Source organism: Victivallis vadensis (assembly GCF_003096415.1).
GTDB classification, from domain to species: Bacteria; Verrucomicrobiota; Lentisphaeria; order Victivallales; family Victivallaceae; genus Victivallis; species Victivallis vadensis.
Map to the genome: position 1 here is coordinate 57,672 of NZ_QEKH01000010.1, position 99,586 is coordinate 157,257.

The 99,586-nt window shown below is 60.8% G+C and carries 83 protein-coding genes, 2 tRNA genes and 1 pseudogene; 40 read left to right on the plus strand and 46 right to left on the minus strand.

Annotated elements, in window-relative coordinates; genetic code table 11:
* Positions 1-87: 87 nt before the first annotated feature.
* Complete coding sequence (locus C8D82_RS07515) at positions 88-729, minus strand: diacylglycerol/polyprenol kinase family protein (protein WP_116883657.1); 642 nt, start codon at positions 727-729, stop codon at positions 88-90.
* A gap of 183 nt (positions 730-912) precedes the next feature.
* Between C8D82_RS07515 and gyrB the strand changes: the two genes are divergently transcribed.
* From gyrB to C8D82_RS07560, 9 genes are all read left to right on the plus strand, one after another.
* Entirely contained in the window at positions 913-3,387 is a 2,475-nt protein-coding gene (gene gyrB, locus C8D82_RS07520) for a DNA topoisomerase (ATP-hydrolyzing) subunit B (protein WP_116883658.1), read from the plus strand.
* 24 nt (positions 3,388-3,411) lie between these two features.
* The gene (gene recA, locus C8D82_RS07525; protein WP_116883659.1) at positions 3,412-4,494 is read left to right on the plus strand and encodes a recombinase RecA; all 1,083 of its coding nucleotides are present in this window, start codon (positions 3,412-3,414) and stop codon (positions 4,492-4,494) included.
* A gap of 27 nt (positions 4,495-4,521) precedes the next feature.
* Complete coding sequence (locus C8D82_RS07530; RefSeq protein ID WP_116883660.1) at positions 4,522-7,035, plus strand: tetratricopeptide repeat protein; 2,514 nt, start codon at positions 4,522-4,524, stop codon at positions 7,033-7,035.
* 6 nt (positions 7,036-7,041) lie between these two features.
* Positions 7,042-7,689, plus strand: a complete 648-nt coding sequence (locus C8D82_RS07535; RefSeq protein ID WP_116883661.1) for a MotA/TolQ/ExbB proton channel family protein — start codon at positions 7,042-7,044, stop codon at positions 7,687-7,689.
* The gene (locus C8D82_RS07540; RefSeq protein ID WP_116883662.1) at positions 7,676-8,146 is read left to right on the plus strand and encodes an ExbD/TolR family protein; all 471 of its coding nucleotides are present in this window, start codon (positions 7,676-7,678) and stop codon (positions 8,144-8,146) included. Before C8D82_RS07535 ends, C8D82_RS07540 begins: the two co-directional genes overlap by 14 nt.
* 13 nt (positions 8,147-8,159) lie before the next feature.
* Entirely contained in the window at positions 8,160-8,885 is a 726-nt protein-coding gene (locus tag C8D82_RS07545; protein WP_116883663.1) for a hypothetical protein, read from the plus strand.
* A complete protein-coding gene (locus C8D82_RS07550) occupies positions 8,882-9,127 on the plus strand; it encodes a hypothetical protein (protein ID WP_116883664.1) in 246 nt (81 codons plus the stop codon). The genes C8D82_RS07545 and C8D82_RS07550 overlap by 4 nt, the downstream gene beginning before the upstream one ends.
* A 5-nt stretch (positions 9,128-9,132) precedes the next feature.
* Positions 9,133-9,555 carry a hypothetical protein gene (locus tag C8D82_RS07555; RefSeq protein ID WP_116883665.1) on the plus strand — a complete coding sequence of 141 codons (423 nt, stop codon included), beginning with the start codon at positions 9,133-9,135 and terminating at the stop codon, positions 9,553-9,555.
* A gap of 109 nt (positions 9,556-9,664) precedes the next feature.
* Positions 9,665-9,740, plus strand: a tRNA-Glu gene (locus tag C8D82_RS07560).
* 128 nt (positions 9,741-9,868) lie between these two features.
* Here the strand turns inward: C8D82_RS07560 and C8D82_RS07565 are convergent.
* Entirely contained in the window at positions 9,869-10,945 is a 1,077-nt protein-coding gene (locus C8D82_RS07565; protein ID WP_116883666.1) for a class I mannose-6-phosphate isomerase, read from the minus strand.
* Positions 10,946-11,045: 100 nt separating this feature from the next.
* On the opposite strand from C8D82_RS07565, the gene C8D82_RS07570 reads away from it, so the two are divergent.
* The 7 genes from C8D82_RS07570 (at position 11,046) to C8D82_RS07600 (ending at position 21,686) form a co-directional block, all read left to right on the plus strand.
* Positions 11,046-13,397 carry a pyruvate formate lyase family protein gene (locus C8D82_RS07570; protein ID WP_116883667.1) on the plus strand — a complete coding sequence of 784 codons (2,352 nt, stop codon included), beginning with the start codon at positions 11,046-11,048 and terminating at the stop codon, positions 13,395-13,397.
* Positions 13,394-14,416: a GntR family transcriptional regulator gene (locus tag C8D82_RS07575; protein ID WP_116883668.1), complete on the plus strand. Its 1,023-nt coding sequence runs from the start codon at positions 13,394-13,396 to the stop codon at positions 14,414-14,416. Before C8D82_RS07570 ends, C8D82_RS07575 begins: the two co-directional genes overlap by 4 nt.
* Positions 14,413-15,309, plus strand: coding sequence for a glycyl-radical enzyme activating protein (locus tag C8D82_RS07580; protein WP_165832911.1), 897 nt, complete (start codon positions 14,413-14,415; stop codon positions 15,307-15,309). The genes C8D82_RS07575 and C8D82_RS07580 overlap by 4 nt, the downstream gene beginning before the upstream one ends.
* Before the next feature lie 3 nt (positions 15,310-15,312).
* A complete protein-coding gene (locus C8D82_RS07585) occupies positions 15,313-16,641 on the plus strand; it encodes a sedoheptulokinase (protein ID WP_116883669.1) in 1,329 nt (442 codons plus the stop codon).
* A gap of 151 nt (positions 16,642-16,792) precedes the next feature.
* Complete coding sequence (locus tag C8D82_RS07590) at positions 16,793-17,872, plus strand: GntR family transcriptional regulator (protein WP_116883670.1); 1,080 nt, start codon at positions 16,793-16,795, stop codon at positions 17,870-17,872.
* Positions 17,869-18,576, plus strand: coding sequence for a DUF1559 family PulG-like putative transporter (locus C8D82_RS07595; RefSeq protein ID WP_116883671.1), 708 nt, complete (start codon positions 17,869-17,871; stop codon positions 18,574-18,576). The genes C8D82_RS07590 and C8D82_RS07595 overlap by 4 nt, the downstream gene beginning before the upstream one ends.
* Positions 18,573-21,686 (plus strand): beta-galactosidase, encoded by a 3,114-nt coding sequence (locus C8D82_RS07600; RefSeq protein ID WP_165832912.1) that lies wholly within the window; start codon positions 18,573-18,575, stop codon positions 21,684-21,686. The genes C8D82_RS07595 and C8D82_RS07600 overlap by 4 nt, the downstream gene beginning before the upstream one ends.
* A 169-nt stretch (positions 21,687-21,855) precedes the next feature.
* On the opposite strand, the gene C8D82_RS07605 is transcribed toward C8D82_RS07600, so the two are convergent.
* Genes C8D82_RS07605 through C8D82_RS07625 form a run of 5 tightly spaced genes read right to left on the minus strand, consistent with a single transcriptional unit; the run spans position 21,856 to position 27,934 of the window.
* On the minus strand, positions 21,856-23,238 hold the full coding sequence (locus tag C8D82_RS07605) for an MFS transporter (protein ID WP_165832913.1): 1,383 nt from the start codon (positions 23,236-23,238) through the stop codon (positions 21,856-21,858).
* A 54-nt stretch (positions 23,239-23,292) separates the two neighbouring features.
* A complete protein-coding gene (locus tag C8D82_RS07610; RefSeq protein ID WP_116883674.1) occupies positions 23,293-24,258 on the minus strand; it encodes a glycoside hydrolase family 130 protein in 966 nt (321 codons plus the stop codon).
* Between the two features lie 5 nt (positions 24,259-24,263).
* The gene (locus C8D82_RS07615; RefSeq protein ID WP_116883675.1) at positions 24,264-25,163 is read right to left on the minus strand and encodes an MBL fold metallo-hydrolase; all 900 of its coding nucleotides are present in this window, start codon (positions 25,161-25,163) and stop codon (positions 24,264-24,266) included.
* Position 25,164: 1 nt separating this feature from the next.
* On the minus strand, positions 25,165-27,192 hold the full coding sequence (locus C8D82_RS07620) for a DUF5696 domain-containing protein (protein ID WP_116883676.1): 2,028 nt from the start codon (positions 27,190-27,192) through the stop codon (positions 25,165-25,167).
* Positions 27,193-27,211: 19 nt separating this feature from the next.
* Positions 27,212-27,934 (minus strand): H-X9-DG-CTERM domain-containing protein, encoded by a 723-nt coding sequence (locus C8D82_RS07625; RefSeq protein WP_116883677.1) that lies wholly within the window; start codon positions 27,932-27,934, stop codon positions 27,212-27,214.
* A 266-nt stretch (positions 27,935-28,200) separates the two neighbouring features.
* On the opposite strand from C8D82_RS07625, the gene C8D82_RS07630 reads away from it, so the two are divergent.
* Positions 28,201-29,283, plus strand: coding sequence for a substrate-binding domain-containing protein (locus C8D82_RS07630; RefSeq protein ID WP_116883678.1), 1,083 nt, complete (start codon positions 28,201-28,203; stop codon positions 29,281-29,283).
* A gap of 110 nt (positions 29,284-29,393) precedes the next feature.
* Here C8D82_RS07630 and C8D82_RS07635 read toward each other — a convergent pair whose 3' ends face one another.
* From C8D82_RS07635 to C8D82_RS07645, 3 genes are all read right to left on the minus strand, one after another.
* Positions 29,394-33,143 (minus strand): beta-galactosidase, encoded by a 3,750-nt coding sequence (locus tag C8D82_RS07635; protein ID WP_116883679.1) that lies wholly within the window; start codon positions 33,141-33,143, stop codon positions 29,394-29,396.
* Between the two features lie 13 nt (positions 33,144-33,156).
* Complete coding sequence (locus C8D82_RS07640; protein ID WP_133245107.1) at positions 33,157-33,894, minus strand: type II secretion system protein; 738 nt, start codon at positions 33,892-33,894, stop codon at positions 33,157-33,159.
* A gap of 621 nt (positions 33,895-34,515) precedes the next feature.
* A complete protein-coding gene (locus tag C8D82_RS07645; protein WP_165832914.1) occupies positions 34,516-35,571 on the minus strand; it encodes a LacI family DNA-binding transcriptional regulator in 1,056 nt (351 codons plus the stop codon).
* 178 nt (positions 35,572-35,749) lie between these two features.
* Between C8D82_RS07645 and C8D82_RS07650 the strand changes: the two genes are divergently transcribed.
* Positions 35,750-36,562 (plus strand): histidinol-phosphatase, encoded by an 813-nt coding sequence (locus C8D82_RS07650; RefSeq protein WP_116883682.1) that lies wholly within the window; start codon positions 35,750-35,752, stop codon positions 36,560-36,562.
* On the opposite strand, the gene C8D82_RS07655 is transcribed toward C8D82_RS07650, so the two are convergent.
* The 3 genes from C8D82_RS07655 to gap all read right to left on the minus strand — a co-directional run bounded on the left by C8D82_RS07655 (position 36,540) and on the right by gap (position 40,332).
* The gene (locus C8D82_RS07655) at positions 36,540-37,262 is read right to left on the minus strand and encodes a sugar phosphate isomerase/epimerase family protein (protein WP_116883683.1); all 723 of its coding nucleotides are present in this window, start codon (positions 37,260-37,262) and stop codon (positions 36,540-36,542) included. The genes C8D82_RS07650 and C8D82_RS07655 overlap by 23 nt on opposite strands.
* A 728-nt stretch (positions 37,263-37,990) precedes the next feature.
* Positions 37,991-39,244, minus strand: coding sequence for a phosphoglycerate kinase (locus C8D82_RS07660; RefSeq protein ID WP_116883684.1), 1,254 nt, complete (start codon positions 39,242-39,244; stop codon positions 37,991-37,993).
* 89 nt (positions 39,245-39,333) lie between these two features.
* Positions 39,334-40,332 (minus strand): type I glyceraldehyde-3-phosphate dehydrogenase, encoded by a 999-nt coding sequence (gap, locus tag C8D82_RS07665; RefSeq protein WP_116883685.1) that lies wholly within the window; start codon positions 40,330-40,332, stop codon positions 39,334-39,336.
* A 427-nt stretch (positions 40,333-40,759) separates the two neighbouring features.
* Between gap and C8D82_RS07670 the strand changes: the two genes are divergently transcribed.
* The 4 genes from C8D82_RS07670 to C8D82_RS07685 all read left to right on the plus strand — a co-directional run bounded on the left by C8D82_RS07670 (position 40,760) and on the right by C8D82_RS07685 (position 47,693).
* Complete coding sequence (locus C8D82_RS07670) at positions 40,760-41,881, plus strand: substrate-binding domain-containing protein (protein ID WP_165832915.1); 1,122 nt, start codon at positions 40,760-40,762, stop codon at positions 41,879-41,881.
* Between the two features lie 36 nt (positions 41,882-41,917).
* Positions 41,918-42,610, plus strand: coding sequence for a type II secretion system protein (locus C8D82_RS07675; protein WP_116883687.1), 693 nt, complete (start codon positions 41,918-41,920; stop codon positions 42,608-42,610).
* A gap of 620 nt (positions 42,611-43,230) precedes the next feature.
* On the plus strand, positions 43,231-45,819 hold the full coding sequence (locus tag C8D82_RS07680; protein ID WP_243402514.1) for an acetylxylan esterase: 2,589 nt from the start codon (positions 43,231-43,233) through the stop codon (positions 45,817-45,819).
* Between the two features lie 2 nt (positions 45,820-45,821).
* Positions 45,822-47,693 carry a glycoside hydrolase family 36 protein gene (locus tag C8D82_RS07685; RefSeq protein ID WP_116883689.1) on the plus strand — a complete coding sequence of 624 codons (1,872 nt, stop codon included), beginning with the start codon at positions 45,822-45,824 and terminating at the stop codon, positions 47,691-47,693.
* A gap of 28 nt (positions 47,694-47,721) precedes the next feature.
* On the opposite strand, the gene C8D82_RS07690 is transcribed toward C8D82_RS07685, so the two are convergent.
* From C8D82_RS07690 to C8D82_RS07780, 19 genes are all read right to left on the minus strand, one after another.
* On the minus strand, positions 47,722-48,636 hold the full coding sequence (locus C8D82_RS07690; RefSeq protein ID WP_116883690.1) for a tRNA-dihydrouridine synthase family protein: 915 nt from the start codon (positions 48,634-48,636) through the stop codon (positions 47,722-47,724).
* Positions 48,630-49,550, minus strand: a complete 921-nt coding sequence (locus tag C8D82_RS07695; protein WP_116883691.1) for a dihydroorotate dehydrogenase — start codon at positions 49,548-49,550, stop codon at positions 48,630-48,632. The genes C8D82_RS07690 and C8D82_RS07695 overlap by 7 nt, the downstream gene beginning before the upstream one ends.
* A gap of 5 nt (positions 49,551-49,555) precedes the next feature.
* Complete coding sequence (locus C8D82_RS07700; RefSeq protein ID WP_116883692.1) at positions 49,556-50,335, minus strand: dihydroorotate dehydrogenase electron transfer subunit; 780 nt, start codon at positions 50,333-50,335, stop codon at positions 49,556-49,558.
* 11 nt (positions 50,336-50,346) lie between these two features.
* Positions 50,347-50,952 carry an MBL fold metallo-hydrolase gene (locus C8D82_RS07705; protein ID WP_116883693.1) on the minus strand — a complete coding sequence of 202 codons (606 nt, stop codon included), beginning with the start codon at positions 50,950-50,952 and terminating at the stop codon, positions 50,347-50,349.
* Positions 50,949-54,773 (minus strand): DUF3857 domain-containing protein, encoded by a 3,825-nt coding sequence (locus C8D82_RS07710; protein WP_165832916.1) that lies wholly within the window; start codon positions 54,771-54,773, stop codon positions 50,949-50,951. The genes C8D82_RS07705 and C8D82_RS07710 overlap by 4 nt, the downstream gene beginning before the upstream one ends.
* Positions 54,774-55,179: 406 nt before the next feature.
* The gene (coaBC, locus tag C8D82_RS07715; protein ID WP_116883695.1) at positions 55,180-55,809 is read right to left on the minus strand and encodes a bifunctional phosphopantothenoylcysteine decarboxylase/phosphopantothenate--cysteine ligase CoaBC; all 630 of its coding nucleotides are present in this window, start codon (positions 55,807-55,809) and stop codon (positions 55,180-55,182) included.
* Positions 55,806-56,771 (minus strand): glycosyltransferase, encoded by a 966-nt coding sequence (locus C8D82_RS07720; RefSeq protein WP_116883696.1) that lies wholly within the window; start codon positions 56,769-56,771, stop codon positions 55,806-55,808. The genes coaBC and C8D82_RS07720 overlap by 4 nt, the downstream gene beginning before the upstream one ends.
* 15 nt (positions 56,772-56,786) lie before the next feature.
* Positions 56,787-58,562: an ArnT family glycosyltransferase gene (locus C8D82_RS07725; RefSeq protein WP_165832917.1), complete on the minus strand. Its 1,776-nt coding sequence runs from the start codon at positions 58,560-58,562 to the stop codon at positions 56,787-56,789.
* 13 nt (positions 58,563-58,575) lie between these two features.
* Positions 58,576-59,721, minus strand: a complete 1,146-nt coding sequence (locus C8D82_RS07730; protein WP_116883698.1) for an aminotransferase class I/II-fold pyridoxal phosphate-dependent enzyme — start codon at positions 59,719-59,721, stop codon at positions 58,576-58,578.
* A complete protein-coding gene (mazG, locus tag C8D82_RS07735; protein ID WP_116883699.1) occupies positions 59,714-60,547 on the minus strand; it encodes a nucleoside triphosphate pyrophosphohydrolase in 834 nt (277 codons plus the stop codon). The genes C8D82_RS07730 and mazG overlap by 8 nt, the downstream gene beginning before the upstream one ends.
* Complete coding sequence (gene bamA, locus C8D82_RS07740) at positions 60,547-62,871, minus strand: outer membrane protein assembly factor BamA (RefSeq protein ID WP_116883700.1); 2,325 nt, start codon at positions 62,869-62,871, stop codon at positions 60,547-60,549. The genes mazG and bamA overlap by 1 nt, the downstream gene beginning before the upstream one ends.
* Before the next feature lie 63 nt (positions 62,872-62,934).
* The gene (gene dnaB / locus C8D82_RS07745) at positions 62,935-64,356 is read right to left on the minus strand and encodes a replicative DNA helicase (RefSeq protein WP_116883701.1); all 1,422 of its coding nucleotides are present in this window, start codon (positions 64,354-64,356) and stop codon (positions 62,935-62,937) included.
* A gap of 6 nt (positions 64,357-64,362) precedes the next feature.
* Positions 64,363-64,815, minus strand: a complete 453-nt coding sequence (gene rplI, locus C8D82_RS07750) for a 50S ribosomal protein L9 (protein WP_116883702.1) — start codon at positions 64,813-64,815, stop codon at positions 64,363-64,365.
* A 23-nt stretch (positions 64,816-64,838) separates the two neighbouring features.
* Positions 64,839-65,072 (minus strand): 30S ribosomal protein S18, encoded by a 234-nt coding sequence (gene rpsR / locus C8D82_RS07755; RefSeq protein WP_116883703.1) that lies wholly within the window; start codon positions 65,070-65,072, stop codon positions 64,839-64,841.
* Between the two features lie 78 nt (positions 65,073-65,150).
* Positions 65,151-65,807 (minus strand): single-stranded DNA-binding protein, encoded by a 657-nt coding sequence (gene ssb / locus C8D82_RS07760; RefSeq protein ID WP_116883704.1) that lies wholly within the window; start codon positions 65,805-65,807, stop codon positions 65,151-65,153.
* A 61-nt stretch (positions 65,808-65,868) separates the two neighbouring features.
* Positions 65,869-66,198, minus strand: a complete 330-nt coding sequence (rpsF, locus tag C8D82_RS07765) for a 30S ribosomal protein S6 (RefSeq protein WP_165832918.1) — start codon at positions 66,196-66,198, stop codon at positions 65,869-65,871.
* 15 nt (positions 66,199-66,213) lie between these two features.
* Positions 66,214-66,831 (minus strand): aminoacyl-tRNA hydrolase, encoded by a 618-nt coding sequence (pth, locus tag C8D82_RS07770; RefSeq protein ID WP_206212635.1) that lies wholly within the window; start codon positions 66,829-66,831, stop codon positions 66,214-66,216.
* 46 nt (positions 66,832-66,877) lie between these two features.
* On the minus strand, positions 66,878-67,507 hold the full coding sequence (locus C8D82_RS07775) for a 50S ribosomal protein L25 (RefSeq protein WP_116883706.1): 630 nt from the start codon (positions 67,505-67,507) through the stop codon (positions 66,878-66,880).
* Between the two features lie 56 nt (positions 67,508-67,563).
* On the minus strand, positions 67,564-68,517 hold the full coding sequence (locus tag C8D82_RS07780) for a ribose-phosphate diphosphokinase (protein ID WP_116883707.1): 954 nt from the start codon (positions 68,515-68,517) through the stop codon (positions 67,564-67,566).
* Between the two features lie 626 nt (positions 68,518-69,143).
* Between C8D82_RS07780 and C8D82_RS07790 the strand changes: the two genes are divergently transcribed.
* The 4 genes from C8D82_RS07790 to C8D82_RS07805 all read left to right on the plus strand — a co-directional run bounded on the left by C8D82_RS07790 (position 69,144) and on the right by C8D82_RS07805 (position 73,304).
* Positions 69,144-69,968 carry a cell division protein FtsQ/DivIB gene (locus C8D82_RS07790; protein ID WP_116883709.1) on the plus strand — a complete coding sequence of 275 codons (825 nt, stop codon included), beginning with the start codon at positions 69,144-69,146 and terminating at the stop codon, positions 69,966-69,968.
* A gap of 89 nt (positions 69,969-70,057) precedes the next feature.
* Entirely contained in the window at positions 70,058-70,657 is a 600-nt protein-coding gene (locus tag C8D82_RS07795) for a histidine phosphatase family protein (RefSeq protein WP_116883710.1), read from the plus strand.
* Positions 70,654-71,763 carry a serine/threonine-protein kinase gene (locus C8D82_RS07800; protein WP_116883711.1) on the plus strand — a complete coding sequence of 370 codons (1,110 nt, stop codon included), beginning with the start codon at positions 70,654-70,656 and terminating at the stop codon, positions 71,761-71,763. Before C8D82_RS07795 ends, C8D82_RS07800 begins: the two co-directional genes overlap by 4 nt.
* Complete coding sequence (locus C8D82_RS07805; protein ID WP_116883712.1) at positions 71,760-73,304, plus strand: serine/threonine-protein kinase; 1,545 nt, start codon at positions 71,760-71,762, stop codon at positions 73,302-73,304. Before C8D82_RS07800 ends, C8D82_RS07805 begins: the two co-directional genes overlap by 4 nt.
* Positions 73,305-73,373: 69 nt before the next feature.
* On the opposite strand, the gene C8D82_RS07810 is transcribed toward C8D82_RS07805, so the two are convergent.
* Positions 73,374-73,450, minus strand: a tRNA-Ala gene (locus C8D82_RS07810).
* A gap of 59 nt (positions 73,451-73,509) precedes the next feature.
* Positions 73,510-74,262: a PP-loop family protein gene (locus C8D82_RS07815; RefSeq protein WP_116883713.1), complete on the minus strand. Its 753-nt coding sequence runs from the start codon at positions 74,260-74,262 to the stop codon at positions 73,510-73,512.
* 180 nt (positions 74,263-74,442) lie between these two features.
* Between C8D82_RS07815 and C8D82_RS07820 the strand changes: the two genes are divergently transcribed.
* Entirely contained in the window at positions 74,443-75,258 is an 816-nt protein-coding gene (locus C8D82_RS07820; RefSeq protein ID WP_116883714.1) for an AraC family transcriptional regulator, read from the plus strand.
* Positions 75,259-75,261: 3 nt separating this feature from the next.
* On the opposite strand, the gene C8D82_RS07825 is transcribed toward C8D82_RS07820, so the two are convergent.
* The 4 genes from C8D82_RS07825 to C8D82_RS07840 all read right to left on the minus strand — a co-directional run bounded on the left by C8D82_RS07825 (position 75,262) and on the right by C8D82_RS07840 (position 81,188).
* Positions 75,262-75,993, minus strand: a complete 732-nt coding sequence (locus tag C8D82_RS07825; RefSeq protein WP_116883715.1) for a carbohydrate-binding family 9-like protein — start codon at positions 75,991-75,993, stop codon at positions 75,262-75,264.
* 14 nt (positions 75,994-76,007) lie between these two features.
* The gene (locus C8D82_RS07830) at positions 76,008-78,890 is read right to left on the minus strand and encodes a LamG-like jellyroll fold domain-containing protein (protein WP_133245108.1); all 2,883 of its coding nucleotides are present in this window, start codon (positions 78,888-78,890) and stop codon (positions 76,008-76,010) included.
* A gap of 40 nt (positions 78,891-78,930) precedes the next feature.
* Positions 78,931-79,671 carry a DUF1559 family PulG-like putative transporter gene (locus C8D82_RS21560; protein ID WP_207776088.1) on the minus strand — a complete coding sequence of 247 codons (741 nt, stop codon included), beginning with the start codon at positions 79,669-79,671 and terminating at the stop codon, positions 78,931-78,933.
* 440 nt (positions 79,672-80,111) lie between these two features.
* Positions 80,112-81,188, minus strand: a complete 1,077-nt coding sequence (locus C8D82_RS07840; protein ID WP_116883717.1) for a substrate-binding domain-containing protein — start codon at positions 81,186-81,188, stop codon at positions 80,112-80,114.
* Positions 81,189-81,373: 185 nt separating this feature from the next.
* On the opposite strand from C8D82_RS07840, the gene C8D82_RS07845 reads away from it, so the two are divergent.
* From C8D82_RS07845 to C8D82_RS07870, 6 genes are all read left to right on the plus strand, one after another.
* On the plus strand, positions 81,374-81,751 hold the full coding sequence (locus C8D82_RS07845) for a hypothetical protein (protein ID WP_116883718.1): 378 nt from the start codon (positions 81,374-81,376) through the stop codon (positions 81,749-81,751).
* 66 nt (positions 81,752-81,817) lie between these two features.
* On the plus strand, positions 81,818-82,351 hold the full coding sequence (locus C8D82_RS07850) for a hypothetical protein (protein ID WP_116883719.1): 534 nt from the start codon (positions 81,818-81,820) through the stop codon (positions 82,349-82,351).
* A gap of 108 nt (positions 82,352-82,459) precedes the next feature.
* The gene (locus C8D82_RS07855; protein WP_116883720.1) at positions 82,460-83,470 is read left to right on the plus strand and encodes a PSP1 domain-containing protein; all 1,011 of its coding nucleotides are present in this window, start codon (positions 82,460-82,462) and stop codon (positions 83,468-83,470) included.
* Entirely contained in the window at positions 83,467-84,390 is a 924-nt protein-coding gene (locus tag C8D82_RS07860; RefSeq protein WP_116883721.1) for a hypothetical protein, read from the plus strand. The genes C8D82_RS07855 and C8D82_RS07860 overlap by 4 nt, the downstream gene beginning before the upstream one ends.
* On the plus strand, positions 84,390-85,151 hold the full coding sequence (locus C8D82_RS07865; RefSeq protein ID WP_116883722.1) for a Nif3-like dinuclear metal center hexameric protein: 762 nt from the start codon (positions 84,390-84,392) through the stop codon (positions 85,149-85,151). The genes C8D82_RS07860 and C8D82_RS07865 overlap by 1 nt, the downstream gene beginning before the upstream one ends.
* 23 nt (positions 85,152-85,174) lie before the next feature.
* Positions 85,175-85,654, plus strand: a complete 480-nt coding sequence (locus C8D82_RS07870; protein ID WP_116883723.1) for a hypothetical protein — start codon at positions 85,175-85,177, stop codon at positions 85,652-85,654.
* Here C8D82_RS07870 and C8D82_RS07875 read toward each other — a convergent pair.
* The 3 genes from C8D82_RS07875 to C8D82_RS07885 all read right to left on the minus strand — a co-directional run bounded on the left by C8D82_RS07875 (position 85,635) and on the right by C8D82_RS07885 (position 86,850).
* Positions 85,635-85,865, minus strand: coding sequence for a NifU family protein (locus C8D82_RS07875; RefSeq protein ID WP_116883724.1), 231 nt, complete (start codon positions 85,863-85,865; stop codon positions 85,635-85,637). The two genes, C8D82_RS07870 and C8D82_RS07875, sit on opposite strands and share 20 nt — an antisense overlap.
* A gap of 114 nt (positions 85,866-85,979) precedes the next feature.
* The gene (locus tag C8D82_RS07880) at positions 85,980-86,531 is read right to left on the minus strand and encodes a GNAT family N-acetyltransferase (RefSeq protein WP_116883725.1); all 552 of its coding nucleotides are present in this window, start codon (positions 86,529-86,531) and stop codon (positions 85,980-85,982) included.
* A 7-nt stretch (positions 86,532-86,538) separates the two neighbouring features.
* A complete protein-coding gene (locus C8D82_RS07885; RefSeq protein WP_116883726.1) occupies positions 86,539-86,850 on the minus strand; it encodes an Hpt domain-containing protein in 312 nt (103 codons plus the stop codon).
* Between the two features lie 354 nt (positions 86,851-87,204).
* Here C8D82_RS07885 and C8D82_RS07890 point away from each other — a divergent pair, with 354 nt between their 5' ends.
* Positions 87,205-88,623, plus strand: coding sequence for a hypothetical protein (locus C8D82_RS07890; protein ID WP_116883727.1), 1,419 nt, complete (start codon positions 87,205-87,207; stop codon positions 88,621-88,623).
* On the plus strand, positions 88,623-88,919 hold the full coding sequence (locus C8D82_RS07895; protein ID WP_116883728.1) for a hypothetical protein: 297 nt from the start codon (positions 88,623-88,625) through the stop codon (positions 88,917-88,919). The genes C8D82_RS07890 and C8D82_RS07895 overlap by 1 nt, the downstream gene beginning before the upstream one ends.
* A 138-nt stretch (positions 88,920-89,057) precedes the next feature.
* On the opposite strand, the gene C8D82_RS07900 is transcribed toward C8D82_RS07895, so the two are convergent.
* From C8D82_RS07900 to guaB, 3 genes are all read right to left on the minus strand, one after another.
* Positions 89,058-89,933 carry a GIN domain-containing protein gene (locus C8D82_RS07900; RefSeq protein ID WP_116883729.1) on the minus strand — a complete coding sequence of 292 codons (876 nt, stop codon included), beginning with the start codon at positions 89,931-89,933 and terminating at the stop codon, positions 89,058-89,060.
* A gap of 184 nt (positions 89,934-90,117) precedes the next feature.
* Complete coding sequence (locus tag C8D82_RS07905) at positions 90,118-90,771, minus strand: OmpH/Skp family outer membrane protein (RefSeq protein ID WP_116883730.1); 654 nt, start codon at positions 90,769-90,771, stop codon at positions 90,118-90,120.
* 14 nt (positions 90,772-90,785) lie between these two features.
* Positions 90,786-92,279 (minus strand): IMP dehydrogenase, encoded by a 1,494-nt coding sequence (gene guaB / locus C8D82_RS07910; protein WP_147836105.1) that lies wholly within the window; start codon positions 92,277-92,279, stop codon positions 90,786-90,788.
* Positions 92,280-92,306: 27 nt separating this feature from the next.
* Between guaB and C8D82_RS21140 the strand changes: the two genes are divergently transcribed.
* Complete coding sequence (locus C8D82_RS21140) at positions 92,307-92,486, plus strand: hypothetical protein (protein WP_165832919.1); 180 nt, start codon at positions 92,307-92,309, stop codon at positions 92,484-92,486.
* A 19-nt stretch (positions 92,487-92,505) separates the two neighbouring features.
* On the opposite strand, the gene C8D82_RS07915 is transcribed toward C8D82_RS21140, so the two are convergent.
* Together C8D82_RS07915 and C8D82_RS07920 are read right to left on the minus strand one after the other, a co-directional pair.
* On the minus strand, positions 92,506-93,858 hold the full coding sequence (locus C8D82_RS07915) for a S41 family peptidase (protein ID WP_116883731.1): 1,353 nt from the start codon (positions 93,856-93,858) through the stop codon (positions 92,506-92,508).
* A 96-nt stretch (positions 93,859-93,954) separates the two neighbouring features.
* Positions 93,955-95,106: a hypothetical protein gene (locus tag C8D82_RS07920; protein ID WP_133245109.1), complete on the minus strand. Its 1,152-nt coding sequence runs from the start codon at positions 95,104-95,106 to the stop codon at positions 93,955-93,957.
* A gap of 136 nt (positions 95,107-95,242) precedes the next feature.
* Between C8D82_RS07920 and C8D82_RS07925 the strand changes: the two genes are divergently transcribed.
* The 4 genes and pseudogenes from C8D82_RS07925 to C8D82_RS22290 all read left to right on the plus strand — a co-directional run.
* Entirely contained in the window at positions 95,243-96,892 is a 1,650-nt protein-coding gene (locus C8D82_RS07925; protein WP_116883733.1) for a diphosphate--fructose-6-phosphate 1-phosphotransferase, read from the plus strand.
* A gap of 51 nt (positions 96,893-96,943) precedes the next feature.
* A complete protein-coding gene (gatC, locus tag C8D82_RS07930; protein ID WP_116883734.1) occupies positions 96,944-97,249 on the plus strand; it encodes an Asp-tRNA(Asn)/Glu-tRNA(Gln) amidotransferase subunit GatC in 306 nt (101 codons plus the stop codon).
* Position 97,250: 1 nt separating this feature from the next.
* Entirely contained in the window at positions 97,251-98,699 is a 1,449-nt protein-coding gene (gene gatA / locus C8D82_RS07935; RefSeq protein WP_116883735.1) for an Asp-tRNA(Asn)/Glu-tRNA(Gln) amidotransferase subunit GatA, read from the plus strand.
* A gap of 240 nt (positions 98,700-98,939) precedes the next feature.
* A pseudogene (locus C8D82_RS22290) lies at positions 98,940-99,212 on the plus strand (MFS transporter); the annotation flags it as partial.
* Positions 99,213-99,586 lie beyond the last annotated feature (374 nt).

Genomic DNA, 99,586 nt, shown 5'->3' on the forward strand with positions numbered 1-99,586 from the left:
CTAAGTACCCGGCGCCGGCACCTTGCCGGTCGGGGTGCAGGGGCGAAGCGCCCTGCTCGCTCCAAAGGAGCGAAATCCCTTTGCGGACTACAGGAGGAAAGCGAGCTGGAGGGCGAGTCCGACGATCAGGGGAATGGAAAAGTTGTCGTCCAAGCGGAGCTGCTTTTCAAAAAGCTCGGCGGCGGCGGCCGGGAAGAGTGCGAGATAGCCGGCAAAATAGAATTTGCACGGCGCTCCGGTGACGGCGAAGAGAATGGAAAGCGCGACGGCTCCGACGACGATGAAGGCGGCGACTCCCTCATAGCTTTTGTTGTTCGGGGCCTTGTGGCGTCCGAACCGGCGGCCGACCAGAGCGGCGGCGGCGTCTCCGGTCAGCATCACGGCGAGAGCTCCGGCGGCGGCGAGCGGAGCGTACAGGATCACCACAAGAAGCGCGGCGGCGAGCACATAGGCGCCGCCGGAGACGATCCAGGCGCCGGGCGCGGGCGGCTTGCGCAGCATTTTCCGGAAGAAGAAACCGTACATCGGAGCCATCACCGGCCAGTTGCAGGCGTAGGCGTGTTCAAACAGCAGCGTGATGACCAGCAGGACCGCGAAGATTGCGGCGGTAATGCGCCAGTCCGGGATCAGGATGATCGCAACGACCATCCACAGCGAGGAGAGGTGGATCCCTTTGCGCTTCAACTCTTCAAAATAAGTAATCTGAGGATGCGGAGTGTCCGGTGCCATGGCAGAAATTCCTTTCGTTTGTGAAATATAGCACCGGATCGGAAGCCCTGCCAGCGCAGAGGAAAAAAATCCCCGGAAAGAATGGGAAAAACTCATACATTTCCCCTCGGAAAAGATTGAATTTTAACAGGGAAGGTGTATGTTAACCCATTACAAGACAACTATTGGGAGAATACGAGCGACATGAGTGAAAATTCCGTTGACATAACAGGTTCCGCATCCGAATACAGCGCAAGCAAGATCACGGTGCTGGAGGGCCTTGAAGCCGTCCGCGTCCGTCCGTCCATGTATATCGGCGATACGGGCCAGCGCGGTCTGCACCACCTGGTTTATGAAGTCGTCGACAACTCGATCGACGAAGCGCTGGCCGGTTATGCCAGCCATATTGAAGTGACCATCCATTCGGACAACTCCATTTCCGTCGAGGACGACGGCCGCGGCATCCCGGTGGACATGCACGAGGGGGAACACAAACCGGCTGTCGAAGTGGTGCTGACGATCCTGCATGCCGGCGGCAAATTCGACCACAACTCCTACAAGGTTTCGGGCGGTCTGCACGGCGTCGGCGTCTCCTGCGTAAACGCGCTTTCCGACTGGCTGGTCGCGGAGGTTTACCGGAACAGCAAAGCGTACACGATCCGGTTTGAACGCGGCGTCACCGTCGATCCGCTCCGGGAACTGGGGCCGACCACCAAGCGCGGCACCCGCGTTTCCTTCAAGCCGGACGGGACGATCTTCCCCGACACGGTCTATGTGTGGGATATTCTGGCGAAACGGCTGCGCGAACTGGCGTTCCTGAATTCCGGCATCCGGATCACCCTGACCGACGAACGGCTTGAAGAAGGGCAGACGGCCGGGCGTTCCGAAACCTTCCACTACGAAGGCGGCATCCGCGAATTCGTGTCGATGCTCAACGTGAACAAGACGGTGATCAATCCCGATGTGATCTATTTCCACCGCGAACGCAACGGCATCGACGTGGAAGTGGCGATGCAGTACAACGACGGCACCGCCGAAAACATCTACAGCTACGCGAACAACATCAACACCATCGAAGGCGGTTCGCACCTGACCGGCTTCCAGACCGCGCTGACCCGCACCATCAACAACTATACCAAAACGATGATGAAGAACGACACGCCGCTGTCGGGAACCGACGTGCGCGAAGGCTTGTCGGCGGTGATCAGTGTGAAGGTGCCGGATCCGCAGTTCGAGGGGCAGACCAAAACCAAGCTCGGCAACTCCGAGGTGCGCGGCATCGTGGAGTCGGTGATCAACGACGAACTCGGCGCCTATCTTGAGGAGCATCCGAAGATCGCGGAGAACATCGGCAACAACGCGATGCTCGCCTCCCGTGCCCGCGAAGCGGCGCGCAAGGCCCGCGAAACCGTCCGCCGCAAGGGCGCGCTCGAAGGCATCGGCCTGCCGGGCAAGCTGGCGGACTGCTCCAACCGCGATCCTTCCATGTGCGAACTCTATATCGTCGAGGGCGATTCGGCGGGCGGCTCGGCGAAATCGGGCCGCGACAGCGGTTTCCAGGCGATTCTGCCGATCCGCGGAAAATTGTTGAACGTGGAGAAGGTCCGGTTCGACAAAGTGCTGGAAAACAAGGAGATCCAATCGCTGATCTACGCGATCGGCTGCGGCATCGCCGAGGAGTTCGACGTTTCCAAGGCGCGTTATCACCGCGTGGTCATCATGACCGATGCCGATGTGGACGGCTCGCACATCCGGACCTTGCTGCTGACCTTCTTCTTCCGGCAGATGAAGCCGCTGATCGAAGCCGGCTACGTCTATATCGCGAAGCCGCCGCTTTTCAAGGTGACCAAGGGGCGCAAGGAGCAGTACATCGATACCGAGGACCAGCTCGACAGCTATCTGGTTCGCCTCGGCGAGGAGGACCTGACTGTGAAGAACGGCGACGGCGAGCTCCTGACCCCCGAACAGGTCAGTGCGCTGGTGCAGTTGTACACCAAGGTGTCGAAGGCCGCCGCTGGCATCCGGCGCTGCGGTATCGATCCGCACGAATACTTCAACGCGATCACGCCGGAAGGCCGCTGCCCGGTCAGCCATGTGACGATCCGGGAAAACGACGGCACCCAGACTGCCCGCTATCTCTATTCGCCCGAGGAGCAGCTCAGTTTCATCACGGAAACCGAACTGCGCCTGGGCGGAACTCCGGCGGCGGACGAGACCGAAGAGCAGAAGAAAGAGCGGACGGCCGAACTGGCCCGGCATATCGACCTGGTCAGCATTTTTGAAGCCGCCAACTGTCAGGAGCTGACCGCGGAGCTCGCGGCCCACCGGCTCCGGCCGAATCAGGTGTTCGACAGCGGCACCGGCGCGAAATACACCGTCAAGGCCGGCGACAACCAGCCGGAAAATCCCGCCAATTCGCTGGAGGAGCTCTTCAAGCTGGTCCGTCAGAACGGCCAGGCCGGACTGCGCATTCAGCGGTACAAGGGGTTGGGCGAAATGAACGCCGAGCAGTTGTGGGAGACCACGATGGACCCGGCGACCCGTACGATGATCAAGGTGCGTATGGAGGATGCGGTCGAAGCCGACCAGATCTTCAATCTGCTGATGGGCGATGTGGTGGAACCCCGCCGCGAGTACATCGAGAAGCATGCCGCCGGCGTCAAAGACCTCGACATCTAATCAAACAACACAGGAGTCAATATCATGGCCGACAAGGAAGCCAGGAATAATATAAGCAAGGACAAGAGCCTTGAAATCGCGATCAGCCAGATCGAAAAGGAGTTCGGCAAAGGATCGATCATGCGTCTCGGCGACACCGGGGCCGCGATGACCGATGTGGTCGCGATCAGCACCGGTTCGATGGCGCTGGACCTCGCGCTCGGCATCGGCGGCGTGCCCGCCGGCCGGATCGTGGAGATTTTCGGACCCGAATCAAGCGGCAAGACCACTGTCTGTCTGCATGTGATTGCGAATGCGCAGGCCAAAGGCGGCAAGTGCGCGATCATCGATGCGGAGCATGCGATTGATCCGGGCTACGCGAAGAAGATCGGCGTCGACATCGACAATCTGCTGATTTCGCAGCCGAACTGCGGTGAGGACGCGCTGAACATCTGCGATACGCTGGTCCGTACCAACGCGATCGACGTTCTGGTGATCGATTCGGTCGCCGCGCTGGTGCCGAAGGCGGAAATCGAGGGTGAGATGGGCGATTCCCACGTCGGATTGCAGGCCCGGCTGATGTCGCAGGCGCTGCGCAAGCTGACCGGTGCGGCCAGCCGCAGCAAGACCTGTATCATCTTCACCAACCAGATCCGCGAAAAGATCGGCGTGATGTTCGGCAACCCCGAAACCACTCCCGGCGGCAACGCGCTCAAATTCTACGCGTCGATCCGCATGGACATCCGCAAGACCACCGTGATCAAGGACCCGGCCGGCAACATCATCGGCAACCGCGCCCGCGTGAAGGTGATCAAGAACAAAATGGCGCCTCCGTTCCGGGTCGCCGAATTCGACATCATGTACAACGAGGGCATTTCCAAGGCCGGTTCGCTGCTGGATGTGGCGACCGACATGGGAATTCTGGAAAAGCGCGGCTCGTGGTTCAGCCTCGACGGCGAACAGCTCGGGCAGGGGCGCGACCAGACCAAGGCGCTGATTGCCGCCAGTCCGGAGCTTCAGCAAAAACTGATGGACCGGATCAATGCCAAGATCAAAGGCGGAGAAGCTTCCGCCCCGATGGAGCTTCCCGAAGAGTCAGCCGAACCGGCTCCCGCTCCGGAAGCCTGATCCGGCCTGAACCGGAGAGCCGGCAAGTTGAAGAACTTCTTCACCATTACGGAAACGGCGTTCGCGGCGATGCTTCTGGCTTCCGCGGTCGCCGTCCATGCCGCCGACGAGGCGACCGAACGGCGGCTGGGCATCCGGGCCGTCGCGAACGGCGATTATTCCAATGCCGTCAACTTCTTCAAGAGCGCCCTCGCTCTTTCCGGAGAGGATCAGGAGAAGTGGGCCGCCAATGCGGTTGACCTCGCCGCCGCGAAGCTGCGCACCGGAGATCTGGCGGGGGCCAGGGAGCTGCTGGCGGAATTCCGCAGTCGTTTTCCTGCCCGTTCCGCCGGCTTGCTTCCCGGTGAGATCATGATCGCGGAGCGCAAATACGACGATGCGGAAAAGTTCTTTCAGAGCCTTGCCGCCAGTGCGGCCGATCCTGAATTGAGCTGCCAGGCACGCTATGCGCTGGCACTCTCCCGGCTCCATCAGAATAAGTTTCCGGCGGCGCTCGCCGATCTGGAACAGCTGGAACGGGAAAATGCCGATCTCCCCTCCTGGGCGGCTCGCGCCCATCTGACCCGCATCTATACGCTGCTGGCTTCCGGGGATCTCAAAACCGCCGAGGAGTTGCTCAAACAGGACAAATACCGCAAAGAGCTTCCGGACCGCTACCGCCGGCTGGAGCTGGCCCTGATGCTGAAACGGCGGCAGTTCGACTCCTTCTATCGGCTTTGGCCGGAGATTGCCGCTGAAGCGGGCGACCGCCAGGACAAGCTGCTTTATGACCTTGCGGTCTCCGGGGCGTTGCAGGCGGCGGCGGCCAAACAGTATGACGCGGCGGTTCGGCTGTTGAACGACGGTTTCCGTTTTGCCGGAAACGATCTGGAGAGGCGCAATGCACTGCGCGAATTGATCAATGTCGACGCCGTGGTCGATCCGGAGCGGGCGGCTGATGCGATTAAACGTTACCTGGAATTTTTCCCGGAAGCGAACGACCGGACCGAACTTTTACTGCGCGGTGCCCGGCTGCTGGCTTCCGTGAAATCCTATGACCGGGCGATTGCGCTTTTCACGCAGGTGACCGGGGACAACCGGATTCCGACTGAACAGCGGCTCGGGGCGGCGCGGGAAGCGGCGGTCACCGCGCAGGCGGCGGGCCGGCCGGAGGTCGCGCGCCGGATGTACCGGTATCTGATCGAACAGGCGGAGACGCCGGATCAGAGGCTGGAGGGAAACTATCTGTTCGGCGAGTACTCATTCCGGGAGAAAAATTTCCGCCAGGCCGCCAACCTGTTGAAAACAGTCGCCGATTCCGGTTCCAACCGGGCCGATGCGGCCCGTTACCGGCTGTTGCAGTCGCTGGTGGAGCTGAAGCGGTATAAAGAGGCCGAACCGGTTGCGGAGGCGCTGCGTCGTTCCCCGGTGCAGACTCATGCCACCAGTGCTGATTTCTACCGTGCGCTGCTGCTGGAAAAAGCGGGGCACAGCGCGGAGGCGCGCAGCGAATATCTGAAATTTCTGGTTGCGCATCCGGATTCGGAGTACAGTCCCCGGGCGTTGTTCAGTGCGGCGGAACTGGCGATGGAGCTGCGGGAGTATCCGGCGGCGGTCCGCGAGTTCTTTGAATTTGCCGAAAAGAATCCGAAATCCGACAGCGCTCCCGCCGCGCTCTATCAGGCGATGCAGTCCGGTTACTTCGCCAGAAACGCGGCGGAAACCCGGCGTGCGATCGAGCTGCTGGAGAAGAAATACCCGGAATCCCCGGTGGTGATCGAAAGCCGCCTGCAGCTGGCCGACTACCTGATCCGGGACGCAGATTACGACGGGGCGCTGGCGCAGCTGGCGGAAGTGGAAAAATATCCTGCCGCCAAATCTCCGGAGACCGCCTCCGAATTGCTGTATGATCACGCCAGGATTGCGCGTCTTCAGCGTCAGGATGAAGACGCTCTGAAGTTTCTGGAACAGCTGTTGAAAGAGCATCCCTCCAATGCGTTCGGCGCTGAGGCCGCGCTGTCCGCCGGAAACCTCAAGGCCGATCAGGGGAATTACCGGGAGGCGTTGAAATTCTACGAGCGCGCGCTGACGCTGGGGCCGGCGGGACGCAACGCCGAATTGACCCGGGGCCGGATCGCCGACGCCAGATACAACATTTATGCCGAAACGCTCGATAAGAACGACCTGGACCAGGCGGCCGCGATCTACCGGGAGCTGGCCGACGGTTCGGGCAATCCGCAGGTGATGCTGCAGAGCCTGTACAAATACGGCAAATGCTGCGAATTGATGGATGAGCGCGAGGACGCGCTTCGCGCCTACGAGAAGCTGCTTTATCTGGCCGGAGACCTGCAGCGGCGCGGCATTGCGCCGGACCCGGTCTGGACAAGCCGGGGGGCCTATCAGGCGGTGCTGCTGAACCTGAAGGACGGCACTCCCGCCAGCGCCCGGCGCGCGCTCGAAGACATCCGGCTTTATGAGGAATTGAAACTGACCGGCGCCGGAGAGGACTTCGCCCGGATCAAACAGGAAATCAAACAGCGTTACAACCTCGAGGAGAAGTGACGGTTTATGCTTTATACGCAACTCATCGATGACGGCGGCCCGATCATGTGGGTCATTCTGGCGGGAAGCCTGATTGCGGTTTTCGTCTTTCTGAAAAAGGTCTTCCAGTTCCACCGCGAAGAGATCAACGTGCGCGAACTGCTGCGGGGACTTTTCAACGTGCTGAAACGCGACGGCTTCGTCGAGGCGATCACACTGTGCGACAATACGCCCGGCCCGGCGGCGCGGCTGCTCGGCGCGGCGATCCTGGCATACGAGCGCGGCGACGAGGACATCCGGCAGGCGATCGACGACGCGGCCCTCGAAGAGATGCCCAAACTGGAGCGGCACATCAACCTGCTCGGCACCATCGGTTTCGTGATGCCGCTGATCGGCTTTCTCGGAACGGTGCTGGGAATGATGCGCGCGTTTCAGGTGGCGGCCAATGCTGAAGCACTCTCCGCGGAACGGATTTCCGAGGCGGTGAACATGGCGCTGATCACCACGGCTTCCGCGCTGGTGGTCGCGATTCCGTGCTACATCGCTTATAACTATCTGGTGGCCCGGGTGAATTCGATCACGCTGGACATGGAAAAGGCTTCTCTGGAAATCATGAATTTCTTTGAACGGCGCGAGGCCGAAAAGACGGGGGCTCTGCAGCATGATAAAAAGTGAAATCGGCAAACGGCGCTACCAGACCCGGTTAAAGCCGCGTTCCGGCTGGCCGGAGCTGACCGCGCTGATCGACGTGATGTTTCTGACGCTGCTTTTTTTGTTTCTGTCGGCGTCGTTCGTGCGGGTTTCCGGGGTCAAGGTGGAGCTGCCGAAGGTGCGGGTTTCCAGCGCGGTCAGCCTGGAACGCTTCATTGTGACGGTGGTGCCGCCGGCTTCCGCCGGACAGCCGCACCTTTTCTATTTCAATGACCAGCCGGTTTCGCTTGAAATGCTCAAGCAGCGGCTGGCGGAGGTCAGCGGGCGGTCCGGAAACGCGTCGATCATCATCCGGGCCGACCGCCGGGTGCCCTTTGAGCAGGTCGCGCAGGTGATGGCATTGGCGGAGGCGGCGAAGCTCTCCAGCTTCATCGCCGTGGTTCCCGCCTCCGCGAGTCAGGAAACCGTATTCGGCCAGTAAGGCGGAAAAAGTGATGCGCAAGAAAATTCTGTTCAGCAAACCGGTGAATTATGCTCCGGTGATTGCGGCCGAAGCTGCGGCCGTAACACTGGCGGTTCACGCTGTGCTCTTTCTGGCGACCGGCTACCAGCCGGAAAAACGGAATTTGCCGAATACCGGGGAGAGCAGCATCACATTGCTCAATCTCGACGCCCCCCGGGAGGGAGTGGAAAGCCTGAAGCACTGGCTGGCGGTCCATGATCCGGCCCTATTCTCCCGCAGTGACAGTCAGGCGGGTTACATGGCGCTGTTGCAGGCGCCTGTGCTTCGCGATTATACCGGAACCCGTCCCCGCCTGGAGGTGACCCTGCCGGAAGAACGCCTGCCCGGTTACAAGCCGCTGCGGCCGCTGCATATGGAGCAGGGGGATTCCTGTCAGGAGCTTCGGTACATTCCCCATAAAAATACGGTGGAAGCCGCGCCGCCGCAAAAGCCGCTGGTTTTCGACGCGGACAATCGTCCGCTGTCGCTTTCGCGGCTCGCGGCGCCGGTCGGACGCGGCGCGAAATTGCCGACGGTGGTGCAGTGCCGTAAAAGTGGGAAAGTGATGCGCCTGACGCTGATTTCCGGCTCGGGCGACGCCGGATTGGATTCCCGGGCGCTGCAGGCGCTGGCCCGTTCCGGCGATGAACTGCCGGAAGAGTCGGCGGTCATTACGGTTTACTGGCCGGGAACCGCCGGAGAGGAGAGTGGAAAATGATCGGAATGAGTTTCGCGGATGCGTTGTTCGTTTATTTCCTGCTGTGGCTGATTTTTCTGGCGATCCTGTGGTGGCGGGAGCTTTCCCGGGTCAAGAGTTATGAGTGGCACCTGAGCAACAGCCGGCTGTTCCATTGCGACAGCTGCCACCATTCGTTCATCATCAAGGAGGCGGTCAATCTTACCCGTTGTCCGCGCTGCAACTCAATCTGTATCTGCCGCAACCGGCGGGATCTGGAGTAGCCGTCATGAAATTATCCGTGCTTGTCCGTCTGGTTCCGGTCGCCGCGCTGCTGCTGGCCGGCTGCGAAAGCCTGCCGCCGGGAGTGCCCCCGAAGGATGACATCGTCAAAAACGATCCGCCTGCCGGGGAGTTGTCGCCGCGCAAGGCGGAGAATCTGCTGATCACCGCACTTGGACTCTATACACTGCGGGAGATGCCCGGCATCGGGATTGCGCTGAACTCCGATCAGGCGACGCTGATACCGGCGGCGCGGATTCTGAAAGGGATGGGAGCGATGAGCGGCGTCAGGTTCGATTCGCAGGCGCAGGTGGAGTTGCGTTCCAGTGCCGACGGGAACAGCTGGAACTTTGAGTTGTTCGACCGCAAAAGCAAGACGGTCCTGTGGCATGAGGAAGTGCCGGTTGTGATGAATGGGCAGGACCGGTAGCGGATCTGCGGGAACTGATGGAAAACACTCCCGACTTTTTTCCGTTTTTTTTACCTTCCCGATTTGCAAAATTGAAAAAGTCTCCTATATTAAGCACCATGTTCCAAACGTCCCTATCGTCTAGAGGCCTAGGACACCGGGTTTTCATCCCGGCAACTCGGGTTCGAATCCCGATGGGGATGCCATTTCGCATCAGTCGGTTACATCGGAAATAACGATGTGACCGATTTTTTTATTTCAATCGGATCGATATTCCGTTTCAGTTGTTGTTCGCAATACAAAAAGACAAGCGCCCTGGTCGCCGACGGCGAAATTACGGCGTGGATAACGGCGGCAGGGCCAGCAGGATGCGGGCCCGCCCGGTGAAGCGGGGGCGGGCGGAAGCGCCGACGGCGAAGGTGTCGCCGCGTTCGAGGGTGATGGTTTCAGCTCCGTCGGTGACGGCGGCGTGACCGTCGAGCATGGTTCCGGCCATGAAGCAGTTCAGGGATCCGGGACGCTCCCACGTGCGGCGCAGCTTCAGTTCAAGCGAACCGAAATAGCGGACGGCGTCCCGGTCGATCAGGCGCATCAGCGTTGCGCCGTCATCCTCGCCGAGCGTGACGGGAGCCTGAAGCACTTTGGCGCGGAGCCGGTCGAGGGTCAGGATTTCACGGTGAAAGACGGAAAGGGCCGCGTCGGGATCGAGTCCTCCGAAACGGTCCTGCATGGTCAGGGGCTGTTCGCCGCAGCGGGCTTCGGGCTGGATCACCCAGTCGGTCGGTTCCATGATCTCCTGAACAAGTACGCCGGAGCCGATCGCGTGGGGGAAACCGCCGGGGATCAGGATTACCTCGCCGGGAGTGATCGGATAACGGTGCATCATGCCGAGGGTCTTTTCCATCACGCCCGTCAGCGCCTCGCGGCGGAACACCTCGAAGTCGAAACGGTCGTTGAAACCCATCAGCAGATACGGCTCTTCACCGTTGATGCGGCGCCCCTCCAGCACGATCCACGCCTCGGTTTTGCCGTAGGGGGAGCGGAAAAGCCGCCGCGAAGCCTCCCGGTCGGGGTGGGCCTGAACGGGCAGCCGGATCGCGGAGTCGAGCAGCTTGGTCAGGAAGCCGGGCGTCCTGCTGGCGGAAGCGGGGTGGTCCGGCCCGAGCAGGGTTTCGGCTTCGCGTTCCAGCACACGGTCGAACCGTTCGGCGGAGCCGTCCGGCAGCAGCACCCGGCTGATCCCTTCGCCGGGGCAGTCGCGCTGCGGATTCAGCGCCGCCACGGTCGAAGCGATCCACTCCTCGGGGAAGGAGCCGTCCGCCGGATTCGCAATGCCGCGCAGCCGGTCCAGACAGGCGCCGCCGCGATAGACCCGCCAGACCCGGTTCGGAAGAAATTTCAACAGCTTCATCGGAAAACCTCGCTTTTTTGGGATTCAGGGGTTGATTTTTTCATGGTATTAAGATATAATACCATAAAGAGGATTGCAACCCTCCAACAAGGAAAAAGAAATGAAAAATCCGGCGGAACTTTTCAATGCGGGGCTGGAGCAGCTGTTTGCGGCCAAACTTCGGCAGAAGCAGTTGACCGGCTGGTTCGAGTATCAGGAGATCCGGATGCGCGAGCGCGAGGCGATGCGCGCGGCGGGGCGCGACCCGGACGAGGCGCGCCACGCGGGTGAACTGCTGTGCCGCTGCGTGGAGCGAATGCCGCTGTCGATTCCGGCGGGAAGCGTGTTCGCGGGCACACAGGACGATGCGTTTTCGCCGAGCTACGCGCTGATCAACCCGAGTTTTCAGGTGGAGTCCTTCGTCGGATACTGCGATCCGGTCGCGATTTACGCCGATATTGAACCGTCCGAAGCGATTCCGGCGGAGCGGATCGAAGCGGTCAGGAACTACTACCGCGAAACTCCGTATGTGAAGCGGTTGACCGCGATCTATGAAAAGACCGCGGCGCTGACCGACGAGGTCACATTCTTCATGGAGCCGGTCACCGGTCACATGATCCCGGATATGCGCCCCATTCTGGCGCAGGGGCTGGAGGCGTTCGTCGCGGCGGCTCCGGCGGACACCCCGTTCGTCGCGGTGATGCGCGAGGCGGCGCGCGCGGCGGCGATTCTGGCCGGGCGCTACGCCGAACTTGCCGAAACGCTGGCGGAGGAGCGCGCGGCAATGCCGGGCGAGGCGGAGCGGCTGAAGCTGATCGCCGCGAACTGCCGGCAGGTGCCGGTGCGGAAAGCCCGGAATCTGCATGAGGCGATGCAGTCCTATTTGCTGCTGTGGCAGTTGATGTGCCTTGAGCAGGCGCCGAATCCCTATGCGTTCTCGGCGGGCAACCTCGACCGGGTCTTTGAACCCTATCTGGCCGGAACCGGTTTCGAGAGCGCGGTGGCGCTGACCCGGCATTTGCTGGTGTTCTATATGGTCGGCGCGCGCGGCTGGGCGATTTCGCAGAATCTGCTGCTCGGCGGCCGCGATCTGGCGGGGAACGACCTCGGCTGCGGGATGACCGATGTGATTCTTGAGGCGTTCTTCCGCTCCAACCAGCCGCAGCCGGCGCTGTCGGTGAAAATTCACCGCAATTCGCCGGAACGTTTGTTCCGCAACATGGGACGCTTCTACTTCACGCCGGGACACTCCACGCCGTCGCTGTTCAACGACGATATGATGTTCCGGGTGCTGAAGTCCAAGGGGATCGCCGACGCGGACATCCCGGACTGGGCGGTCGCGGGCTGTCAGGAGCCGCTGATCATGGGCAAGGAGAACGGCAACACCACCAACAGCTGGCTGAATCTCGCCAAAGTGCTCGAACTGGTGCTGAACGACGGCTGCTCGCTGCTGACCGGGCGCAGAATCGGCCTCTCCGCCGCCGAACTCGGCTATGATTCGCCGGAAGCCGCATACCGTGACCTCGAAACCGCGTTCTTCCGGCAGCTCGACCATGTGCTGCCTTTCATGGAGGCGGCGGCCAACCGCTGTACCCGCGCGATCGGGGGCTGGGCGACGCCGTTCGGCTCGCTGCTGTTCGGCGGACTGGAAAGCGGGCGCGACATGCGCGACCCGGAACGGCCCGGCACCCGTTACAGCGGCAGCGGCTGCCTGATCCACGGTCTCGGCGTGGTCGCGGATTCGCTGGTCGCGGTGAAGCACTTTCTCGCCGAACAGCCGGGCGGAGCGGATTCGCTGCGCGCCGCGTTGCGGAATAATTTCGCGGACGCTCCGGCGCTGCGCGCCCGTCTGCTCGCCTATCCGAAGTATGGCAGCGTGCTGCCGGAGCCGGATGAAACCGCCGCCCGGATCGCCTCTGTCGTCAGCGACAAGGTGTATGCGCTGCGCAATCCGGCGGGACGGCCTTTCATGCCGGACTTCTCCACGCCGAGCACTCACCTGCTGTACGGCTACTGGGTCGGCGCGACGCCGGACGGTCGGCCCGCCCGCGCGATGCTCGGCTACGGCGTCGATCCCCGCCCGGAGGTCACCAACAGCGAGCTGACCGACCAATTGCTTTCGGAACGCGGGCTGCCGTTCGGCAAGATGGTCGGCGGCTACGCCTCGCACATCGGCCTCGCCCCGGCGGCGTTCGCGGACCGGGCGGAGCTGGAGGAAAAGGGCGTGGCGATGCGCGACCGGGTGATCCGTCCTCTGTTTGCGGCGGGAGCGGAGGGCGAGGCCCCGTATTACGTCTATTTCAACATCGACAGCGCGAAGCACCTGCGCAAAATCCTGACCGATCCGGCCAGGTACGTCCCTTCGGGCATCTACATCATGCGGATTCACGGCACTTTCGTAAACTTCCTCGATCTCGCTCCGGCGATTCAGGAAGATATCATCAAACGGCTGGAACGGAGCGAGTGTGCATGAAGAGCCTGACCGAACAGGTGCGCGCCGCATTGGCCGGGGAGATCCTCGCCGGGAAATACGCCCCCGGTGACCGGCTTCCCCCGGAACGGGAGTACGCCGAACACACCGGCACCAGCCGGGTCACGGTGCGCCGCGCCTACGACCAGCTCGAAGCGGCGGGGATCATCGTGCGCCGCCGTCCGCATGGCACCTGCGTGGCCGACACCTTCCGCGCCCACACGGGGCCGCTGGAGAGCGTCGGGCTGATCACCACGCTGCCGCACGAATTTTCCGGCCGGTTCGTCGCGGCGGTCAGCCGTTGCTGCCGGGAGCTGGATGCGCTGCTGGTGCTCGGCATCCCGGAGCCGGACACCGGGCCCCAGCAGCTGGAGATCGCGGTGCGCATGGCCACGCGCGGCGTGAAGGACCTGATCGTGTGGGGGGCCGACCGCAATTTCGACTTCCGGGTTTTCGAGCGGCTGCGGATTCTCGGCGTGAATCTGGTCTTTTTCGACCAGGTGCTGCCGGGGGATTTCGCGGACTACGTCGGGCTGGACAACCGCGCCGCGATCCGGGCGTTGCTGGCGAAAGCGAAAGCCGACGGGGCGGAACGGATGATCTTCGTGAACTACTCCGACCTCGACGTGGACACCAACGCCGAACGGCAGCAGGCGTTTGAAGCCTGTCTCGCCGAAACCGGATGCCGGGGCGAGGTCAGGCTGCTTTCGCGCGGCGCATCCGCCGCCGAATGCCGGCTGTTCGCGGCGGAACTGGCCGCTGCCGGGGCGGAAGCGCCGAGCGCGGTGATCGGGGTGAACGCTCCGGTATTGCAGATGCTTTTCAGACACCCCGTCGCCGGGCTCGGGCTGTACTGCGTGGACCATGTCCCGCAACTGGCCGAACTCGGCGCGGTCGGCTTGCGCCAGCCGATCGGAGCGATGGCGGAGGCGGCTGTCCGGGCGCTTCAGGAACAACGCAAAAAAGGCGGGAAGTGGCGCGCTGGAGTCCGCCGCTTCGCCGGGGAGCTGGTGGAACCATGAGAATTTTCGCACAGGGCTGGTCGGACCGCAAGGACGGTCCGGGGCATCGCCGGATCTACTACCTCAAGGGGTGCAACCTGCGCTGCCGCTGGTGCGCGTCGCCGGAGAGCATCGCCGCGCAGCCGGAGCTGCTGTTCTATCCCGAACGGGCGGTCGGCGAGACGCTGGACTATCTTTGTCCGCACGGCGCGATCAAAGAGCGCACCCTCGACCGCTCCGTCTGCAGCGGCTGCGCCGACCGCGCCTGCAGGCAGTTCAGGCACTCCGCGCTGGAGTGGGCCGGGCGCGAACGCACCCCGGAGGAGCTGGAAAAGGAGGTGCTGCGGCTGTCGGCGGGCTGGGATGATTTCGGCGGCGTGACCTTCGGCGGCGGAGAACCCACCCTGCAGGCTCCCGAGCTGCTCGACTGCATCAATCGGCTGAAAAAACACCGGATTCACACCGCGATCGAAAGCAATGCGACCACGCCGGAGTTTCCGGACGTCGCCCGTGAAGTCGATCTCGCCATCGCCGACCTGAAGGCGGGGACGCCGGAGGTTTTCCACGACTGCACCGGCGGCGAACTGGCGCCCGTGCTGGACCATCTGGCGGAGGCGGCGGAACGCGCGCCGTCGCTGCTGGTGCGTGTTCCGGTGATTACCGGCATGAACGATTCGCCGCAGGAACTTGACCTGATTGCGGAACACCTTTCCGGACTTCACCGCCGCCGCCTCGCGGCCAGGTCGGAACCGCTGGCGGTGGAGGTGCTGAAACTCCACCATTACGGAGAGCCCAAATATCAGGCGCTCGACCGGAAATACGAACTTGCCGACCGGCCGGAGCCGGAGCCGGAGGTGATCCGCCGCTTTGAACAGGCGCTTGCCGCGGCCGGCCTTACCCTGCAAAGGAACTGAACGATGCTGACCCTCGGAGTCGATCTCGGCACCACCAAGGTTGCCGCCGTCCTGTACGATCCGGATGCTTCCGGGGCGGGGCGCGCCGTCTCGACGGAGCACCATGCCGCCCTTCCCGCCGCCCCCGGCCATGCCGAACAGGACGGCGAAAAGATGTATGCCGCCGTCCTCCGGCTGCTGGCGGAGCTTCCGCCTCGGGAACTGGGCCGGGTCGAAGCGGTCGGCCTGACCGGGCAGATGCACTCGGTGATCCTGTGGAGCGGCGGAGAGCTTTCCCCCGCCGTGACCTGGCAGGACAAACGCGCTTCGGCTGCCGGGCATCTCGACGAATTCCGCACCTTGAGCGGCCGCCCGCTGGCCGACGGCTTCGGCGCGGTCACGCTGGCCGAACTGGCGCGGCAGGGGGAATTGGAACGCTGGCGTTATGCGGCTTCGCCCGCCGACTGGCTTGCAACCCGGCTGACCGGCAATCCGGCGCCGGTGACGGACCCGACGTTTGCCGCGTCGTGGGGGATTTTCGACTCGGCTTCGGGCGGCTGGGACCTGAAAGCGGCGGCGGCGCTCGGCATCCCGCCCGGGCTGCTGCCTCCGGTCGTCGCTTCCGGCAGCATCGTCGGAACGACCCGGAACGTGCCGGGTATCCCGGACGGAATCCCCGTCGCCGCGCCGTTCGGCGACAACCAGGCTTCGGTGGTCGGCACTGCCGTGGAGCTGGACCGGGAACTTTTCCTGACCCTCGGCACCGGCGCGCAGCTCTCCTTTGTGATTTCGCCGGAGTCGGCGGCGGGCTGGACGCCTCCGCCCGCCGTGGAGCTGCGCCCCTTCCTCGACGGCAAACTGCTCGCGGTCACCGCGCCGCTGTGCGGCGGGCGGGCGTGGGCGTGGCTCGGAGGCGCGGTCAACAATTTTCTGACTTCGCTCGGACTGGAATCGTTGCCGGAAAAACTGCTGCTTGACCGGCTGGATGCGCTGGCGCTGGAGGTGGACGGAGAGTCCGCGCCGGTGGTCGCTCCCCATTTTCTCGGTGAACGGCACAACCCGGCGGAATTCGGGAGCATCACCGGAATCACGCTGGAAAACTTCACCCTGCCGAATCTCGCGCGCGGCCTCGCCGCCGGAATCGTCCGCAACCTCGGCGACAGTTTCCCGCCGGAGTTTTACCGGAACCGGGAACGCGTGGTCGGCTCCGGCAACTGCGTGCGCTTCTGCGGCTCGATCCGGCGTGAGATCGAGCGGCAGTTCGATCTGCCGCTGGAAATCCGTTCTGTCCGCGAGGAAGCGGCGGTCGGCGCGGCCAGACTCGCGGCGCGTTCCGTCCGAAAAGCCGGGTGAATCACGGGACGGGGGGATACACATCCGCCCCGTGTTACAGATCACAGAAAAGCTCATGGCCGGAAAATTCCGTTTTTTTATTTTTTCCTCTTGTATTTCCTGTATCACTTTTACATAATATAAGTGATGCAAACAGGGAAATCGGTGGAATATGGCGAAAAAACGGGATCATCTGGTCAAGGAGATGCGGGAATTGGCGTGCTGCCGGCAGCCCGGCTCGCGCTTTTTCACGATCCGGGAATTGATGAAGCGTTTCAGCGTCAGCCAGCTGCTGGTCTATAAAGCGTTGGATCAGCTGAAAGCGGACGGGCTTCTCGTGACTCACGATGGAAATGAGCTTTATGTGACCGAAGAATCGGCGCTGCGGCAGCATCTGCGGCTGCCGAGCATTCTGGTCGCGATTCCGCACTGGAAATCCTGGGTGACTGATCAGGTAATCCGGCTGGTTGCGGAACCAAAGCCGCTCTGCCCCGGTTACCGGACCGAGTTGATCGAATACGATCCGTTGAAAGCCGTCCCCGATGTCCTGCCGATCGAGCGGGAAAAAGCGGTCGGAGCGGTGCTGTTCGCTTCCGGCGCCCCATTGACGCCGGAGGATATCGCGCGAATGACCGAGTTTTCCCGGCAGTTCACCTTCACGGTGATCGGCCAGCATCTGGAGGATTTCGGCATCCCGTCAGTCGGCGTGGACGACGCATTCGCGGCGAACCTCGCGATGAACCACCTGATCCGGGGCGGACACCGCAAAATCGGAATCCTCTATTGCGAACCGCACAGCCGGGTGATGGAACTGCGCTGCCGCAGCGCGGTTGACTATGCCAGGCTTCACGAGGTGGAAGTCGACCTGATCGACTGCGGCATCCGGGCCGGAGAGCCGGCTAACGCCAAAACCTATGACAGGATGCGCGGCGTCATCCGGCGGGGATTCGATTTCACGGCTTTGCTCGGGCTCTCCGGCGAACCGCTGCTGAGCGCGGTCGAGGCTCTTGAGCAGGCCGGTATCGATATTCCGGGAAAACTCAGTGTGGCCGCCATCGCGGCCGAGCAGCTCACGGCGCGCCACGATCCGCCGATCGACACCGTCGGCGTGCTGATGGAACGCCAGCTCCGCACCGCGCTGCAGATGGTCACTCCGAATGCCGTTCCGGTGCTTTCCGGCGTGATCCGCCCCGAACTGTTCCGGTTCGGTTCCGTTCAGAATCTCAATTCCAAGCAAGGAGAAACGAAATGAAAAAACGGTATTTTACTCTTATTGAGCTGCTCGTGGTAATAGCGATCATCGCGATTTTAGCCGGGATGCTGTTGCCTGCGCTGAACCGGGCGCGGGAGAAGGGCAGGGCGATCTCCTGCGTCAACAACCTGAAGCAGTTCGGGCTGGCGAACGCTTTTTACAGTCAGGACAGCAATGTGTTTCCGCCGGTATGGTATCAACCGGCGGGAGCGACCTACCGCTGGGCGCGGCTGTTGATGCCGTATCTGGGCGGTGTCAGCTACGGCGATTCCAATGCGGCGGATTACATTAAAAACGTCAAATACTTCCGGTGTCCCGGCGATTCGCTCAAGCGCAATCAGGCGAATGTCGCGCCGTGCACCTATGCGCTGACCTACATGGTGCAGGCAACCGATCTGAGCAACATCACGCCCGGCGGCGGTGCGACCGGCGGAACCAATCCGAGCGTCGCATTCAGCCGGGTGGCCAGCCCGTCGGATACGATCATTCTGGCGGAGCGCCCCCGTCCCGACAACGATGTGAACAACGCGCTCGGCAGCGATCCCAGCCGGGTGGCGGGCGCGAACAACGTGCTGACTGAGGAGGTTCACAGCCAACGCAGCAATTACCTGATGGGAGACGGGCACGTCAGCTCTTACCGCTGGGGGGAAACCTATCTCGACAACGGCCGCATGTGGAAATTCAAGAAATGGGAAACAAGATGAAATCATTGATCGGAACCATTCTCTCCGCCGGAATCCTGAGCTCCGGCGTGTTCTGCGCAAGCGGTGTGGAAACCGAACCGGCCGCCGCCGTTTCCTGCTTCCCGTTCCAGCCGGGCGGGGCGGAGGTCGTCAGCGGCGAACCGCTGCTGAAGGCGGAGGTCCGGCCGGGAGCCAGCAACACCCGCGGCCCGCTCTTTTTCTTTCAGCCGGCCCGCAGCGGCAAGACCCAGAGCATCCTGCTCAAAAGCGACCTGCCGCTGCCGGAATCGGTCCGCCGCATCGGCTACTGGATTCTGTCGCGCGGCTCCGGCTGGTGCGAGGTGAACGTACTGGTGCAGGAACCGGATGGAAACATCTACGCCTATCGCGCCCCGGCCAGCGGCGACAGCCCGTGGACCTTCTACGAGTGGGAGATGCAATCCCCTTCCGAAGCGGTGAAGAAGTTCGCGGTTCAGCCCAATCCGGGAAAACTCCGCAGATTCAGGGGGCTGCTGGTCAACCTGCAGCCGTTCTCCGGCGGCGGCTACCGGTTCGGAGACGTGGTGCTGGACAGCGCCGAGCGTCCCGCGCCGCGCACCTGGGCCTGGACGCTGCGCGATGTGGCCGAGGACATCAGCTACCAGTCCGCGTTCACCGGCTTCAGGCTCGCCTATGCCGGAGTCGAAGCAAAGGCGCGCCTGCCGCTGGTACTGTTCTTCAACACCCCGGACGTGCGGCGCCTCCGCGGGATGATCTACGATTCGGCGGGGCGGGTGTACGACAACTTCGAGCTGGAATCGGACGATGTCGCCAAGCTGAGGAGTACCGATCTGATCCTCCCGGCTCTGCCGCGCGGCAATTACTGGATCGACCTCCACCGCTTCGGAGCCGGGGGAGAGCTGCTGAACCGGCAGAAGCTCTCCTATCTGGTGCAGTTTTCGCCGGTCACGGAACTGCCTCCTGCCGTGGAGCCGGAGATTTCGGCGATCTTCCCGGACCAGGCGCTGCCGATGGCGGAAGTTTCGCCGGGAAATGGAAAACTCAGGCTGAAGATCGCTTCGCAACCCGGCGATATCGTCAAATACAGCTGGTTCGACCAGTACAAACAGCCGTGCGGCTCCGGCATCGCCCGTGAAAACGAACTCGATGTGCCGCAAGGCATCGCCACCCCGGCGCTTGTCCGGCTGGAGCTGGAACTGGAGCGGGCCGGGAAAACGGTTGACCGGCGCGTGGTCCGGGTGAAACTGCCGGGCGGAAAGCCGCCGGTCGCCGGTGTGCCCGCGGTTCCGCAGCAGTTTTTCCCGCTGGACGAAACCGAAACCATTTCGATCACCCAGCCGCTGCTGAAAGAGAGTTTCAGCGACCATCTGCCCGCGAACGGCAGCAATTGGAGCATTTCGCTGTACTGGGACGAAATCGAACCGGTTCGCGGCGAAATCCAGTATCCGGTCATCGACCGTTACCTGAAACTGGCGCGGGAAAAGAAGATTCCGGTGAACCTCACCTTCTTCATCCACCTCGACCACCTGCCGGAGTGGGTCTGGTATGACCAGCTGCTCGACCAGAACGGGCAGAATATGCACTACAGCGCGAGTTTCACGCGCAAGTTCAGTCCCTGCTCCGCCCGGACGGTGGATGCGCTCTGCAATATGATTTCGCAGGTGGTGAAAACTTACAAGGATTGCCCGGAGATCGTCGGCTGGAATTTTTCGCAGGGAGTCGAGAGTTTCTGGAGCGACGCTTCGCGGAACCGGCTCGTGGTCGGCTATGACGCGGCGACCGTGGAAGCCTTCCGCAATTACCTGAAGGAACGCAAATTCCCGCTTGCCGGAACCGGCGCGGCTTCCTATGACGAGGTACAGCCTCCGGTTCCGGTCTTCGACGGCAGGCTCGACCTGCGTGCGCTCTATCTGGCGTGGGAGGAGTTCCGGCAGCAGGTGGTGAACTCCTATTTTGAACGGATTTTTTCCACAATCCGCGCGGCAGGAGCCACCCAGCCGATCAAGAGTTATGCGGGCATGGGGGTCGGCGACATCACCCGGATGCTGCCGGTCTACCGGAAGTACGGCGCGGAACTCTGCTTCGGCGGCGGGGATTCCCCGGTCCATGCCTTTCTTCAGTCACAGGCGCGCAACGCCGGGGTGCCGCTGATCGGGGAGAGTTTCGCGCTGCCGCCTTTCAGCCCTACTCTGCAATTCGTGATGTTCACAGAAATCGCCTACGGCGCGATGACCGGCGGGACCAATATCATGTGGGGACGCCACTTCTCCCCGGGCGAAGTGCGCACCGAGGCGCTGGAGGCTTCGGCCGCTGCCGCTTCTCTGGCGAAGAAAATCCGTTCCCTCGGCCGCAGCGAACTTGTGACCGCCAACGGCGCGGTGATGTTCGGCATGCTGAGCATGGTCAACCGCTCGCGTTCTTCGATGTGGATCGACTGGACGAACCTGAACACCAACGGCTTTTCGGATGCGTTGAACGCGGTGATCGGCAACAACCTGCAAATGACGTTCCTGACTGACGCCACCCCGCTGGAGATTCTGCGGCGCAACAGGCTGATCGTGCTGAACGACTCCCCGCTGCTCCGCGACGAGTCGGCGCTCCGCCTCGCGGAATACGTGAAAACCGGCGGCACCCTGATCCTGATGGGCGAAGCCGGGCGTTTCAACCAGGACGGAAAAGAGTGCTGGACCCTGAAGAAAAGCCTGGGCGAAGAGGCCGCTCCCGGAAAAACATTCCGGTTCGGACAAGGCAAGGTCGTGTGGCTCGCCAGGCCGTTGGACTGGAATCGGGAATTGATGCCTCTGATCGGAGCGAACGGCTTCACGCGCCCGGTACGCCCCTCCGGCGGCGCAATGCGCGCCGCCCTGCGCCGAAACGAAACCGACGGCAGCTATCAGCTCTTTTTATTTGGTAAAACCTGGAATGGCGGCAATCCCCACGCCCGCGAAATCGCCGGAAAAACCGTCACCGCCAGAGTTGAAATCCGCCTCCCCGCCGGCAGTTGGCTCCTGACCGACGTGTTCGACGGCAAACCTCTGGGAAGTTATACAGCTCAGGAGCTGTCCGGAGGAATCGAGCTCTCCGCAGACGCCGGCAAACTGAAAATGATCGAATTAAAACGGCGAAAATAGCCCTTTCCGCCGCAAGCGGCGGGGAATCCGAGATTTCGCCTTCGGCGACCAGAGCACTTCGTTCCTGGACCCCGACCGACAAGGTGCCGGCGCCGTATACGAAATTGTTTTTCGCATTGCGAAAAACAATTTCGGAACTTTTAAAAGTCGCCCCAAGGGGCGAGGTGGGTTATTTCGTCGGCAGGGGCGCGCAATAGCGGTCGGGGCCGCCGTGTTTTTTCCAGCCGCGGTACAGGACCGCGAAAGAGAGCAGCGCCCCGATCGTGAACAGGAAGTCCCAGGCGTAGATGTACTGGTAATCCTTCAGCCGGTCGAACAGCATGCCGCCGCCTGCACCGCACGCTGCCATGAACGCGGCCCGCAGCAGCGCATTGGCCGAGCTGAACTGGCCGTAGTACGCCTTGGGCAGGATCGCGACGAAGCACGGCAGCGTCGCGGCCCCCTGAATCGTGTAGACCACCGCCAGCAGCAAGCTGGAGATGTAGAAGCTCGTGAAATCCCGTACCAGGAAAAAACTGACCGCATTCACGATCACCACTAGGAGCAGCCCCGCAGCGTAGACCCGCAGCGCGTGAAATTTATCCACCAGCAGCCCCACCGGCAAACTCAGCGCCACCCCGATCACGCCGCCCCAGCTCATCACCGCGCCGAATTCGGCGTAGGTCAGGCCGAGGTTTTTCTGGGCATACAGGAAATTGAACATCATCCGGCACACCGTCGACACGTCGCTCAGGGCCATCATGATGAAAAAACTGTAATAGAACGGGATGCTGTAGCACTCCCGGAAGTAGCTCCGCACCATCCCGGCCGGTGAGAACGATTCACCGGAACGGTCCGCCGGGTAACTCCCCTCGCGCACCGCCCGGCACATGAAGACGATCGTGACCAGGTAGAACAGCGCGACTCCGGTGAAGAGCCAGTTCACATGCCGTTCCCCGAGCGGCAGCAGATAGCGGGGGAACAGGAAACCGACCAGCGAGCCGGTCAGGTTGAAGACCGCCATGAACCGCCCGATGAACTTTTCCGGGATCACATCCGGGAACAGGTAGTAGATCACCGAGCCGACGATCAGGAAGAAGATCTGATATCCCACCGACAGCCCTCCCAGCAGCGCCAGCGGCAGCCAGTGCGGCAGCGCGGCGCGGGCGCAAACCGCCGGCGTCCAGCCGATCAGCACCAGAAACAGCGACACGAACGGCGCCGACCACAGGATGTACGGAATCCGCCGTCCCAGCGCCGTCCTCAGCCGGTCGCTGCGGAAGCTGACGACCGGCGTGATGATCATATTCAGGATATACGGGATCGAAGTGATGAAGACCGCGATCAACGTATTGGAGGCCCCCAGCTTCTCCATCTCCACCGGCAGCAGCGCCCCGACCAGCGAAGACATCAGGAAGAATCCGAACGCCCCGACCGTGATGAAAAAGACCGTCAGCAGCAGCCCGCGCCCGGTGTACAGCAGCGAGCCGGCCCGGTATTCCGGATCGCGGTTCTCCGCCGGGACGGTGCGGTAACCGCGTCCGTCGCGCATCAGCAATGTTTTCGATTCCATCTTTCTGTCCTTAACTGTCATGGCCGGCCGGGAAACCGGCGCGGACCGCGGCGGTTATTTCTGTTTTTTCAGATGTTCCAGCACGTTGTCGAGCGTTGTGAAGGCCAGGCCCGTACAGGTGTCGGCGCAACCGTAGTAGATCGCGATACGCCCGGTCGGTGCGTCGGCGAGCGCCGCACACGGGAACACCACATTCGGGGTGTCTCCGACACATTCATACAGGGTTTGCGGCGACATCAGGTAATGTCGGTCGCGGGCGATCACCTTCCACGGTTCTTCCGGGTCAAGCAGTGCCGCTCCGAAGCTGTAGGTCATGCCGTTGCAGCTGGTCAGTACGCCGTGGTAGAAAAGCAGCCAGCCTTCGCTCGTTTCGATCGGCGTCGGGCCGGCTCCGATTTTGGTTCTCTGCCAGCCGCCGCCGGTCTTCATCACCAGCCGGTGCTCGCCCCAGAAGGTCAGGTCGGGACTGCGGCTCAGGAAGATGTCGCCGAATCCGGTATGGTTGTTGTCGCTCGGACGGCTCAGCATCAGGTACTTCCCGCCGATCCTCCTCGGAAACAGCACGCCGTTGCGGTTGAACGGCAGGAAAGCGTTTTCCAACTGGCGGAAGGTTTTGAAATCGGCGGTTTCCGCAATGCCGATGGTCGGATAGTCGGCGTAGCCGTTACACCAGGTCACGATATATTCGCCGTCGATGCGGCACACGCGCGGGTCGTAACCGTATTCGAAGGAGAGCACGCCGGTGAATTCGATCGGCTCCGGGGACAACTCCCATTGGACGCCGTCGCGTGAAAAGCCGGTGTGCAGCGCACAGCGGCGCGCCCGGTCATCGCAGCGGAACACTCCGGCATAGCCGGCGCCGAAGGGGACGACCGCACTGTTGAAAATGCTGTTGGAATCCGGCAGCGCATCGCGCCGGATGATCGGGTTGCCGGTGTGCCGCCAGACGGCATCGGAGCAGTCGGCGGGGCGCTCCTGCCACGGCATGTCCGGCAGGGCCGGGCCGGTGATGGTTGCCATGATGGTTACTCTTTCGCGGGTTCGAGTTGAATGCGCATGCCGTCATAGGATGGCTCCATGCCGAGCGGCATCAGTATTTGTTCGAGTTCGGAGTGCAGCCGCGCCCCCTTACCGTGCGCGAAGTGGACCGGCACGATCCGGGTGCGTCCGTCGGCTGCGCCGACGGAACGCAGCCGTTTTGCGAGTTCGACGACGTTCGGGATGCCGAGATGGCTTTCATGGCGGTCCTCCATGCCCCAGGTTGCATCGACGGTGACCGCGGTCAGCTTGAAATCCTTCAGGAATTTCCAGCTCGCTTCCGGGAATACGTCGGTGTCGCCGGTGACCAGCAGCTTCCAGCGGGGAGCCTCGAAGGCATACATCAGTGACTGCTCCGGGGAGGTGTGGTTCGCGGCCAGCGGCGTCACCCGAAGGTTTTCGCCGGGGAGCTCGATGGTTTTGCCGGGTTCGGCGAGCACCGGGGTCAGGCGGTTCTTTTTCCAGTCGCCGCCGATCATGCGGCCGATTGCGGCCAGCACCTGCCGGTTGCCGTAGACGGTCACCCAGCTCTCCTCCGGGAGTTGGGATACACCGCGCACCCAGAAATCCATCGGGAAAAGATGGTCCTCGTGGCTGTGGGTGATGAAGACATGGCGCAGCTTCCACGGTTCGAGCCGGAACCGGAATGCCTGCGCGACCGCGTCCGGTCCCCAGTCGATCCGGATGGTTTCGCCGAGCTGGAACGCGGTGCGGAACCGGTAGTTCCTGCCCCCCTCCGTCCGCGCCCTCCGGCAGAAGCCGCACACACAGTACTGCGACGGCATCCCTTCGGAAGCGCCGGAGCCGAGCACCAGCAGTTCCGATGGCGGCGCGGCGGCGACTCCGGCGGCCAGCAATGCGGACGCAAGCAGAGTGGATCGCTTCATTTCAGTTCACCTTCCAGTCGATTGCATTGCCTTTGACGGTCTTGTCGGGATAACGAATCTCCCAATCGCCGCTGTCCTGGTCGACAGTCACGATGGTGCCGTCGGCGTAAGTCGAACGCTGTTTGCGCCCATCGGCGGAAAGCATCTCATGGTTGGTCATTTCCTGCAGCCCGACTCGCTTATGGAGTTCGGCGACGAGCCTGACCGCTTCCATATCCTGCGCATTCGCGTCTATGGAAAGGTAGGGCATTCCGGCGGAAATCAATGCATGAAGAAACGGTATTTCAGTTTTGGCGTAGTAGTAGGAACCGCGTTCCCGGGTGGTTTCAAACGGCACGACGATCGCGTCGTGATAAACCAGCGTGAACAGTGGCAGCGGAATGCCGAAGTTGTTGCGTTCGCCATCAACAGCCCAGACGGTATGATGCACCAGGTGAAGGGTGCGGACCGCCCAGTCCACCGGCTCCTCGGAACTGACGATTCCGAGGTTGTTTTTGATATAGTCGAAGCAGCGGCGGCGCTGCTCGTAGCATTGGGTGCGGCTCATCCGGTGGTCCGGATGATAGCACTCGTCGCCCGGCACGACCGCGAACACATCCAGGTAACAGCCGTCGGATTGTGCGCCGATTCTGCGCAGGTAGGTGTTGTTGCGCCGGACGTAATCCAGCGCCCGGGTCGCGCAGACCAGCGCGTTGGCTCCGCCCGCCCAGGTGTCCTCGACGTGGTGGGTGCCGTCCTCGCGGGTGACCAGCAGCTCCTTGTTGTAGCTCGGTGCGTCCAGATACATGTCGCGGTACTGCTGATGGTAGACCACGAGATAGTTGTTCCGGTGTGCGAAATCGAGGAATTTCCGCAGGCCCTCCTTGCCGCCCGCCTTTTTTCCGACCGGAAGCTGGTCGGGTTCGAGGTTGTCGTAGCCGCGGTAACCGATCCCGTCAATGTGGATGTAGGCCTGCGGCAGGCTGAACTCCTTTTGGAGACGTTCGATCTTGCGGGTCAGTCCGACATAGGGGGTGAACAGCGCGTCGACTTTGTTGCGCGCGTCATACTGCCGGGCGGTCACGTGCAGGATCGGCGAACCGATCAGTTTGGCATAAGAAGGGGTTTCCGCAATTTTTTCGGTAATGGAGCGGAACGTGCCGTTCTCCTTGGCCGTTCCGCGGTACGCCTTGGCCATCGCGACGTAGCCGCCGTCGATGAATTTCAGCCGCGCCCGGCGGGTGTATCCCATCCGGCCGAGCGTATGCAGCCATTTGGGCGTGACGGAGGTGCCCTCTTCCGGAGAGTGGAAGAGCCGGATTCCGGCGTCATCCGGAGTTTCGATCAGGAACATCGCCGACTTGTCCTTGCTGGTGACTCCCCACCACGGCATATAGAGTGAACGTCCGTAGACGAGGCCGATCTTGCCCTGGTCGGTGTATGGCGCATCGATCACCTTCGGCCAGTTGCGCGGGATCAGGATACCCTGCGTGTGCGGCATTACCGTCGCGTCGACATCCCGGCCGTCAAGCGCGCCCGGCCAGGTTGCCAGGCGCAGCGTGGTCTCTTTTTCTTCCGGACGCAGCTCGAAAACCGCATCCCCGGTCGCATAGTCCACTCCGGCGAAGAGGCGGACCTTCAGGTCCAGGGGCTTGCCGTCGGCCTTGAAGCCGGAGAGTGCCAGAGCGATGCCGCGGATCCCGGCCCACTGTTCGGGAACGGCGATGACCGACTGCGCATCCTGCAGCTGCAGGCTTTTTTCGCTGCCATCCTGCAGCCTGACCAACGCTTCTTCGGGAGCGCGGAACGTAAACGACGCGCCCTTCCCGCTCACCGTGATTTCAAAGCTTCGGGGATTGAGCTGAAGCACGGTATCGCCGCAGATAAGCTCAAGCATCCCGGAATCTGCCTTTCGGAACGCGACGAAGCGGTCGGCCTTCAGTTCTTCCGGGGTCACGGCTGCCGTCATCTGTTCCGTCCACGGCAGTCCGGCGGCGGCAGGCAGGATCGGCAGGGCGCAGAGTGCAAATGTCACAATCAGTTTTTTCATTGCGGATATGCTCCTTAACTCAGTATGTACCGGGCATGACCGGACTGCCGCTGCTCTGCCATGCGCCGGCTGTGGCGTTGTATGCGCCGACGACTCCGGGCGCCGCCGGCAATTCTTCGGGATAGAACGCTTCCCATTTGTCGTAGATATCCTGACGGCTGCGGGTTTCCACATGGCCGTCGACGAAGGAGACGTTCGCTTTTCCGGCATGGCGGATTTCGAGGTCATGGGCGACGAGAAATGATGGCGACATCCACCCCTCCGCCGTCAGCATCACACTCGACGCGCTTTTGACGCGGGGGGCCGGAACTCCATAGTAGAAGAATGCGGCGGAAAACGGATAATCATTCTGGATCCGCGAGCAGAGCGGATAATCCGCCCGCGCTCCGGACAGCGGGCAGGTGAAGGTTTTCGGGGAATGGACATACGCGTTGACCAGCGGTTGGAGTCCGCCGCCCCAATCATTGCGCCAGGACCACTGTGAAGCGTCTTCGGTAAATCCGGCAAGCTCCCACAAATAGATATTGACCATATTCGCACCGCCCTTGATTCCGGGGTAGAGGCCCTGATTGTCGTCGCTGTACATGTTCATTCCGAGCGCGACCTGTTTCTGGTTTCCGGCGCAGGTGATCGTGCGGGCCCGGTCGCGCGCTCCGTTCAGCGCCGGCAGCAGCATCGCGGCCAGAATCGCTATAATGGCTATCACAACGAGCAGCTCAATTAATGTAAATCTTTTCAACATAATCAGTTGGCTCCTTTTGCATCATTTTGTGTTTCTGACCTTCTCTGGCCGGGAGTCGGTCGTCAGTGTTTATTATACCAAACTCCCGGCGCAAAAGCAAGAGCGGCAGCCGTTCCGCCGGTACGATTCGAGCGGAAAATGAAAAAACAACACAGAAAACTGTGCCGTTTTCAACAAAACAGCACAGCATAAAAATAAATCATGCACAGATTTGCAAATCGTTGAAAACGTGTTATGATAAAAAAGAAAACGAAAAGGAAGAATCGATGAACGCCAACGGAATCCGCACCCAGAAGCAGCTTCAGGCTGACCGCTTTCTGCGCAACAAGGTGATGCCGCTGCATGAGGGAGAGGCGCTTCCATCCATCCGCAAGTTAATGGAACAAAGCGGCTTGAAACGTGTGGTTCTGGAAAATTCCCTGCAGGATTTCTGCCGGAACCGATTGCTGCGGGCAGAGCCGAGGCGGGGGTATTTCCGAACCGGCCACCGCGAACTTGAACTTTACCGTGACACCGTCGACATCATCGCCGGCAGCGAGATCAACTATATGGAAAGCCGCAATTCGTTTCAGAACGACCTGACCCAGCAATTGTTCAAAATCGGCACAGAGTATCACATCAATATGCGTATTCACCGGGTCAAGAACCATGAGCCTGTGACCGCTTATGACACGCTGATCAAAAAGCAGCAGTTCCGCGCCGCATTCCTGCTCGCTCCGGCCAGCATCGAAATTGAAAAGCTGATCCGGGACGCCGGAGTGCGCTGTGTGGTGGTCTGTCCGCGCTATCCGGCGGTGGACGGTCCCGCCGTGACCGACGGCGACGATATGATGGAATTGCAGTTGAACCATCTGTTCCGCAACGGCCACCGCCGGATCGCCTACCTGCACGGGGTGGAACGCGAGATACCGCAGTTCACGCCGCTGCTGCGCCGGGAGTGCTTCTACCGGATGATGTGCGAACGGGGCTACCGGGTGCCGCCGGAATTCGTGATTTCGGTGTGGACCTCCGAGGAGGAGCTGCGGCACAATCTGGAGCGGATGTTCAACCGCGGAGAACCGCCGACCGCGCTGATTTCGGACTGCATGCACCTCGCACAGGTCTACTCCTTTTTCAAAAGCCGCCGGCTGGTGCTTGGCCGCGATGTGTCGCTGATCGCCGAAGGAGAGGAGTTCGATCTGCGCCCCCGGCCGACCGCCGTGCTGAATTCACACTCCGCGATGGCGAAACTGGCCTGGGAGATGATGGAAAACCTGCTCGCGGGCCGGAACGAGGTCCGCATCGCCTCCGCGCCGTTGTCACTGCTCGACGGCGATACCGTCGCCAACCTTTCGCGCTGGAACTCCTGACCGTTCAAAGGAATTGTTTTTTCGCCGGCGGCGGCAAGTTGAAGGTGATCCAACTGAAGCAACCGCAATAAACCTCTACGGGCGGGATTTCGCTCCAGAGGAGCGAAAGCTCATTGCCGGGTCAGGCGATACACGCGGGTCTGGCAGAGCCGGAACGGCGTCACAAGGCCCGAGGCGATTTCCGATGCGGAACGGATTGCGGGGGATGTGCCCGGAGCGGTCAGCTCCTCGATCCGCCAGTTTCCGGCGGGAAGCCCCCTGATGTGCCATTTCGCGGAAAGTTCCGGCTGTCTGGCCAGCTCCTCGCGGTCGAGCTTCGGAGCGTGGGGGCGGAAGCTGTCCGGGAGCCGGTGCACGATCGCGTAGTGCACCTCCCCCTTGACCAGATGGTTCACCATCACGCTCGGCGTATCGGTGCCGGCGGCGCGGCTGCTTCCCGCCCATTCGGCGACCGTCCGCAGGAATCCGGGTACACGCGCCCAGTCGGGATGGCCGGCGATGAACAGGACCTCGCCTCTGCCGTAATTCCAGCGCAATGCGGCGGCGGAGCCGTCCGGGAATTTTCCCAGCACCTCCGTTCCCGCCGTCGCCTGGGTCACCGGGGCGGGATTGTTGACCCGCAGCTTCTTCAACGCGGCGAACGGGGCGGCGGAGAAAACCAGTTCCGCCGCTTCCGGGCGCATCGCGGAAAAGCCGCTGTTGCCGTTTTCGGTTTCGACGCGGCTCAGCGGCGCCGGGGCCGCCCCCTGCCAGCCGAGGCGGCGGAGCAGGCCGAATTCCCGTTCCGGCTCCTCGACGATCCAGCGTCCCGAATCCGGGAAGAGCAGCACCTTGCCGCCGTCCTGCACGAACTTGCGGATCAGCTCCGCCGTCGCCTGCGGCAGCACCTGCCCGCCGGAAGCGGGGACGATCAGCAGTTTTTTACCGTCCAGCACGGTCCCGGGCGCATTTTCCGAGAACCAGTCCGGCCAGAGCTGGTCGCGGTAGAGCGCCGCCGCCAGCCGGGTCACGAAGTCGTCCTGACGCATCGTGAAAAAGCTGCGTTCGAGGTACTGCATCGTGCTCCACGCTGAAAGTACCGCGATATCCGACGGTTCCGCCGGGGCCGCGTCGCGCAGTTCGCGCCACAGCGGCCGCCAGAGTTTCCGGAACTCCTCCAGTCCGGCGTTGCGGTCGGGAGTCCACTGGCCGGTGCGGATCGTGTCGCGCCAGTAGTAGTTCCAGTGCAGTCCGTCGCCGCCGGCGGAAGTGATCTGGAAGGTGGCCTGCTCCAGTTCCGCCGGAACCGGGGTCATCAGATGAACCTCCTGCGGGAAGCTGTAACCGGTGTCCGAAACCGAACGGCGGCCGTATACCTGCATCTGGTAGTAGAGCGCGCAGCCGCCGGAGTGGCGCCGCCAACGGTCTTTCCGGGCGGACTCCGCCAGCCGGGGCGACGCGAAGTCGAGGCCGAAGTAGCAGACGATCGAACGGCGCTTATCCAGCTCGCGCAGCGGCTTGACCACGTAATCGATCATGTAGTCCTCCAGCGCGGTGCGCCGGAACTCCACCCAACAGCGCCAGGTTTCGGAGAGGTCGGGGCGGGAGAAATCATCGCTCGAACGCGGAATCCCCGGCTCTTTGTCTTTGTACCTGCGGTGGAACGCCTCCAGCGCGGTCGCGGAAAAATCCACCTGCTTGCCGAGCCACGGCCGGTCGAGGTTGGTCCAGTCCAGCGAACCGGGCAGCCCCCAGATGTGGTAGCCGGCGATGCCCGGATTGTCCCGGTAGCGCCCGGCGGCGACCCGGGTGAAGCTGCGGATCGCGTCGAGCATGCCGGGCGTCTGGATCGCCGGAATGCGCCCGACTTTGTTGCTGCGCCAGATGTCGGCGCGGCCGTAACCGTCGAGCTGCGGATCGAAGTCGAGCCACGCAGGCGCTTCGTAACGCAGTTCGAGGATCGCTTTGCCGCCCTGCCGGATCACCTCGTCGAACGCCCGGTCGACCAGCGTGAAATCATAGACGCCCGGCCGCGGTTCGATCCAGTTCCAGTCGAGGCGGATGCGGAAGAGGTCGAAACCCGCTTTGCGGCCGTCCGCCACCCACGCCTTGATCCGTTCGAGGTGGTCCGGCTCGTCGGGGTGATTCTCGTAGACCGCCCAGGTGAAATAGTTTTTCCCGGGGCCGAACAGGTCGGCTTCCGCCGGAATCTCTCCCTCCCCCTGCCGGGTCAGCGGCTTCGCGGGAAGCGTCCCCTGCACGCCGAGCTGCAGCTCCTTGCGGTCGAGTTCAAGGTCGCCGTTCTTCAGGATCGCGGCAAATCGGTAGACGCCGGGCTGGTGCGGAGCCTGCCACTTCAGTTCCCGGCCGTCGAGCCTGCCCGAATCGATCACTTTGCCGTCCGGCCCGGTGATCTCCCATACCCTGCCGCCGCTGCGTTCATTCCAATCCGGCAACGGAATGGTCAGAGTGCCGCCGGGTTTCACCGTCGACGCGAAACGCGGGTACGGCGGCAATTGCGAGGTGGAAGCGATCACGAAAAGCGGCATGCGGAGCTGTTTCAGCACCGCCCCTTTTTCCGCGTTGCCGTTCGGCAGCACATTCTGTCCGCCAAGGTTCAGCTCGACATTGTCGAATTCGGCTTCGCCCGGTTTCATCGCCATCAGATAGACGTAGACCTGATCGGTTTCCGGCGGCAGCGCGACCGGCGCTTCCAGTGTCTGCCAGTCGGCGGAGCTTTTGAACCGCAGCGGAATCGACGGCCCGATCGAATTGCGGTCGCGCCCCAGTGGCACCACCCACGCTTCGGGAGCGCCGTCGCCGCGCGCGCTGGCCCTGAATACGCCGGAGCCGGGCTGCGGAATCCGCCGCGTCAGCCGCCATCCCGCATACCCCTGGCCGGATTTCTTCCTGCCGATGAAACTGCGGGAACCGCCGACGCCGGACTCCTGTCCCCACACCGCTTCGCCGTCGGCACGCCAGACCAGTTTATTCCAGTCGGCGGGGCCGGATTTGCTCAAGTCCTGCGGAACGAGGCTCGCAACCACGGTGTAACTGCCCGCCGGGAGTTCGCCGAGATCGATTTTCCGCTCGCGCGCCCGGTAGTCGCCCGGCGTGAAATCGAGAAGCGCCTCGCCGCAGCGGATCGCTGGGCCCTGTTCTCCGCGCACCAGCTCCCAATTCAGCCTGACCGCGCCGTCGTCCATATTCATCCAGTCGGCGGGCAGATACGGCGCGACGCCGCTCTGGATCAGCGCGGTGGTCATCCAGTACCGTTCGCCGGGCAGGTTCAGCGCCCAGTGGTCGGTCGCGGAGCCGAGCCGGTACGCGTCGCTGCGCACCTCATCCAGCAGCCAGCTTCCCGCGGCATCCGCCGGAGCCTCGATCCGCACCCCGGCGAACTTCAGCGGCCTGACCGGCAGCGGGCTGCCCGGCTTGTCCGCTTTGCCGACCAGCGGGTGCATCCGTCCCATCTCGTTGGCGTCGAAGGCGTAGGTGTCGATATAACGCCAGTTGCGCGCCCACTTCTCCAGTTCGGGCAGCGGATAGGTGAACCGGGTGCCTTCGCGGTCGGTGAATACCAGCGAGAGCTTGTTCCGGTCCATCGGGGTTTCCACGAAAAGTTTGAGTCCGGCGCGCTGCGCCTCCGGTTGGACTGGAACCGGTTCCTTGAGGTTCAGCTCCACCACGGAGGGCTTGTCCGCCTTTTTCCAATCCAGTCGGAGCAGGCCGTCAGGGCGGAACGAGACGGAAACCTGTGCCGGCGCTTTCACCTCCCACCGTTCCGGCGTGCGGAAATCCGCGACGGTGCGGACCGGCGAAGCCGCCAGCGTGCCGAACAGCAACAGCAGCAAAGAACAGGACAACGTTGTTTTCTGCATATTCAAAAACCTTTCAGTAACTTTTGCCGAGCGGCAGATTCGCCATTTTCGTATCGGGATTATGGCCTTTGGAAAAATAACCGAAGTCCATGCGCCCCGATTCGGAGTGACCGTCGTAAAACAGCACGTTCCCCTTATCCATGTGATTCAGCCCGAAGCTGTAGTGGCGGGCGTGGCCGAGCTGGTAGTAGTTTTCAAAGGAATCATGAGTGGTCACAAACTGCGACGGACCGTATTTCTCCTTCTGGTCGCTGTTGTCGGGATTCTCGGTTACAACCGAAAAACGGCCTCCGGCGTATTTCCAGAACGCATCGTCATTGGAGCCGCCCTTGCGGTAGCCGCGTTTCCCGTAGGTACGTTCCCGGTGGTCCGCCACAAAGGGAAAAGCGGAGGGGCAGATTCCGACATGTTTTTTGCCCTTCGTCCATTGCGGCAGGTAACCGAGGTTCCCCATGCTGGAAACCCAATATTTGTTTTCGGTTCCGTCCGGGTTGCTCACTGCGAGCTTCGGCCCGTACAGCCAGCCGTCATAATCATTCATATACTGGGCGTCGGCAAGGCCGATCTGCTTGAGCTGGCTGGTGCAGGTCACCTGTCTGGCCCGGTCCCGCGCCTTGTTCAGCGCCGGCAGCAGCATTGAGGCGAGAATCGCAATGATCGCTATTACCACGAGCAGCTCAATGAGAGTGAAATATCCGTACATAATGCCGGGTATGGTATGGTAAGGGCGGGCGAGCTTTTCATGTTGCATTTGGTTTCGCTCATTACACATTTTTACCTCCGTTTTAAATCGGCTATACTTTTTTTCAAAGGCTGTTACAGGCAACAATTTTAAAGTCGTGCGCCCTGCTGTCCGATGTCAACTTTGGAGTGCGGAGATTCATCTCCGCTTTCCAATCGCGCGTGACCCTGTAATAATACTTAAGTTTAATTCGCCTTTCCGTACCATTACCGGCCACAAACTGGGTGCCAGTCATTTGCGGATGGCTCCGGAGGGCCACTCGCCCTCCGGACCTCCCCGCTCGCCTCGGAACTCCCGTTGACTTGCGAAGCACTTCCATTCGCGGGCGGCCCTAGCGGGCCTTACTTGTCCGCCTGCGGCGGCCAACTCCTCATCGTTCGCTGCGCTCACTACGCCGGAGGGGCTTCGCTCACTACGTTCGGCTTCGTCACTATCGTTCCTCGTTACTTGCTGCCGCAAGTAATGCCCTCACATTCGTTCGCGGCGCTGACCGCGCTTGTTGTGCGCCGCGGAATGGTCATGGAGGCCAACCAATGCTTGCCTGTACCAGCAGCCGCACGCCCCCCGTAGGGGCATTGGCGTGCGTACCCGGCAGCGGCACCTTGCCGCCCGCCTGTATTAAGCTCCCCATTATCCGGCAACGCCATCGCTGACCGATTCATGGACAACGATCTCCCCGTTGACCATGCGGAATGTCGGCCCGGTGGCGGAGTCACCATGCTCAATCATATCGATAATCCATTCGGCGGCTGCCGCGCCCATGCCGCGCATCGGGGTTTCGTAGCTGGTCAGCCGGGGACGCAAAAACAGATTGGCGAGGTGGTCGAAGCCGACTACGCTCAGGTCCTCCGGCACCCGCAGCTTGCGCTGCTCCATCGCCTCATAAAATCCGGCGGCCATCCAGTCGTTCGCGGCGATCACGGCGGTCGGCGGTTCCGGCAGGCGCAGCAGGGCTTCCAGCGGTCCGCTCATGTCTGGAAACTCCTTTTCCGGCAGGTTCGGATTGGGACCGGGAAGCGCGCTCTGAACCAGTTCGGGATCGAATGCGTCGCGGGCGCGCAGAAACTCTTCATACCCCTGCAGCCGCGCCAGAAACATCCGGTGATGGCAACGCATCGACACGAAAGCGATCCGGCGGTGCCCCCGCTCCCACAGATAGCGGCACACCTGTTCTCCGGCCCGGTGGTCATCGGTCGAAACCTGGGCGATCGGGATATCCCGCTCCAGCATGGAAAGGCCGATCACCGGCAACTGCCGGGCGAGTTCGCCCAGCACCGGCGGAATGTCGTTGACCGCCTTTACGATCAACCCGTCCACCTTACCGTCATGCACGCAGCGCGGAATCCCATCCGCGGCGCTGGTATGTTCCAGCAGCACATGGCAGCCGCGCCGGGCACACACCTCCTCGATGCCGGAGAGGTAGTTGATGTAGATGGAATTGCTGCTCCATTCGTTGCCCATCTCCGCCATCCACAGTCCGATATTGCCGGTGCGGAGCCGGGAACCGCCGCGCCGTCCGGCCAGCAGCTGCGCCGCCGAATTCTTACGGTAGCCGAGCACCCGGATCGCTTCACGCACCGCATCGATCCGTTCCGGCGCGATATTGTCGAAGCCGTTGATCACCCGACTGACGGTGCCGACCGAAACCCCGGCCATTTTCGCGACGTCCCTGATGCTGCAAGCCATGCGGCGCTCCCCTGTTGAACGATCATTGAAACGCATTCATTCTTCTTTAATTATACCGGAAAACCCCCTCCGCGTCAAGAGGCAATTCGATTTTTTCCGATTTTTTTATTTCGGCGGCAGCCGGAATTGACTTTTCCTGAAATCGGGGATATGTTGAACGGATTAAGGAGGCGACATTATGAAATTCGGCAAGCGGGTCAATCTGCATACCCATACTTTCCGTTGCAAACATGCGGTGGGAGCGCCGCGCGAGTACTGCGCCGAAGCGGTGCGGCAGGGACTTTGCACACTCGGTTTCTCCGACCATCAGCCGTTTCCGGACGGGCGCTTTGACGAGTCGCGCATGCCGTTCGGCGACCTTGAGGCCTATGCGCGGGAAATCGAGACGGCAAGACAGGAATTTCCCGAATTGAACATCCTGACCGGGCTGGAGGCGGATTATGTGCGGGCGCTCGGAAAATCCTTCTACGAGGAAGAATTCTTCAACAAACGCAAGTTCGACTACCTGATTCTCGGCCCCCACTTCAACGATCCGCCGGAGGCCGGAGCCGGGGCGGGAGCGGCGGAGAATGTGCGGCTGCGCGTGGAGTCGACGATCCGCGCGATGGAAACCGGCCTGTTCGCCTATGTGGCACATCCGGATATGTTCGCCTGTACCGGCCTGAGCTGGACGTCCGAAATCGAAGCACTCTGCAAAGAGCTGGTTTCCGCCGCCGTCGCGCTGAAAGTTCCGCTTGAGATCAATGCCTATGGACTGCGCAAACCGTGGATCGATACCGCCGAAGGGCGGCGGCCGCAGTATCCGTGGCGGCCTTTCTGGGAGCTGGCCGCCGAACTCGGGGCAACGATGGTGGTCGGAGCCGATGCGCACCGCCCCGAAGACGTCTGGAGCAATGCGGAGCAGGCGGCTGCGTGGGGAGCGCAGTTCGGACTCGTCCCTGCCAACGCCGCCGTCGCCGCCGCAGTCGTCAACGGGCGAAAGCCGCGTTGATATTCTTCACGCAGGCCTGAAGGTTCGGAACCGGATTTTCCGGTTCGCCTTCGTATTCGAGCGTGAGATAGCCGTCGAACTTGCTGTCGGCCAGATAATGCGCGAAACCGTCGAGCGCGAGTACGCCGGTGCCGCTGATCACATCCTCCGCATTGCCGGCGCGGTCGAATACGAAATCCTTGATATGGACGCCGTAGAGCCGGTCACGGAACTTCTTCGCGACCGCCAGCGGATCTTCGCCGGAGTCCAGCATCCAGCCGGTGTCGAGGCAGAGCCCGACGTTGGCGCTGGAACGATTGAACAACGCTTCCAGTTCCCGGACGGTGCCGAGCGCGTGGCGGCGGCCGTGATTGTGAATCGCGACCTTCTTGCCGTACTCCGCGCACAGCTTTTCGACCAGGTCGAGCGAATCGTAATTGAGATCGGCGCTGATCGCCGGGAAACCGGCCAGCGCCGCGAATTCAAACACCTTGCGGTTGGCCGCTTCATCCGGCCCGAAGAAGTTCACGCCGAAAGAGGAGATCGTGATTCCGGCGTCGCGGTACAGCTTCAGCGATTCGGCGGGGCGGTCGAGGTCGATATGGATTCCGCACGCTTCCAGCCGGTCGACGCCGCAGGCGTTCAACGCCGCGATGATTTCCGGCGTGCCCTTGAGGCCGCGAAAGCACCAGCTCTGGATTCCGAGAGTCGAATTGATCATGGAGTTTCCTTTCCTTTCAGTTGGTTACCGGAATATTATAACAAACCGCAACCCAAAAGTCAATCCGGAATTTCACGGAAATAAGGATTATCAGAGTTGTCCGGCCATGGCATTTAAAATAACGGATTGGCAAGCATATTGTTATAAACAAGTTGTGTAAATGGTGGATAAATAACGGATCGGCTTCCGGCAACCAGAGGCGAATTGCCGGAAAGCCTGCCGTTAGAACCGATAAACTCATAGACAACAACCCCGGTTTTGAATTTTTACTGCGTAAAAATTCAAAACCGTATCCGGCGCCGGCACCTTGCCGGTCGGGGGGGCGGGGGTGAAGCGCCCCGGGCCGCCGGAGGCAAAGCCCCGGAGGGGAAGCCTGCCGTTTTAAAGGCAGGCGGATCTGCCTGCCCTGACGGGCGGCAGACCTTGTGCGCTACGCGGCCTGATTTTCAATCAGGCTCCTGTAGCTGGGCGCTGTAGCGCACAAGTGTCTCCGACGGCCAACGCTTTCGCCGTTGGATCACGACCGGCAACGTGCCGGTGCGGAGTACCACCGGTAGACCAAATAAACTCATAGACAATAACCCCGGTTTTGAATTTTTACTGCGTAAAAATTCAAAACCGTATCCGGCGCCGGCACCTTGCCGGTCGGGGGTTCCGGGGGCGAAGCGCCCCGGGCCGCCGGAGGCAAAGAAAAACCCCTCCGGATGGAGGGGGTGAGCGCGTGACAATTACTTGTCGGAGAGAGCGACCACGCCGGGGAGGGCCTTGCCTTCGAGGTATTCGAGGGAAGCGCCGCCGCCGGTGGAGATGTGGCTCATCTTGTCCGCAAGGCCGGACTTGTTGACCGCGGAGACGCTGTCGCCGCCGCCGATGATCGAAATGCCGCCGTTGGCCTTGACTTCGGCAACCGCCGCGCAGACGCCGAAAGTGCCTTTGGAGAACGCGGGCATTTCAAAGCAGCCCATCGGACCGTTCCAGACGACGGTCTTGGCGCCCTTGATCGCATTCGCGTAGAGTTCGGTGGTCTTGGGACCGATATCGAGCGCCATCCAGCCGGCCGGGATATCGTCGCCGGTGATCTGGGTGTTCGCGTCGGCGGCAAACTTGTCGGCGGCGACGTTGTCGACCGGGAGCAGGAAGTTCACGCCGAGTTCCTTGGCCTTGGCGATCATTTCCTTGGCATATTCGAGCTGGTCGAGTTCGCACAGCGAGTTGCCGACGTCGTGGCCCTGCGCCTTCAGGAAAGTGTAGGCCATGCCGCCGCCGATGATCAGGGTGTTGACCTTGGTCAGCAGGTTCTTGACGACCGCGAGCTTGTCGGAAACCTTGGCGCCGCCGAGGATCGCGACGAACGGGCGAACCGGGTTTTCGACCGCGCTGCCGAGGTATTCAATCTCCTTTTCCATCAGGAAACCGGCGACCGAAACCGGCACATACTTGGTGATCACGGCGGTCGAAGCGTGGGCGCGGTGAGCGGTGCCGAACGCGTCGTTGCAGTAGATGTCGCCGTAGGAAGCCAGCTTCTTCGCCAGTTCCTGCTGCTTTTCCTTGAGCTCAGCCTTCTTCGCCTTGAACTCCTCGTCGGACTGGCCTTCCTTCTGCTTGAGCTTGCCCTGTTCTTCCTTGTAGAAGCGGGTGTTTTCGAGCATCAGCACATCGCCCGGCTTCATCGCGGCGACTTCCTTGTCGGCGTTGGCGCAGTCGGCGGCGAACGCGACCGGCTTGCCGAGCATCTTCGACAGGTATTCGGCAACCGGTTTCAGGCTGAAATCGGCTTCATAGCCCTTTTCGGCGGGACGGCCGAGGTGGCTCATCAGCACGAGGCTGCCGCCGTTGTCGAGCACATATTTGATCGAGGGCAGCGCGCCCTTGATGCGGGTGTCGTCTTTGATCACGCCTTCTTTGATCGGAACGTTGAAATCGACGCGCATCACAACGCGCTTGCCTTTGAGGTCGACATCACGCAGAGTTTTCTTGTTCATTTGTTTTTCCACTTCATAATTAAGGATTGAAAACAAAAAGGGCGGGCGGCCTTGTACCACCCGCCCCTTCAGGGAATCAAGCAACCTGATTACTTGGAGATGACGCGGACCATCTCAAGAACCTTGTTGGAGTAGCCCCACTCGTTGTCGTACCAGGAGACGACCTTCACGAAGGTCGGATCCAGCGCGATGCCGGCCTTGGCGTCGAAGACGGAGGTGCGGGCTTCGCCGCGGAAGTCGGTGGAGACGACGCACTCGTCGGTGTAGCCGAGGATGCCCTTGAGTTCGCCTTCGCTGGCCTTCTTCATGGCCGCGCAGATTTCATCGTAGGAAGCGGCCTTCTCCAGCTCGACGGTCAGGTCGACCACGGAGACGTCGGAGGTCGGGACGCGCATCGACATGCCGGTCAGCTTGCCGTTCAGGGCCGGGAGAACCTTGCCCACAGCCTTGGCGGCGCCGGTCGAGGACGGGATGATGTTCTCGAGGATGCCGCGGCCGCCGCGCCAATCTTTCTTGGACGGGCCGTCGACGGTCTTCTGGGTCGCGGTGGCGGCGTGGACGGTGGTCATCAGGCCGCGCTTGATGCCGAAGCTGTCATTCAGGACCTTGGCGATCGGAGCCAGGCAGTTGGTGGTGCAGCTGGCGTTGGAGATGATGGTCTGGCCCGCATAGCTCTGGCAGTTCACGCCGTAGACGAACATCGGGGTGTCGTCCTTGGACGGAGCGGACATGATGACCTTCTTCGCACCGGCCTGGATGTGGGCGCCGGCGAGTTCCTTGGTCAGGAAGAGACCGGTGGATTCGACGACGACATCGGCGCCGACTTCGTTCCACTTCAGATCGGCCGGATTCTTCTCCGCGGTCAGGCGGATCTTCTTGCCGTTGACGATCAGGTTGCTGCCGTCGACTTTGACATCGGCTTCGAATTTGCCGTGGACCGAGTCATACTTCAGCATGTAGGCGAGGTATTCGGGTTCGAGCAGGTCGTTGATCCCGACGATTTCGATGTCATTGCTGAAGTTCTGGACCGCAGCGCGGAAGACCATGCGGCCGATACGGCCGAAACCATTGATACCAACTTTGATCATTTTTGGCAATTTCCTTTTGTTAAGTTAAGGGAGCACAATTTTCAACTTCATTTCTAAGAAATATACCGCCAAAAAAATAAAAGTCAAGTTTTCAACCATCAGGCTCTTACAAAAAAGAGCAGATTCGGCTGAGAGCAGGACACGGGAGCGGAAAACCGCCGGCAGTCCGCAGGTTTTATGATCCGCACCGGTATGAAAGCGCGCTTCATGGCCGGTATCGGCGATTGCCGCAGGTGAAATCGGTTTGATCCTTTGATCCTGCCCTCCCGGACGATGTTCCGTTTATATTATGCAGTCCCTGTTTTTCCGTAAAAGTAGTACAGTTGTTAAACTTTTTTCGAAAATAATGGCGTCCGGCTCTTGGCAAATATGAAAAACTTTGCTATAATATAAAAAGAGAAACAACTGTACTACTTTCAGGATGCTCATGAAACCTTATGTAAAAAGCAGCAAGATATTGGAAGAACTCCGTTTGCTATTGCGCGAACGGCAGTGCCGGGGCGAGTTGATCCTGCCCGGCATACGGGAACTGGCAAAAGAGTTCGACGCCAGCTGCGGAACCGTCATCAAGTCGCTGAACCAGTTGCGCGACGAGGGGCTGATCTATCAGGAGAAAAAGTCAACCCGCATCCGGCCGGCGGCCGGGCAGGCGCTGCGTTACGGTTTCGTCTACACCGGGCACCGCGGCAGCGGCTGCTGCTGGTTTGCCGCTTATGACCGGCTGCGGTTCCTGCTCGAACGGATGATGAACAAGCAGCACCTCCAGCTTGAATGTTTTCTTTACGACCCGGAAGACCCCGCGGAAACGCCCGAATCATTCGCCGCCGGGCTGGCCGGAGTCGACGTGCTGTTCGTATCGTTGATTTCCGATCTCCGCGTGATGCCGCTGCTGCGGCAAGTGTGTTCCCGGTTGGTGATTCTGGATCCATGCAACTCGGAAGATAACCGGGACGCCTCCTGCATCCAGCTCGACAATCGCGCCGTGGGGAGGATCGCGGCGGAATTGTTCATTCAGGCCCGGTGCCGGAATATCCTGTGCGTAATTCCGCAGGCAAAATCAACTGATATCCTGTTCCGGCTGCGTCTGGAGGGTTTTGCCGAGCTTTTCGCAAATGAACAGCGCCGCTTTTCCGTGGTGGAACACCAGAATGCCGACACACTCAAGTCATTGCAGATGTTCCGGGACCGTATCGATCAGGCGGTTTCCGAAGGTGGTGACGGTATTTTCTGCGTCTCCGATGAAAATATTTCGGAAATCTCCGAAGAACTCTTTCGATCGGGGAAAGTGCCGTCCGAGGTCTCAATCGTTGCATTTGACGGCGCCAATCGTGCAATCCGGCACTCTCCGCCGATCACGACGATCTCACACGGCGACGAACAGATTGCCGTCGAGTTGTTGAAACTGGCTCTCCGGCTGGAGAGCAATCCCCGGCAGTTCCCCGTGATCACCCGGCTGATTGCTCCGCAGGTTTATCCGGGAGCAACCGTCCGTAAAGTTATGAAAGAACGTCACAATGCGCAGCTCATTGCAGGTTCGCTGCAGGTGTAATCAAAAAGAAGGAAAAATAAGGAAAGGACGCCTCTGATGAAAACAGAAAAAAGATATTTTACACTGATTGAACTTCTTGTAGTAATAGCGATCATCGCCATCTTGGCCGGCATGTTGTTGCCGTCACTGAACAAGGCGCGCCTCAGCGCCCGAACCACGAGCTGCATTTCACAGATAAAGCAAAATGGTACCGCTTTAAATATCTATTCGGATGATTATAAAGGACTACCTCCAACCTATTACACTTTAGGCGGAGCGCTAGGGAATGACCCTACTTGGTGTGCCACCGATAATAGTTCATACGCAGGTTTGATGCTGGTTGCAAGTTTAAACTATTTGGGAAATGTTGATATTGAAGCAGCGAAAAATACCAAAATCAGCCCTAAAATTCTCAATTGTCCGGTCTGTAACCCTGTCAAGCCGCAAACTGACGGAAATGCCTGGAGGCGGATCAGCTATATCTATGGACGGGACTCCTACAATGACAATGGATTCTTTACTCCCAAGTTGAAACCCTATCCTCAATTAACCCGGGAAGTACTCATTTACTGTTTCGGCAGCAATACTGTTATGGATTATGGGAAACAGGACGTTCACGGTGGTTATACCGTTCTTTATAGGGCAAATGGATCAGCAGGAAAATTATCAAAAAATGCGATTTGGAATGGTCAGAAATCTTATCCGTGGAATCACAAGACCGAATTACTGCCACACGTTGATTCACTCTGAAAGGATCGATTACGATGAAATATAGAATTTTACTTATTTTCGCTTTGCTCAGCTTGAGCTTGCAACTTGCCGCCGAAATCGCCATCCCTTTTGACCGAAACTGGAAACTTCCGCCGAACGGGACGATCTCCGAATCGATTTTGACCATTTCGGCGACAGATTCGGCTGTACCCCAACTGGCATCGCATCCGATTGATCCGGAACCATACTTCGGCCGCTCCCTGATCGTGCGCTTCGAGGTGAAATACTCCGACGTCAGCAAGCCGAAGGAATCGTATAACGGCGTTAAACTGATGATCCATTATTTTGCCAACGGGAAACAGTACTGGACCAACTGTCCGCCGCTTTACGGTTCCTCTGACTGGAAGACAGTCACCGTGGAGCAACAGATACCCGGCGATACGGAATGGATTTTCCTGGAAACCGGACTGCAGGGAAGCACCGGCAAATTGCAAGTCCGCAATGTCGAATTGGTGGATTGGGATCCCAAAGAACTTCATCGTCCACCGGTTCCGTTACCGGAAAATTTCCGCTGTGAATATACCGAACGGGTTTTATCCCTGCCGCAATTGCGTGGAATGATGTCCCCTGTTGTATATCGAAGCGCAGATTTCCCGGTGATGCGGGAATGGAATGTCAATCTTCTGCGTTGGCAGTTGCGTCCAGAACCTCGTGAGGGGGAAAAATATGCTGACTTGCTTGATCGTGACATGAATATTCTCGACAAAGTTCTGGAGCAATGTCAAAAACTTGGAATTATGGTCATCATTGATCTTCACCGTGTTCCCGGCGGCAAGGAATTCAATCATGGCGCGGTTCAGGAAGAGGCGAAGCTGTTCGACAATCCGGAACTCGCGGAAGAATTTGTGGAGTCATGGCGAAAAATCGCCCGCCGCTACCGCGATTGTCCGGCGGTTTACGGGTACGATCTTTTCAATGAACCCAATCAGAAGACGCCCCGCCGCATCGATTATCTGGAATTGCAGTACCGCGCCGCGAAAGCGATCCGGGAAATCGACCCGGAAACGCCGATCTGCGTTACCTCAAACGATTGGAGCAGTCCGCGGTATTTCTCCTATCTCCATCCGCTGCCGCTCAAAAATATCATTTACAACGTTCATATGTACCGTCCGTTGACTTATACCCATCAACGGGTCGTCCCCGCATTAACCAGAATCTATACCTACCCCGGCAATGTTGACGGAAAATATTGGGATAAGGAGGCGTTGCGCCGTTGCCTGGCGCCGGTGCGCGAGTTTCAGCAGAAATACGGCGCCCGGATCGTGATGAGCGAGTTTTCGGTCATCCGCTGGGCTCCCGGCGGCGAACGGTATCTGGCCGACCTGCTGGCGTTAGCCGAGGAATACCAATGGGATTGGTGTTACCACTCTTTCCGGGAGTGGGATGGCTGGGATCTGGAATACGGCAATCAATACCGGGACACTTCCTGCAAAGATCCGGAAAACCCGCGGTTGAAGCTGATTCTGAATCTGCTGGCGAAAAACCGGCAGCTCGACCTTGCCGGCGGCAGCTGGAAGCCGCAGGCTGCGCCGCTTCCCGCGATTGACCTGATGTCCGAAGCAGTGAAAAAGCAGCTGACCGACGGGCGGCGGCTTGATGAAACGGCAGCGGTTCCCACGCTGGAAATCACCCGGAAAACTCCCGGAAACACCTTCGTCGCCATTCCCCTGTCGCTCTCCGTTCTGGGCGGGCAGGAAGTGGTTTTGAGCGGGGAAATCGCGCATGAAGCGATTTCCAAAAAGCCGAAATCCCACAATGGCGTAAAAATGATGTTGGTCATTACCAGTTTCCACGGCAATACCCGCTATCTTCAGGTGCCGACCCGGGAAGGTGACTCCGATTGGAAAAGGTATGCGCTTAAAGTTGAAATTCCCAGCGACGCCCGCAAACTCGAATTATATCTCGGGCTGGAAGGGGTTTCCGGTACGGCGAAATTCCGGAACATTCGATTTTCCGAACCCAAACCGCAGATTGACCACAGCCGGTCAATCATAACCGGAGAGCTTGACCGGAGCAATGCCGTTTCCTATAAGCCCGGAGAACCGATGAAGTTCCGTTTCCGCATCCTGCAGTCAGGCAAACCCATAGGAGGGCGGCTCCGGGTAATCGTGGCGGGGGATGACGGCAGCCGCCGGGAGGATGAATATGATCTGTCGGCAGATCGTCCGCTGGAGTTGACCGCGTCGCTCAATCAGCCCGGTTTCGTGATGGCGGAAGCCAAACTGATCGACGATTACGGGAATGAGATCCGGCGGAAACACGGAAACGGCATGAAAGCAGTCCAGTTCGGACTCGCCGCCGGGGTTCAACCGGAAAAACTGACTCAGACAGTAGCCGAACCGGTTGATTTCGACAAATTCTGGGAGAGTGCCGCAGCGGAATTGAAGGCGGCTCCGCTGCGCGTGCTGGAGCGCAAACTTTTCAAAACAACGCAGAATTCCCATATTTACGATGTGAAACTCAGCGCCCCCGGCCCGCGGCCGACGGTCGGTTCGCTGGCAATTCCCAGGGATGCGCAAAAGAAATCCCTGCCGCTTCACATCCAGTTTGACGGTTACGGCGTACGGGACATCGTCGCACAGGACGAGCCCGGAAAAATCGTCTTTTTCGTGGGGCCGCATGGCGTTGATCTGCACCGGGAACCGGCGTTCTATGACAAGCTGTTCAACGGGGAACTTTACGGCTATGGGTTCGACGACCGGCAGAATGAAAATCCGCATGACTGTTATTTCAAGTACATGATTCTGCGCGATTTGAGAGCTGTGCAGTACGCCATGACCCTGCCGGAGTGGGACGGGCGCAACCTGACGATTGCCGGCGGCAGCCAGGGTGCGTTTCAGGCGGCGGCGGTGACGGCGCTTACCCCGGAAGCCACGCGATGTGAATTGGAGATTCCCTGGTTCTGCGAGCTGGGCGGCATAACCGCCGGACGGATTCGCGGCTGGCGGCCGAACTGGAAAAAGGGACTCGGTTACTATGACACGGTCAATTTCGCCAGACGGATCAAATGCCCGGTTCAGATTGAAGCCGGCCTGTCGGACTGGGTTTGTCCTCCGTCCGGGGTCTGGTGTCTCTATAATGTATTGCCGGGTTCCAAGCGCATGAAAATGTTTCAGGGGCGGAACCACGGCCCGTATTTCGGATACGATCAGAAAAAAGCGCCTTTCGTGGAAATAAATCAGCAGTGACGATGAAAACCATACTCTTTCCGCGGCTGTACCCGGAGGCCGTCGTCGACGGTTCTTCCGTATTGCCGCCCGGCCTTGAACTGGAAGTCAAAACCGTGACGGGGGATCGTGAAGTCCGTTATCTTGCCGTATTTCACAACCGCGGCAGTGTCGCGCGGCATCTGGATGCGATCCGTTTTACGGCCCGGCCGGAACCGGGGGATTTTCTGTCATTCCCCGGCCGGGAATACCGGATTTTCCTCGAAGGCTGGACGATGGTCACACCGGCCAAGAGCGTCCGTTACGGGGAGAAAGACAACTTCTGCAATCCCGATTATCTGCCGGCGGCGGTTTCGGACCCGGTTCATTACAATAATGCGGCCGAGCCGAACCGCTTCTCCGGCGAATACGTCGGGCTGCTGAACCACCGGCCTTCCGGCAGCATACTGCTGGCCGGATTCATCACCTCCCGCCGGATGATGTGCCGCCTCACGATCGAACTGGCCGAGTCCGGAGTGGCGCAGCTGGAACTCTGCTGTGACGCGGATCATATTCTCGTCGAACCGGGCGAGTCCGTCGAATCCGAGGAGCTGCTGCTGACCTGCGGAAGCGATTCGCAGGCCCTGCTTAAGGAATTCGCCTCCCGCTGGGGAGAAAACATGAATGCCCGCACCTGGGATCATGCTCCGACCGGCTGGTGCAGCTGGTATTATTATTTCGAGAACGTCACCGCCGCCGACATCGCCGAGAATCTCGAAGAACTGGCGGCCCGCCGTTCTGATTTCCCTCTGGAATACATTCAGATCGACAACGGCTGGCAGTCCGCTTACGGGGACTGGCTTCATACCAACGCCAGATTTCCGGAAGGACTGCGGGCGCTGGCGCACTCCATCGCCGAAAAGCGATTCAAACCCGGTTTGTGGCTGGCGCCGTTTCTGGTGGAGAAAAACAGCCGCCTCTATTCGGAGCACCCGGAGTGGACAATCCGCACTCCCGAAGGAGAAACGGTCTGGCTCGATCCGTGGGGCAGTACGGAACTGGCCGTTCTCGACGGCACCCATCCCGGAGTGCAGGCGCATTTCCGGAATTTATTCCGACGGCTGGCGGAGCTGGGATTCGAGTATGTCAAGCTGGATTTCATGATGTATGCCTGCACGCCCGGCAAGGGCCGTTACTTCGATCCCAAAGCCACCCGGCTGGATGCGCTCCGGCGCGCCCTGACCGCGATCCGCGAGGGTTTCGGGGAAGAACGGTTCATTCTGGGATGCACCACCGTTCTCGCCGGCGTCGTCGGCCTGATCAACGCCGAACGCATCAGCACCGACATTACGCCTTACTGGGAGCGGAAGGAATCCGGGCGCGACCGGTACCGCGAAGACTGCTGCGTGCCGAACGTCTGCCGCAACATCATCAACCGCACTTACATGCACCGGCGGCTGTTCCTCTGCGATCCCGACGTGCACATCGCCCGCCGGGACCGGAATGAATTGACCGATGCCGAGGTCCGGCTCTGGACTTCGGCGCTGCTGCTGGCGGGCGGGCTGAAACTGCTGGCGGACCGCTTTTCCACGCTGGAACCGGAACGGGCGGAACTCTCCCGGCTGCTTCTGGCGGCCCCCGACCGTTTCCGGCTGCGGCCGCTGGACCGGTTCGACCGGGAATATCCGGCGGTCTGGTTCGGAATCGATCGGGAAAGCGGCGCTCCGGCGCTGGGAATTTTCAACTTCGCTGAAACTTCAATGCGCCTGCAAGTCACCTTGCCGGATGCGCCGGCGGGCACGCTGCGGAACCTCTGGGGGAATGAAACATTGAAGTGGGTGTCCGGTGCGCCATGTGAATTTCAGGTGGAGCCGCACAACTGTCTGCTTTTTCTGCCTTCCACTCAATCAAAATAACGGTATAAAATAAAATTCCGGGAACGGTTCACAAATCAATACGGGAGACGGCGGCGGTCGGCGGCAGCTGTTTGAGCCGCTCGAAAAAGGGGTTGGCACTTCCCCACAGGAAGTTGGAAAGCTCGATTGCGCGGCAGACTTTGAATCCCTGTTCCAGCACGCACCGGAAAAGCCGGTGCCGGGCCTCATCGGCCGAAGGCAGCCCGGAATTGTCCCTCCGCCCCTGCCGGATGCGGTTCAGCAGCAGCGGATCGCGCAGCCATCCCCGCGCGCACATCACGCCCGCCGCGCCGGTCCGTTCCAGCAGTTCCGATGCGTCATCCGGGGAATCGATGTCGCCGTTGAGCACGACCGGCACCGGAGCGGCGAGCCGGAGACCGGCTTCAAACCGCTCCTCACGTCCGGAAACGGGGCGGTACTGCTCCCGCACGGTGCGAAAGTGCAGGAAAAATGCCGAAACGCACCCCGTTTCCGCCAGCGCGGGCAGGATGCGCTGCATCTCATCGGGCGACTCCCAGCCGGTCCGCAGTTTGACCGACAGCGGTGAAGCGGGGATAGCCTTTTTGACCGTTTCAACCGTCGTCACCATCCCCGCGAGGTCGCGCAGCGCCCCGCCTCCCGCTCCGCCCGAAGTCACCTGACGGCTCGGACAGCCGAAATTGAGGTTGATTCCGGCGGCTCCCAGCTCCATGAAGCGGGCGGCGGCGGCCGCGATCACTTCGGGGCGGTTCCCCATCAGCTGAACCGTCACCGGCAGGCCGGACTCCAGAAACGGCGCGGCGAACTCCGCGAGTTTCCGCGTTCCGGGTACGGCGGTGGAGAGCCGCAGGAACGGCGTCATCCACCGTTCGGTCAGCCCGAGGGCGTCGGCGGCCCGGATCAGTTCGGGGGACATCACTCCCTCCATCGGTCCGGGCCAGAGTTCGGGCGAAGCGGTCAGCATTCGACCTTGCCGATGATATCCGCCACGCTCGCGCAGCCGTGGCGGTCGAGATAAGCGCTGATCCCGTCGATCACCTTCAGCGGAGCATAGGGATCGACGAAGTTGGCAGTGCCGACCGCAACCGCCGAAGCGCCCGCCAGCAGGAACTCCACCGCATCCTCGCCGGTCATGATCCCCCCCATGCCGATCACCGGAATCTTCACCGCGCGCGCCACGTCGTAGACCATGCGCACCGCAATCGGCTTCAGGGCGGGGCCGGAGAAGCCGCCGGTCCGGTTCGCGATCTTCGGGCGGCGGGTTTCGATGTCGATCGCCATCGCGGTGATCGTGTTGATCAGCGAAACCATGTCGCTGCCCGCCGCTTCGACCGCCCGCGCGAATTCGGCGATGTTGGTCACATTCGGGCTGAGTTTGGTGATCAGCGGGAGCGTGGTCGCGCGGCGCACCGTCGAAACCACCTCCGCCGCCAGCACCGGATCGGTGCCGAATGCGACGCCTCCCGCTTTCACATTGGGACAGGAGATGTTGATTTCCAGCGCGGTGATCCCGTCGCGCTCCGCGTCGAGCCGGGCGGCGACTTCGCCGTATTCGGCGATGGTCGTGCCCCAGATGTTCACGATGGTCGCGGCGCCGACCTTGCGCAGGAACGGCATATAGCGGTCGCCGTGCAGGAACTTTTCCACGCCCGGCCCCTGCAGGCCGATCGCATTGAGCATCCCGCCGGTGACTTCGGCGACGCGGGGCGTCGGGTTGCCGTGCGACGGCTTCATGCGGATTCCCTTGACCACCACCGCGCCGAGGCGGGAGATGTCGTAGTAGTTGTGATATTCAAAGCCGTAGCCGAAGGTGCCGGACGCGGTCATCACCGGATTTTTCAGCGTGACGCCGCCGAGTTTCGTTGTCAGGTCAGCCATTGTCGCTACTCCACATAAACCGTATCGAGATTGAAAACCGGGCCGTCGGTGCAGGCGCGGGCGTACTGCCACCCCTCCGGCGTATCCGCCTTGACCTTGACCACGCAGGCGAAGCAGGCGCCGACGCCGCAGCACATCAGGTGGTCGATGCTCAATTCGCCTTTCTGATTGCGGGCGTTCAGGATTTTCGCGAGCGCCATCAGCATCGGATGGGGGCCGCAGCCGTAGAAGAAGAACTTCCGGCCCGGATTCTCCGCGAGCAGCTTTTCAACCAGCACGGTCACAAATCCCTTCGTGCCGACCGAGCCGTCGTTGGTCGCGACCTGCACCTCGTATCCGGCCTCGCGGTACACATCAGTCAGCAGCACATCGGCCTCGCCGCGCGCGCCGATCAGGAAAATGCCCCGCTGCGGAAGCTGTTTCGTAATCAGGTAAGTGGCCGCCGCGCCGTAGCCGCCGGCGACCAGCACCGGCGTCGCGTCCTCCGGAGCATCGCTGAATGAGGTGCCGAGCGGGCCGAGCAGGTCGCAGACCGTCCCGGCGGGGAGCCTGGAAAGCTCGCGCGTGCCGTGGCCGACGACCTTGTAGACGACGGAAAGCGCGCCGTCGGCTTCGACGTTGTGAATACTGAAGGGACGGCGCAGGATATGGTCGCCGTGGCGGTCGATCCGGACATGGACGAACTGTCCGGCCCGGGCGGCGGCGCAGATTTCCGGCACATGGAATCTGACCAGGAAATAGTCATTCTGCAGCCGTTCGTTGCTGATGATTTCGCCTGTTTTCATACTGTGTTCTGCTATTGAATATATGGGTTGGAGCGGCGCTCGGCGCCGACAGTGGTTTGAGAGCCGTGGCCGGGATAAATCGTCAATTCGTCCGGCAGCGTCAGAATGCCGTTCCGGATCGAATCGATGATCGTGCCGAAGTCGCCGCCCGGGAAATCGGTGCGGCCGATCGAACCGGCGAAGATCGTGTCTCCGGCAAACAGCGCCGGGCTTTCCCGGAACAGGAAACCGCTGCCGCCGGGCGTGTGGCCGGGAAGCGGAATCACCGTAAAATCGTCGTTCGGCGCGAAAACGGCAGCTTCCGGCAGGTTGCGGGCCGCTTCGAGGTAGGGGAGCAGCGCATTGTCCGGGCTGCGGTAAAGCTCGTGATCCTCCTCCGCGAGAAACACGCCGTCAACCTGCAATGCCGCGGCGACTTCGGCGACCGCCGAAATATGGTCGACATGGGCGTGGGTCAGCAGGATGCTCGCACGCCTGAAATCGAAGCGGCGGGCGGCGCGGACGATCTCCGGCGCATCGGCGCCGGGATCGATCACATAGAGGCGGCGGCTGGATTCGACATAGACTAAATAACAGTTGGTGTCGAGCAGTCCGACCGGGATGGTGACGATCTTCATCGTTTCTGTTCCGTGGTTGGCGCTTTCCGGTTGGTCAGGATGATCCGGCCGGAAGCGAGTTTGGAGAGCTCACGCTGCAATTCGGTGAGCTTGTTGTAATCCAGCGGCGGCACCAGTTCGACCGGCAGCGTCAGGCCGCAGTCGATCCGCAGCGTGCTTTCGCCGGGCTCGAAATACTCGTAAAACGCGGAAGAACCGAAGCTGCCCAGCTCCTTGCGCTCGGGGCGGTCCGCCACCACCCGGTAGCCGGAGGGCAGGTGGATCCGGTACTCCAGCGAAATCCGCGACGGCTTGTTGCGCCATACCGGGGTGCGGCGGCTTTTCTCCGCCGTCGCGACCCGCTGCGCCAGCTCCGAAAAGCCGGGCAGTTCGAACTGCATGTAACCGTCCGCCGCCGCCGCGAAATCCGGCACCCTGACCGTGTATTCGAGTCTGCCCGGATAGCTGTCGAAGTCGATTTTCGGCTTGCCCGCCAGTTTCGCGGATTGCGAAAAGCCGGAGACCAGCTCCTCAAAGAAGATCCGCTTCTGCTCCGGCGTCATTTCGGCGAAGCGGCGGTTTTCGTTTTCAAAATCGGTGCCGGTCACCTGTCGCCGCACCTGAATTTCCGCCGAGCCGTTGGCGCGCAGATCGATCGCGTAGGAGAGTGACACCGAGCTTTCCGATTTGCGGCGCGGCCGGATCACCTGAAGCCGTCCGTCGGAGAGGTTCAGCCCGATCTGCTCCTCGCTGCGCGCCGCGCCGACCTTCGCGTATTCGCTGGTGTCGTTCAAATAGGTTTCATACGCCGGTACGTAGACCAGCACCTCGCTGAACCAATTCGCGGGGTAGCGGCTCAGCAGCTTCAGCGTGGCGGGAGCGTAACCGAACGGAGTCACGGCCACAAACCGGCTTTCGATTCCGGCGGCTTTCAGGATCGCTGCCAGCAGGATCGCCCGGTCGGCGCTGTTGCCGTAGCCGGAAGCGAGGGTGGTTTCCGGCAACGAGAAGCAGCTCCACGGCAGCTGGTTCAGGCCGGGGCCTGCCGAACGGATATTACGGGCCACGTAGTCGCGCAGCCGCTTCAGCTTGGCTTCACGCTCCGAAGCGAGCGGGCGGACCGCCGGATCGTCGACCAGCTTCAACTCCCCGACCAGCGCTTTGATCTTTTCTCCGGGGCGGACTTTGGCCTGCAAAGCGGCGGAAAGCGCCTTCGCAAAGCTGCCGTAATTTCCGGCGGAGAGGTACAAAGTCGGAGCGAACATCCAACGCGGCGCCTGTCCCGGTTCGCGCGGCAGCTGCGGCGTATCGCCGCTCTTCCAGATCCGGGTCAGCCGGTTGGAATCCACAAATTCCTGCACGGCAAGGTTGGTGTCCGGTGCGCCGACGCGGCAGTCGAATTTGAACGGGGCCGTCAGCGCGAAACTGCTCCGCACTACCGGAGCATCTCCGGCCAGCGGCACATAGCGGCTGAAAAAGGGGCGCTCTTTGACCTTGCGGGTCACGGTGCTCTCGATCACCGCACCCGGCACAACACCCGGCAGACTGGCGACCAGCACCTTTTCGGCGGGATAGCGGGGGGCGGAACTCACCCACGGCGCATCCATCAGGTTCAATTCCTTCTCTCCCAATTCCTGTCTGCTCCCGTCCGGCGCGGTTACGGTCGCGGCGACGGAGACCTCCTCCCAGACCGGATTGTAGGAGAGCTTGAGCTCGGAACAGCTCTTGACCCCGGCGTAATTCAGCACCCTGCGGCGCTCCTTCGCCACCGAAGTCCAGCTCGAAGCATCGTGGATCGTGACGGTTTCGGCGCTGTCGAGCAGAATGGAGTCGGCGCCGGGGAACGCGGAGGCGACCAACTGCTCGGGCACTCCGGCAAAATCGATCTTCGCGATCGGCAGCTGCCGTTCGAGCGAATCGATCTTCCGCAGCGCCTGCTTGAGTTCGACGTACTGCGCCGGTTTGATTTCAACGGTATCCAGCGACAGCCTCGAACTGCCGGAGACCATCGCGGCGCCGGCGGAGAGCGAGCGCCGGTAGTCCAGCACGCCCGGCACCTTTACCTCAAGTCTGCCCGGCACCGAAACCAGCCGGCACAGCGGCGGCACCGCGAGGTCGAACTTCTCCTCGACCGCGCAGGTCGAAAAGAGCAGCAGGTTGAACCGGCGCTTTTCAAGGCCGAACGATCCCATCATAAATGAGACCGCGCCGAAGCCGGAACCGAATTCCGGCAGCTGCAGCAGGAACTCCGCCGGATTCTCCGGCAGGAACTCCGTGGCCCGGAAGGTTAGTTTCACGGCCAGCGGCACACTCATGTCGCGCACGTCCGCCGGAGTTACCTCCAGCGTCTCCAGCGTCGCACCCGGAATCGCCCGTTTCAGCTGCGCCGCGAAGAACTGCTTGCGGTAATCGACCGGCCAGCGGGAAAACGCATCGCGGTAGATCTGGTCGTTGATGCCGCCGAAGGCCAGTTCGGTGGCGCCGGAGAGCACCCCGTCCGGCGCCACCGCGGCGCGGGTCGCGATCTTCATCACGTTTTCGGCGGCGGGCGTCACCTCGGAGCGGCGCAGTGCGTCCCCCTCCGGCTTCGCGACCAGAAAACTCATATTGCCCATCGACGACGGGAAAAGTTCGGTGGTGGTCTCGTAGGTCGGGTCCATCAGCTGATATTTGCCGGGGGCAAGCTCCACCGCGACGACGGCATGGTTGAAGTAGTTGTTCGGCACCTCGTCATCCTTGGGCGGCCCGGCCATGAACAGCACCGGATACGCCTTGAAACCGGCCAGCTCCAGCATCGACACCAGCAGCGCCGCCTTGTCGCGGCAGACGCCGTAACGCTGGTTGAAGGTCATCGACACGTCGTGCGGCTCATAGCCGGGGGCCTCGGCTTCGGCGGTGATGCCCATATAGCGGATCTGCTGGGAGACGAACTGGAAGAGCGCCATTACCTTCTGCTCCGGCGTCTTCGCGTTTTTGGTCAGCTCACCGACTTTGGCTTTGATTTCGGGAGTCACCGCATCCAGCCGGGGACGGCAGAGCGCGTAGTACCATTGGGAAATCTCGTTCCAGTTGGCGGCAGTGCTGACCGCCAGGCGCTGTACGCAGGTGTAAAGCTCCGGCATGTCCGGTTCGGGAATTACCTGCGGCACATCCGTCGCGACCCACGAGTAGAGAATGCGGCCGTCCTTCTTCTCCTCCGAAAACTTCACGGAGCCGCCGACCGGGTCTTTGACCGCGATGGACTTGAGCGGCCGGTCCGCCGGTCCGTCGATGGTGATCCGGTACTCCAGCACCGGGGAGTCGCTCTGCAGCAGATAGAGGCCGCACCAGACGCCGGCCACCCGCGGCTTGATCTCCTTTTCCACCGCCCGGAGCCGGATGATGTCGCCGACCTCCAGCTCCGGAATCGTGACGGTCATGATCTTGTTGGCGGGGTCGTAGATATTGGAACCCATCTGGCCGGGGCTCACCGCGATTTTGCTGTTCTCCGCGACATCCAGCCGGACCGTCTTGCCGTCCGGCTTCAGCACGTCGCAGAGTTCCAGTTTGAACTCCTCGTAGGTGGTGTTGAAATAGAAGCTCTGCGTCCCCATCGCGCGCCGTCCGGCCTCGGTCAGCACTTTCACGAAATAGTCGTCGGTGGTGACGGCGGTGCCGTCGGCCTGATAGACCACGTGCTGCTCATCGTACAGCAGCACGCTGTCGGCGTTCGGGAAGCGTTTCGCACTTGCCTGTTCGGACAGTTTCAGCGCCTGCGCGACAGGGGCCGGAACCGCTTCCGCAAATAAATGGAACGCCAGTATCGCCAGCAGCAGCGGCAGGAATTTCTTGAAACGGATCATCACATTCTCCTCTTTATGACAGCACCACACAGATACATGATATAAAATAACAGTTTTGAAGCCAATTGCAAAACGCATCGGGCCGTTTCCGATAATTTTGGAATGAAATTGTTTATCTTTATTTGAATTTTCCGCATCCTGCACTATATTTAACATTCAAACTGGTAAATTCTTAAAAAGTTTTATTCCAAGGAGTCGAAATGGGACAGCAGCTGAATAAGATCGAAAAGCGTCGCCGCCGCAAAGCCTATCTGGAGCGTTGCAAGGAGAAAGTCCGCGCCGCGATCGCCCAGGCCAAGAAGAAGTAATTCTTCCGCTTTCAACGAAAAAGCCCGATATGCACACTTCGCATACCGGGCTTTTTCGTTGCCTCGGGCGGCCGGGAACGACTCGCCTTTGTCGTCCGTTACTTTTCCGTTATTTTCCGGAGAAGCTCCAGCGCGACCTCGAATTTCGGGGCGGGGCCGATCTCAAAACGGCTTCCGTCACTTCCGAGCAAAGTGACGGCATTGCGGTCGCTGCCGAAACCGATATCGGAACGGCTCACATCATTAGCGGCGATCCAGTCGAGATTTTTGCGGGCCAGTTTTTCCGACGCATAGGTGATCAGGCTGGTGGTTTCGGCGGCGAAACCGACCAGAAGCTGTCCCGGCCGTTTCCGTTTTCCGAGCGACGCCAGAATATCCTCGGTCCGTTCAAATTCGATCAGGAGCGATCCGTCGGATTTTTTCATTTTTCCGTCAATTACCCGTTTCGGACGGTAATCCGCGACGGCGGCGGCCATCACGATCAGGTCGGAATCCGCCGCTTCGGCGTGAATCGCATCCGCCATTTCCGCCGCCGATTCCACGTGAATCACGGAAATTCCGGCGGGATCCGGCAAATTGACGGGCCCCGCGACCAGCACGACCCGGTGGCCCAGCCGCCTGGCGGCTTCGGCCAGAGCGTAACCCATCTTGCCGGTCGAACGGTTGGAGAGGAAACGGACAGCGTCGATCTTCTCCCGGGTCGGCCCCGCGCTGATCAGGACTTTCATTCTTTTTCTTCTTTGCGGCCGATGATCGATTCGATGAAATAGCGGGGACGGTTGCGCACATCGGTGTAGATGCGGCCGATGTATTCGCCGATCATGCCGATGCCGACCATCTGGATTCCCATGAAGACGAACATCACCGCGAACAGCGTGAACACGCCGCCATTGGTCCAAGTATCGCCGTCGGTGATACGGCGGATGATGATGTACAAGCTCAGCAGGAAGCCGCAGAAGGCCGCCAGCATCCCGAACCAGGTCAGTACACGCAGCGGAGCCGTCGTCATGCAGGTCAACATGTTGAACTGCAGGTTGATCAGCTTCATCAGCGAATACTTGGAGTCGCCGACCGCGCGCTCGCTGTGGGCGACCGGAATTTCGCAGGTGTTGCGCGCGAAACTGTTGCCGAGCACCGGGATGAAGGTGCTGCGCTCGTTGCACTGCAGCATCGCCTTGACCACGTGGCTGCGGTAGGCGCGCAACATGCAGCCGTAGTCGTGCATTTTAACGCCGGTGGCTTTCTGGGCGACACGGTTCACGATCTTGGAGGCGGTGCGGCGGAACCAGGTGTCCTGCCGGTTCTGGCGCACGGTTCCGACCACGTCGTTGCCGCGTTCGGCGGCGGCGACCAGGTTCGGAATCTCCTCCGGCGGATTCTGCAGATCCGCATCCAGCGTGATCACCAGATCGCCGCGCACCAGCGAGAATCCCGCCATGATTGCGGAGTGCTGCCCGTAATTGCGGTTCAGGATGCAGGCGATCACCTGATCCGGCTTCGCCTCGGCGGCTTTGCGCATGATCTCGGCGGAGGCGTCGCGGCTGCCGTCGTCAACCAGGATGAATTCGTACTTTTTGCCGGTCGAATCAAGCGCCCTGATTGTACGGTCGATCAGTTCCTGAAGGCAGCCTTCCTCGTTGTAAACGGGGACGACCACGGAGATATACTGGATGATGTTGGGGTTTTCCATAGCGGGTTTCCTGCGTTATTTTCCTGTTGCTTGCGTTGGTGCGCGTCCGGGCAGCTCCAGGACCCACACGACTCTTTTATTCGAACAATCCCGGACTCCGGGAGTCGGTTTCTCGGAATAATCCGGCTTCTGCACATCGATTTTCAATCCGATCCGCTTTGCGGCTTGTTCCAGCTCCGCCAGTTCGGAGGGAGTGTTGACCGCGATGATGACGACCCGCTTTCCCGCATGGTCGGCCACAAACCGGCGCAATTCGGCATAGTTTTCCTCCGGATTCCGGGAGGAGGTGTCCCGGACCGGTTCACGCAACTCCAGATAGAACAGGTATTTTTCATCCGCATTGTCCTGCCAGAACAGCATTGCATCCGGCGGAATTCCGGCAAGCGCGCCTTTCAGCTCCAGATAGAACGGCTTTTCCGTGCGGAACTGAGTCAACGACGGCAGCACGCAGCCGAACAATGTGCCGATCAGAATCGCTCCGCCCAGCACCGTCGCCGCGATCCGGGGCGGCATGCCGGTGAGTCGTTCCACCGGCATATTCGGCTGATTGTCCAGCAGCATCACGATCAGCGAGAGAATCCCGGCCGCGGTCAGCCCCGCGATCAGCAATCCCGGCGGCTGCACCCGTACCACCCGGTTCCACAGCGGCAGCGCGATCAGCGAAGCCAGGCAGAGCGAACCGGCGACAATCACCAGATAACGCATCAGGACCAGAGCGGGGCGGTTCCAGCCGTCATACCCGAGCCGGGTCATTCCCGCTGCTCCCAGCAGGGCACAGAACGGCGTCATCGGCAGAATGTAGTACCAGCGGCGGGTTCCGGCTGCGCAGAACAGCGCGAACATCAGCAACGTGCCGACCAGCAGTTGACGCACCACCGGCGGAAGTTCCTTCCATTGCCGGATCATTCCGGCAATGCCGACGCCGATCACCAGCGTCCACGGCAGCAGAACGCGGGGCAGGCTGTAGAAGTACAAAAACAGCGAGTCGGCATCGAATACGAACGCATTCAGCACGTTTTCCCGCCACACCTGCTGCAAGCCGGAATAATCCACCGCGCCCGACAGCGGCTGACCCGCGACCGGCAGCACGATTTTCGCCAGATAGAACGGCGTCAGGTAAAGCGCCGCCGCCAGGCCGAATGCGGCGATGTTGCCGAAACGCAGATGGCGCTTCCACCGCTTCTCCGCCAGCAGATGAGGAAGAATCAGCGCCAGGGGCAGAATCACCGCCGGCAGCCCCTTCGCGAGCGCCCCTGCGAAGCAGATCAGGTAAAAGCCGAGGTAGTGGAAAAATCCGGCGCGCTCCTCCACCTGGAAGAAGTAGGCCACCGCCAGAATCACCGCCGCCAGATTCGCCATATCCGCCGCCGCCGTCCGTCCCCAGAACAGGAAGCCGTAGCTGCCGAGCAGCAGCCAGCCGCCCAGCAGGGCGGTCTGCCGGTCGAACAGCCGCTTGCCGAGCGTAACCGTACCGAACAGTCCGACCAGTGCGGCCAGCGCACTGGGCAGACGCACGGTGAATTCGTTCACCCCGTTCAGCACATGGGCGAACGGCACGATCAGCCAGTAGGAGAGCTGGGGCTTGTCGAAATAGATCTGCCAGTTCAACGACGGATGCAGGTAATCACCGGAGGCGATCATCTCGCGGACAATCTCCGCCCATCTTCCCTCTGAGGTCCACAACGCGTTGCGCCCCAGGAAGATCAGAAGCACCACCACGGCAAATGCCCAGAAAAACAGTTCGTTTCTCCGCCGGGCGACCGCTTCGGATGGATCCGTATTGCCAGCCATCGATGACCCTCCGCTACGCGTGAGCGAGCACCGTCTTGATCGCTTCCGCCACGTCGCCGACATCTCCCGCGGTCATCGCCGGAAAGAGCGGCAGCGAGCAGATCCGGTCGCTGTTGTATTCGGTCGCGGGCAGCATGCCGGCCCGGAACCCCATCGTTTCACGGTAATATTTCTGCAGATGGGCGCAGCGGAAGTGCAGCCCGGTGCCGATGTTCTGCTCCTTGAGCTTCGCCATGAAGGCATTGCGGTCGATTTTCGGAGTATCCACCCGCACCACGAACAGATGCCACGCGTGCGTGAAATCGTAACCGGAAGGATCGGCCAGCGGCCGGATCTCCGGAATCTCCGCCAGCTTCTCCCGGTACAGCATCGCCAGCTCGCGCCGCTTCGCGTTGATCTGGTTGAGCCGTTTGAGCTGGCTTACGCCGATTGCGGCGCAGATGTCGGTCAGGTTGTATTTGAATCCGGGCTGCAGCACCTCCGCCTGCGGCGAACGTCCCCGGTTCTGCCGGTCGAACGCATCCATGCCGATGCCGTGGAATTTCCAGAGCCGGATCTGGTCGGCCAGCGCCTTGTCGTCGGTCACGAACATGCCGCCCTCGCCGGTGGTGATGTTCTTGATCGCGTGAAACGAGTAGATCGCCGAACCGGTCGAACCGATGTGCCTGCCCTTGTAATATGTGCCGAGGGCATGCGCGGCGTCCTCCACCAGCGGGATGTCTCCCGCGACAGCGCGCAGGCCGTCCAGATCGAGCGCGGCTCCGGCGAAATGGACCGGGACGATCAGCTTCGTGCGGGGAGTGATCGCCGCTTTCAGCGTCTCCGGCGTGACCAGCATCGTATCTTGGTCGATCTCCGCGAAAACCGGAGTCGCCCCCGCCAGCACGATCATATTCACGATCGAAACCCAGGTCATCGACGGTGTGACCACCTCGTCGCCGGGACCGATGTTCATCGCCTTGAGCAGGATGTGCATCGCGGCAGTCGCCGAGGAAAGCGCCACGCCGTACTGATTGCCGGTGTAGTCGCAGATTCCCTGTTCCAGCGCGGCATTCTGCGGACCGTTGGTGATCCAGCCGGAGCGGAGCACGTCGGTTACGGCCTGAATGTCGTCCTCGTTGATCGCGGGTTTGGTAAACGGCAGAAATTCTTTACGCATCTTCTTTTTCTCCTCCGGCGGCCTCTTTTTCCGCCTGTTTGGCCGCCTGCCACAATGCTTCCATGCGGTCGATGCCGGCCTCTTCGAGCGGAATGCCCGCTCCGGCGAGTTCACGCTCGATATAGCGGAACCGCGTTTCAAATTTACGGTTGGACTGCCGCAGCAGTTCCTCCGAAGTTTTCCCGTTGCGGAACCGGGCCAGATTGCTCGCCGCAAACAGCAGATCGCCGAATTCATCGTCGATTGCCGCCGCATCGCCGGAAGCGAAGGCCTCTTTCAGTTCCTCCAGCTCCTCCTCGATCTTCGCGAGAATCTGCGCCTGATCGTCCCAGTCGAAGCCGACCTTCGAAACTTTCTTCTGGAGCTTCTCCGCCCGGTTCAGGGCGGACAGATAGGGCGGCACCTTGTCCAGAATCGATTGCGGCGCGGGCTTGTCTTTGCGTTCCCCGGCCTTGATCTTCTCCCAGAGCTGTGCGACATCCCCGGCGGTTTCCGCTTTGGCGTCGCCGAAGATATGGGCGTGGCGGCGGATCATCTTGTCGATGATGCCGCCGCAGACGTCCTGAAAGGTGAATTCGCCGCGCTCTTCGGCCACCACCGCCTGAAAGATCACATTCATCAGCAAATCGCCCAGCTCGTCGCAGATATCCGGCGCGTTGCCGCGGTCGATCGCATCGAGCACTTCGGCGGCCTCCTCGGCGAGGCTGCGGCTCAGGGTTTCACGGGTCTGCTCGCGGTCCCACGGGCAGCCGCCGGGAGCGCGGAGCCGTTTCAGGATCCGTTCCAGCGATTCCGCATCGGGAGTATATTCAGGCCGGGGCGTCATCAGAAGGTGAACCCCACGTTGAAGTGGAACCGCAGCCGGCTCGGCTCGTCGTCCACATTGTTGACCACCGGGTAGGCGAGGTCCAGCCGGATCGGCGCATTGATCACGGGCAGCCGGATCCGCAGGCCGTAGCCGACGCCGACGTTCATCTTCGAAAATCCCATGCTGTAGGAGTTGCGCCACGCGTTGCCCGCATCCACGAACGCGGCGCCGCGCACCGGTCCCCAGATCGGATGGGTCACTTCGGCGGTCAGCAGCAGCATGGTCTGGCCGCCGATGCTCTCCCCGTCGTATTTCGGGGAGACCGTGCGGTATTCAAAGCCGCGGATCGAGTCGCTGCCGCCCATGAAATACCGCTCGAAGATCGGCACGTCGTCGTCGCGGTCGAAACTCGCGACCGTGCCGATCTTGCCGCCGACCATCGCGACGATCGCCTTGTCGAAGAAACTGTAGTAATAGCTTCCCTTGCCTTCCAGCCGGTAGTAGTCATTGCTGGAGCCGAGCGCCTTCGGCGTGATCGAGCCGAAGAAGTTCAAATTGTAGCCGCTGGTCGGATCCATCAGGTTGTCGCGGGTGTCGCGGCCGATCATGATCGACGGCTGGCTGACCCACTGGCCGCCGTCAAGATCGTTGGTGCGCATATACTCCTTGAGCCGGTTGCTGATGCGGTTCACATTCACATGCTCAAACTTGTAACCGATCGAAATCTGGGTGAAATCGTCGAAAACGCGGCGCGACAGCGAGGTGCGCACGCCGATGCGTTCCTCATTCCAGTGATCGTATTCAACCATGTTCATATAGCCGGAAAGCTCGAAGCGAAGCGGCAGGTCGAACAGCCACGGCTCCACGAAGTCGATGTTGAAGCCGTTGTTCTCAATACCGACGATCCCCTGCAGCCGCAGCCGCTGGCCGCCGCCGTAGAACCAGTTGCCCGGATTCATGATGTCGAAATTGTCGGTGGAGAGTTCGGCCATGCCGAACAGGCTGTTCACGTCCGACGCGCCCGCGCCGACGCGGAAGTTGTAACGCCCCTCCTTTTCCTGCACCCGGATCTGGACGTCCTTCTCATTCAGCGCATCCGCGCCAACCGCCGCGATTTCCACCTTTTCAAAGTAACCCATGCCCATCAGCCGCTGCTTGCTCGCTTCGATGCGGTTGCGGTCCACCGGATCGCCGGGCTGGATCGCCATTTCGCGCAGGATCACCTTGGTCTTGGTGTCGGTGTTGCCGATCACCGGAGTGTCGCGCACCGTATATTTGCGTCCTTCCACGATCTCGAAGTCGATATCGACCAGATGCTTTTCATAATCCTCGCTGCGCACCGGGCGCACCGTCACATCGGCATAACCGAGCACATCATAGCGCGAGGCGATATTGCGGACGCTCTGTTGCTCCAGCGCCTGCGAGAAAACCTCGCCCGCCGACAGCAGGATCAGCGGCAGCAGCTCTTCCGCGGTATACACGGTGCTGCCGGAAACCGAGACCTTGCCGACCTTGTAAGGTTCCCCTTCGCTGAGCTTGAAATCAACATTGACATACTCAGGATCTTCCGGATCGGGGGTCAGCTTGATATCCTCCACCTTGAAGTCGAGATAACCGGCGTCGTGGTATTTGTCGCGGAGCCGCGCCTTGTCCATCTCCAGCTCCTGTTTGTTCAGCAGTCCCCGGTTGAGATAGTCGTTCAGGAAAGGCACCCAGTTGAGGTAACTGTACTGATTGGCGATCGCATGACGCAGGTCCCACTGCGAGAAAACCGTCGCGCCCTCGAAGTTCACATCATTCACCTTCTGCTTCAGGTGTTCGGCGATCTGAAAGGTGATTTTGACCTGGTCTTTGCCGTCGTTTTCGATTACCGGCGAGACGGTCGCCTGCAAATACCCCTTGTCCGCATAGAACTTGCGCAGCTTCTGCGCGCTTTCGCGCAGGTCGCGGTCGTTCAGCAGCGCTCCGTCCATCACGGAAATCTCCTTGGCGAGCTCAGGGGTGGAAAATTTCGCGTTTCCCTGAAACAGCACCCGGGTCACGCGCGGCTTGAGCCGCAGCTTGAAAGTGACTTCCACCTGATCGTCCGGCAGGCGCTTCACCTCGGACACCACGTCCGCGAAATTGCCGGTGTTGAAGAGCCGCTTCACATCCTCGTCGAGGATCTCCTGCTTGAACTCCGCTCCGGGACGGAGTTGGATGTTGAACCGCAGTTGCTCCGCCGGCAGCTGCTGAATCCCCTGCTGATCGAATTTGACGTCGGACACCTTCGCCGCGAAAGCGGAAGCCGCCGTCAATATCAGAGTGACCGCCGCGCGGCCCCATAGTTTGATGCAGTTCACCGTCTGTTCTCCTGAAAAAGCAGTTTTAAGTTGATACGATCAATAACGCGGCGAGTGTCCGTTTTATTGCGGACAATCCTCCTCATCATACGGAGCCGCCGGCAGAAATTCCATCCGGGTCGGGAAAAAGTTCAGTTCGATCACGCCGGTCCGGCCGTTACGGTTCTTCTCCACGATCCACTCCGCCTTCACGCTCTGGTTCGGGTCGCTGACCTCCTTGGCGTCGTCGCGGTTCCGGTGCAGGAAGGTCACGATGTCGGCGTCCTGCTCGATGGTTCCGGATTCACGCAGGTGCGCCAGCTTCGGCCGCATGCCGGCCGGACCGTTGGATTTGTCCACTTCGCGGTTCAGCTGCGCCAGCACCAGCACCGGAATTTTCAGGTCCTTGGCCAGCGCCTTGATGCCGCCGGAGATTTCACCGACCTCCTGCTGGCGGTTGTCGGTGCGGCCGTCGGCGTGCATCAGCTGCAGATAGTCGATCACGATCGCGTCGATATCCTCTTTCATTTTCAGGCGGCGGGCTTTGGCACGCAGTTCGGCGATGGTGATGCCGCCGGTCGGGTCGATGAAGAGCTTCGCTTTCTGGAAAGCGGAAACCGCACCGGTCAGCTTGGTCAGGTCGGAACTCTGGAACGTCTTGTTCCAGAACACCGATTCGGAGATTCCCGCTTCCGTGCAGAGCAGTCGGCGGGCGATCTGCCCCTCGGTCATTTCCAAGCTGAAGAAAGCCACCTTGCGCGGATGCGGCGAACGGGTCGGCAGCACCAGGTTGCGGATCACGTTCAAGGCGAGACTGGTCTTGCCGATCGAAGGGCGGGCCGCCAGCACGAACATCTCGCCGGCCTTGAGTCCGCCGGTATACTTATCCAGCTGGGTGTAACCGGTCGGGATGCCGACCTCGGTCTTGCCGTCGAGCAGGTCGTACAGTGCGTGAAACTCCTGCTCGATGGTGTCCTTGATTTCGACGATACTGTTGGTGTTCTCTTCACTGCGGACCTTGAAGATGTCGGTTTCGATCTGTTCGACCAGCTGGGCGGCGTCGGCATCCGAATCGTAGCATTTGAGCAGCGATTCCGAACAGACGTCGATCATCCGCCGCAGCGTCGCGTACTTGCGCAGGATCTGGCACCATGCGTCGAGGTTCACTGCGGTGGCGATGCTGGTGTACAGTTCGCCGAGGAACACCTCGCCGCCGATCATGTCGAGCTTTTCCATCGTCTTGAGCCGATGGGCGACCGAAATCAGGTCGACCTTCAGCTTGGGATCGTTGTGCAACTCGACAATCGCTTCAAAAATCGTGCGGTGAACATGTGAATAGAACACTTCCGGATCCCGGAAATGCTCAATCACGACGTCCACACAGGTCGCGGGCTCCCGCAGCATCGCCGCGAGAACCGCACGTTCCACAGTGTTGTCATGCGGCTGCGCCCGGTCCGCGATATTCGCGGGGTCCGGGCGGCGGGCCGCTCTTGCGTCTTCAGCCATTCAGACTCAGCCCCGGACAACCCAGACGCTGAGTTTCGCCGCGACATCGCTGTGCAGCTTCACATCGACCTCGAACTTGCCGAGGGTCTTGATGGCCGGTTCGACCTTGATGCGGCTGTGCTCGACCTTGATGCCCTGGGCGGCCAGCAGATCGGCGATCATGCGGTTCGTGACCGAACCGAAGAGCTGCTCGTCTTCCGTCGCCTGCATCGGAATCGAAAGCTCGATTTCGGCGAGCTTGGCGGCCAGCGCCTGAGCGTCCGCCAGCTCCTGCTGGCGGCGCGCGGCGATGATCGCCTTGCGGGACTCGATCAGACGCAGTGTGCCCGGAGTGGCTTTCGCCGCCAGACCGCGCGGAATCAGGTAGTTGCGGGCATAACCCGGAGCGACATGCACCTCATCCCCGGCCAGGCCGAGCTTCTCGACGTCATCGAGGAGGATCAAACTTACGTGAGCCATATTATACTTCCTCCCTTACTCAATTAGTAGACCAGAGCGATGATGCGGGCCCGCTTGATGGCCGTCGCGAGCATCTTCTGGTGATCCAGGCACGTACCGGTGATCCGGCGCGGCATGATCTTGCCCTTTTCGGTCTGGAACTTCATCAGCGTTTCCGCATCCTTGAAGTCGATGTACGAAACCTTCGCTTCGCAGAAACGGCAAATTTTCGGCTTCGCCGGCGATCTGCGGCGACCTTGTCTCTTCGCACCCTGCATAATAAACTGCAACCTTTCGTTATGAATTCACTGATTCAATTTCTTTTTTTAAATCATTCACCCGGACCATTCCGCGACTTAAAACGGAATGTCGTCCTCCATCCCCTCGTCGGGATTGAAAGCGCCTTCCGGCGGCATCGGCGGCATCTGCTGCTGGGGAGCACGCGGCATGCTGCCCGGCGCCTGCGGAGCAACCTGGCGCGGCATCTGAGGAGCCGCGCTCCGCTGCTGGTAATTGTTGACGCGGGGCATCTGGGGAGCTCCGCCGTCATTCTGGGCATATCCGCCGCCGTAACCGCCCTGCTGACCGTAATTGCCGCCCTGAGGCTGTCCGTAATTACCGCCGGCCGGAGGAGCGTTGTAACCGCCGTCGCCCTGCCCGTAATTACCGCCGCCGTCGCTGCGGCGGCTCATGAACTGAACCTGATCCGCAACCACGCGCAACCGGGAGCGTTTACCGCCGCCGTTACGGTCTTCCCACTGGTCGAACTGGAGCCTTCCTTCAATCAGCGCCTGAGAACCCTTTTCCAGAAACTGCTTGCAGTTCTCGGCGGCCTTTCCCCAGACGACGATGTCGACGAAACAGGTCTCGTCGATCTCCTTGCCGTTGCTGACGAACCGGCGGTTCACGGCGAGTCCGAATTCACAGACGCCGGAACCGTTCGGCAGATAGCGCAGATCGGGGTCCCGGGTCAAGTTACCCAACAGAAATACCTTATTCAGTGATGATGCCATGCCACGTTCTCCCGGTTTGATGGTTCAAGTTTTCAATTCCGTATTGCGACACCGGAACGGACTACTCCATATTCAGCGCAACCGGAGCGTTCTCCGTCGCCGCGGGGCGGTCGTAGATCACGATCAGATTGCGCAGAATGCGCTCGTCGAGCTTATACTTCTCTTTGATGTCCTTGACCTTGGCGGTTTCGAGCTCGAAGACGAAGTCGAAATAGATTCCGGCCTTGCGCTTGTCGATCTCGTAGGTAAACTGGCGGCGGCCCATCGGGGTCGTCGATTCCAGCGTGCCGCCCAGCGACGCGATCAGCTCGGAGAACTCCTTGCAGAACGCCGCTCCCTCATCATCCGTGCGACGGATGTCCAGAATGAATACCGCTTCGTATTTTTTCAAGATAAAACCTCTTTTTTATTGGTTTGTTTCACTTTTTTCCGGTGGCGCCCAGGCGTTGAACTTGTTCATCGCCCGGCTCATGCCGCCCGTCAACACCGCGCGAACCGCGTCAGCCGATGCCGCCAGCACCGCTTCAAACGTCTCCGCGTCGCCGCCCTCGAACTTCGAGAGCACATAATCGACCGTTTCCCCGGGTTTCGGCCGCCCGATTCCGACCCGCAGCCGCTTGAAGGAAGCGCTGCCGAGTTCCGCAATGATCGACTTGAGGCCGTTGTGGCCGCCGTCCGCGCCTCCCGCCCGGAGCCGCAACCGGCCCAGCGGAAGATCCAGATCGTCGGAGATCACCAGAATCGCTTCAGGTGCGATTCCCAGCTTCCTGGCGAGGGGAGCCACCGCATTTCCGCTCAGATTCATGAACGTCAGCGGCTTCTGCAATATCAGGCTCCGGCCGCGGAAATTTCCGGTGAAAACCCGGCTTTCCGCCACGTGCTTTTCCTCAAACCTTCCGGCCGGAAAAGCGGCCAGCAGTCGATCGATCACCATGAATCCGACGTTATGACGGGTGCCGTCGTATTCGGAACCGGGATTTCCCAGCCCCACGACCAGCCTGATCTCTTCTCTGCCGTCATTCATCGCCGAACTCCCGCCGGGGCCTCACGCGGCCGCGGCGCATCCAAAGTTACTTTTCGTCAGCCTTCTTTTCCTTGATCGCTTCCGGCTCGGCCGGAGCTTCTTCGGCGGGCGCTTCCGCCTCTTCCTTCGGCAGGCCGACGTGGAAGACGATGGTTTCGCCGTCGACTTCGGTGCGGACGCCCTGCGGCAGCACGAGGTCTTTCACGCAGAGATGCTCGCCTTTGTCGAGCTTGGTCACGTCGGCGGTCACCGCTTCCGGCAGGTCGGCCGGGCGGCAGATCACTTCGAGCTCGTGCAGCTCCTGCTCAAGGATGCCGCCGTGGGCCGCGCCGACGGACTCGCCGTGAGCGTGGACCGGAACCGCCGCGACGATTTCCTTGTCCATGTCGACTTCCTGGAAATCGATGTGGTACACATAATTCTTCAGGTAGTTGAACTGAACTTCCTTGATCAGCGCGTGAATTTCAGCGTCGCCGTTCTTCAGCGTGACCATGTGCGAGCCGTGATGGCCGGTCAGGACCTTCCACGCATCCGCATCGACCAGGAACGACTTGCTTTCCTTGCCCTTGCTGTAGACGGAAGCCGGAATCTGGCCGGCTTTACGGGCGCGGCGGGAAGCGTTCTTGCCGAAATCCTTACGCTCCTGCACCGCAATTTCATTGCTTACATTGCTCATGGAACCCCTTTCCTTAATCTTGGTAATTTTATGAGCCGTTTAAAATATGATATTTTCTAGTGATTGATATAGAACAGCGACGACACCGATTTGCCGTCATGGATGCGCCGGATCGCTTCGCCGAGCAGCGGCGCGATGCTGATCACCTTGATCCGGCCGCCGAGGTCATCGACGATCGGAACCGCGTCGGTGGTGATGATCTGCTCGATTTCCGGAGTCGCCAGCAGCTTCTCCTTGCCGACCTCGCTGAGCAGGCAGTGCGAAACTGCGCAGTAAACCTTGGCCGCTCCGTGCGCGATCAGGATCTTGGCCGCGGCGCACAGCGTACCCGCCGTGCTGGTCAGGTCGTCTGTGATCACACAGATCCGGCCCTTCACGTCACCGACCAGATGGCTGGAAGCCACGGTGGTCGCGTTGATGCGCCGCTTGGTCACCACCGCGAAGCCGGCTTCGAGCATGTCGCCGTAGTTCATCGCCATTTTGGCGCTGCCCGAATCGGGGGCCACCACCACGCCGTTGTCGCCGATCAGTTTCTTCAGGTACGGCACCAGAACCGGACGGGCGTACAGATGGTCGACGGGGATGTCGAAAAATCCCTGGATCTGCTGGGCGTGGAGGTCCATGGTGATGATGCGGTCCGCACCGGCGACGGTCAGGAGGTTGGCCACCAGCTTGGCGGTAATCGGAACCCGCGGCTTGTCCTTGCGGTCCTGCCGGGCGTAGCCGAAGAAAGGAAGCACGGCCGTGATCCGCGCGGCGCTCGCCCGCCGGGCGGCGTCGATCATGATCAGCAGCTCCATCAGATTGTCGTTCGGCGGCTTGCAGGTCGGCTGAATCAGAAACGCATCGGCGCGCCGCACGTTCTCTTCGAACTGGACGAAAATCTCGCCGTCCGGGAAATGGGTAAGGTGGACTTTGCCCAGACTGACGCCGAGATAGTTCGCAATCTGTTGCGACAGCTCCGGGTGGGCGCTCCCGGAGTACACACAAATGTGCTTTGCCTCTTCCATTATGGACTTCCATTGTTTGGGGTATTCCGGAAAACAACACACACGGAAGAAAGCGGTTTGACGCGGGGACTCTCCATGCCGGATACAGCCCCTTCGTTCGAATGCAACCCTCGCGGTGCGGCTTTCGCCGGGAAAACTCCCGGCAATCGCCTTCAATCCAAAAGCGGATTGAGGTTCCAGAAATACTGGTTTAATTGCAACAATTGTTTAAAATATCACGCGTCATGGCTTTTTGCAAATTAATTCGCTGAATTTCCGGCATATCCGTTACTGACGAAAAAATGGCGGAGTGATGGTTTCGCGCCGTCGTTTTTCCGTCGTTTTTCCGCTGTTTGAGTTTTATTCCGCTCAAACGGCCAGCATTCAGACACACTCGGCACGGCGCCGGCTCCGGCGTTCTCCGACACGGAAGCCGGGGGCGGGACATCAGCGGCGGAAAACCGATCATCTCCACATTCAGGACAGAATGTCCGCTTTTCCGTCCGGCCAACCGGCCCGGTCTCCGAATTTTTTTCAAAAAAATCCGGAAAAATGTGAAAAAGGAGGCATCGGACAGGTTTAAAAAACAGGGCGACGGTCTATATTATGAAACGATTATCGCTGAACCGAAGTAACCGGATGAATTTATGGCAGCTCCGAAAAACAACATGGACAAGAAAGCTCCGGCCAAGAACGTGGCCGGAGTGCGCAGCGACCGCGAAAAACTGTTCCGGGCGCTGCTGGTGCTGTTTATCCTGATCGCGGCGGCCACGGCGCTGGTTTTCGGGGTGTTCTGGGCCCGCCAGCAGCTGTTCAACCGCAACGACCGGTTCAAGCTGCGCGAGGTGGTCGTGAAATCCGGCGGCTACTGGCAGGATAAGGCGCCGCTGCTCTCTTCCCGTCTGGGGATCCGCCCCGGTATGAACCTGTTCTCCTTGAAACCGGCGGAGATCCGGCGGCAACTGATGGCGATTCCGAGCGTCGGCAATTGCGAAGTGGTCCGGATCCTGCCGGATACGCTGCATTTGCGGGTGATCGAGCGCATCCCGCGCGCCGTGCTGGGCAACCCCCGCGCCCGCTGGGTGGTCGACGAAACCGGTATGGTGATTCCCCGCCTCGAATCGATGAGCGTTTCGCTGCCGCTTCCGGTAATCCTCGGCATGAGACTTGAAGACATCGAGGCCGGCATGAAGCTTGATGCGCTGAATCCCGCTCTCGAATTGATCATGCTGACCGTGCGCAACTTTCCCGACATCTCAATCGTCGCGATCAACGTGCGCAACCCGGAAAAGCTGGAATTTTTCATGCGCTACCGCAATCAGAAAAGCTGCAAGGTCATCATCCCGGCCCACAACCGGAACTTCGCGTTCCTGCTCAGCACCCTGCAGAGCGCGATCATCCACGCCGAGCGGCGCGGCGACACCCGCGGCACCTTCGACCTCTCTTTTGACGGCAACGTAATCATCCGCTGACCGCCGGAATTTTCCGTTCCCGGGGAACCTTTATTTGCGATTCAGGTGTTTCCCCCTTATATTATGGAAAAGGAACAGGGGGTGTTCAAATGGAATTGATGCTGATCCGGCATGGAGAGCTGCCGGAAGAGATGCGAGGCTGTTACGTCGGACATTCGCCGACGCCGCTCAGCGGGACAGGCCGGAACCAATGCCGGGCGCTGGCTCCGCGCTTCCGGGAATTCTCACCCGAGCTCATCTGTGTCAGCCCCCTGCCGCGCGCCCTCGAAAGCGTCCGGCTCATCGCCGGTGAGGAAGCGCCGCTCCAGCCGGACGCCCGGCTCTGCGAAATCGACTTCGGCAACTGGGACGGATTGCGTTTCGACCAGATCAACCGGCGCGATCCCGAATTGGCCCGGCGGTGGCTCTCCAATCCGGAAGAGCTCGTATTTCCGGGCGGCGAATCGGTCGCCGCTTTCCGCGCACGGGTGTCGGCGTGGCTCGCCGAGATCATGCGGCGGCCGGAACAGCGGATCGCAGCCGTCACCCACGGCGGCGTGCTGATGCACCTGATCGGCGAAATCCTGCATATTCCCCTGCCGGAACGGTGGCGGATTCAGCCGGCGCGCGGCTCCCTGACCCGTATCCAGCCTGACGGAAGGCTGCTGGAATTCGGCACGGTCCTCTACCGGGAAGGAGAGCCGGTATGAAGGTTCCGCTCCTCCCGAAAACGACTCCGGGCGGCAATCCGGCCGCCGCCCGGCTCGCCTCCCTTCGCACCGGAGAAGAATTCAACGGTTACCAACTGCTCGACGACGGCATGGAAACCGGGCACTTCCGCAGTTTCCGCGTCATCCACATCCAGCTCGGCGCCAGAAGGATCCTGCGGATTCTGAAACCGGATTCCGTGGAACGCGCGCCGGAGGTCGGCGAACAGTTTCTGGAGCGGTGCGGCCGGGCGGCGCGGATCGACTCCTCCGCACTGCTGCGGATTTTCGAGGCGACCACCGACCGTGCCAGCGGCCTGTTGTACGCGGTATTGGATTTTCCGGAAGCGCAGCCGCTGGAGGAATACGGCAATTTCGGCTTTTTCACCCCCGCCGAAACCGTCTCCGCCGCGTTGACGCTGGCGGAAGCCATCGCGGCACTGGACGCCAAACTGTTATCGCACGGCAATATTTCCGCTCATACGCTGCTGATAGGAGATTCCGGCTTCAAGCTGGCCGGTTTCGAATCGGCGATCGACGAGGTGAACCTGCGGATTGCCGGGGGCTCCAATCCCGACATCCACAACGCCGGAGCACTGCTCTTCCGGATGCTGACCGGCGTTGAACCGCCGAAAACCGGCCGGTACGCCGGTCCCGATGTCCGCAAGGCGCGAAGCGACGTCCCCGGGCCACTCGCTTTGCTGATCATGAGAATGCTGTCGGGCAATTCCGCGGCCGGTTTCGGCTCCGTCACGGAGCTTTTGTTCGCGACGCGCAAGTTGGCCGGGGAGTTTCCGCCGGAGCTTCCGGACCTTTCCCCGAACCGCCCCCGCCGCAACCGGCCGCAGCTCGGACGCCTCGTTCCCCGGCTGAGCACGCTGTACCTGATCGCGGCCCTGCTGCTGCTCTCGTTTGCCTTGTTCGGGCGCGGCCGGCGTGAATTCCGGCGCTGGCATGACCGTCCCCGTCCGGAACCGGTCCTGTCGGAACAGGCCCGGCAGCTTCAGCAGGAACAGGCCCGCCTTGAGGCCGACTACCGCCGCCTGAAAACCGCACGGGACGCCTGGCGGATCGTACTGAAAACCGAACCGCCGGAGGAAAATCGATGAGCGCCCCGACTTTGTTCACATCCGGCGACCGGCTCGGAAAATATGTGGTAGACCGCCTGCTCGGACGCGGCGGAATGGGCGAGGTCTACTTGGTGAGCGATCCCGCTTCCCGCACCCGCTATGCCGCCAAGGTGCTCCAGCCGGAAATGACCGGAGACCCCGCCTATCTCGAAAAATTCCTGACCGAGGGAAGGCTGGCCTGCCGGATTCACCATGCCAATGTGGTCGGGGTGATCGACGCGGCCGTCGATCCGGCAACCGGACTGGCCTATATGGTGATGGAATATATCGACGGCGGCTCCGTCGAGGATCTGATCCGCCGGGGAGAACGTCCGGCGTGGGAATGGGCGGCGGCAATCACGCTGGCCGTTGCCGAAGCGCTGACCGCCGCCGAACGGGCCGGAATTGTGCACCGCGATATCAAGCCCGACAATATCATGCTGACCTCCTCCGGCGGTGTGAAGCTGGCCGATCTCGGCATCGCCCGCCGGAACACCGAGCCGGAAAGTCCCGATGAGAAGCGGTTCGGCACCCCCGCCTACATCTCTCCGGAGCAATGCCGCCGCGGAGGCGTGGTCGACGGCCGCAGCGATATCTACAGCCTCGGCGCAACTTTGTTCGAGCTGCTGACCGGCCGGCCTCCCTACTCCGGCAATACTCCGCTGGAGGTCGTGACCGCAATGCTGCAGACGCCGGTGCCCGATCCGCGCCGCTTCAACCCGGAGCTGCCCGCCTCAATATCGGTGCTGACCATGCGGATGCTGGCCAAGGACCCCGCTCAACGCCCCCGGAATGCCCGGGAACTGATCCGGGAACTCCACAAACTGCCCGGCGTCGGCGCCCCGGTTCCCGAACCGAAAGTTTCTGCTCTGATGGAGTGGTTCACGCCCGACTACCGGACCCGGAAGCGGGTTCTGTGCGCCTCCATTCTGGTCGCCGCCGCTCTGGTGATCGCGTTGGTTCCGCTGCCGCCGCCCGGACCACGCCCGGTGGAGACCGATCCGCGTTCGGCAGAGATCGAGGCGGAATGTTCGGCAGCAATCCGGAAGCTGACACAGGAAAACCGGCAGTTGGAGCGGGAGATCGCCATGTACCGGAGTTACGGAGCCAGTCCAGAACAGCGATTTCTGAAAGCGCTGTTCCTGCGTTTCGACCTGCGGGCCGCCCGGCTGTGGTACGATATCGGAGTCCGGCCGGCGGACCGGATCCGCTCGGAGTGGTTTCCGCTCGAACGGGAACCGCAACCGCCCACACCCGAATATATTCGTGAAGCCGCGGATTTTCTGGAGGAAAGGCAACTCATATTTTCAGAGAACGATTTCGAACGGCTGATCGCCAGCGCAGTTCACGGTGAAGCCTCCGAGCGGAAATACGCGCTCCATATCCTTACCATTCTCGCGGCTTCCGCGCACAATCGCGCTTCCTGCCCGCAACCGCTCGCACTCGCCGAAAAGGAGATCGCCCAGCTGGAACCAGCAGCCCGAAACAACCCGATGCGGGCCGTCGACCTTGCCAGGCTGAAAGAACTCCTGCAGGAATAAACTTTTCTTCGGGGCGACTGAAATAAAAAAAACGGAATTTCATTTCTGAAATTCCGCATATCACCAAAATGGTGGAGCATATCGGACTTGAACCGATGACCCCCACACTGCCAGTGTGGTGCTCTAGCCAACTGAGCTAATGCCCCTTGCAATGCTCTTCAATATACCTGTTCCGGGGAAAAATGCAAATCGAAATCAAAAAAAATTACGATTTTTTGAGGTAGGCGGGATCAAGGAGATATTCCGGCTGAAGATTTCCGAGGGAACGCGCCATCTGGGAACGCAGGTTCGGAATCCGTTCCGCCAGTTCGTCCACCAGGTTGCGGAAGAAGGCCCGGTCGCCTGCCTTGAGCTCGGTTTCATAGCGGCATTTGCCTGCCGCCGGGAGATCCCATTGAGTCAGGCAGGATTTGATCAGCGATTCGGGGGCGAGGGCGAAGGGACGGATGATCCGCACTCCCGGTTCCGATTTCGCCGGGACGTTCGGCCCCATCGTGGTAAGTCCCTGTCCCCGGCACAGGCTCATCAGGAAGGAGGCGGCGATATCGTCGAAGTGCTGTCCCAATGCAAGTTTGTTGCAGCCGAGTTCGCGGGCCAGTCCGTACAGCTTTCCCCGGCGCAGGCGTGAGCAGAGCACGCAGGGAGTGGCGGTGAACTTCTTTTCTTCGAGGATTTCGGCGACCGGCAGCGCAACCATGCGGTGTTCCCAGCCCATCCGGCGGCAGTAACCGGCGATGCCCGGCAGATTGAATTCCGGGAAACCCGGATCGAACGTCGCGGCGATCAGTCCGAATTCCACCGGGGCCTTGCGGCGCAGCGCATGCAGAGCATGCAGCAGCGCAAAGCTGTCCTTGCCGCCGGAAAGGCCGACCAGAATCCGGTCGCCCGCCGCGATCATTTTATATTTCGCCACTGCCTGCCCGGTCAGTTTGCATAGTTCTTTGAATGGTTCCGCCATTCGGATAAAATAGCGTTGCAGGGGCGGCTTGTCAATTCCATCGGGGATTGTTTTTTTCAGGATTCATGTCGTGTGCAAGTTTCCGAACCGGGATTTCGCCAAAGGCGAAATCTCCACTCGAAAGACTTGCACACGGCGTGGATTCTTGTTATATTATACAGAAAGAGCGAGGGCTTCCAAATGCGTGAAGATTTCATATTTCCTCCGGCGCCGCCGGAGGAAGCCCCTTTTCGGCTGCACCTGGCCGGGACCAGCTACTGCGACGGCGGCTATGTGATCGCCCGTCCCCGCAGTGAAAACCTCTGGGTGCTCGAATACATTGAGTGCGGCACCGGGACGTATGAGGCCGGGGGGGTGGTAACCCATCCGTCTGCCGGAGACCTCTATTTCGTGCATGCGGGAACCGAGCACCGCTACTATTCGGATGCGCGGAATCCGTGGGTGAAGCACTGGATCAACTTTTCCGGTCCGCTTGTGGCCGAATTGGAAAAGCTTTACAAATTGCGCGACGTGCTGGTGGTACCAGGCTTTTCGCGGCCCGAACTGTTCCCGGAGCTGCTGCATCAACTGCGGCTGCACCCGGAGCAGACCCACTCCCGGCTCGGGCCGGAGTTCCTGATGGCGGTCGTGACCACGATGGCCGCCGACCTTGCCGCCGCCCATCCGCAGCCGGCCGTTTCCGAAACGGGAATCCGCCTGCGCGACCGCCTCGACCGGTGTGTGTTCGGAAAAGCGCCGTCGCTGGATGAACTTGCCGCCCTTGCCGCGCGTTCCAAGGTTCAGACGATCCGTATTTTCAAGCGGGATTTCGGAGAAACTCCGGCGCAATACCTGATCCGGCGCAAGATCGCCGCCGCCTGTGAACTGCTGCGTTCCTCCTCGGGGATGATCAAGGAGATCGCCGCCGCGCTCGGATTTTCCGACGAATATCACTTCGCCGCGCTTTTCAAGCGGAAAACCGGCTTTTCCCCCGGCCGCTACCGCCGCCGCGAGTGACGTTCAGGGGCGGGCGTACAGCGGGCGGAAGCCGGATGGACCGGAGGACCAGGCGCGCACGCCGGTGGGAAAGAGGCTCTGCGGCAGATAGCCGGAAACATTGAAGCGCCGGTTCAGTTCCGGGTTGTTCAGTTGCTTGTAGCGCAGGAAGTTGGCCCGAAGCGGCGTTTCCGGCGCGCCGCGTAGCGATTTCCACGGGATCGCCAGCTCCACGGTCCAGACGGAACGTCCCGGCGAACCGGGCAGCGCAACGAGCCGCACCGCGCTCTTCAGGCCGGCGATATCCCGGCCGGTGTCGATGTCGCGGCGGTTCTGTGCGTTCCAGCGGACGGCGGCGTCATAGAGAACGCCGGTCGGGGAAACGGAGAGTTCAAGCAGTTCGGAGCTGCCCGGAAACAGGAAGATCACTTCGCAGATATCCTCCCGGTAAATCGGGTCGTCACGTTCGGTGAAGGTCGCAGTGGGGGTATCATCCGAACAGACGAAACTCACATAGAGATAATCACGGTCGTACAGCAGCCGGAGCATGGTCAGATAATGCTCGACGATCAGATTGTTGATTGTTCCGTCGGCTGAACCGAGATTGTAGACATCGGACCGGGTGAACCATGCCGGTTCGAGAATCCCGTCGATCACGATCGGTTCCGGAACCGGCCGCGCGGCGGCGTGATTGTAAAGTCCCGCCGCCGCGGTCAGGGAGAGTACCGACAGCCAGATGCACAGAGTGGATTTCATCGGCAGGCCCCGTGTCAGCGGATGAAGATCACTTCATTGCTGTTCAAAGTGATGGTTTCATGCGGCGCGAGCCGGCCGGTCCTGCCGGAGGGGCGGATCATGTAATCGCCGCTCAGCGCGCCGCCGTCCAGCGGCATCGGCAGCGTAATGCGTTCCGGGCCGAGATTGCCGACCGCGAGTTCTTTGCCGTCAAATACGACGGCGGCGGCTTCGACGGCGTCGGGAGGGACCGTGAAGAGTTGTCTGCCGTCCACTTCGGCTCCGGCGGCGCGGTAGGCGGCGAAAGCGCCGTCCTTGCGAATCAGCACGACGCCGTCCGCGGCGGGATTGGACAGGGTGACCGTGCCGAGCGGCGTGCCGGTGAAGGTGATGCCGCCTGTGCCCCGTTTCCGGTCAAGGTTGGCGACCACGCAGGCGTTTTCCCAGATAGAGAGGGTTTCAAAACCGCGCTGGCGGTAGTCTAGAATCCGCTTCCCGACCGTCTCTTTGAGCACCTGCTGGGTGCGGAAGATCATCTGTGCTCCGGCGGAGTAGCCGCGCCGCGCCCAGTCGTGGCGGCCGTCGGCGCCGAGGATTACGCCGAAAAGCATCCTTCGGGCGCGGTCGTGGGGACGGACGCCGCTCTCGCCGCCCTCGATGCCGGTGCAGTTGGCGATGCAGTCGCCGTAAACCATGCTGATGAAGGGGACGTATTCATCGTGGTCGCCTGCCCCCATCATGAAAGCGTCGTAATAAGGCATGCGCCGCTCTTCTCCGCCTTCGGTGCCGCGGAAAGCGCTGCCGGAAGATTCGCGCAGCTGCCGGGCGAGTTCGACCACCGCCGCGGTTCCCGCATCGCGCCAGCAGTACGGATAGTTGCCGGCGGGGTTCACGTCGAGCAGGGTGGTGCAGCCGATCACATCCTCGAAGATGCCGTTGGCCCCCTGTGCGACCATCTCCCGGACAGCCGCGTTCACTTCGCGGGAGACGGCGCGCGGGGTTGCGAAGTAGAGCCGGTTGCGGCTCCAGCTCTGTTCCTGGTAGGTCCCGCCGGGCTGCAGGGCCATCTTTTTGATGTCGAACTTCGGAGATTCAAAATCGTACTGGATCGGATTGGTGTGCAGAAAGACCACGCGCCCTTTGCTGCGGTTGGCGTCCATGAACTCTTTGAAACTGCCGCCGAGCCGCCGGTCGACCGGGAAATAGACCGGATAACCGCTGTCGAACCTGCCCCACCAGCCGTCGTAACGGTAGGCGGGCTTCACGCCGTAAACGGTTTCGATCCGGTCGGCAACGCGCAGGAAGTCGGCGTAATTATAGGTAAAGGGACATGTTTTGTCCTTGGCGGCCCGGTCAGGGTCATACACGCGGCCGTTTTTGCCGAATGCTTCATAGCCGACCATCTTCACCACGCCGTTGAGCACCCGGTCGAGATTGGGATTGTTCCTGCGCTTTTCGAAGAAGGTCACGTACCACGGTTGTTTCGTCGCCCATTTACGGTACTCCTCGGCCAGCCCCCGGAGGCCGGTGTCGCCGACATTGGCGAGTACGAATTCATGGTCGGCGGCATAGGTTTCGCCGGGGAGGACCCAGTCACGGTTCTGCCAGTTCACCCGGACCGTTCCGTTCGGGCCGGAACCGCGGTCATCGATCGCCGCGAATTTCACGTGGCCGGCCGGATCCTGCGGATAGAGGAGCAGCGTGCAATCATCGATCCCGAGGCCGAGCAGCATCATGCTGAGGTGACCGGGGCCGCCGTAGCAGAGGTAGCGGAAATTCTTTTTGAGATCGCGCCTGATCCCCTGCCAGCGCGGGATGAATCCCCAACTGTCGCGGCCTTTGGTAAAACCGCCGAGATTCGGGAAATAGATCTCCTTGACCGGCTGGCCGAACCTGTTCGTGAAGGTGTATCCGAAACGGAGTTCTCCGGCGGCGGAGGGGGTGACCCGGACAGTGAAGACGGAACGGTTTTCCGGGAGCGTATAACGCCACACCGCGCTTTTCATGCCGTCACGCGTCTCGACGGAGAATGCCGCGGAGGCCTGCGAAGCATCGTAGCTTTTCGGCGTTCCGCCCGCCGTCGTGAAGCTCCACCAGGCGGGGCCGGTCTCCTGCCAGTCGGCGATCAGCAGCCTGCCGGTGCGCTTGTCGTACATCGCCAGCGGCAGACCGGAGGCGGTGACCTGAAGTTCCAGCTTGTCGCCGCCGACCTGCACGGTGTTGCCGGCCTGCCTGACATACGGGCCGTTTTCGGCGGCGGGAGCGAGGGGGCGGAAGCGGTAGCGCCCCATGGTTTCCGTCACCTGCGCTTCGGGTAAAGCGGTGTCGTCGATCACAAGATTGAGCAAATCGCCGGTGTAATTCCAGATAGTCCGGGCCGGATCGGCGGGAGTGCCGATGCTGAAACTGCCGGAGGAGAGTTTCAGGGGGCCGGGGCTTTTCAGCGACGCGAGCCGCCTGCCGTTGGCGAACACCTTCACATGCTCATTGTCATAACTGACGGCGAAGCTGTTCAGCTTTCCCGGACGGATGCCGCCCTTCCACTTATGGAATACGCGCCCGCCGGGGCCGAAAAAGACCACCTGCATGGAGCCGTCGGATTCACGCATCAGCGTAAGGTTGTTCGGTTCCCAGTGGCGGCCGCCGAGCTGGAAGATGATTTGAGGCGTTTGGCTGGTTCCGAAGCTCCGGTCCGGGATGATCCAGCAGAATACGGTGCCTTCCGCGGCGAGTCTGGCCGGATCGGCAGTGGCGCGCAGTACGCTGTTTTTATTCAGTTTGAGCGTGCCGAAATCCAGATAGCGCCCGGCCGCGACTTCGCGGCGCTCGGAGGGCCGGTCCGTGTCGAGCTGAAATATCGGCGCGGCGGCCGCGCCCAGCACACCGCCGAGCAGAAACATGGATAGCGTCTTTTTCATGAAATTCCTTTCGTGGTTATCTTGAAACGGAGAGAAAGCGTCAGAGGTTCCGGACGGCTTTGACGTGGCCGTCGGCGAAGAGCCAGTTTCCGCCGCCGGCGTGGGGATTGTATTCGGCGCTGCTGTTCGCGAGCCCCTCTTTGCCGAGCCATTCCCGGAACAGGACGCGGTTGCTGATGTCGCGGAGCTGGCCGACTTTGCGGTTCCAGGTCCAGCCCCAGTACCGGTAGTGCCGGTAGGCGGTGCTGGTTTCAATTTCCCGGCCGTTGAACCAGCAGTAGCTGCTCAGCAGCATCTTCCCCGCGTCTTTGTCGGTCTGGCTGCGGTTGTACCGCATGTTGTTGGCGAGCGGGCACCAGAAGAGGTCCATCCGGGCTTCGTCCCACTCCCTGACCGTTCCGCCGAGGTAAGCGGCCAGCGGTTGGCCCCAGCGTTGGGGCTGGGCCGGATTGTAGGTGGGGTCCTCAGGGTCTCCGCCGCCTTTGTTGGTGGTGTTGCGGTGGGGGACGATGCGGTCGCCGTAGTCGATGCCGTACGCGGTCATGGCGGTGCCGGTCTGCTTGAGGTGCCCGGAGCACTTCATCGCACGCGCCCGCTCCCTCGCCCGGCCGAGAGCAGGCAACAGCAGGCCGGCGAGAATGGCGATGATCGCAATCACTACGAGCAGCTCAATAAGGGTAAACGGCCTTACATGGCGGTATGCGGGGGGCGTGTCCGCCTCGTGCCGCGCCCCCTGCGTCCGGCAAGGTGCCGGTGCCGGGTAGGGGGCGGTGCAGTGCAAAGACGCGGTCGGTCGGCGGTGGGAAGAAGATCCGCAATAACGTGAAGTTATCTTCCCGCTTTTTTGCGGAAAGACAACTTCACGTTTTTGCTCCGGCTTGCCGCTTGCAGGGCATTGGCAAAGGCATGAGAGCTTGCCGGAAGTATGTGAAAGGTTAAGGTTGTCTGGTACGGGGAGAGACGCGGCGCAAGTCGCCGCTTTTTCTTCCCCGGACCCCTCTCTTTCACGCAGAGCGGGAACGAGGGGGCGGGGGAGCAGAGCTCCCCGGCGGGATAAGCAGGAGGAACGCAGTGACGACGCACATCCCGTTACTTGGCGGCGGCACCTTGCCGCCTCTCTTTTACGCAGAGCAGTATATGGAAAGAGATTGTATATTTGACAAGTTTTAATAACGAGTAATTCAATTAATGTAAAATAGTTTTTCATGCGATACCTCCTGTTCAGTTTTTCTTCTTCTTATCGGGCGTCAGGTCGCGTACGGAGCTGCGTTCGATCAGGATCGGTTTGACCCGGATGTCGATCAGAAAATCCTTGCGCGTTCCGGACAGCAGTTCATGGATCGCCGCCACCAGCCGCCGGGCGCACTCCTCATTGTGTCCGTCGATCGTGGTCAGCGGCGGGGTGAAATAAGTGGAGTTGAGCGCATTGCCGTAGCCGATGACGCTGACGTCGCCGGGAATGGAAAGCCCGGCTTCAGTCAGGGCGGCGAATGCTCCCTGCGTGGATTCGTCGCTGACTACGAAAAGAGCGGTGAAATCGCAGCCGGATTTCTGCAGGTGAGCGGCAAGCGCGTCGTGGGCGCGGGTCATCGAGAAATCGCCGGGGTGGATGTCGCAGTCGATCACGGTCGCCTCTGCGCCGAACAACCGGGCGGTGTCGACGAAACCGCCGACGCGTTTGCGTACATCCTGATTATGAGGTTCGGAGGGAAGCACTGCGAGTTTCCGGTGCCCTTTTTTAAGCAGGCAGGCGGCGGCGAGCATTCCGCCGTATTCCCCGCCGGCGCTGACCGAATGGATCGACGCGCACGCGAGATCGTACCAGAGCATCACCGTCGGGGTTTCGAGCGCGGCGACCCGGCGCAGTTCCTCACGACTGAGCCGGGAGCCGCTCCAGTGCACGATGTTCAGGTCGGCGGTGCTGTTTTCGAGCAGGGAGGGTATGTCCTGCTGATAGTCGTAAAGCACGATGGTAAAATCATAACACAGGCCGAAAGCGGCCAATTCGGAGCGCAGGGAGTTGGCGATCCGTTTCTGGCTTTCGCTGGGCCAGTCGGGCTGGAAAAGGGTGATGCGGCGCCGCGCTCCGCTCTGGAGCACAAAGATGCCGCTCTGGGCGCGGGTTTCGATCGCTCCGCGCTTTTCAAGCTGTTTCAAAGCGGCGTTGACGACGCGGCTGCTGACGCCGTACCGCAGCACCAGTTGCCGCGCGGAGTAGAAACGGCTGCCGGGAGTGAAGTTCAGCAGTTCCCGGTCGAGTTGTTCGTAAAGTTGTTCGGCACGTTGTTGCAGCAGCATAAGGATGCTTTCAGTTATATGTTGTCTTGAATATATTATGATTAATGTAATCAGTTACATCAAGTTTTGTAATCAGTTTTTTGGAAAAAATCCGGTTTTTTGCGGAAGGGGATGACAAAACGGAAAAAGGCGGTTACATTATAGAACATCAACTGTGGAAGAAATGATCCGGAAAGGGTGGAAGAATGAAAATCCGGTTGGGAATACTGTGTGCACTGGTGTTGTTCGGCGCGACCGGATGCAGCACATTCCGGGCGCTTTTTGACGAGACGCCGGAGGAGACGGCCGCAAAACAGGCGAAGGCGAAGCAGGCGGCGGATGCCGGGGAAGAGTGGGAGGACCCGGTGGCAAAGCTGCTGAAGCCGAAACGGAGCAAACCGGCGCCGCTGACGGTGACTTCGTCGTTGAGCGCAGAGGAAAAGGCGCTGGTGGAGTCCGAAATGGGGCTGGGCGTTCAGGCGCGGGACGAGGAGAAAGCGGTGCGCGATCGCATGAAGAGGGATTCGGAAACCTATGAGGACTGGGTATTCGGAGGCAATCCCCTGAAAAATAAAGAAAGATAAAAAATCCGCCGGAGAGGATCCGTCAAACCGCCTGTTTTTTAATTTTAATTCTTGGGAGATTTTTTTATGCCGGAATTCAGTCGCTCACTGCTCGCCCAGGCTGCGGCGCTCACTGTCGTCGACACCGCCCGCTCCGCCGGGCTTCTTGAGCGTCCCCTCGCTGTCGACCCGGTTCTGGCAGAGGCGGAAAAAGAGCTGTTTTTCAAGATGTTCGAGCAGGTTGCCGACCGCCGCAGGCGCAATCTTCACGAACTTTCCAGCGATGAAGTCTCATCGTTGTTCACATTCGTTTTCGCCCGCGCCGCCGAAGCCGCCACCAACCTTGCCAACCGGCAGCCGAACCGGTTTGAAACGCTCGGCATGTTCGACGGCAAGGTTCCGTTGAATGCCGACGAACGGCTGGTCGGGTATTTCAAGAAGCTCACTTTCCCGACCGATTGCGCGCGGGCCTACTGGGAGTGGTATCAGCGCGACGCGGAGAGCCTGCCGCTGCGCGGCACCGATCCGATTCTGCCGCTTTTCGAGGCCCTGAAATGGACCTTCCGCATCTCGTGCCACATCGCGGTGGAAAAGCTCGAAGCGGATGGTTTCCGTTTCTGATCTTCCGGCGTTTGCAATCGGCGGAAATTCCTGCTATATTGTAAAATAGAGAATTTCAGGATCGAATCCGGCGTCCCTCCGGCGCGATAACATATTTGGAGATGTTTCATGGACCAGTTCTTCGCCGTCAAACTCGACAACGGCAGTTCGGTGGAAATCAAGGCACAGGCTGAACTCGGCCTCAAGCCGCATGATTTGTGTATTTTCCGCCGCGAATTTTATACCGACATGGGGGAAATCGCCCGGGAACTGGAAAAGGCCGCTCCCGTGAACGGGCAGGGGGAGATTCCGGTAGCCCAGCGCAAAGCGGAGCCGGCCGATCTTTCCACCGCCAACGACAACGATATGCGCGCGCGCTCCGCGCTGCGGACCGCGCATACCCTGGTCGAAAACCTCGGCCTGGGCATGAAGCTCCTGAACGCCCATTATTCTCTGGACGGCAAACTGGTCACGATCCAGTTCAGCGCCGACGGGCGGGTGGATTTCCGGGAGCTGGTCAAGGAGCTTTCGCGGGCGCTCTGCACCCGGATCGAACTGCGCCAGATCGGCGTCCGTGACGAAACTTCCATTTACGGCGGAATCGCGGTCTGCGGACAGCAGCTCTGCTGTCGCCGTTTCCTGAAGGAGTTCAATTCGATCAACGTGAAAATGGCGAAGGAGCAGGATCTTTCGCTGACTCCCGCGACCATCTCCGGCGCCTGCGGCCGGCTGAAGTGCTGTTTGAAGTACGAGCACGAGGGCTATCAGGAGCTGGAAAAGGGGATGCCCAAGCGCGGCGAATGGTGCGACACTCCCCAGGGGCGCGGCCGGATCTGCGACCGCAACCTGCTGACCCGCAAGGTTTCCGTGCAGTTGGAAAGCGGAAATGTGAGCTGGTTCCTGCGCGACGAGATCACGATCCAGGCCGGGGAGCGCGGGCCGCGCAACGGCGGGGGAAACAATGGCGGCAACCGCCGCAATAATGACAACCGCCAGAACCGGACGGCCGGAGAACAGCAGGGAAAGCCGGGAAACAGCAACCGCGGCGATCGCAACCGTCCGCCGCGCAATAACCGCAACGGGGGCGGCAGTGGAGACTCTGCTGGCGGAAACGGCAAAGAGCCGGAGAAAGGCGAATGAGTTTTCCGGAAGCAGAATTGGCGCGCGGCGTCGAACTGGACGGAGCCGGTTTTCTTCCCCGCCGCGGCGAAAGTGCGGAGCAGTTCTTTCGGCGGGTTGAGACGATTCTCGGGATTCACCGTGAGTTCGAGGCGGAACTGGCGGCGGCCGGGGAAGTCGGCGTGTATGGCTTGCAGCTGCGTTCGCAGGACCGGATCCCGGATGAAATCATCGGAGAAGCGGAAGAGGTGACGGATCGATTGTACAGCTTTCGGACCCGGCATGTTCCGGGTTTTTTTCTGTCGCGCGACGTGGGGCTGCTGTGGGGCGGCTGTATGATCTGCGACCCCGACCATCCGCTGTCGGTGTTCCTGATCCGCGGCGCATTCCGCAAACGGCAGCGCTGGCTTTTCTACAACCGCCGTGAACTGCTCGCCCATGAGCTTTGCCACTCAATGCGGCAATCGCTGGAGGAGATCACGCTGGAGGAGTATTTCGCCTACCAGACCAGTCCGAGCCGGCTGCGCCGCTATCTGGGCAACTGCTTCATCCGGGAGTATGACGCGATCTGGTTTGTGATTCCGGCGCTGCTGCTGCTGCTGGCGCAGGTGGCGCAGTCTTTCTGGTTGCCGGGGCTGCCGGTGTGGCCGTTCTGGCCGGTGGCGCTGGCGTATCCGGCTTTCCTGTTGATCCGCAATGGGATTTCGCGGCGGCTGGTGAAGCGGGCGGCAAAGAAACTGGCTGCGTTCGGCGTGGAAAAGCCGTCGGCGGTGCTGTTCCGGCTGGACCGCGGGGAAATCCGGCGGATCGGAGCGATGGAGCGGCCCGGAGAGTTTGAACAATATGCGGCGGAACGGAAAGAGAGCGATTTTCGCTGGGCGATTCTGTGCGCCCGGTTCCTGACCGGAAACCCGCCGCCGGAACCTGAGGAGAGTCATTGATGAAAAGAGACGATCTTGTCGCCTGGCTGGACCGTGAACTCGACCTGTCCGCCTATCGTTCTGACCATTCGAACAACGGCCTTCAGGTGGAGGGGGCGCAGGAGGTGACGCGGGCGCTTTTTGCGGTCGACGGCTGTCTGGCGACTTTCCGGCTCGCGGCGGAACGCGGCGCGGACTTCATCTTCGTGCACCACGGCATCAGCTGGGGCGGCGAACCGCGCCGCTTCACCGGCGTGACCGCGGAACGGCTGCGGACTCTGTTCGGGAGTGGAATCAACCTTTACGCCGCGCACCTGCCGCTGGACGCCAATCCGGTGTTCGGCAACAACGCGGAGCTCTGCCGGCTGGCCGGCCTCGGAAAACGGATCCCCTACTGCCGGTACGACGGGGTGGACATCGGTTTTATCGGAGAATTTGAAGCGCCGGTCACCGCGACGGAGCTGAAAACGCGGTTTGAAAAAGAGCTGAAATGCGCCGCGCAGCTGCTGGGCGCACCGGATCGCCCGCAGGGGAAAGCGGCGGTGGTTTCCGGCGGCGGCGGGCTGGACGCGCTGGAACAGGCGGCTGCCGCCGGGGTGAAGTTCCTGCTGACGGGCGAGCTGACGCATGTGATGTACCATTACGCGCTGGAGCTGGATATGACGGTGCTGGCGCTGGGGCATTACGCGTCGGAGACGACCGGGCCGCGCGCGCTGATGGAACGGATCGGGCGCGAGTTCGGGATCGAAACTCTGTTTGCGGAATTGCCGACAGGATTGTGAACGGAAAACGGAGAATACGGAAAATGATCGGAAAGTTTTGTCTGGCGGCACTCTGCCTGACGGCGGCGCTTCTGTTTTACGGCTGCGCGCCGACGGTGACGGTCAATGGGGAAACCTTTGAGGCGCTGACTCCCCGGGAGGAAAAGGACCTGGTGCTGATTGCGCGCGCCGCACTGAAGCGGTCGCCGAAGGCGGTCGGCCTGCAGGAACTTCGGGCGATTGAGGATACCGAACCTGAGGTGGAGATCAATTATTACGGCGACCGGACCGGCGATGCGAAGGTCACATGGACTTTACCGGACCACCGCCGCACCGTCCAGTTCCGGGGGCAGTTGCTGACGGATCACATGGTCGTGCAGACGTATACCGTTCAGCTTTACGACGGAATCATCGATTACAGCAAGGGAAAACCCGTCCTCCGCCGCGAACCCTCGCAGCCGAAGACGGGTTCCGATCCGGGGAACAACTCCCTGGAGGACCTGCTCAGATCACCCGCTCGATAACGATTTCGGGATCGATCTCTTCACGCAGAATCCGCTCGAGGCCGCCCTTGATGGTCATGGCCGCGTGCGGGCAGCCGCCGCAGGCGCCCTGCAGCTTGAGCTTCACGGTTTTTCCTTCGATCGCGACGATTTCGAGGTCGCCGCCGTCGGCCTGCAGGTGGACGCGGAGCGATTCGAGCCGTTCGGTGATTTTTTTGGTCAATTCATCCATTGTTCTTTCTCCTTGCGTAATTGTCCTTGGTATGACAAGTTTTTCAATGATGCGGACAACCGTCCGGAAACCACGGCTGCCTTTCAGGTATTATATTGACTTTTTACCGTTTTTTCAAGTGCCGGGCCGTTTATTTTCCGAAAACTCCGGGAAACGGCGCACCATCAGCAGGCAGTCATGCCATGCTCCTTCGTGGAATTCATGATGCTCAAGCAGCCTTTCCCGCCGGAAACCGGCTGCACTGTAGCACCGGATCGCCCGGAGATTTTCCACGCGGGGATCGAGCTGGAGCGAAGTGATGCCGCCGCTTTCGGACAGCTCACCGACGAGCCGGTCGAGAATCGCCCGCCCCCACCCTTTCCCCCATAAACCGGGTTCGCCGATAAAAAGATCGACTCCGAACCGGCCCGGTTCAGGCGGTTCCGGGTAATACTGCAGATAACCGGCGGGAGAATCGCCAAGCTCGATCAGGTTGCGCCGGATGTCGTCTTTACTGAAATATTCGGCCAGAAGTTGCTCGCGGGTGAATTTCCGGTCGCGCCCTTCGTAAAATTCAAGAACGGCCGGGTCGTGGAGCCATTTCAGCAGCAGCGGCAGGTCGGCGCGCTTCAGGGGGCGGAACCGGACAGCAGCCTTGTTCGGTGAGGTGCCGGTGCAGTACTCCATATTGAAGTTAGTCCAGATTCCGCACTTCTTCGCAAAGGAGCGCGTAGGAACGCCGGGCGGCGGACAGGTCGCGGCGATGGGCGGCCTGATTGATTTCACCGGCGCGCTTCAGAATTGATATGGCGCCGACATTGGAGGAGCATCCCATCATGGAGTGGGTGACCGCGCGGATTTTCAGGATGTCCTCGTCATTGATGGCGGCTCCGAGTTCCCGGACATGGCGCTCAAGGGTCTGGCAGTAGGTGTCCAGCACCATTACGGCGTTGTCTCCGGTGATCTCGAAATTTTCCCTCAAATGATCCAGAATCGCGCTTTTCATAACGGGCTCAACCTCTGCTGTCAAACGTTTTGCTAAAATTAACACGCCTTGCCCGTATTGTCAACCCCCAACTTCATCGAAAGGTATTTTTTTCATTGTTTTCTTTTATATTGATGATTTAAGCTCGATTGTATGGAGAATTGCTAAAGAATTTCAGCGCGATAGCATCGACGGGGCAGGGAACAGCGGCAAAAGCACTTGATTTCGGGGCGGTATCCCATCGGTTGAGCAGAGCCGGCGGTTTATTCTGCGGAAGGAACCCCGGAGGCGGCAGGGCCGACGAGCTGAAAAGTTGACAAAAGTTCTTTTTAAAAACGCCGGCAGGACCCGGCAGCAACAAAAGGAGCTTTTGTGATGGACGAGAATTTCGAACACCTGTTTCACCGCCGCCACCGCCTGCATCAGGCCAATCGGGAAGTATGGGAACGGAGCCGGGCCGCTTATTCCGGCGGCAGCGATTATATCCGGACCGCGCTGATCCGGCATGTTTCCGAAATCGAACTGGAATTTGCAGAACGGCTGCACCGGGCCTATTACTTCAATTATCCGCGCAAACTGGCCCGGCTGATTACCCAGTTTGTGCTGTCGGTGGAGCCGCAGCGGGATGGAGCTGAACCGGAACTGGTCGAGGATTTTTCCCGTTCCGGGTTGCGTGCCAACGAGGTGATGCGCCAGTTTTCGACGCTGCTGAATGTGTACGGCGGTGCGGCGCTGACGGTCGAGATGCCGTTCTTCGAAGGGGAGGTCGATTGCGAACGCCGCCGCCGGGAGCGAATCCGTCCTGCGGTCAAGGCCTATTCGCCGTTGGAGATTCCGGACTGGAGCTTCGGAACGGATGGCGAACTGGACTGGATTCTGTTTGAGGAACCTGACATCGTCGACCATGGCCCCTTCGCCCCGAGCACGACGGTGCTGCGCCGCCGGCTGCTGACCCGGACCGAATCAATGGTGTTCGAGCGGGAACAGGGGACCGGGGTGATCCGGCTGGTCGGCCGTTCCGCGCACAATCTCGGTACGGTTCCGGCGGTCTACCTGGTCGAGCCGGACGGTTTCGGCCTGAAATCCCGGCACTACTTTGAGGACGTGGTGCGGATCAGCGATGCGATCCTGAACAATGAATCCGAAGCGCAGATGAATGTGGTCAAACAGATGTTCGGCCTGCTGGTGATTTCCGACAGCTTCGCGCGGGGCGCGCGGACTTCGACCGCGGCTCCGGGAGGGGAGCCGGAGAAGTTCAGCCATGTGCTCGCCCGCTCCGCCGCACTGTGGGAGAGTCCGGAGGAGCGCGGCATCAGCCGTTACATCTCGCCGTCCGGTGCGGATACCGCTTCGATCCGTGCGGAAAACGACGCATTGAAGCGCGAGTTGTTCGACGTGGTCGGCATGGCGCTGGTGACACCGTCCCGCGACGCCCAGACCGCCGAATCCAAGGCCTGGGATTATCATCAGGTCAAGCAGTTCCTTTCCTGCCGTGCCGACATGCTCGAACAGGCCGAGTTGAAATGCTGGCAGCTGATGGCCAGATACGATGCCGCGATCCCGGTGCCGGAGATTGCCTACAACCGGGAATTCGCGGTGGCCGACCTGAAATCCTCCATCGAGTCACTGGTGGAATTGAAACGGTTCTCCGGTGGCGCCGCTTACCGCCGCGAGGTCGCCCGCACAGCGCTGTTCCTGCTGGAAAAGGTGCGCAAGATCGATCCGGTCCGGCGCAAGGCGGTCCTGAAGGAGATCGAGAGCTGGCAGCTGCGCAACAGTGAGGAGGAGCGGTGATGTTCGAGGAAAAATTCACCGAATTCGTAACGCTGCATTCACGGCGCGCCCCGCTGTCGGATAACGAAGCCGCCGTGGTCCGGCATTCCTGCCGCGCCGTGGCCGCCGGGACGGAGAGCTGGTCCGCCGACCGGAGCGTGACCACATCGCTGGTGTTCCTGCTGCGCGGCGACAGCCCGGAGCCGCATATCGGCGACGGCCTCGAATACCGGGGAATCCGTTACGAACTGGGGGCCGTCACGCCCTGCCGCGATGTCGGAGGTCGCCTCCACGCCTGGCGCTGTGTGACCATGTAAGCGGGATTTCGCCTTTGGCGGGCAGAGGCGGAGCGCCTTGCTTGCCGAAGGCGAAATCCCGTCTCTTTCTGTGCAGTTTTGCGTTACGCGTGGGAGTATTCACGCTCGAGCCGCCGTCGGTCATGGATTCGGGAGGAATCAGCCCCGCTTGACCCGCGAGGAGTTGGAGGTGCGGAAATCGACGTTTTCCACCGGCCCCGAATACTTCACCGTCGAGCTGCCCGATACATCGCCGGAGAGCTTTTCGGAAGCCTCGATCTTGACCCGGCTGGCACCGGAAACCTGCAATTCGGCGCGCTGCGCGGCAGCGACGCTCAGTTTCGAAGCACCCGCCACTTCGGCGTCGAGCCGCCTGATTTTTCCCGGATATTCGGCGCTGCTCGCATCGGTGATCTTCAGGTCGGCGCGGGAGCTGGCCGCCCGGCAGTCCGCCTGCGAGGAACCCGTGACTTTCAGTTTGAATTCATCCAGCTCGCCATCGGAAATCAGCAGCCGGCAGCGATCCGCAATTTTACAGGTGAAATTATTGCCGCGTGCATTCTCGATCACAATGGAGTTCGGCCCGGTTCCCTTGACCTGTTCCGGCAGGCTTTTCGTCTTGATTTCGATGGTCATCGGCAAAGACGGCTGTTTCTTTCCGGTATAACGGATCAGCAGTCCGCCACGGACGTGCTCGACTTTCACAAACTCCAGCAGGCTGTTTTCGGTGGTTACCCGGCAGTAGTTTTCGGAAGCGTTGCATTCCAGCTTCAGCTGCCAGCAGCCGGCAATCGAAAGCTGTGAAAGCGTATCAAAGTGATAAAGGTGCGAACTGACCTCGGCACCGGCAAACCGGTCTTTCTTCACACACGGCACCGGAACTGCCGTTTCTTCGGTTTCCGCGGGGGAAAGCGCTCCGCCATCCGGCACAGCAGCCTCACTCTCCTCCTTACGGCGGGTGCCGAGCCAGTAGCCTCCGATCAGCGCCGCCACAATCAGAACCAGAATCACCAGACTGAATTCACCTGTGCACATGGATTACCTCCCGCTTTCATTTCCCGCACTATAATAACAATATACAACTGAAACGCAATTCCCCCAAGGTTGCGAACCGTTTTTTCATTGAAAATTAACAATTCACGCCGCGTGCAGGTTTTCTGAAGTGGGAATTTCGCCTTTGGCGGCCAAAGGCGAAATTCCTGATATCGAATGTGAAGGATTATTTCAACAGATCGGTTGCCGGGGGAGTCTCGCGCCTGGCGGAGGCGGGGGCGGGAACCGTGCGGGAGCGGTTCAGCTCCGTGATCACCTGAGAAGTCAGGTCATCCAGCTCAGGGAAGAGCAGGACGGCAGGCTGTTCGCTCAGGGTTTTGCTGGAGGAATCCAGTACGAAATCATAGCCTTCGGCAGTTGCCCGGCGTTGGATTTCCTTTTTGATATCCGCGATGATTCCTTCGCGTTTGGCTTGGACGATCTTGCGCATTTCGGTGTTGCGCTGATTCATATAAAGCTCGATATCGGCTTCTTTTTCCGCGACCTGCCGGGTTTTCTTCTCGGCGTTTTTGCGGCTTTCGGCCCGTTCGGCTTCGGAAAGGGCGATGTTGTCCATATTGATCCGGGCGGTACGGGCCTCTTCCTTGAGGGTGCGCAGCTCTTCGTTGAGGCGCATCATGGAATTGCGGAATACTTCGGCCTGTTGTTTGATCGCATCTTCGGCGATCCGGCTTTTATAGTATTCCTGAAACACCTTCTCAAGATTGACGACGGCGAACCGCTGCGGCCTGCCTTTGGCGGGCTGCTTTTCCGCGGAGAACGCGGGAAGCGCCGCCATTGCCAGCAGGAGCGCCGCCAGGATCATTCTGAACTGTTTCATCTGCCGGAGGCCCTTTATTTTCCTGAATAGTTCGGGGCGTCCTTGACCATGGTCACGTCGTGCGGATGCGCTTCGCGCAGGCCGGCGGCGGTGACCCGGACCATTTTGGCGCGGTCCTGAAATTCGGAAAGGGTGCGGGCGCCGCAGTAACCGAAGGAGTACCGCAGACCGCCGACGAACTGGATGATCACGTTGCGGACCGCGCCGCGGAACGGAACCATGCCCTCGATGCCCTGCGGCACCAGCTCGGCATCGTCCTCGACATCGTCCTGACCGTAGCGTTCGCGGCTGCCCTTGCCGGTTTTCATCGCGGCGAGGCTGCCCATGCCGCGATAGATCACATAGCTGCGGCCCTGGTGGAGCACCACTTCGCCGGTGCTTTCGGAGGTGCCGGCCAGCGCGGAACCCATCATTACGCAAGAGGCTCCAACCGCCAGCGCCTTGGCCACGTCGCCGGACTGCTTGATGCCGCCGTCGGCAATCACCGGCAGGTCGCGCGGGACCGATTTGGCGACCTCATAAACGGCGGTCACCTGCGGCACGCCGACGCCGGCGACCACGCGGGTGGTGCAGATTGAGCCGGGGCCGATACCGACCTTGATGCCGTCCACGCCCGCATCGGCCAGCGCTTTGGCGGCTTCGGCGGTCGCGATGTTGCCGGCGATCACGTCGACGCGGTCGCCATAGGTTTTCTTCAACAGTTTCACGGTGTCGATCACGCCTTTGGAGTGGCCGTGGGCGGTGTCGAGCACCAGCACATCGACGCCGGCGTTGATCAGGGCTTCGGCGCGGGCTTCGTCATAGGGGCCGATGCCGGCGGCGGCGCGCAGCTGGTGGCGGTCGTCGCGGTTGTAGTCGGGCTCTTCCTTTTCGATCAGGGTCTTCACGTCCAGAAAACTGTAAAGGCCGGTCAATTTGCCTTCGGAGTTCACCATGGGCAGCTTGCCGACCTTGTGCTCGACCATCATCTTGTACGCCTGAAGCATCGAGATGGAGTCTTTCGCGACAACCGGTTCCTTGGTCATCACGTCGCGGATGCGGATGTTGTAGTCGGAGAGGAACTTGAAATCGCGGCTGGTGATGATGCCGACCAGTTTGCCGTTGTCGTCCACGATCGGGAAGCCGGAAAAGGAGTATTTCTTCACGCGCTTCTCATTCATCATTTCGGCGACGGTCTGCTCCGGATGGAAGGTCACGGGGGTGCGGATGATCCCGTTCAGGTAATATTTGACCTTGCGGACTTCGTCGGCCTGACGCTCGATGGAGAGATTCTTGTGGATTACGCCGATGCCGCCGAGACGGGCCATCGCGATCGCCATGTCGCTCTCGGTGACCGTATCCATCGCCGCGCTGACGAAAGGAATATTGAGTTTGACGTTCCGCGAAAATTTGCTGGAAACATCCGCGTCGTGAGGCAGGAAGTCCGCATACTGAGTCACCAGCGAAATGTCGTCGAATGTCAGTCCCTCGAACGGGAACGCGGCCATGAATTGATCGATGTAGCGCATGATAGAAGTCCTCAATCAGTAATTTGAATGAAATTTTACTGTGTAATATACACCTTGTCAAGTCGAATTTCAACTGAAAATGAGCAAGATTATCCGGCGATTGCAAAAAAAAGTCAGGAATTTTCTGATAACGGCGGAAAGGGAGAAATTGCCGCACCTGAGAAACACGTTCCCCATGCATGGACGATTAATAACTCCGGTTCATAAGTTTTTGCATAGAAAAAACTTATGAGCCGTACCCGGCGCCGGCACCTTGCCGGTCGGGGGGGCCGGGGAGCGAAGCGCCCCCGGCCGCCGAAGGCATGTCCTGAGCGGGAACGGGAGGCGGGGTGAGAAGCTCCAGGGCTTTTTCGAGCTGAATGTCACGGATTGCGCCTTTTTCTTCGGGCTGGATTTCACCGGGGTGGTTGCGGCTTTGTTCAGAGAGGCGGAAGATTTCGCCGGGGGAGAGACGGACTTCGACGTCGGGGGTGAGGCCGCGCCGTTCGATCACATGGTCGAGGGGGGTGTGGTAGCGGGCGTTGGCGTAGCGGAGAGCGCCGCCGTTCGGAAGTTTCACGATGCGCAGCAAAGTTCCCTTGCCGAAGGTGCGCATACCGACAAGGCGGGCACGCTTGTGGTCCTGCAGGGCCCCGGAGAAGAGTTCGGAGCTGCTGGCGGTGAATGGGCTGGTCAGGATTACGACGGGGAGTTCGAGTTCGCGCGGCTGATCACTGGTGGAACGGATTTCATGAGTCTGGCGGCCGTGACGGTCGCGGGTGCGCAGGATCAGTTCGTTTTCCGGGAGGAAAATCGAGGCGATTTCGACGGCGCTGCCGACGAGGCCGCCGGGGTTGTTTCGCAGGTCGAGGATCAGCCCGTCGAGCTTTTGAGCCTTGAGTTTCCGCAACGCGGCGCGGAATTCTTCGGGAGTATGGCCGGTGAAACTTTCGATCTTGATATAGCCGATATGGCCGGGCAGGCGCCTGACCGCGTCGGCGGGAATCGACGGGCGCACGATCATCGCGCGGGTCAGCCGGATGGCCAGCGGCTCCGCCGCGGCGTCGCGGGAGTACTTCAGTTCCACTTCGCTGCCTTCCTTCCCGCGGGTCAGGTTCAAACACTCCTGCATCGGGAGCCGGGCGGTGGGCTTGCCGCCGATTTCCACGATCCGGTCGCCGGGACGCAGGCCTCCCTTTTGCGCGGGCGAGCCGGGCATTACGCCGGTGATGAGCAGAGGCTGGTTGGCGGATTTGACCACTTCGACTCCGATGCCGACCAGTTCGCCGGTACGCTTGGAATCGTTTTCGGTGAATTGCGTCGGCGGTTCGTAGCCGGAATAGGGATCAAGCTCTCCGGCAAGTCCGGTCAGCGCGTTTTCAAGCAGTCTGGCGTCGGTGGCGCGGTCGGGATCGACGTAATTTTTGCGCAGGATTTCCATTGCCAGTGCGAATACCGCCGCGTCGGAATAGGTTTTGTCGCTGATTTCGACCTGCTCCGCTTCGGGAGCCGGCGGAGGTGCGGGAACCGGAGCGGCGCTATGGCAGCCGGCCGTCGCCAATGTGACCGACAGAACAGTGAAAAACAGAAACCGGAACATCCTCGACTCCTCCCTGTTGAATGCGATTGATCCTACGGCAATATAGCGGACTTCGGCGGATATGTCCAGCCGGAAGCGGGAGGGATTCGGAATTATTTACCGGAAAACTCTGATATACAGTCTGTTCTTTTCTGGAATCGGGTAGATGAAATAATGCGGGTCGCCCCATCCGGGCCGAGGCTCCTGCAGTTCAGCCGGCTCCAACTGCGGAGGAATGGCAATGGGCGAAAGCTGTTCATTGAATTTCATGCGGCGCAGTTTAGCCTGACTTTCGGCGAAACGGAGAATGTCGCCGCTGAAAACATAGATGGTTCCGCCGAATCTTCCGCCCGGACGGATGGTGGACATCGCCTGAAGCCGGACCGAACTGTCCGTTTTGCCGAAGTCGGCGGAAAAATGGGTGTCGGGATTGTTATGGCTGAGGCCCCGGTATCCGTATGCCGTAAAAGCAATGCACATCACTCCCCATGCAACCGGCCAGCCGAAACGCCGGAGCAACAGAAAAGGCATCGGAGCGACAATCCAGAGGTTGAGTGCAACCGCCGGTAGCAGAATCAGCAGCCAGTTGCCGGAGAACTGATACCGGGTCCCCGTTTCCACCGCGTAAAGGAAATCGGCGTGATTCAGCCAGACAGCAGACCAGAAAAGGATTGCTCCGGCCAGAATGAAGCTGTAACGCCGCCGCAGTTCCTGCAGGTTTTCCGGCTTGCCGGCATTGAGCTGCCGGTTGAACAGCCACCGGGCGAGTACCGCACCTCCGAAAAGCAGCGGAAGCCAGAGAAACAAATGCAGCAGGGCGATCGCGACGGGGGCTCCTTTGCGGGAGTAATGATAGGGTTCGAGCCGGTAAATCAGGTCGAGGCAGTTCCACGCAGTCAGGCCGTTCAGAATTACAAAGGAAAAACAAAGCCCGGAAAAGCGCAGAGGTGATCCCGGCAGATGCAGTATGGCGTCAAACTGTCGGAACGCCGCGAAAAGCATGACGGCAATTGCCGCAATAATCTGCAGAAAAAGCGTATGCAAAGACGCGGCGGGATTCAGAATCCGGCGGCGCATTGCGGGAAACAACCACAGAAAAGCGGTACAGAACAAAACCTCCGCAGTAAGCAGGCCGACAAACCCGCCCTCCGGCAGGCGGCCTGTACCGTTGAGAAAAAGAAGCCCGAACAGCCAGAGGGCAGGAGCGAGGAAAATGCCGGAACGCTCACATTTTCCCATTGGTTGTTCCGGTTTGAACAGTGATTTCATATACGGTGTTCTCCTTAATCCTGAAATATAGTTTCCCGGTACGCAATTTCCAACTTGATAAATGGAGATTTCCGGATTATTTTATATAGACTGTATATTCCCAAATCATATAATTCAACATACAGGAATGATTGCAATGAGTATCTCTCCGCTGCAGAAGGCGCGCGCCGCCTACGCCCCGAAACTCCCGCCCGCGCTGGCCAACGGCGCTCTGGTCAAGGTCACCGAAGGCGCTCCGACCACCGCGGTCGCCGACGTCGAAAAGGTGCGGGAAATTTTCAAGACCACCTTCGGCAGCCCCGTGCTGACCTTCGAGGCCGGCGAAAAAGGCGAAGCCCGTCCGCTGACGGTCGGCGTGATCCTCTCCGGCGGCCAGGCCCCCGGCGGCCACAACGTGATCGCCGGCCTCTATGACGGCATCAAGTCGATCAACCCATCCAGCCGGCTCTTCGGTTTCCTGAAGGGGCCTGACGGTCTGGTGAAGGACGAGTACATGGAGCTGACCGATTCGATCATCGACGCCTACCGCAACACCGGCGGCTTCGACATGATCGGCTCCGGCCGCACCAAGCTCGAAACCGACGAGCAGTTCGAGCTGGCCCGCAAGCACTGCGAAGTGCTCGGCATCACCGCGCTGGTGATCATCGGCGGCGACGACTCCAACACCAACGCCTGCATGCTGGCCGAATATTTCAAGAGCCATAACGTCGGGATTCAGGTGGTCGGCTGCCCGAAGACCATCGACGGTGACCTGAAGAACGAGTGGATCGAAGCGAGCTTCGGCTTCGACACCGCCTGCCGCGTTTACAGCGAACTGATCGGCAACATCGGCCGCGACGCGAACTCCGCGAAGAAGTACTGGCACTTCATCAAGCTGATGGGCCGTTCCGCCTCCCATATCGCGCTGGAGTGCGCGCTGCAGACCCAGCCGAACATCGCGATCATCTCCGAGGAGGTCGCCGCGAAGAAGATGACCCTCGCCCAGATCGTCGAGGAGATGGCGGTCGTGGTCGCCGCCCGCGCCAAAGCCGGGATGAACTTCGGCGTCGCGCTGATTCCGGAAGGGCTGATCGAATTCGTGCCGGAAATCAAGGTGCTGATCGCCGAGCTGAACGACCTGCTGGCCGCCAACGCCGCCAAAGTTGACGCGATGGAAAAGGCCGACAAGGTCGCATTCGCCAACGCGAACCTCTCTGCCGAATCCGCGAAGGTGTTCAGTTCACTGCCGACCGGCATCCAGATGCAGCTCTGCAACGACCGCGACCCGCACGGCAACGTGCAGGTTTCGCTGATCGAAACCGAAAAGATGCTCGCCGAAATGGTCGGCACCCGCCTGAAGCAGATGAAGAGCGAAGGCGCCTATGACGGCAAGTTCTCCACGCAGGTTCACTTCTTCGGCTACGAAGGGCGCTGCGCCGCTCCGTCGAACTACGACGCCGACTACTGCTACAGCCTCGGCTACAACGCCGCGGCGCTGATCGGCGCGGGCAAGACCGGTTATATGTCCAGCGTGCGCAATACGATGCTCCCGGCCTCCAAGTGGATCGCCGGCGGTATTCCGATCACGATGATGATGAACATCGAACGGCGTCACGGTCACGACAAGCCGGTGATCAAAAAGGCGCTGGTCGAGCTGGACGGCGCTCCGTTCAAGTTCTTCGCGGCGCACCGCGCGGAATGGGCGAAGGAAACCGCCTACGTCTATCCCGGCCCGATCCAGTACTTCGGCCCCGCCGAAGTCTGCGACCTCGTGACCCGGACGCTCGAACTCGAACAGGGCAAGTAATTCGACCAACTGCCGCCGCCGGTTTTCCGGCGGCGGCCCGGTGAGGACAGGATGGAAAAACCGCAAATCGATATCAAATACGTCGCGGCGCTCGCCCGGCTGGAGATCCGGCCGGAACAGGCGGAGCGTCTGCAGAACGACCTGCAGAACATCGTCGAATACATCAATGAACTCGGCGAACTCGACCTTACCGGGGTGGAGCCGACCGCGCACGCGGCCGCGCTCTCGAATGTCTGGCGCGAGGATGAAGCCGGTACGCCGTTCGACCGCGACCGGATGCTTGCCAATGCGCCGGCGCTGATGAACGGCGATCTGATCCGGGTGCCGCAGGTGCTGCCCGGGGAAGGGATGAACTGAAATGGCTGAACTCAACCTCGTAAACCGTCCGATCCACGAGCTGGCGGCCGGACTGGCCGCGAAGGAGTTTTCCGCCGCGGAGCTGGTCGCCGCCTATGCGGACCGGGTCGCCGCCAAAGACGGCGAAATCAAAGCGTTCCTGAAACTCGACCGCGAACAGGCGCTCAAGGCGGCGGAGGCCGCCGACGCGCGCCGTGCCGCCGGCAAGCCGCTCAGCGACTACGACGGTATTCCGGTCGGCATCAAGGATTGCATCGTCGCGGAAGGGGAGACCTGCTCGTGCGCGTCGAAAATTCTTGCGCCGGTGAAATCCCCCTATGACTCCACTGCCGTCGCCCGGCTCCGGGCCCAGGGGTTCATCCCCTTCGGCCGGTTGAACATGGATGAATTCGCGATGGGTTCCAGTTGCGAAAACAGCGCGTTCCAGAAGACCGCCAACCCCTGCGACGTCAGCCGGGTTCCCGGCGGTTCCTCAGGCGGTTCGGCGGCGTGTGTCGCGGCGAGTTTCGCCCCGGCCGCGCTTGGCTCGGACACCGGCGGTTCGATCCGCCAGCCCGCCGCTTTCTGCGGCATCGTCGGGCTCAAGCCGACCTACGGGCGGGTTTCGCGTTACGGACTCGTGGCGTTTGCGTCCAGCCTCGACCAGATCGGCCCGATGACCCATGACGCGCTCGACGCGGGCATCCTGCTCGACGCGATCGCGGGCGGCGACCCGATGGACTCCACCTCGCTGCCGAATCCGGCGGGCGGCTTCGCGGATGCGGTCCGCAATTCCTCAGGTTCGCTCAAGGGGATGAAGATCGGCTTGCCGAAGGAGTATTTCACCGGCTCCGGCCTCGCTTCCGGCGTCGAAACAATCACGCAGCAGGCGATTGAAAAGGTCCGCTCCCTCGGCGCTGAACTCGTCGAAGTTTCGCTGCCCCACACCAGATACGCCGTCGCCGTCTACTATATCATCGCGACCGCCGAAGCCAGCGCCAACCTCGCGCGTTTCGACGGCATCCGCTACGGCGACCGCAAGGAGGGACGCGACCTTGTGGATACTTACTTCAAGACCCGCGGCGAAGGCTTCGGGGATGAAGTCAAGCGCCGCATCCTGCTCGGCACCTACGTGCTCTCCAGCGGCTACTACGACGCCTATTATCTGCGCGCTCAGAAGGTTCGCACGCTGATCCGCCGCGACTTTGAAGAAGCCTACAAGCGGTGTGACCTGATGCTGACGCCGGTTACGCCGACCGTCGCTTTCAAGTTCGGCGAAAAGACCAGCGATCCGCTGCAGATGTATCTGTCGGATATCTTCACGATCGCATTGAACCTCTCCGGCAACTGCGGCATCAGCGTTCCCGCCGGCAGGGACCCGGAAACCGGAATGCCCGTCGGCATCCAGTTCCTCGCGCCCGCGCTCGACGAAGCGCGCCTGCTCCAGGTTACCGACACTTTCATGCGGTGATCTTTGCCTCCGGCGGCCGGGGGCGCTTCGCCCCCCGACCCCCCCTGCCTTTAAAACGGCAGGCCTCCCCGGTGACTCGCCTCCGGCGGCCGGGGGCGCCTGGTTCCTCTAGACTGGGCAAACAGGAACGAGCAGAAAAGGGAGAAAACCGTGCCGGAGAAGAAAACGAATCCGTGGCTGTGGATTCCGACCGCGTTTTTTGCGGAGGGCGGACCGTATGCGATTGTGGCGACGGTGTCGGTGATCCTGTTCAAATCGCTGGGCATGGACAACCGTGACGTGGGATTGTGGACGAGCCTGATCGCGATGCCGTGGGCGTTCAAGCCGCTGTGGACGCCGGTGCTGGACCTGTTCGGAACCAAGCGGCTGTGGGCGATCGGGATGCAGTTGCTGATGGCGGTGATCTTCACGGCTTCGGCGGGCCTGATCCTGTCGGACAAACTGACCTGGCTGCTGATCGGAGCATTTTTCCTGCTGGCGTTTGCTTCCGCGACGCACGACGCGGCGGTGGACGGCTTCTACCTGATCGCACTGGATTCGCACGAACAGTCGTTTTTCGCCGGAATCCGGGGAACGTTCTACCGGATCGCTTCGGTGCTGGTGCAGGGAGGATTGGTGATGCTGGCGGGAGTGATCGAACACCGCTCCGGTTCGGTGAAAACGGGCTGGTGCGTGGCGCTGGCGCTGGCGGCGGCGGTGATGGCGCTGATCGCGCTGTGGCACTTTGCGGCGATGCCGAAAGCGGCCGGTGACCGGCCGGCCTGCAGCGGCAACGGACTGGCGGAATTTTTTGTTATTGTCCCAAATTTTGTGAAACACACTTGTAGTTTCCAACGCCGATAACGACGTTGCCGATAATTTGCATACGTTTTTGCCAGTAGTCCTCC

Excerpts from the sequence above, each read along its gene's own strand:
- C8D82_RS07515 (WP_116883657.1), bottom strand. The coding sequence starts at position 729 with ATGGCACCGGACACTCCGCATCCTCAGATTACTTATTTTGAAGAGTTG.
- gyrB (WP_116883658.1), top strand. The coding sequence starts at position 913 with ATGAGTGAAAATTCCGTTGACATAACAGGTTCCGCATCCGAATACAGC.
- recA (WP_116883659.1), top strand. The coding sequence starts at position 3,412 with ATGGCCGACAAGGAAGCCAGGAATAATATAAGCAAGGACAAGAGCCTT.
- C8D82_RS07535 (WP_116883661.1), top strand. The coding sequence starts at position 7,042 with ATGCTTTATACGCAACTCATCGATGACGGCGGCCCGATCATGTGGGTC.
- C8D82_RS07540 (WP_116883662.1), top strand. The coding sequence starts at position 7,676 with ATGATAAAAAGTGAAATCGGCAAACGGCGCTACCAGACCCGGTTAAAG.
- C8D82_RS07545 (WP_116883663.1), top strand. The coding sequence starts at position 8,160 with ATGCGCAAGAAAATTCTGTTCAGCAAACCGGTGAATTATGCTCCGGTG.
- C8D82_RS07550 (WP_116883664.1), top strand. The coding sequence starts at position 8,882 with ATGATCGGAATGAGTTTCGCGGATGCGTTGTTCGTTTATTTCCTGCTG.
- C8D82_RS07555 (WP_116883665.1), top strand. The coding sequence starts at position 9,133 with ATGAAATTATCCGTGCTTGTCCGTCTGGTTCCGGTCGCCGCGCTGCTG.
- C8D82_RS07565 (WP_116883666.1), bottom strand. The coding sequence starts at position 10,945 with ATGAAGCTGTTGAAATTTCTTCCGAACCGGGTCTGGCGGGTCTATCGC.
- C8D82_RS07570 (WP_116883667.1), top strand. The coding sequence starts at position 11,046 with ATGAAAAATCCGGCGGAACTTTTCAATGCGGGGCTGGAGCAGCTGTTT.
- C8D82_RS07575 (WP_116883668.1), top strand. The coding sequence starts at position 13,394 with ATGAAGAGCCTGACCGAACAGGTGCGCGCCGCATTGGCCGGGGAGATC.
- C8D82_RS07580 (WP_165832911.1), top strand. The coding sequence starts at position 14,413 with ATGAGAATTTTCGCACAGGGCTGGTCGGACCGCAAGGACGGTCCGGGG.
- C8D82_RS07585 (WP_116883669.1), top strand. The coding sequence starts at position 15,313 with ATGCTGACCCTCGGAGTCGATCTCGGCACCACCAAGGTTGCCGCCGTC.
- C8D82_RS07590 (WP_116883670.1), top strand. The coding sequence starts at position 16,793 with ATGGCGAAAAAACGGGATCATCTGGTCAAGGAGATGCGGGAATTGGCG.
- C8D82_RS07595 (WP_116883671.1), top strand. The coding sequence starts at position 17,869 with ATGAAAAAACGGTATTTTACTCTTATTGAGCTGCTCGTGGTAATAGCG.
- C8D82_RS07600 (WP_165832912.1), top strand. The coding sequence starts at position 18,573 with ATGAAATCATTGATCGGAACCATTCTCTCCGCCGGAATCCTGAGCTCC.
- C8D82_RS07605 (WP_165832913.1), bottom strand. The coding sequence starts at position 23,238 with ATGGAATCGAAAACATTGCTGATGCGCGACGGACGCGGTTACCGCACC.
- C8D82_RS07610 (WP_116883674.1), bottom strand. The coding sequence starts at position 24,258 with ATGGCAACCATCACCGGCCCGGCCCTGCCGGACATGCCGTGGCAGGAG.
- C8D82_RS07615 (WP_116883675.1), bottom strand. The coding sequence starts at position 25,163 with ATGAAGCGATCCACTCTGCTTGCGTCCGCATTGCTGGCCGCCGGAGTC.
- C8D82_RS07620 (WP_116883676.1), bottom strand. The coding sequence starts at position 27,192 with ATGAAAAAACTGATTGTGACATTTGCACTCTGCGCCCTGCCGATCCTG.
- C8D82_RS07625 (WP_116883677.1), bottom strand. The coding sequence starts at position 27,934 with ATGTTGAAAAGATTTACATTAATTGAGCTGCTCGTTGTGATAGCCATT.
- C8D82_RS07630 (WP_116883678.1), top strand. The coding sequence starts at position 28,201 with ATGAACGCCAACGGAATCCGCACCCAGAAGCAGCTTCAGGCTGACCGC.
- C8D82_RS07635 (WP_116883679.1), bottom strand. The coding sequence starts at position 33,143 with ATGCAGAAAACAACGTTGTCCTGTTCTTTGCTGCTGTTGCTGTTCGGC.
- C8D82_RS07640 (WP_133245107.1), bottom strand. The coding sequence starts at position 33,894 with ATGCAACATGAAAAGCTCGCCCGCCCTTACCATACCATACCCGGCATT.
- C8D82_RS07645 (WP_165832914.1), bottom strand. The coding sequence starts at position 35,571 with ATGGCTTGCAGCATCAGGGACGTCGCGAAAATGGCCGGGGTTTCGGTC.
- C8D82_RS07650 (WP_116883682.1), top strand. The coding sequence starts at position 35,750 with ATGAAATTCGGCAAGCGGGTCAATCTGCATACCCATACTTTCCGTTGC.
- C8D82_RS07655 (WP_116883683.1), bottom strand. The coding sequence starts at position 37,262 with ATGATCAATTCGACTCTCGGAATCCAGAGCTGGTGCTTTCGCGGCCTC.
- C8D82_RS07660 (WP_116883684.1), bottom strand. The coding sequence starts at position 39,244 with ATGAACAAGAAAACTCTGCGTGATGTCGACCTCAAAGGCAAGCGCGTT.
- gap (WP_116883685.1), bottom strand. The coding sequence starts at position 40,332 with ATGATCAAAGTTGGTATCAATGGTTTCGGCCGTATCGGCCGCATGGTC.
- C8D82_RS07670 (WP_165832915.1), top strand. The coding sequence starts at position 40,760 with ATGAAACCTTATGTAAAAAGCAGCAAGATATTGGAAGAACTCCGTTTG.
- C8D82_RS07675 (WP_116883687.1), top strand. The coding sequence starts at position 41,918 with ATGAAAACAGAAAAAAGATATTTTACACTGATTGAACTTCTTGTAGTA.
- C8D82_RS07680 (WP_243402514.1), top strand. The coding sequence starts at position 43,231 with ATGCGGGAATGGAATGTCAATCTTCTGCGTTGGCAGTTGCGTCCAGAA.
- C8D82_RS07685 (WP_116883689.1), top strand. The coding sequence starts at position 45,822 with ATGAAAACCATACTCTTTCCGCGGCTGTACCCGGAGGCCGTCGTCGAC.
- C8D82_RS07690 (WP_116883690.1), bottom strand. The coding sequence starts at position 48,636 with ATGCTGACCGCTTCGCCCGAACTCTGGCCCGGACCGATGGAGGGAGTG.
- C8D82_RS07695 (WP_116883691.1), bottom strand. The coding sequence starts at position 49,550 with ATGGCTGACCTGACAACGAAACTCGGCGGCGTCACGCTGAAAAATCCG.
- C8D82_RS07700 (WP_116883692.1), bottom strand. The coding sequence starts at position 50,335 with ATGAAAACAGGCGAAATCATCAGCAACGAACGGCTGCAGAATGACTAT.
- C8D82_RS07705 (WP_116883693.1), bottom strand. The coding sequence starts at position 50,952 with ATGAAGATCGTCACCATCCCGGTCGGACTGCTCGACACCAACTGTTAT.
- C8D82_RS07710 (WP_165832916.1), bottom strand. The coding sequence starts at position 54,773 with ATGATCCGTTTCAAGAAATTCCTGCCGCTGCTGCTGGCGATACTGGCG.
- coaBC (WP_116883695.1), bottom strand. The coding sequence starts at position 55,809 with ATGAAAGTCCTGATCAGCGCGGGGCCGACCCGGGAGAAGATCGACGCT.
- C8D82_RS07720 (WP_116883696.1), bottom strand. The coding sequence starts at position 56,771 with ATGGAAAACCCCAACATCATCCAGTATATCTCCGTGGTCGTCCCCGTT.
- C8D82_RS07725 (WP_165832917.1), bottom strand. The coding sequence starts at position 58,562 with ATGGCTGGCAATACGGATCCATCCGAAGCGGTCGCCCGGCGGAGAAAC.
- C8D82_RS07730 (WP_116883698.1), bottom strand. The coding sequence starts at position 59,721 with ATGCGTAAAGAATTTCTGCCGTTTACCAAACCCGCGATCAACGAGGAC.
- mazG (WP_116883699.1), bottom strand. The coding sequence starts at position 60,547 with ATGACGCCCCGGCCTGAATATACTCCCGATGCGGAATCGCTGGAACGG.
- dnaB (WP_116883701.1), bottom strand. The coding sequence starts at position 64,356 with ATGGCTGAAGACGCAAGAGCGGCCCGCCGCCCGGACCCCGCGAATATC.
- rplI (WP_116883702.1), bottom strand. The coding sequence starts at position 64,815 with ATGGCTCACGTAAGTTTGATCCTCCTCGATGACGTCGAGAAGCTCGGC.
- rpsR (WP_116883703.1), bottom strand. The coding sequence starts at position 65,072 with ATGCAGGGTGCGAAGAGACAAGGTCGCCGCAGATCGCCGGCGAAGCCG.
- ssb (WP_116883704.1), bottom strand. The coding sequence starts at position 65,807 with ATGGCATCATCACTGAATAAGGTATTTCTGTTGGGTAACTTGACCCGG.
- pth (WP_206212635.1), bottom strand. The coding sequence starts at position 66,831 with ATGAATGACGGCAGAGAAGAGATCAGGCTGGTCGTGGGGCTGGGAAAT.
- C8D82_RS07775 (WP_116883706.1), bottom strand. The coding sequence starts at position 67,507 with ATGAGCAATGTAAGCAATGAAATTGCGGTGCAGGAGCGTAAGGATTTC.
- C8D82_RS07780 (WP_116883707.1), bottom strand. The coding sequence starts at position 68,517 with ATGGAAGAGGCAAAGCACATTTGTGTGTACTCCGGGAGCGCCCACCCG.
- C8D82_RS07790 (WP_116883709.1), top strand. The coding sequence starts at position 69,144 with ATGGCAGCTCCGAAAAACAACATGGACAAGAAAGCTCCGGCCAAGAAC.
- C8D82_RS07795 (WP_116883710.1), top strand. The coding sequence starts at position 70,058 with ATGGAATTGATGCTGATCCGGCATGGAGAGCTGCCGGAAGAGATGCGA.
- C8D82_RS07800 (WP_116883711.1), top strand. The coding sequence starts at position 70,654 with ATGAAGGTTCCGCTCCTCCCGAAAACGACTCCGGGCGGCAATCCGGCC.
- C8D82_RS07805 (WP_116883712.1), top strand. The coding sequence starts at position 71,760 with ATGAGCGCCCCGACTTTGTTCACATCCGGCGACCGGCTCGGAAAATAT.
- C8D82_RS07815 (WP_116883713.1), bottom strand. The coding sequence starts at position 74,262 with ATGGCGGAACCATTCAAAGAACTATGCAAACTGACCGGGCAGGCAGTG.
- C8D82_RS07820 (WP_116883714.1), top strand. The coding sequence starts at position 74,443 with ATGCGTGAAGATTTCATATTTCCTCCGGCGCCGCCGGAGGAAGCCCCT.
- C8D82_RS07825 (WP_116883715.1), bottom strand. The coding sequence starts at position 75,993 with ATGAAATCCACTCTGTGCATCTGGCTGTCGGTACTCTCCCTGACCGCG.
- C8D82_RS07830 (WP_133245108.1), bottom strand. The coding sequence starts at position 78,890 with ATGAAAAAGACGCTATCCATGTTTCTGCTCGGCGGTGTGCTGGGCGCG.
- C8D82_RS07840 (WP_116883717.1), bottom strand. The coding sequence starts at position 81,188 with ATGCTGCTGCAACAACGTGCCGAACAACTTTACGAACAACTCGACCGG.
- C8D82_RS07845 (WP_116883718.1), top strand. The coding sequence starts at position 81,374 with ATGAAAATCCGGTTGGGAATACTGTGTGCACTGGTGTTGTTCGGCGCG.
- C8D82_RS07850 (WP_116883719.1), top strand. The coding sequence starts at position 81,818 with ATGCCGGAATTCAGTCGCTCACTGCTCGCCCAGGCTGCGGCGCTCACT.
- C8D82_RS07855 (WP_116883720.1), top strand. The coding sequence starts at position 82,460 with ATGGACCAGTTCTTCGCCGTCAAACTCGACAACGGCAGTTCGGTGGAA.
- C8D82_RS07860 (WP_116883721.1), top strand. The coding sequence starts at position 83,467 with ATGAGTTTTCCGGAAGCAGAATTGGCGCGCGGCGTCGAACTGGACGGA.
- C8D82_RS07865 (WP_116883722.1), top strand. The coding sequence starts at position 84,390 with ATGAAAAGAGACGATCTTGTCGCCTGGCTGGACCGTGAACTCGACCTG.
- C8D82_RS07870 (WP_116883723.1), top strand. The coding sequence starts at position 85,175 with ATGATCGGAAAGTTTTGTCTGGCGGCACTCTGCCTGACGGCGGCGCTT.
- C8D82_RS07875 (WP_116883724.1), bottom strand. The coding sequence starts at position 85,865 with ATGGATGAATTGACCAAAAAAATCACCGAACGGCTCGAATCGCTCCGC.
- C8D82_RS07880 (WP_116883725.1), bottom strand. The coding sequence starts at position 86,531 with ATGGAGTACTGCACCGGCACCTCACCGAACAAGGCTGCTGTCCGGTTC.
- C8D82_RS07885 (WP_116883726.1), bottom strand. The coding sequence starts at position 86,850 with ATGAAAAGCGCGATTCTGGATCATTTGAGGGAAAATTTCGAGATCACC.
- C8D82_RS07890 (WP_116883727.1), top strand. The coding sequence starts at position 87,205 with ATGGACGAGAATTTCGAACACCTGTTTCACCGCCGCCACCGCCTGCAT.
- C8D82_RS07895 (WP_116883728.1), top strand. The coding sequence starts at position 88,623 with ATGTTCGAGGAAAAATTCACCGAATTCGTAACGCTGCATTCACGGCGC.
- C8D82_RS07900 (WP_116883729.1), bottom strand. The coding sequence starts at position 89,933 with ATGTGCACAGGTGAATTCAGTCTGGTGATTCTGGTTCTGATTGTGGCG.
- C8D82_RS07905 (WP_116883730.1), bottom strand. The coding sequence starts at position 90,771 with ATGAAACAGTTCAGAATGATCCTGGCGGCGCTCCTGCTGGCAATGGCG.
- guaB (WP_147836105.1), bottom strand. The coding sequence starts at position 92,279 with ATGCGCTACATCGATCAATTCATGGCCGCGTTCCCGTTCGAGGGACTG.
- C8D82_RS21140 (WP_165832919.1), top strand. The coding sequence starts at position 92,307 with ATGAAATTTTACTGTGTAATATACACCTTGTCAAGTCGAATTTCAACT.
- C8D82_RS07915 (WP_116883731.1), bottom strand. The coding sequence starts at position 93,858 with ATGTTCCGGTTTCTGTTTTTCACTGTTCTGTCGGTCACATTGGCGACG.
- C8D82_RS07920 (WP_133245109.1), bottom strand. The coding sequence starts at position 95,106 with ATGAAATCACTGTTCAAACCGGAACAACCAATGGGAAAATGTGAGCGT.
- C8D82_RS07925 (WP_116883733.1), top strand. The coding sequence starts at position 95,243 with ATGAGTATCTCTCCGCTGCAGAAGGCGCGCGCCGCCTACGCCCCGAAA.
- gatC (WP_116883734.1), top strand. The coding sequence starts at position 96,944 with ATGGAAAAACCGCAAATCGATATCAAATACGTCGCGGCGCTCGCCCGG.
- gatA (WP_116883735.1), top strand. The coding sequence starts at position 97,251 with ATGGCTGAACTCAACCTCGTAAACCGTCCGATCCACGAGCTGGCGGCC.